Genomic DNA, 100,518 nt, shown 5'->3' with positions numbered 1-100,518 from the left:
ATGATACGTTTTGGCCTCTTCAATGATTTGATCAATTTGTTGACGTGTTGATTCTGGTTTTAACAACGTATGATCGATATATTTTTCAAATTTCATAATTTGATCTCCTTCTCTTTTTCATTCTTTTTATTGTTCGCGATGGGATGTCACTTTTGACTGTGTCCAGCGATTAAGGATAGTAAATAGAATAAGTCCAACCACACTGAGTAGCCCTAAAATAATTAAAATCATTCCGAAGTGCGTATTCATCGCATCTTTTCCCGGGAAATTTAAAGGTTGATAGTCAATTAGTGCAGCCGCTAACGCGATTCCTACAGAGACAGCTACATTAATAATTAAATTGTAGAAACCTATCGCTACCCCTGTCACTTTAACATCAATCGTTTTGATTGCTTCATTTAAAAGTGGTGCGTACATTAATGCAAAGCTACCTGCAAAGAATATCATGGAACAAACAAAAATGATAATGTGATGACCAACCGCAAATGCAGGTAAAATCAAACTCAAAGCAATTAAACTAATCGCAGTCATAATTGCTTGTTTTGAACTAAGAAATTTCGCAATTTGGCCGCTCAATGCACCGACAATAACTGCTACTACATAACCCGGTAAAAGTAACAATGACGTTGTATCTAATTTTACCTCGTAAATTTTTTCCATGATAAAAGGAAATGTAAAAATATAGCCTAATTGAATGGCATACATAATGAAAACAATAAATAAGAATGACGTATAGCGTTTATTTTGGAAAAATGCTTTATCCACTAACGGATGGCGTGCATTTTTAATGTAAAATGCAAAGATAATTATAATTGCTAAAGCTGCGATCATGTATAGCCAATTGAAATGTGTAATAAACAGCATGACTGTTGTCGCAATAGCTGCAATTAATATTAAACCTATAAAATCTAAGTGCGCTTTATTTGTATTCTTTTCTTTAGGTAAATATTTAAAAAGAAATGGTAATGTAAACACGACAATTAGCGCAATTAAAAACATATTGGTCCAATGTAAATAAGTCGCAATAAAGCCACCTGATAAGGTCCCAATCACAAGGGATAGCGAATAACTACTTGTGCTTAGACCCAAGTACGTTTTTTGATCTTCTGTTGATAAATATTTTGCCACGTAGATGACATAAAGTGTTTCAGCTGCTGCTAGTCCGGCCGTTTGAATAATACGTCCAATCAAAACCATTGGAAAATAGTGTTGAAAAATATAACCAATGATTGAACCTGTAATGATAAGAAAAACACCGTAAATAAACAGCGTACGAATGCTCACCGCATCAGATAACGATGCATAGACCACTGCACCAATACCAATGACAAGTCCTGCTAACGTGGCTTGCCAACTTACAGTCGTTACAGAAATGTTTAAATCATTTGCAATCGCGACTGAAATCAATTTAAAAGAATTATCAATCACTAAACTAAACACAAATAGAAATAATAAAATGGGAACTGCTTTTTTAACTTTAGAATAGTCCATAGTCATTTCGCTCCTTGAGTCTGAGACCAATACACATTTTCACCTACAAAAAGTCTCTCTATTTTAAATTGGCAGTAACTGACTGAATGACACATCTGTGGAAGACATCTTAAAGCTAAGCAATTTTCTAACCTTATTTTCAGGCTTGTTTCCATGATTCAAACATATTGTACATTACACTTAACAACACTTTTATTCACCAAGTCATGTCACGTGACCCACCACTTCGCGAATAACATTTAACACTACACTTAGCTTTAAAACGTCCTCAACAAACTTGTATACTAATTTGTCTATTTGTATACCCATTTATATAATAAACCTATTTTAAAACGCTTTCAATACTTGGCTTATGACAAAATTAAGAACATCACGAACACGAAACATTTTTAGTCACTCAGATAGAGATCAAGGTGCCAATTACTGCCCTTGACTCGTGTCATATTGTCTATAATTCATGCAATTATCTTCATAGTTCAATCAAATTTATGGATCCACTTCAACTTTAAAGTGTTGTATGATGATAGGAGAGAATGATTGAACTGGAGGTTTGTTTCATGGCGTCGCAATCACAGCCTAAATTTTTAACGATTTATAATACATTGTATGAAGAAATTCAAATCGGCAAATACCCGAGCGGGCAGGCATTGCCTACAGAGAAGACGCTATGTCAAAGATTCCAAGTGAGCCGAATGACATTGAGACAAGCGATCAAACTTTTAGTAGAAGATGGTATCGTGGAAAGTACACGCGGGAAAGGTCATTTTGTTCTCCGTCAAAAAGTGGCACACCAAACTTCAAGTATGGGTCTATTAAAACATCCGCTTCAACAGGTTTCAATACAACCTGTATCACTGACTTCTATGCATTATCGTGTTGACCTCGAAAGCGAATACACTAACCACTTATTCCCAAATCATCCTACAGCTGTTATTGCAATGGAACGTTATTATCAACATGCACAAAGTACAAATGCTGCTTCAGCGGCCTTTTGTTTTAGTTTTATTCCTCTTCATGTGATTGATACATTTAAAATCAATACTCAAAGTGAACAAGCGATGCGTGATTTTGTAGAAAATACGGTTTATCAAAATTCAACACAATCCAATTTAAAAATCAGTATCACCCCTTCACCAAGTTTTCAATATCAAAATCATACCTTTGAAGGGGGCAAAGACTGTTGGTTAATCATCGAAACCATCTATGCGCAAAACCAATCTCCAATTATGATTAACAAATGGTATATCCCACAAGAAAATGCAGAATTGATACTATCGCGAATCCAACAGTAGGGATCAATACTTAATTAAACATAAAAAGCGGACAAGGCACTCTAAAAGTTAATTTAGAATGACTTGCCCACGCTTCTCGTTGCTATACAGTCTGATTATTCATTGTGTAGTACTATGATTGTTGCGCAGCTTCTTTGACTGCATTAAAAACAGCTTCATTTTTTTGAGGTTGTTCTTTTTTACCGAAATCATTCGAGTTAATATCTGTTTGAATGCCTTTGAAATTTTCTACGCCCCAAGAAGAGTCTGGTTGATTAATACCTTCTTTATCATAATTCCAAATCGACCAAGACATACGACTCTCATTCATTTTCTTCAAAATATATTTGAAGTCATTGCCATTCGGCGCAATATGCGAATCATTTGTTGCCGCGTTACCATTAAACTCACCCATATAACTTGGCACATTATAATTTGCTTTATTAATACTATTAATTTTATTGTCAAAGTTTTCTCGAATACCTTTATGTGATTGTGCGTAGTTATCATATGGATAGTTATGATATTCATATACAATATTATTATTATTTTTACCAAAGTATTGAGGGTCTTTCATATTTTGAGGATCCCATACTGCTTCTAAAAATGCGATATGGTTATCGCCATTACCTCTAATTGTTTTTAAAGTATCTTTATAAAATTGTTGCACTTGGTCATCACTGTGACCTGCAGGCCCTTTAGGTTCATTTAAAATATCATATCCAGCGATAGCATTGTTATTTTTATAATGTTGTGAAATATAGTACCAAATTTCTTTCGTTTTACCTTGTGCATCTGGGTCATTCCAGAAATTTCCCACTGATTTATTACCTTGTGTTTCGCCAGAATGTTCTTGTGCATTTTGTGAATTTGGTGCACCATGCATGTCTAGAATGACATATAAACCATGTTGTTGCGCTTTAGCTACAAATTGATCAATTTCATCAAACGCATGATCTCTCATTTTAACATCTTTTGGATTCATGCCTTTTTGATAATTAGTTAGATTAATATAATTAATTGGCAATCGTATTGTATTACAGCCCATATCTTTTACATTTTGAAAATCTTGGTCGTCCCATCTGTTATGTGCATATCGATCTAAGATTTGATGTGCCTTTTCAGGTGAATTTACTTTGCTTTGAATATCATCAAATACCGCTTTGTAGCCCTCATTGATATTCGCAGCACTTGGATAGCCCCCCATCCACTTTTCAGTTGTAAATACATTACCTGCATTGACACCTTTAAGTTGGAAGTTTTGTCCATCTTTTTGAATTTCTTTACCTTGGGTTTGTAAACGCCCCATTTCATCTGCATGTGCAGAATGTGCTGGCAGTGATAATGTTAATAAAGTTGTTGCCGCTAAAAATGAAGTCAACAACGTTTTTTTCATTAATAGTCACCCTTTCTTTTTTTATTAAGCACGATCAAAATCTATATCTTCATTACTATAATGTTGAATGGCATCTTGGTCTAAATGAAATTGTTCTCCATTCATTTTGAAGTCTAAAGGAAGTTTTAAATCAAAGTTTTGGTTTTTTATAAATTGTTGTTGTACTTTCAATCGATCAAACACATCGTTATCCGTACTACCATTGTTTTCATTTTCTTTTTGAGTCGCTTTAAAGCGGCCGTCTAAAAACGCATATAAATAATCGGCTTCTTTGGCGCCTGTTTTAGGTGTTTTTCCGCTACTCTTATCCATCGCACGTTCGCGTAATTCATCAAAACTCCAATCTGCAGGATCTTTACCTTTGTAGCCACCTTTTTTAAATTCACCAGGCCCATGTTTTACAATTGCATCAAAGTATACATATTGACCCAGTTGAGATAAACCATCTTCTTTAGCAGCTTGAACCGCTTCATCCATATAATCTTTTTTCAATACATAATTTTGTGCTTTCACCAAATTTGCTCTATCATTTTTTGCTGCATCTTTCCATGCTTGCTCGAACCCATCTAATCCTTCATGAGATTCTGATTGTGCTCGAGAAAGTTTTTCAAGTGCTGGCAAATATTTTTTTAAGTTATTATTCGGATTGATTTGATTATAATGTTTAACAAGATGCACCATATCATCAGAACCAGTAGTAAAGCCAATGACACCCGCAGTATAGCCTCTATGATCACCAATATCTTCAATGTAGCTATAGTTATGTGAATAGTTCGTATCAGTATTTTCTGCTGCTCCGACTAATGCCATGATTCTTTTTCTTAAATCATGATTTGCATCCATATAATGACTTGCATTGCTGTCACTTTCTTTTTGCGCTATTTGTTGCGCTGAAGCTTGACCGAGTTGTTGTTCTGCATGTGTGACATGTGCGATTGATGAAAATGACGATAATATTACTGCACTTGATAGTGCGACTTTTAACGTTTTTTTCATTATAAATTCCCCTTTAAACTAAGAAAATTTTAAAATCAATGTCTTAAATGCAAAGCGGCACGACACTTACTTCATATGGACTTTTTTAAGGTATGTACAAGCCTTCTTCCTATCTATAAATTATCAGACAACATTTCGTTTCCTGACATTAAGAAACTTTAAAACTATCATAGAATAATTTCAACAATTGAAAACGCTTTTTCCAAAAATTAAATATTGTCTTAAAATTGTCTTAAATATTTTTACTACTTTAAAAAGAAACTGTTACATATCTTATATAAGATGATTTAATTGTAATCTAAAAAATATATTATGGTTACATTTCATCTTATTTATCTTACATACCAAAACTTTCTGTTTATTTAATGAATAAAAGGGAGCGAGACAGAAATCTATTTGATTTCGTTGTCCCGCCCCGGCTCTGTTAATAGTTAATTTACATATTCACTTTTGCTGTTCTCTGTCGATATATCATCATTAAAATGACCCCAGCATAGCCAAGTATTGAAATGAGTGAAGCATCCATACCGTATTGACCTCCAGTGACCAATGGATTATGGGATTGTATCACATATTGAACTATCCCGTAGTCGCTTTTAGCTGTCACCATTGGAAAGAGGCCACCCGTGATATTCCATAGTGCGTGCAATATCACGCTTGCCCAAATTGAATTGAATGTATACACAGTAATGCCAAACATCACACCCACCATCGTACCCCCGACCACTAATAACACAAAATCCAAGTCGACTAACTTGCCATTGAATAAATGAATAAAACCGAATAAAACAGATGTTACCCCTATGGCCCAGACACGGTTTGTTTTAACTTCAATGTATTTTAACAGTACACCCCTGAACATCATTTCCTCAACAATAGGTGCCACTATCCCCCCAATGAAAACAGCCTCAATTAACATAGCACTGTAATCCGTTACTTTACCAATCGGTGTCCAGTAGAAAACGCCCGGCACAAATATAATATAAATGGCGATAACAAAGACAGGCAGTAAAACACCTAACATTATACAAAATCGTAATCCGCTGAATCGCTTTACTCTAAAGTATGCCCAATCCCTTTTTAAACCTTTATATATCAATAGTTTCATTAAAAAGATAAATATCACACCGTAAGTTACACCGTGTAATAGATACTCGACGCCTTTTAAATCTAACAAATGCCATAATACAGCCAAATTTTGCGAAAAAACAACAATCACAAATAATACTAAACACATGCCTATTATTTTAATTATATTTTTCAACAAATTCTTTTGCCTCCTTTAACAATCATTTAATAATCAACCGAAAATTTGACTCAGTGTTCCACAAATAATAATGACAAGCAGTAATACAAACCACCATTTTTGTGCAAGAAAAGTTCAGGCATTGATTGGTTTTTCAACCACATTAGACGTCCCATTGTCCCCCCTTGTTCCCACTTCATGTCCATTAACGAGTTCATCAAGACTGACATTGAAAAAAGAGGCAAGCTTATTTAACATTTGGATATTGGGCTCGATTGTCCCTTGTTCCCACTTGGAAATCGTCTGTCTCGTCGTATGCATTTCTATTGCTAGCATTTCTTGTGTAAGTTCTTTTTCAATCCTTAGTTTTTTAATTTGCTCTGCTAATCGCATTGTATTCACCACTTTTTTCTATTTTATCAAACATACCTACGCCCTTATGCTTATTATTTTTGCGCATGATGCCTCAAATTTTGAGCATAACGCGCTGTTTCATATACATTTTCGTATACATTCATTATTAATAATACAAAATCTTCTTGAGATTAAAAAAGGTAAGTCACAAAATAAAAAATGAACGAAGCGTTACAAGCAAGCGATGATGGAATGCGGATAATAACTGATTTAATCATTGAAGGATGGAGGAAAGAATATGAAAAGATTTTTAGCCATAGAACGCTAATTGTATATGTATGAAGGCAATGCGCACCAAACAGCATTGACAATAAAACGAATAAGAGAATAAAACGTAATAACCCCACTACAATGCTCAAAAAGGAAAAGTCACCCTAAAATAAATTTAGAATGACCTTTCTCTCTTGTTCAATAACAATGAATTGTTGCATTGTTTTTTAGGCATGTTAGTCACACTTTGAATTGCGCTTTTTCATTCAAGGCTCAACTCACTTTTACTTTTTAGTATTGTTTTTTATAAATTGAATCACATCTTGATTGAAGAACACACCATCTGTTATTTTGGCATGGACATCTTCAGGACCCCCTCTTACGATTCCAACGACTTGCTGTTTGTCATTATATATTGGGGAGCCGGACTGTCCTCCAACTGTATAAAGGCTCATCACAAATGAGCTACCATTGATTTCTGTAATTGTGCCATCAGCCTTCCACATCGTCCCACGTGCTTTGTCTCCAGGATAACCGGCTGTATGGATACGATCGCCGACTTGTGTGGCATTCGCGTCACTCAATGGTAATACCCCTGCGTTCTGATCAAATTTTTTCATAGGCGGTTCAATTGTTTGAGGTTTAACATGTATAACGACTAAATCTTCTTCTCCAGGAAAAGGAATCACTTTTTCTGCTTGATAAAGACCGCCATTGCTTCCAGCCGTTGCCATTGGTGTAATACGCACAGCTTCTGGATGATCATACTGCCAACCTACGACATGTTTATTGGTTACCACTGTATGAGGTCCCACTACAACACCACTGCCTTGATGCTCAGAGTTACCTACCGCAACAATCGCTTTATAAGGGGATTGCGTAACATCCTTCACTTGTACACGATCATCCGCATACGCATGTGCCACATTATGTGTATTTACAACAGAGGCTTGCATCGCATATGTACTTGTCAAAATCGTAAATGCTGTAAGTCCTTTTACCAAAATATCTTTTTTCATCATCGTCACTTCCTTATATATTTTAATCTCCAATATCGTTCAACTTTTCAACGGCGTTCAGGCACTTTGGACAAAGTTCCTTTTTTCAGACTATCAGCACAGTGCCCTGCAGTTAAGACTTTGGTCGTTGCACTCACTGCCCCTGTCCAAGTCAAACTAACTTAATCCACAAGGGGTGTAATAATGGGATGTGCTTTTTCAGTTTTTCCTATCGTATGCTTGATTTTTCACGCATATCCTAATCAACTACATTATAATGTGCCATCTCTGCTACATAAGACACTTCTATCAGCGTAATAAACGACAAGAAAAAAATGAATAAAGCTTGAATCACAAGTTTTTCATGTCACTAATTTTTTCTTGATTTTGCATAACAGATAAACGCTGACATACTACTAATCATCACTTGATATAAAGCGCTTACATTTATGGGTTTATAGCTCTTGTTTTACACAGTTTAAAATATTTTGTGTGAATATTGTACCTCTATTATATAAACCTGCATTGGTTTCTACAGCACCTGTATGTACACCAATAATGGGCTACGTTTGCTTATTAAAGATAGGTACACCCGATTCTCCGGAGATTGTGTCTGCTGTATAGTATGCTTTATTGCCATCCTGAAAGCCCACTAATGACGAAGAGGACGGTGGTGTATGAACGTGTAGTTGCTCAAACTTATCTGAAGGTTATCCTGTAATTTCTACTTCTTTACCCTTACTGTTAGCCAAGCGTTGCAATTGTATTGGTTTGACAACTTGTCCTATAGAAACACCATTATGGAGCTTAAGAGCGATAATCGCAATATCATACTGGTCTTCATTATGGTCCATATTTTGCTGTGGCACTTTAATGGCTTTGTATTCAAATTGTCCAAACGGTTGTTCAGCACCATTTAAACCTGGTGTGACCTTAGACTGTTGTGTAAGTCCATCATATTAGGGATTATAAACTCAATGTGCTGCTATAATGACCATACTAGGCGCACAATGACCGCGCCACTACAATCTTCATAAACATTGTGCCATTTTGACTTAATAAATGTAATGGATTGATATGGGGCAAGGGTTGTGTTTTGAACTTGTGTCCGTGAGTCTTTGCCAATAATTTTATAATTCGTATAGTCAGAAGCGTACGTTGCTTGGGTTAGTGCTATAAACGCTAAAAAGGCAACCGTTGCAGTCTTTACAAGAAATTTGTTCATTGTATTCATTTTCTTCGCAATTATTTTATCTCTTTTAAACAGTATAATAATTTTATATTTTTTTGAACTAAAATATTAAAAGTTCTCCCGTTTTTAAAAATAATATTAACATATTATCAATATTATAATTATATACAAATGATAAAAAATAAGTTTAAACTATATTTTAGATGTTTTGATAAGCTACCACTTCTAAATTAGCGAAGCATAAAAAGTTATCCATATCAAAATCATAAACAACCACCCAAGCAACATAGACTCAATCTAATAATTTTCAATCTATAAGAAGCCCCTAAGCAAGTGCGTCAGAAGTACCAATTTTTAAGGCAAGCCTAGCGCGGATGAGCATGGATGAATATGATAACGTCCCATAACTATTATTTTCATTTAGAAATTAAAAAGCGCATTCAGCAATACAACTGTGTGCTGAATACGCTCAATTATTAAATCGTAGCGATAACTCGGATGATGTCTCTCTTTTTCTCAACTCGAGTGGCCTTTACTAAGGCAAAGCACACCTGTCAAATCGATTTCTGACTTATGACCTATTTGATAATCTAAAGGTTTTGTTTAACCCAGTTATAAATTTCGTTCGTAAGTGTTGTGCCTCTGTTCGTTTCAATATTTTTGCCTTTCACATAACTTGTATGCACGCCAAAAACTTTATGTGTCTTTTTATCCAAGAGCGGCGCACCTGATTGTCCACCTGATGCATCAGTCGTATAGTATGCCATGTTGCCCTCTTGTTTATCAATGACACCTGAATCTGTCCACATTGTTGGCGCTTTGAAGACATGGAACTTATCTGATGGGTAGCCTGCAACTTCAAAGTTTCTTCCAGTAAAGTCATCGCCACTTTCTAGCTCGAGTGGTTTCACGACCTTACCAATAGAAGCGCCTGATCGAGGTTGCACATCAACAATGGCAATATCGTATGCTCTCTTTTGATTTTCAATATACTGTTGCGGCACTCTCACATGCGTTGAAACAAATTCACCATAAGGGTTGTAAGTCGCATTTAAAGCCGGTGTGATGCCTGTTTTTTTAACAAAGCCGCCGTTGTTCGGATTATAAACACAATGTGCTGCAGTAAGGACTTTGTTCGGTGCAATGATAGTCCCTGTACAAGCGGCATTGGCTTTATCCCATTGTACATTTAAATAAGCAATGGCTTGGTACGGTCTTGCTGTTGTATTCTCTACTCTTACACGTGTGTCATTATCAATAACATCATATGTCGTTGTATCTGCTGCATAAGATGCTTGTGTAAGTGTGATAAATAACAATGATGCGACTGATAAGGTTTGAGCTATCGTTTTTTTCATTTGACATTCCTCTTTCTTTTAAATTAAATGATATGACTTAAGTACAAATTGCATCGATCAATGCTTGGGGCAAACCCTTATTTTTATGTGTTTGCCCCGCTTCGATTGTTTGTAAATCAAGCCCAACAACACGGGGACACTATTCATCTAATAACGTTTGTGACCTACCGTTCTCACCTAGGAAAGACTTTAAATAACAGTGAGATAACTAACTGGGTTGTTCTATGCTTTAGCAACCGAAATTTAATCAATTCCCACTTCTACTACAAGTTTTGTTTCACCCATTTTAAAATGTTTTTTGTAAATGTTGTGCCTCTGTTATATAAACCTGCATTTGTTTCAACAGCACCTGTATGTACACCAATGATATTATTTGTTTGTTTATTAAATATGGGTGCCCCAGATTCTCCAGAAATGGTATCTGCTGTGTAATAAGCTTTATTGCCATCTTGGAAATCAACCAATGATGAAGATGACCATTGTGTTTGAACACGTAATTGCTCAAACTTATCTGACGGATATCCTGTAATTTCTACTTCTTTGTTTTTACTATTATCGGATGCTTCTATTTGAATTGGCTTAACGACATTACCGATTGAAACACCATTTCTAGGTTTGACATCAATAATTGCAATGTCATATTGATCTTCTTGATGATCCTTATATTGTTGCGGCACATTAATATCATTAGATTCAAATTGACCAAACGGTGCGATTTTGCCATTTAAACCAGGCGTTATTTTTGACTGCTCTGTTAATCCGCCATGCTCTGGATTATAAACACAGTGTGCAGCCGTAATCACTTTATTAGGCGCAATGACAGTACCGCTGCAGTCTTCATAAACGTTATTAAATTTAGATTCAATAAAAGTAATCGATTGATAAGGGTTCAGCGTTGTATTATTTACTTTTACACGACTGTCCTCACCTATAATCTTGTAATCAACATGACTCGAGGCATATGAAACCTGTGTGAACGCCATAAAAGACAAAGAAACAACTGTTGCCGTCTTTAAAAGAAATTTGTTCATTGTACTCAACTTCCTTCTCAATTATTTTATTTCTAACTAAAGAATATAATATTTTTATCTTTTAATCAATAGAATCTTAGAATTTTTTTCAGTTTTAAATAATAGTATTAATAAGTATAGAATACTATAAATTTGTATATGGATAGTTATATATAAATAGTTAATTAAAACAGTAAATGTACTTTATTTTAGAAAATTTAATAAATTAACTTCTAAGCTGGAAATATTCTTAGGAGATGAAGATGCCACTTCATATGACTTGATTAAAATACACATTTCAATCAAGCTAATGTGGTAATTATAAAAAGAATAAAGCAGGAGGTTAGGAATCATCCTCGCCTCCTGCTTATATTCAAAATGAAAGTGACGTGCTAGGCCATGTGTGTAATCACTATGCATTTTCCTAGCGCTCACGAATATTTAAAATCATATTATGCCTTTAATGCATCATCAATTTTCTTAAATACCTCATCTTTATTTAATGGATCACTTACTTCTTCGCCATTAATTTTTAAAGTAGGTACCAATTTAACTTTATCGTTATTTGCTCTAATTATATCTTTTTCTGCACGTTTCCATGCCTCACTATTTTCAGTTTTATATTCCTTTTTAATTTTATCTTTTTGTTCTGTACTAATGGATAAACGATCGATTTGCTGATCGATTTTATCATGCGTTAGCCATTTCCCTTCGTGATTCGGTTGTTGCTCAATTAAATGATGGTGAAATGTCATAAATTGTTGTGGCGCTACGATTTGTACAGCTTGTGCCGCTCTTGCTCCCTCAATCGCATCGTTACCTAAAAATGCCACATCTATCAATTGATATTGAATTCGATCTGTTTCATACTTTTTCTCTATTTCTTTCATTATTTTCTGATCGAACACTTTACAATAAGGACATTTATAATCAAAGTACTCAACGATATTGACTTGCTTTTCGTGATGCTCCTCTTTCTGACAAGCGGTGAATACAACAAGCACTAAAGACATCATTAAAAAATAAAAAATTTTCTTCATTACTGACTCTCTCCTTTTACACTATCCTGTGTATTACTTTAATAAATATAACTGTTAATAATTATTTTTACAAATGTATTCTTAAATTATTTGATATATAACATTACCAATCATCTTATACCTTTCGATTATCACTTTTTAAGTTGATTGCTTTAAACACAAAAAGAGAGCCTATTCAATAGATGCTTCCATTGAATAGACTCACTATAATACTACAATCTATCAATCTTTATTTAGAGTAAATGATAATCTTTAAGCAACGTTTCAATATAAGTGCCTTTTATTTTTCTTAAGAAACCACTCAAAGCTACTTTTTGAATTTTACTATTTTCTGTGATTTCTTGTAGACTTTTACGATCATTTAATTCGTATGCCGCATCCATTAACACGCGCAAATCAAATTCAGAAGCTATGACTTCTGGTACCCCTCTATCAATATCTAATAATTGATAAACAGCTTCCATTGCTGTTCTAACTGAATATTCTGTTGTAAATACAGTATCTCTTTCAGTTTCTGCAAAGTTACCGATAAAGGCAAGGTTACGTGATTGATGTGGCACAACTAATGGTCTGTCACCTACTGCTCTTGGCATAAAGTAAGATGTAATATAAGGGAGATACGCAGGTATTGTATTTGCTTCTTCAGTTGCCAAGTATTCAATTTCTTCAGTAGGGACACCCATGTGGTAGAGCCATTCTTGACAGATTTCACTACCACTACATTCTGTAATTGGTTTTTTAATATAATCGCCATCAACATCAGAGTATAAAGCATAGATCCAAGTACTCACTTGATCATCAGGTTGACTTTTAAATTGTTGTTGACGGTTAACCGTAAAGCTCATTTGCCATGATGAGTCATTAACAGTAATAATACCACCTGTTACTGTTTTATGAGAAAGCGGGTCACGTTTACATAGTCTTTCAATGGCACCGATGATTTTTTTATTGTTTGTTGTCGCAGTCGCAGAAATGAACCAACTTCTTTTTGGTAAATCTTTATAGAATTTTTCTGGATTACCAAATTCTGGACTTTGCTTTGCCAAGTTATTCCATAATAACCAGCTACCACCAATGTCATCTGTAATAGGTGCAGGTGTGTCATTATCACCATAAGTTGAACTTTCTGTAATACTACCATTCGTTACAAACACTAAATCATTAGGTGTTAATTGAATGACATCATCTTTGCCATCTCGTTTAATAAGAATTTCTCGTGCTAATTTTTGAGAAGTCGTAACGTCTACTTTAATGTCTTCTACTTTGATATTATATTCAAATTGAACATCATGGGATTTCAAATATTCAACCATTGGTAATACGAGTGATTCATATTGATTGTATTTTGTAAATTTAAGTGCGCTAAAATCTGCAAGGCCGCCAATGTGGTGAACAAAGCGCATTAAATAACGACGCATTTCCATAGCAGAATGCCAAGGTTCAAATGCGAACATTGTTTTCCAATAAACCCAGAAATTGGATTTTAAGAAATCTTCAGAAAAAACATCTGTGATTTTGACATCATCTAAATCTTCTTCATTCATTAAACATAAATCTAAAATTTCTTTAATTGCTTTTTGTGTAAGCGTAAAATCGCCATCCGTATCAACACGGTGTCCTCTATTTTCAATCATTCGACAGCGTGAATAGTTTGGATCTTCTTTATTCAGCCAATAAAATTCATCTAAAACTGAAGCATTTTCGACTTCTAAAGAAGGAACCGAGCGGAATAAATCCCACAAACATTCGAAATGATTTTCCATCTCTCTACCACCGCGTACGACATAACCTTTATTAGGAAGTTCGTCACCATCAAGACTGCCGCCAGGCTTAGGTAACTCTTCTAAAATATGAACTTGTGAGCCCTTCATTTGTCCATCTCTAATGAGAAAACAAGCTGCTGCTAAAGCGGCTAAGCCAGATCCCACTAAATATGCAGATTTGTTTTCTACATTTTCAGGTTTTCTTGGGCGTGCAAATGCTTCATAATTACCTTTACTATAATACATAGTAAACACTTCCTTTTTTGGATTAAAAATCAGTATAATAAAAGACAAACAGGAAAATAAATGACTTCCTTCATTTTAAAATTTCCTTCAATATTATTATATCAACAGACCACATCCAATTAGACGCCAATATTCACTATTTGTAACTTAAATGACAAAATCAAGAAATTGTTCGATATCTGAGGTGTTAAAAGATGAATAAACAGGATTTACGCGTAATTAAAACGCAAAACGCACTTATGAATGCATTTACGGAATTGTTAAAAGTAAAAGAATTTGAACACATTACAATACAAGACTTGTGTGACTACGCACTTATCCGTCGTTCAACATTTTATCGACATTACAAGGATAAGTATCATCTATTGAATCATGCGATTGAAAACGTCTTGAATCGTTTTAGACAAATTCATTTATCCGATATTCGTTTTGAAGACCCGAAGCCTTTCCTTGAGCGTTATATCCATGACTTATTAACCTTTATTAATGACAACAAAGTAATAGTCAACAGTGTAGTAACGCATCATTTATATGATGAAACATCACGGATTATTTATGAACAAATTTATCAAGCCATCAATAAGCAAACTCAATACGATATTCAAACTGGGGCCAGATTGGACGTAGATCCAACAATTTATAATCATTTTTTAACGGGTGGGGTGTTAAGTGTAGTCTTTAATTGGTCTAAAGAGACACACGCTGAACAATCACTCACAAGAGTTAAAAGTGATATTGTCAACTTGATATGCGGTATGAGAGAAACACACTTAAAACGTATCAATTAAAGTGCACAAATAGATGTTCTTTGTCACAAATCGCTTCCATTACAGTAGCTTGCATACGTCGACTTTGACTTGAATCATAAAAATTCATATTCATTGATTAAGGGGTGCCATTTGCATCTTGGTAAGTTTGATTAAACAGCTTATAATGAACATATTTTGAAAGTTCCGCTGACGCCGTAAGAACTAAAATTGTGTCATTCCCCCCGACTGTCCCCAGTACTTCGTTTAGCTCCATTTGATCAATATAATAATTAATGCTCTGTGCAAAACCCGGTGCTGTTTTTATAATTAAGTACGTGTCTTTGATTACGACAGAGGCGATTTCATCTTTATAAAAATTAATTAATTTCGCTTTGGCATCATTTTGCGCATTTTCATTATACTTTTGATAACACCGCTCTTGATGCGTGGATGGCATTTTATAAATCTTCAATTCATTTAAATCTCTACTAATTGTCGCTACACTATACCTTATTCCAAAATGTTTTTCTATATAATCCACAATTTCTGCTTTTGAATGAATGTCATGCTCTTTTACAATCATAGATACTAAGTCTAATCTTTTTCTTTTTTTCATGCATTTAAACTCCTTTGCCTCATAATCCCGCTGACAAATAACTGTGTATCTCTACCATAACAAAACATCTCATTGGTAAATGTGAAGTTTCTGACATCTCACATGAACCCTCACACGCTGTCAAACATTTAAGTGGCTTCATCTTCTTACAAAAAATCAATAAACATCTCTTTTCAAAAGATTGATGATTATACATACACATTTTTGAATAAAGAATAATATTATACATATCTCTTAATTTAATATTAACTTATTATTCATAAATACGCATGTTAAAAGGGTAAAGTATGCATAAGTTATCAGTATTGTGTATTGAATAAATCATTTGTATGAAGTTTTAGACATTTACATTGAGAAAACATTCACAGCTGGATAACTGAAAGCGTTTTATACTTTGGATGTAATCAATCAAAGGAGGAATAACAATGGAAAAAGGACCAATCCAAGTGAATAGTGAAATTGGCAGATTAAAAACCGTTTTACTCAAACGACCAGGCAAAGAATTAGAAAACCTTGTGCCTGATCATCTCAGCGGCTTATTATTTGACGATATTCCTTATTTGAAAGTCGCGCAAGAAGAGCATGATAAATTTGCGCAAGTTTTAAGAGATGAAGGGGTTGAAGTGGTTTACCTCGAAAAATTAGCCGCAGAAGCAATTGCTGATAAGGCTGTACGTGAACAGTTTATTGATGATATTTTAGCTGAATCTCAAAAAACAGTGCTCGGTCATGAAAAAGAGATTAAAACGCTATTTGAAACATTAAGCGATCAAGAACTTATAGATAAAATTATGTCAGGTGTACGTAAAGAAGAGATTCAATTAGAAACGAATCACCTTGTGGAATATATGGATGATAGATATCCATTTTATTTAGATCCTATGCCAAACCTTTACTTTACAAGAGACCCTCAAGCTTCTATCGGACGCGGTATGACGATCAATCGAATGTATTGGAGAGCACGTCGTAGAGAATCTATCTTTATGACCTATATTCTTAAACATCATCCACGTTTCAAAGATGCAGACGTTCCTGTTTGGTTGGATCGAAATTCACCATTCAATATCGAAGGTGGCGACGAATTAGTCCTTTCAAAAGAAGTGTTAGCCATCGGTATTTCAGAACGGACTTCGGCACAAGCCATTGAGCGCTTGGCACGCCAAATTTTATTTGATGATCAATCAACTTTTACAAAAGTATTAGCTATTGAAATCCCGAACAGTCGTAGTTTCATGCATTTAGATACCGTGTTTACAATGATTGATTATGACAAATTTACAATGCATGCTGCGATTTTCAAAGAAGAAAATCATATGAATATTTTTACAATCGAAAAAGATGAAGCAACAAACGATATTAAAATCTCACATTCAAGTCAACTTAAAGCAACATTAGAAGACGCTTTACATGTCGATAACATTGAATTCATTCCTACAGGTAATGGCGATGTTATTGACGGAGCACGTGAACAGTGGAATGACGGCTCAAACACATTAACCATTCGCCCTGGCGTAGTCGTCACTTATGATCGTAACTACGTTTCAAATCAACTACTAAGAGATAAAGGGGTCAAAGTCATTGAAATCACAGGTAGCGAACTTGTGCGTGGTCGTGGCGGCCCTAGATGTATGAGCCAACCTTTATTTAGAGAAGACATTTAAGCATTCATTATCAAATTAAGAAAGGATTTTTTAAAATGACAGATATTCAAAAACCATTAGATTTAAAAGGTAGACATTTACTTAAAGAAGACGATTTTACTAAAAAAGAATTTTCAGACTTAATTGATTTTGCGATGACTTTAAAATCTTATAAACAACAAGGCATCCCACATCGCTATTTAGAAGGTAAAAATATTGCTTTATTATTTGAAAAAACATCAACACGGACACGTGCTGCATTTACAGTTGCTTCTATCGATTTAGGTGCACATCCAGAATTTTTAGGTAAAAATGACATCCAATTAGGTAAAAAAGAATCTGTCGAAGATACGGCAAAAGTATTGGGTCGTATGTTTGACGGTATTGAATTCCGCGGTTTCTCTCAAGACACAGTGGAAGCATTAGCAGCGTTTTCAGGTGTCCCTGTATGGAACGGACTCACTGATGCTTGGCACCCAACACAAATGTTAGCAGACTATATGACGATCAAAGAAAACTTTGGTCATTTAGACGGTATTAAACTCACATATGTAGGCGACGGCCGTAACAATGTCGCAAATTCTCTTCTAGTCGCAGGTCCAATGTTAGGTGTCGATGTTACAATCTGCTCTCCTAAATCTTTATTCCCTTCTCAAGATTATATTGATATCGCTGAACGTCGTGCTAAACAAGACGGAGGTTCTGTAACAATTACCGATAATATTGATGAAGGCGTAAAAGGTGCTGACGTTATTTATACTGACGTTTGGGTTTCAATGGGTGAAGAAAGTGAATTCGAATCTCGTATTAAATTATTAAAAGATTATCAAGTGAACAAAGCTTTATTTGACAAAACAGGTAAAGACAGCACAATTTTCTTACACTGCTTACCTGCTTTCCACGACACAAATACAGAATATGGCCAAAAAATTAAAGATGAGTATGGCTTATCTGAAATGGAAGTGACAGATGAAATCTTTAGAAGCAAACATGCGAAAGTCTTTGATCAGGCTGAAAATCGCATGCATACCATCAAAGCTGTAATGGCCGCTACATTAGGTTAATTCAATAGATATGATATGATACAAAAGTCCAGTTATTCTTATCATAATAAAATACTATTAAAATATTTTAAAATAAGTTTTATGCTGGACTTTTTATCTATCTAAAGGAGACATGACATATGGGTGGAACAGATGAAAACAAATTAAATAAAACCTCCTTAATTGGTTTAGTCATTGGCTCGATGATTGGCGGCGGTGCATTTAACATCATTTCAGATATGGGTAAAGAAGCTGGCGGATTAGCTATCATTATTGGATGGCTGATTACTGCGGTCGGTATGATCTCACTTGCCTTTGTTTTTCAAAACTTAACCAATGAACGCCAAGATTTAGATGGTGGGATTTACAGTTATGCCCAAGCAGGATTTGGTGATTTTATTGGCTTTTCAAGTGCTTGGGGCTATTGGTTTGCTGCCTTTTTAGGCAATGTGGCTTATGCGACGTTGCTCATGTCCGCAGTAGGTAACTTTTTCCCAATGTTTAAAGGAGGCAATACCCTACCTTCTATTATTATTGCCTCAATCTTATTGTGGGGCGTGCATTATCTTATTTTAAAAGGTGTCGAAACTGCAGCATTGATTAATAGCATTGTGACCATCGCGAAATTGATTCCGATTTTACTAGTACTTGTGTGTATGATTGTCGCTTTTAACTTTGACACTTTTAAAGCAGGTATTTTTGGCATGACAAGTGGCCCATCACATATGTTTAGTTGGGGAGACACGCTTTCTCAAGTTAAAAGTACAATGCTCGTCACTGTGTGGGTCTTTACTGGTATTGAAGGCGCTGTCGTCTTTTCTGGACGCGCTAAAAATAAAAAAGATGTCGGTTCCGCAACCGTCATTGGTTTAGTTTCTGTGTTGGTCATCTATTTCTTAATGACCGTATTAGCACAAGGCGTCATCCAACAAAATCATATTTCAGAACTCTCTAACCCTTCTATGGCAGCAGTGTTAGAACACATTGTCGGTCATTGGGGATCTGTTCTCGTTAATATTGGCCTCATTATTTCAGTATTAGGCGCGTGGTTAGGTTGGACACTTTTAGCTGGTGAATTACCTTTTATCGTTGCGAAGGATGGCCTATTCCCTAAATGGTTTGCCAAAGAAAATGAAAACAAAGCACCTGTCCATTCATTACTCGTTACTAATATATTAGTTCAAATCTTTTTAATCAGTATGCTTTTCACACAAAGCGCTTATCAATTTGCTTTTTCACTTGCTTCAAGCGCCATTCTTGTTCCTTACATGTTGAGTGCTTTTTACCAAGTGAAATATACAATTCAAACGAAACATCGTGCAACAACGAAGCAATGGATGATTGGTATCATCGCTTCTGTTTACACAATCTGGCTCGTATACACAGCGGGATTGGATTACTTCTTATTAACGATGCTGCTTTATATTCCAGGGCTCATTGTTTACACGATTGTACAAAGAAATAATCAAAAACCATTAAAACGAGTCGATTATTTATTCTTTGTCATTATTATCATTTTAGCCATTATCGGCATCTTGAGATTATTGAGCGGTGCCGTCGACGTATTTTAATGAGGAGTGAAATTTTATGCATAAAAAAATTGTAATTGCTCTAGGCGGAAATGCCATCCAAACAACAGATGGATCTGCAGAAACACAAAAACAAGCTATACGTAAAACAATGCAAACACTAAAGCCTTTATTTAATACAGACTACGATATTGTCATTTCCCATGGCAATGGACCACAAATTGGCAGTCTTTTAATTCAACAAGCGACTGCTGATAGTCCACAAACACCTGCGATGCCTCTGGATGTCTGTGGTGCGATGACACAAGGAATGATTGGCTTTTGGATTGAAACGGAAGTCAACCGTGTTTTAGCAGAGGTTAACAGCAATCGGAAAGTGGGTACAGTGATAACACGTGTGGAAATTGACGAAAATGATCCAAGAATGTCAAACCCGACAAAACCGATTGGGCCTTTTTATACAGAAGCTCAAGTTGAACAACAAAAAGCACAATATCCTGATTCGGTCTATAAAGAAGATGCGGGTAGAGGCTATCGTAAAGTCGTCCCTTCCCCCCTGCCTATATCCATTTTAGAGCATGAATTAATTAGTACTTTAGTTGAAAATAATAACATTATTGTCGCTTGTGGTGGTGGCGGTGTTCCTGTTGTTAAAAGAGGCGACACTTATGAAGGTGTGGAAGCTGTTATCGATAAAGATTTTGCAAGCGAACGTTTAGCACAACTCATCGATGCCAATACCCTTATGATTTTAACAAACGTTGAAAATGTTTATATTAACTTTAATAAACCTAACCAAGAAAAACTCACTGATATCGATGTCGAAAGTTTAAAACGCTACGCACAAGAAGGTAAATTTGCAGAAGGCTCTATGTTACCTAAAATTGAAGCGGCTATAGATTTTGTTGAAAACGGAGAAGGACGTCGTGCGGTCATCACGAACTTAGATAAAGCCTATGAAGCCTTTAAAGGAGAAGTCGGCACACAAATTTATAAGTAGCTATGAGGTGGTGGATTTATGGGGCAAAACCCGTATGATCACTCAACAATTGATAACTCACTCATCAAAAACAATGTGAATACCTATCTCGAGCAGTTTGCTGCCTTTATCAATATACCCACGGTTGCATTGCAGCCGTATAAGAATGAATTTATCGTCAGACAATACAATAAAGGCCAAGTGATTTACTATTCTTCTGATGAACTGACACATCTATATTATTTAATCGATGGTTATATATTAAGAGAGCATTACAGCGTGAATGGGGATGTCTATCGTGTACTAAATAAAGGCGAACATCTATACCCGCTTCACAACCTTTTTCAAGATAAAACAACAAATGAAATGTGTACTGCACTCACCGATAGCATTGTCATGGCCGTACCGATTGAACTGATAGAATATATATGTCGAAATCACGATAAAGTGTTTATTCAAATGTATAAATACCTTTGCGAAAATGAAAAACAATTAACAGAATATAACATGGCACTTAGTGCAAAAAGCGCTAAAGCACGTGTAGAGAAAGTACTCATTTATTTATGCCATACGATTGGCGAGGACCATGAAGAATTTTATGAGATTAAGCAATTTTTAACGATTCAAATGGTCAGCGATCTAGCTAGTGTTTCCCGAGAAACGACAGGGCACATTGTAAACGAACTAAAAACACAAAACCTCCTTTTAAAAGATCAGAAGAATTGGATGATTAGTAAAGCCATCTTGAAATAATATTTTTTGCATGATAAATCAATGGAATGGGATAAAAATTATTTCAATTTCTGTTCCATTCCATTATAAGCGTCTCTCGGTTTACATGAATCCCAAGAACGGATACAGCGATATATAAATCAGATAACTATTTCTTTTATGATTTTATATAGTTCAACTCATGGAATAAGCCATACATATAACGTTACTTTCATACGTTAAACGTGTGAAAGTAACGTTTATTATATTTGAAATGAATATTCTTATACGTCATCAATAACCACGTATCCTGCTTTAAAATAACAAAACTTACCTTTATATTTACGTACATCAACTAAAAAATAAAAATTTTGAAAATGTAGCACCTTCTTATAGATTGAATATAAACTAATATTAAATACATAATTTAAAACCCTATTTGAAATGCCAAAATACTTAATCTAGAAAAAATAAATATGTATTAAGCATATTTTTTATCATTTTAACGCACAAACTAAACCGTTTATTATAAATATAAACGTAATTTTAAAAAATATATACGAATAGACAAGTTGTCTAGACCTATATCAAAAGTCTTTATCTTGCTTAATACCACTTTTCAACATCTTAATCATATACAATCTCTTTAAATCTTATATTTATGACATCTAAAATTTTTATATAAATCGATAATAAACAATCGAATATTGCAACAGTTGATTTTTAAAAATTTTAGAAATTGCACTATACAATTCTATTCTAATATTGTAGACTTATATCAAGCGTTACAATATATATTTTATATTTTAAGGGGTTGTAATCAATGGAAAACAAAAACTTTTTTAGTATTCGTAAACTTTCTATCGGAGTAGGTTCTTGCTTAATCGCGAGTTCTTTACTTGTAAACACACCAACTTTCGCTGAAGAATCAAACAATACGAATACTGCTGAAGATCAACAAAATGCTTTTTCTGAAGTAGTTAACTTACCAAATCTTAATGAAGATCAACGTAATGGCTTCATTCAAAGCATCAAAGACGATCCAAGTGCAAGTCAAGATGTGCTTAACGAAGCGAAAAAATTAAACGACAGTCAAGAGGGTTCTCAACCTGCGCCTGACCATAGCGAAGCACAACAAAATGCATTCTATGAAATTGTAAATTTACCTAACTTAACTGATGTGCAACGCAACGGTTTCATCCAAAGCCTTAAAGATGATCCAAGTGCAAGTGCAAATGTATTAATTGAAGCAAAAAATACAAACGTTGCTCAAGCACCAACACAACCTGCACCAGAGTTAAATGAGGATCAACAAAATGCATTCTACGAAATCTTAAACTTACCTAATCTTAAAGATGACCAACGTAACGGTTTCATCCAAAGCCTTAAAGATGATCCAAGTGTAAGTAAAGACGTGCTTGCTGAAGCGAAAAAATTAAGCGACAGCCAAGCTGCTCCTGACTTTAGCGCAGAACAACAAAATGCGTTCTACGAAATCTTAAACTTGCCTAACCTTAGCGAAGATCAACGCAACGGCTTTATCCAAAGTCTTAAAGATGACCCAAGCGTAAGTAAAGACGTGCTTGCTGAAGCGAAAAAATTAAACGATATCCAAGCGAAACCAGATTATAGTGCAGAACAACAAAATGCATTCTATGAAATTTTACACTTACCTAACCTTACTGACGAACAACGTGATGGTTTCATCCAAAGCCTTAAAGATGACCCAAGTGTCAGCAAAGATATTCTTGCTGAAGCGAAAAAATTAAATGACAGCCAAGCACCTAAAGCTGAAGATAAAGACATGCAGAAAGATGACAGCAAAGCTGAAGACAACAAAGCCGAAGATAAAGGCATGCACAAAGATGACAACAAAGCTGGAGACAAAAAAGCTGAAGATAAAGACATGCAGAAAGATGACAACAAAGCTGGAGACAAAAAAGCTGAAGATAAAGGCATGCACAAAGATGACAACAAAGCTGGAGACAAAAAAGCTGAAGATAAAGGCATGCACAAAGACAGCAAAGACATGAAAAAAGATAAAGACATGGGCATGGCTAAAGACCAGTCTGGTAACAATGGCATGAATCACACTGGCAACAAAATGATGCCTAATAGCGAAACGCATGTTGTTCAACCTGGTGATACTTTAGATAAAATCGCAAAAGCAAACCACACTACTGCCGATAAAATTGCGAAAGATAATGGCTTAGCTGATAAAAACATGATTATGCCTGGTCAAAAACTTGACATGGATAAATCAACAATGATGAATGAAAACAAAGCTGCAAAAGCGAATAATGAAATGAAAGCTTTACCTGAAACAGGTAGCGAAAGCGATGACGCATTATTCGGTACAACACTTGCAGGTGGATTGAGCTTAGCATTAGGTGGTTTCTTATTAAGCCGCAGCAGAAAATCAAACTAAGTTTTAAAATTTCCAACACATTACACAAAATATAAAACCAACTTAGAATATAAATAAACGGGATTAAAAAACTGTGCATGTCGTCAAAGTGGCGACTTCACAGTTTTTTTGATTTTCATCGATAAAATTGCGCTTCTACTTCTGATTGATTACAACGGGATACGCATGACATGCCCGCTGTTTATTGAGACCGTTTGATGCTAAAAAATTGTAAATACGTGGCTGCTCTCAAAATATACTCAATCGGTCCATATTTAAAAAATCTTAACCAAATCATTGAAAAAATCATTTGCACAATCAAAATCACAAGACATGCAATGCCTGTTTGTGCAAACGTTAATGTCAAAAATTGACCCGCTACAATAATAAGTAACGTATTCATCAAATAATTGGTTAACGCCATTTGTCCATAATACTTCAATGCTAACAAGATTTTTTTAACCGTATCGTATTGTAATAAATAAGTTAACAATAATACATAAAACAGTGAAATAAATGGTGCTGTAAAAACGATAAGATCAGAAAATGTATTGTACTTTTCAACATACGCATTGAGGCTAATCTGTGATTTCGCCAATTCATAGGTTGGAAGTACATTATGCTGATGCAGTACGACCATCGAAATAATAAAGCCACCAAATGATAGCAGCAATGCTACTATTAAAGATTTTGGACGATTGTAAATATTTTTGTGTAAGTCAAATTGGCCAATCGTGTATCCTAGAATAAACAAACCGGGGACGAAAGCGATTTTGTTCCCACCAAATAAAGCGACGAAGAGTAAAGCTAACCCAACAACAAGATTGAGTTTTTTATTTACAAAAGTAAAAAGTAATAGCGGTAGGCCAATGATGGCATAAAAAAGCAATGCTTCACCTGGTTGGAAGATTTGATGTATAATACCTAGCAATAGTAAAAAGAGGATTCTCCTCAAGTATAGAAAATATGGATTAACGTCTTTGCATTTGGCGCTATTAAAGAAGATATAAAAGCCTATCCCGAATAGTAATGAGAAGATTGAAAAGAACTTCGCTTCATCGAGGATGTTTAAATATTTCATATAGTCAATAAAAAACTCCTTTATTTAGTATACTGCTATCATAAACACTCATATACCATCTATCATGCGGCTCAAGGCGTATTGTCACTCGGGCAGAAGTCCATAATGCTTTTTATACATAACCACACAGCCCACATAAATTGAAAAAAGTATCATTGAAATCCATACACAGTCCCATTTCATTCTTTATTGACAACATATTTTCTAAAATCTATCTTTAAAATGCGCCCCCTATCAATGGTATCAAATTGAGCTGTAAATCGATTTAAATAATATTTATTGAGAATATTTTCACATGATAATATACTAAAAGTAGACATATCAACAGGAGGTCCTTAAGTTGACTCAAAGACAAATCGGTCTGTTATTTTATACTGGCATTATCGGAGGGCTGCTTTCCGGTATTGTCAAATTAGGTTGGGAAGTCATGTTCCCGCCCCGTACACCAGAACGCAATGCGACGAATCCACCGCAACAATTGTTACAACAACTCGGATTCAGTCATGATTTTACCCATCAAACCTACACATTCTCAGGCATGTCATTGCCTTGGGTGAGCTTTATCGTTCACTTTAGTTTTTCTATTGTCATTGCCATTATTTACTGTTTCTTAGTGAAGAAATATGCCTATATGGCAATGGGCCAAGGCGCTGTATTTGGGATTGTGATTTGGGTGTTATTCCACTTGATGATTATGCCGATTATGCATACCGTTCCTGCGCCTTGGGATCAACCCTTCCAAGAACATCTTTCTGAATTATTCGGTCATATCGTTTGGATGATGACCATCGATCTCGTTCGACAACTTTTTGTCCATCGCTATCAATTAGATTAAAAACAAAACCGCTCATTTGTGATACACATGCATCACACGAGCGGTTTACTATTTTTAAAAATCACTGTCATTCAATTTTTTATTTTGTTTTAGAATCTTTACGAAATTGATAAAATGCAAAACCCATAAAAGCAATATTTAAAACGATGAACAAAGATAATGAAATAGTAAGATATTGTGTTCTTGAGCTATTTTGTGTTGTTAAAAGCGCAACGATATTCGGTAAGCAAACTAGAAATAAAATGACTGCATAGATTTTTTGTTTCAAAACGACACAGATGAGCATAACTAATAGGAGCAATATCACACCCGTTATATTACTTTGTTGTTGAGTCAATGTAACAATCTCATACAGTGGAAAGGTGTGTGCCAAAAACGCGCCAAATAAAATCAATCCAAATATCAATATACCGCCTATCGCTGCAAAAATATATGTTTTTTTACTATCACCAAAGGTTAAAATCAACTTTCGTATCATATATAAGCCAAGTATCACAGTGATTAAAAAAGTAAAAATCACATTTAAAATATCACTTGCTGTTAAAGTATAAGATTGTTCAAATAAATCGGGTATCGTAAATAAAGCAAGCAAAAATAGGACAAAGTATGCAACGTATTTTGTCAAATGATTGATAAAGGGCAAATGCTTTGAAAACTTGTCAGCATAGGCTTTAATCGGCATATCAATAATTGCATGGACATCTTCACCTTGTTGCTCAGCAGTTGCTAAATGATCTCTTAATTCTTCTTCTATTTCTTCAATTTCTTCTTCCTTTTTACCCCTAAACAAAAGTTCAACTCTTAGCTTAACTAAAAAATCTTCCGACTGTTTGCTTAACATTTCTTACACCCTCCCAAAAAGATGATTCATACCTGTATTCAAATCACGCCATTTTGCTTTGAATTGTTCAAGCTCTTGTTTTCCACTTTCCGAAATCGTATAATACTTCCGCTTCGGTCCACCATTATCCGATTTTCGTGTCGTCGTATGGACATATCCCTTTTTGCTAAGTCGTAATAAGACTGGGTATATACTGCCATCACTAATTTCAGGAAACTGGTTTGCCTTCAACTTTTCTAAAATCTCATAACCATAAGTTTCACCTTGCGCAATTAAACCGAGTATCGCGCCATCTAAAAGCCCCTTCATCATTTGATTCGATACTGACATCGCAATCCTCTTTTCTATCAACTACCTTATAATATAAGATAGTTGAAAATTTAAAGTCCGTCAACCCTTTACAATAAATAAGGAGGTATTGACGGGTGTGATACATCACTTTCAAATTTAACGTCATACATTTTTGTATGTGTAAATGGTACATTTGTACTTAAACAATAAAAAACGGGGCTAGGCATCATGACCCAACCCCTCTACTTTTCGATTACGAATGCAATTATAAGATTAATAAATAAGGATTCTCAATATAACGCGCGAGTATTTTTAAGAATTCTGCTGCCCCTGCACCGTCTAAGATTTGGTGGTCAAAGGTTAAACTTAACGGAATGCGTGACACTTGTTTGACATTGTCATTTTCCAGTACGACCTCTTGGGTTAAAGCGCCTACGCCTAAAATACCCGTTTCACCTAGATTTAATATCGGTGTGAAGTATTCAATACCACTCGCACCCATATTCGTAATTGTGAATGTTGCACCACTGAGTTGCACTGCATTTGTATCGCCCGCTCTCACTGCTTCTGAAGCTGCTTTGATTTCTTTTGCGAGCGCGCCAACACTTTTCGTATCTGCTTGCTCAATGACAGGTACCATCAAGCCATCATCTAAAGAAGTCGCAATACCTAGGCGCACTTCATCATATTCTGTAAGTTCACCTTGCTCATAACGTGCATTCATTGCGCCATAATCTTTGAGTGCTAGAACGACTGCTTTTGCGAGTAAAGCAGTCACTGTGAGTTTAATGGCTTTATCTGCGTCATTAATTTCCTCTGATAATCTATTTTTAAAGTCCAATAAGCGATCGGCATCTACTTTGCGGTGTAGCGTTAATTGCGCTGTATTGTCTAAGCTTTGTCGCATATTTTGCGCGATACGTTTACGCATTGGATTTAAACCATCGCCAATTTGTTCTGCTGAAACAGCTTTAGGCGCAGTGGCTCCATTCGTATCTTGCTCAAGGTCATAACCTTGTGATGCGACTCGTAAAATATCCAGTTTTGTAATACGCTGATTGCCACCTGTTCCTTTAATTCGTGTCACGTCTAAATCTTTGTCTTTAGCCATACGGCGTGCCAATGGCGATATAAAGATGCGTCCTTGATTTGGCGTTGCATTTTCAGAGCGTTTTATCGCTGTCTCTTCTGATGTATTTGATACCTCATCATCAGTTGGTTTTTCATCAGATTTTTCTGCATTTGAACTTTCCGATTGCGCTTCTTCGCCAGACGATGTGTCAGCGTCTACCGCTTCATCTGGGTCACCGATAATACCTAAGACACCTTTAACTTCTGCTTCTTCACCTGCAGCGACTTTTATTTTGAGTAAAGTCCCACTCGCAGGTGCTTCAACATCTTGTGTCAGCTTTTCAGAGCTTATTGTTAAGAGACTGTCGCCTTCTTTTACTTCATCCCCTTCAGCAACAAACCATTCTTCCACTGTGCCCTCTTTCATCGTCATTCCGAGCTTTGGCATGATAATATTTTGACTCATATGTGTCCCTCCTTTCTATGATTTAACCTTTTTTAAGTCTTCAATCAGTTCTGAAGCGACATCAAGCACTTTATCTACGTTAGGTATATACGCTGCCTCTAAATTCGCCGCAAATGGCACGGGTGTATCTGGTGCAGTCACTTTTTTAATTGGACCATCTAAATAATCAAAACCACGATCTCCAATAACAGAAGCAACATCACCCGCAATATTACATTGAGGATTGGATTCATCTATAACGATGAGGCGTCCCGTCTTTTTCACTGACTCTAGGACTGTTTCCTCATCCCAAGGTGACACTGTACGTAAATCGATGACTTCAGCAGAGATACGATCTTCGGCAAGTTGATTAGCCGTTTCTTCTGCGACAGCAACCATTTTACCGATGGCGACAATCGTTAAATCTTCGCCTTCTCTAACCACACGTGCTTTTCCGATTTCAACTGTATAGGGTTCTTCTGGAACTTCACCTTTTTGTCCAAGCAGTGTTTTATCTTCTGAAAAGACAACTAAGTTATCATCTTGAACTGCTGCCATAAGCAAGCCTTTCGCATCATATGGGTTAGACGGAACAACAACTTTCACGCCCGGTATAGCCGCAAACATGTTGTAAAGTGATTGTGAATGTTGCGCCGCCGCACCAGCGCCTGCACCATGCACTGTTCTTACAACAAGTGGAATTTTAGCTTTACCCCCAAACATATAACGCATTTTAGCGCCTTGGTTTAAAATCGGATCTAATCCAAATCCAAGGAAATCATTAAACATCAGTTCTGCAATTGGACGTAAACCTGTCGCAGCCGCACCCACAGCTGAGCTGATTGTAATATGTTCTGCAATCGGCGTATCAATGACACGTTGACGGCCATATTTTTTTGCAAGTCCTTTCGTTACGCCAAACACGCCACCAAACGTATCATCATCTTTAATATGTTCAACGCCTGCGCCCCCTGACACATCCGTACCGATAAGGATCACATTTTCATCTTTCTTCATTGATTGGTCTATTGCTTCATTAATCGCACTCATAAATGTTATCTTACGTTTTTCACTCATGACGATAGCCTCCTTCTATGCAAATACATCTTTGTATAATGATTCGACATCTGGTAAATCACTCTCATCTGCAAACGCCACTGCATCTTCAACTGCTTGTTTGGCTGCTTCTTCTATTTTTTTCGCTTCGTTAGCTGTTAACCATTTTTCTTTAATCGCACGCTTACGAAATGCTTCAGTCGCGTTTTTATCTGCATTGCGATCGTCTGGAGATTTTACCTTTTGTTCGTCGCCTTCAAAGTGACCGTATTTACGATACGTATCGCACTCAATTAATGTTGGACCTTCTCCTTTTTTCGCACGTTTAACCGCTTTTTTAGTCGCTTCCATCACTTCAACAACATCCATGCCATCGACACGTACACCGGGCATATTATATGCTGCTGCACGTTCAGCAATCGTTTCAGAAGCACTCGCATAACGATGGGTTGTGCCTTCTCCAAACTGGTTATTTTCACAGACAAAGATGACTGGTAAATTAAGAATAGACGCAAAGTTCAGGCCTTCATGGAAGTTCCCTTCATTGGCCGCACCGTCTCCAAAGAAACAGACTGCGACATTTTCTTTACCTTGATTCCGAATAGAAATACCTGCACCTGTTGCTAAACCAAATCCACCACTTACAATACCGTTAGCCCCTAACATGCCTTTATCAATTTCGGCGACATGCATCGAGCCCCCTTTACCATGACCGAGACCGTCTTTTTTACCCATAATTTCAGCCATCATGCCATTCAAATCGCAACCTTTCGCGATGGCATGGCCATGACCGCGGTGTGTGCTTGTAATATAATCATCATCTTCAAGTTGTGACATCACACCTGTCGCAACCGCTTCTTCACCTACATACAAATGAACAAATCCAGGAATTTTACCATCACTAAAAATCTTATGCACCTTTTCTTCAAAAGCCCGAATTTCATTCATCGTTTTATAAATCCAGCGTGCTTGTTCTTTTTTCATCATAGATTCCTCCTCTAATCATTTGTCATTGTTGCTTGGAGCAGGGTAACGGTATTCAAATATCTCTGTTCTGCTCCGAGTGTGAATCGGTATACATACTTAAAATTCGTGAATCGCTTTGTTAAAATAACTATCGGCGCTTTCACCAATACCTTCTAGTAAAGCAGGATGGGGTTGAATGACATCTGACAATTCATTTACTGTTCCTTCTGACGCCATGACACCGAGAATTTCACCAATTAAATCGGTCGCATGAGGCCCTACAATAAATGCACCTAATAGTTCTTGATATTGCGTGTCAATGACCAACTTGACGAAACCTTCTGCCTCACCTTTAATCAGCGCTTTCGCATTACCTTGAAACTTCGACGTAGTGACCTTTACTGTATAACCACGTTCTTGAGCTTGAGCTTCAGATAACCCTACCGAAGCCGCTTCTAATCTTGTGTAAATGCATCGTGCCACTTGGTCTTCATTCACTGGATGAGGTTGTTGACCGGCAAGATGTTCTGCCACATAAACGCCTTGTGCACTCGCGACGTGAGCCAACTGATACCCAGGAATCAAATCACCAATCGCATAAAGATGTTTGACACTCGTTTGAAAATGTTCATCCACTTGAATCCATTGCTCTTCGCGTTTTAAATTCAATGCTTCCGCAAGTGCTACATTCGCTTTACGACCTGTTGCGACAAGTAATTGATCGAAATGGATGGGCTCATCTGAAGCCAAATGAATTTTATCTTTTGTGACTTTTTCAATCTCTGCTTGTGTGATGATACGAATGCCTTGGTTTTCGAGATGGGCTTTTAATAAAGTGCGCACTTCGTCAATCTCAGTGAGTAAGATATCTTTTGCCACTTCAACAATCGTCACTTCCACACCTAAATCAGCCATTGATGACGCTAGTTCAGTCGCAATGACACCACCACCTATGACAGCGAGTGATTTCGGTAATTTTTTCATATCAAAAAAAGTATCTGTCGTATCAAAATCCACTTTATCCAATCCTTGAATCGGTGGAATAAACGGACGACTTCCAGTAGCTAACACAATATCTTTCGCTTTAAGTGTGTCACCATTCACTTCTATATGAAGATCTTTATGAAGTTGCGCTTCTCCTTCTATATAAGTGACTTTATTTTTCTTCAGTAATTGTTTGACACCCCCTGTTAACGTTTGGACGACTTGGCTTTTTCTAGAAGTGAGTTGTTTCACATCTAGCGAGAGGTCAGATGACTGAATGCCCCACGCGCGTGCAGTTTGAATATCGTGTACCTTTGTCCCATGTTCAAGTAATGTCTTAGAAGGGATACAACCGACGTTCAAACACGTACCGCCAGCATTAAACTTTTCGATAATGGCCACTTGCTTGCCTAATTGCGCAGCCCGTATCGCCGTCACATAACCACCTGGCCCAGCACCGATTACAATCAAATCATAAGTTGTGCGCATAACGATCCCCCTTTACTTATTGAATACTTCACTGCGAAGTATTTGCTTATATTTAACATAGAAGCAAGAAAAACAATTAATTGTAAGCGCTTTCTTGTTTCTTTATTCTTATTCTACGCCTCATTATTTGAATATTCAACTAATTTAAATCTATATCTTTTAATTAATTTATATAAGAGGAATATCAAACGATAGAATAAGACGCACTTTATACAGTTGAACTTTATAAAGTGTTACTATATAATTTAACTATACAGTTCGACGATATAGTTAAAAGGAGTGACAACATGAAACGCTATCCGCTAGTGCCTCTATCTGAAACGATGCATTATATTCTTTTAGCCGTCAGAACACCCATTCATGGCTATAAAATCATGCAAATCGTCAAAGAAAAAAGTGAGGGAGAAGTCAATATCGCAGCAGGGACATTGTATGGCGCACTTGAAAACTTAAAAAAGCACCAATACATTGAATTAATCAGCCCACCGAAAGAGCGAAAAAAAGTTTATCAAATTACTGAATTAGGCGAACATATTTTAGCAATAGAAAACAAAAGATTATTAAGAATGGCCGAAATCTACAAAAAAGGAAGTGAGAAGCATGAGGAAGTTTAAAATCTTTATGAATCCTATTAAAGAAGAAGCATGGATTAATGCACAACTAGAGAAAGGCTATCAATTAATATCGCATAGTTCATGGGGCGTCTATACTTTTAGAAAGACAGAGAAAAAATATGTGACTAGAATTGATTATCGTTCACTCAACAAAAAGCAGTATGATGAATACATTGCGCTACACGAAGACTGTGGTTGGCAACATGTTTATGGCCATAAATATGGCACTGACAATCAATACTGGCAAAAAGAAAAAGAAGGTCAGGATGTTTTATTTTCTGACATCACATCACAAATCCATTATTTCAAACGACTACAGACCTTTTATTTGTCTATATTGCTTCCTTTTTTCTTTATCCTATTTTTCTACTTAAAAAGTGGCATATTCCATTTATTTTTAACACCTGGTTTGTTTGACATGCCTTTTGACCTGATGTGGAAAGCAATATTATTTGAACTGCCATTTGCGCTACTTAGACTCCTTCCACTTTTAGTCTTGATTTATATTGGGTACCTCATCATTAAAAACAGCATCAAAATCAAAGCCATGGAAAAGAACACATAATAAAAAGGGTGTCATCAATGGCACCCTTTTTTATTCCTGTTCATTATTTCCAAAATAAAGCTTTTACATTAAACCCTACAATAAGAGGCTGTTCATTCTCAGTTTAATTAAAACAAATTAACATAATAGGTCGTTATCAGAACCTACACGAACATCTTCTGTAAAAATCCTTTTTTGCGTTCTTTTAATCCATCAATTTTTTGATTTTGTTTTTCAATTAATTTATCTACTTTACTTAAAAAATCAGTTATTTTTACCATTTCCTCATAATCTGGCAATTTAATATACATGCTTTTCATTATTGACGCTGATAAATTACTTTGAGTGCCTGTTCCTACTAACTTCTCTAGTATTCCTTTATCTCTTATATGATTAAGATAATAATATATGTATTCAACTAAGTTATTATCCTCGAAAACCATATTAAATATTGCTTGACTAGTAGCAACTTCAATTTTATTAATACTTAAATATCCTACTGAAGCATACATAGCATAATTTATTGAATTTACAGGTACTAACCAAGCTGTACTGTTATCAACGCCTTCTTGCGTAATGGATTTTTCAGTATTCATTATGAATTTTCCTTGTTCAGTTATATCACTAATTGATAGAAAAGGCACTTCGCCATTATAATATTTACTTTCTGTTGATTTAGGAGTACCGCCAGCTTTTCCTTTTTTATAAAGATTTCCTAATTTATAACTCTGCCATGTAGGGTATTCATTCCCATTCTCATCTTTAAACCCTAATTGTTGTGAGAAAATCTTTTGCATATATCCCTTTTTCTGTTCTTCTAATTTCGCTAACTTTTGTTCCTCTAATTCAATTTGTCGGTCAAGTTTGCTAAAGAAATCTCCTATTTTCTGTTGCTCTTCTAAATTTTTTGGCAAACTCATTTTTAATTTCTTAATATCATTATTGTATAAATGAACAACAGATTTTCCTTGAGCATATCTAGCCAAGCTTAATTTATTCACACCATTTATTGATAAAGAAATAAAACATCCGTCATAATTAGGTTTAGGAGTCATAATATTTATATCCCCACCAACATACACTTCTTGTTTTGTATTTATCGTTGATGCAGTAGCTATGTCAATTGCTGTTTCTCCAGAAGATGGTATAAGAATTTCATTTTCATTGCCTTTTTTTAAATTTTTAGTGTCTAAATCAGTTTTGCTATAAATTTCTTCTATCATTTCGCCATACTTAGTATACAACTCGCCATATAAAATACAGCTAGCTCCCTTTTTACTTAAGTCCCCTTTTGAAATAGATTTACCTTTAGAGAAATTAGAAATATCTTCTAACTTCTTCTCGTCCCACTCTCCCTCAAACTCAGGAAATCTTAATTCAGGTATATTTTTTGTTTCATTAGTCATGCATCTCAACCCCCAATTGTTTGAGGTAACCTGCAATTTCTTTTTCTAATGATGCAATTTCTTCATCCACTGCTTTGATTTCTTGCTGAACTGCCTCTAAGTCAACAGGCTCTTCCTCTTCAAAAGTATCCACGTATCTTGGAATATTTAGGTTATAGTCATTCTCTTTAATTTCATCTAAAGTAACAACGTGACTGTATTTCTCGATGTCTTCACGCTTTAAGTACGTTTCGACAATTTTATTCACATCTTCATCTGAAAGATGGTTTTGATTTTTCCCTTTTTCGAATGATTGTGATGCATCAATAAATAAGACATTTTCATCTTTTTCACGACATTTTTTAAAAACTAATATCGCTGTAGGGATACTCGTACCGAAAAAGAGGTTTGCTGGTAACCCAATGATAGCGTCTAAATAGTTTTTTTCTTCAATGAGATACTTTCTAATTACACCTTCTGCAGCGCCACGGAAAAGCACACCGTGTGGTAAGACAACCGCCATTGTACCATTGTCATCTAAGTGATAAATCATATGTTGAATGAAGGCAAAGTCCGCTTTTGACTTTGGTGCTAATTTACCATAGTTACTAAAACGCTCATCATCTAAAAATGATGGGTCTGCGCTCCATTTTGCGCTGTATGGTGGGTTAGCAACCACCGCTTCAAATTTTTCTTCCAATACTGCTGGATGTTCTAATGTGTCACCATTTTCAATAGAGAAATGACTATAGTTCACATCATGTAGCAACATGTTCATTCGAGCGAGGTTGAATGTCGTACTATTATATTCTTGACCATAATAGTGTCTTACATTTGCTTCTCGTCCTACTCTCAATAATAAAGAACCTGAACCACAAGTAGGGTCATAAACATTTTTTAAGTCCTGTTTATTAGCAGTTACGATTTTAGCTAATATTTTAGAAACTTGTTGAGGTGTGTAGAACTCTCCTGCCTTTTTACCTGCTGTTGCAGCAAATTGGCCAATCAAGTATTCATATGCATCCCCTAACATATCAATTTCAATATCACTATGCACAAATGGTAAAGTGGATAGGTTCATCATAACTTTAGAAATTAATTTTGTACGTGCAGCGTTTGTATTCCCTAGTCGTGAGGAATTCAAGTCCATATCATCAAAGAGATGATCGAAATCGTCTTCACTCTCTTGGCCTCTTGTAGAAGTTTCAATTTTACTGATAGCTTTATGCAAGTCCTCTATTTCAAATATTTGATTCTCAATTTTTTTAATTAAAGTGCTAAATAAGTCTTGTGGTTCAATCACATAACCGATACGTTCTAATAATTCTGCTTCTAATGCTTCTTTATAATCTTCATTTTGCCATGCTTGTTCATAAGTCATGTTTTCTCCCTCAAGTAAAACATCAACTTGAACTTCTGTTTTTTCAGACAAAAAGCGATAAAAGATTAAACCTAAAATATAGTTTCTAAACTCACTTGCATCCATATTCCCACGCAAATCGTTCGCAATACTCCATAATTTTTTCTGTAATTCCGCTTGTTGTTGACGTTGTTTCTCCGTAATTGACATATTAATGTTCCTCCCTAAATAAAATCGCTCTTAAATAAGTATCCATCAGATGTTCTCTTTTAGCTTTTAAATATTTTAATCTCACTCTGCTATGTGCTAAGTTTCCTATTAATTCTTGCTGATGCATACGAGGCAACGGTATTTCTAATGCTTGTAACTGCTTATGTGTCATTTTTTTAATCATGCTTCCACCTTGTTGATAAAGCTTGATTTGTTTTAATGCTTTCGGTGAATGGTTTAACCAATACACAAGATAGCGTGGATAAACGCTTTCTCTGTCTACTTCAATATGTGTATAGTTATACGGTAAGATTGCCCCTGAATACTTTGAACTAACAATGACACATTCTCCAGTAATCATATTGAAAACGATCTGTCCTGCTTCAATACATTTCGCATTATGCCCTTCTTCCAAAGTGATCATTTTAGGCTGAGTTGGATGCCAGGTATATTTACCTAAATCCTCGTCCATCATGTTCTGGTCATAAATCATTATCGGCGTGCCAAGTGCATCTGTGACGGGGGTTAAGCGATTGATAATCGTCCCACTGTGATATCGGATTAATGGTTTGATTGCACTCATCTCCTTGAAGTTTTATTCTACTACATGAAGTATACAACTAAAAATAACTGCAGTAAAGTAAAACTACAGTTATTTTTTAAATTTATTCTGTGCTACTATATTTTTGTGCTGTTTCCATAACAAAGCTTTTGATTTTATTCGCTGTTTTCGTTCTTGCTAAAAACCCACCTTGGTTCTTCAATCCTTCATCAATAGTATTTTTATTAATACTGCCACTGTATTCATACTCTTCGATAATATGACCTAACAATTGAGAAGGGTATGCTTTATCTTCCGCAAATGCTTCAATTTCTTTATGCTTTTCAGCTTCTTCATATTGATAGTAAGCTTCATTCACATCTGTACCTTCTTTTAATGTTGGCACAACTTTATCTAAAAATTGACGAATTAAATCCGCTTTCAGACGTAATTGTTCATCATCAGCACGATCCAACAGTTGGTGAATTTGTTTACGATTACGTTCTTGTTCGACTTTATCCTTAAGTTCAATCTGCCCAATTAAGTTCATAATGTATTGGACATTGATTAAATCATTTCTAAGAATTTCTACCTTAAAGTCAATATCCTCAAGGATAGAAGCCCCCTCAGACTCTTCTTTATTATTTTTCACTACTTTTTCATATAAGTTTAAATATTTACTCTTATAATCTTCAAAGGTTTGCTCGCTAATTCCCACTTGTTCTTGTGTAAATTCAAATTCTTCAAATGTTTTTAACTTTAACAACAAGCTTGCCAAAGCTCTAAATATCAATACAAATTCTTTTTGGTCATCTTCTCGCTCTAACTGATCTACATCAGCCGGTGTGATAACCAGCGCAAATAATTGCTTCAATATTTCCTTAAAGTCAGCTAAATATTCTTCATATGAGCCACTGAGTACAGTATCTGTATTATCAGTTTGTGAAAAGATTTCTATCGCTTGATCTGTTTCCACTTTCAAGTCACGATAACAAACAATATTACCATAAGGCTTTGTTTCTTTTTCAACACGATTCGTTCTTGAATAAGCTTGAATCAAATTGTGATATTTTAGATTTTTATCGACATAAAGCGTATTCAATTTTTTACTATCAAATCCTGTTAAAAACATGTCAACAACGATAAGAATGTCTATTTTTTCCCCAGGTATCACTTTCTTCATCTTTTTAGAGACATCAGAGAAAAAACCATCAAAATAATCCGTGTTGAAGTTTGTCCCAAATATTGCATTATAGTCTACCATGACGCGATCTAACATTTCTCTTGAATGTACAAAATCTTCTTGTTCATTTGAATCTTCGTTAGGTTGAAATGTAAAAATCGTTGTCACATTTAAATGGTGTTTCCCTGCTTCTTTCGCTTTTTTAAAAGCTTCATAATAAGCAATTGCCATTGGGATACTTTGCACCGTTAGCATCGAAGTATAATGACCATTTCTCGTTTTTTTAGCATAGTTTTCAATGATATGATCAGTAATTTTACTGATTCTTTCTTCCGCCATCCATACTTCTTTTTCATTGATTTTACTAACATATTCTTCTTTTAAGTCTTTTTTAGGGTCAAATGTACGTGCGTAATCTACAGAAAAGCCCAGAACATTACCATCTCTTATCGCATCTTTAATTAAATAATGATGCAAGCACTTGTCAAAGATGTCTGCAGTGGCACGGCCATCTTGGCTCTTATTCTCCTCAAAACGAGGTGTGCCAGTAAAGCCAAAGTATTGTGCATTTTTAAAATGTTGTTTAACTGAGCGATGCATGTCGCCAAATTGACTCCGGTGACATTCATCTATAATAAATATGACTTTGTCGTGTTCGTACTGGTCCATGACTGGGTCACTCGATTTAATCGCATGCGCCATTTTTTGAATAGTTGTCACGATTAAAGGTAACGTGGCATCTCCTAGTTGCTTTAACAATTTACGCGTACTGTCTGTTAAGTCAACAGAATCTTCTTGGAATTTATTAAATTCAGCCAACGTTTGACTGTCTAAATCTTTTCGGTCTACTAAAAAGATGACCTTCTTAATACCTTCCTGTTGTGACAAGATTTGACTTGCTTTAAAAGAGGTTAAAGTTTTTCCACTTCCTGTCGTGTGCCAAATAAAACCATTGTTATTAGTTTCAAGCGCACGTTCTATCAATTTTTCAACCGCATACACTTGATATGGACGTAAAGCCATAAGAATCTTATCGGTCTCATTAACAATCATATAGCGACTGATCATTTTAGCGAGATGACACGGTTCTAAAAAGTCCTCAATAAAATGCTTCAAATGATTAATTCTTTCATTTTTTTCATTACTCCAGTAGAACATATGACTCTTCAATATCGTTAAATCACTATTCGCATAGTAGCGTGTTTCCATCTTATTGCTAATCACAAACAGTTGGATATATCTAAATAAGCCAGTAAAGTTTTGTTTACGATAACGTTCTACCTGATTAAATGCTTCTGAAATAGCGACACCACTGCGCTTAAGTTCGATTTGAACTAATGGTAAACCATTTATCAAAATTGTCACATCATATCGACTTTTATAAGTATCTTTCACACTCACTTGATTTGTGACTTGAAATTTATTTTGGCACCATTTATTTTGATCAAGGAAACTTAAATAAACAACCGTTTCATCGTCTCGTTTAAGTACATACTTATCCCTTAAAATAACTGCGCTATCAAACACAGATTTACCATTAATATCTGTAATCAAACGATCAAACTCAGTATCCGTTAATGGTTGATGATTGAGTGCTTCTATATGACGCTCATTAATAATTGCTCTAAAATTTTGTAACATTTCATCGTGTGTATGAATATTTAATTGTTCATACCCCATCTGAGTTAACTGTTTTAATACATCGTTCTCTAACGCAAATTCACTTTGATATGCCATCCAGACTCAAACCCTCTCTATTTAAACCCTGACTTAAATTTTTTATACAACAAACACACACCAATAACAAATAAGATAAATATCAGAACTTCTCCTAACAGAAGTGCAAAAATATAAAGTAATACTACAATAATTATGAAACTAATTAACACAGCGCATGCAAGAATGAACCACGGCCCCGCTGCATATGAAATTTGATCACTATCCTCACCATAGTAATGGCGATCGAAAAATCTCTTGATCGGTTCTCTCACTATCAATATGCATCGTATTAATGCGTACATTACTACCCCAAAAGCAATGAAATAGTAAGGAATAAACACAATAATGTACAAAAGACTTTTAATTAACTCAAATAATGCTTCCATCTTACATCTCCAAAACGATTTATTTTCTAACCTCGTATGGTGACTTGTATAATAAATTGACGCTTTATTTTAAATTATAGCGCAAAACACATTATTTGTGTCATTTCCTTTCATTTTACCTTTTTAAGAGAAATCCGATTCCTTGTTGACAAAAAAGAGAATAAAGCCGGGCATCATCGCAATATGAAGTTAATGATTTGTAAAACAACATGCGATTTCTTTATCTTTTAGTTTTGTCGTGTATGATTCTAACTGTAACAGCGAATATGCCTATAAATATGACAAGGATGAACAAGGCTGTATTAATCATCGTTTGATATTGTTCATTATGCACAAAGATAGAAGTCACAATAATCGTTAAAGAAATCAAAATAAGTATCGTTGTGATAATATTGTATATTTTTTTCATTTTTACCACACCTTTATTAAGGGTATTTAACGATAAGTTTATAACATTTTAAATCAAGAAAAAAGTTGTTGTTTTAATAAAGACCATCGCATAAAAAAGATAGACATTAAAAAGGCTCGCTACCTAAAAAATCAGGCAACAAACCTTTAACGTGATGGCTTACAAAAGTTTTCCTAATACCATATTCTAGTTTTTACATATGATTATAATGATATTTCACCAAATCAAAGAATTGATGCATATCATATCCCCATCTTGCATAATACGCTATTGGGTCAACGTGTGTCGTACCACCCCAATATTTTCGAACGGCATTGTGACTAATGATGGAACCTACGCCTTCTTGATCGTCAGCGAGTGTTGGTGTTAAATGATTTTGTTTTAACATATACGCTGCGAGCCACGCTTGGTTATTGACCGATCTTGCAAAATCATCAAAAGTATACATTCTGACAACTTCGATTTGGTAAAAATACGGGTTGGCTTGTTTGCCTGCTCCCCAAACGTAATATTGTGATGGCGCAGTGAGATGAATTTCTTGATTGTCTACAAAGGCATGTACAAACGCTCTTTCATATGTAGCGTACATTCGATCGACCCATTGTTGAAGTGTCCGATTATCTTCACCCACTTCATGAATTACCACCCCTATATAAGTTCCATATCGATATGGTAAATGGGGCAAAGTATTCATTCTTGGGTCTTTCACAATTTTTGAGTGTGGCAGATGATGTTCTATTATATATTGATTAACATTGGGGTAATAAAAGGGAGGTAATGTGCGATTCTGTTGATCTTGCTGCGCGTTTTCAGTGGCAGGTGCATTGTTTTCAGTCGCATTTTGACTCGAGCTATCCTTCTCATCATGATTCATTAACATCATTGTTGGGGCTGCTTGAGCAACGGTTGAAGAAGGTAACGGTCTGGAAAATAAACTTCTGGCATAAGTCGTAGGGGTAAAAACCATTGGCATGAGCAACAATGTGAGAGACGTCGATAACACAGAAAACATTTTCAGCATAAATACCACTCCTTCATATTATTTTTTAATAATTAATAAATCATATAACTTATTTATATTAATTATATTACGATAAAACAATATAAAGTCAAGTGTTTAATGATTATAAAAGTGTAATTTTTATGTGTATTCATCTATGCGTAATCGTTTAATTTAAAGATGCTAAAATACGATTTAAAGCGATTTCCAATTGTTCGACACTCTTTTTCACTTTTTTGATTTCGCCATGTACTTTAGCATCTGTGAAGATATTATCCCACCAAACATCATACAGTTGATCTTTTTCACTATTTGAAATCGCTAATACTAAATCCTCATTCATATCTTTAAGCATAGGCACTGTGTTTTGCAATTGCGTTTGTAATTGCGATAGATGCGTATTCATTTTTTTAATCTTTCTTCTTTTGAAATAGCTATGGATTGAACTATTTCCTAACATATCAAAACCACTCCAAATACGGACGTCCTTGATTAACTTTTTTACTTTTTGTACCTCTACCAATGCGTCTTCCACTGCATTCTTCACTTCCACAACTTCATGTTGTTTCATATGAAACACCCTTTCTCATCTGCTATCTTTCTACAATTCACTATTAATCCAATCATATAATAATCTGCTTTATTTTGACAATAAGCAGTCACACTTCACACTGTTATTAAAAAGTGCAAAATGTGACCGCTTCAACATTTGAAATGATTGAAGTTGTGTCAATGGTCGTTGCGCGCTGACCTACATAAAGATGATTATTTCAGTAATGTCGCAACATCGACTTCAATCAGTGGCGTTTGTGTACAGGGCGCTGCTTGGCAAAGTTGAATCATCAAAGTATCTTTAATCTGTGTTTGAAATGCGACAGGTTGTCCGTGAAAATATAGGGGTTCTAATACATTATTTGTCACAACACCTTCTGATAGACCTTTGCCTGTCAGCTTGGAATAGGCTTCTTTTTGCGTCCAAATCATATAAAATTGTGTTTCGTTATCAATCCATTGTGATTCTTCATTTGTAAATTGCATTTTCAATCGTTGCCATTCAATCGGACTGAGATTTTCAATATCTAAGCCAATCTCACTTTGATCAAATGCACAAGCGACATACGTGCCGCTATATGACAAACTGACAAATACCGGTTGTGGTGTGTCAATATAAGGCTTACCATAGGCACCAAATTTAAACTGCCAATCTAAAGGATCAAGTTGATACATCGTTTTTAACCCATAATGCACGAGTAATTCGCCAATACAGTGCTGATTTTCATTACTTTTATAGTGGTGTTTCGTATGATTTCTTTTAAACAGAAATTGTTTATGCGCAAGTTGTTTCGTTATGGCTGTGGTCGTCTTTTCTAAGTTAACAATTAATATCATTACATTTCACCTACTTGAATGTGTCGTTAAGTCTTTGTTGCCAACGGGCTAACCATACTTCTGATAGTTCTGACCAGCTTAAATCCAGTGCGTTCATGACAGACTGTGTAAAATCTTGCGTGATAATGGCAGGTTTCAGCTTATCATCGTGATGCATTAAACCCACCCATGCATAATAACCTGCATCATGTACATATTGATCAAATGTTGCGTCATCCACCACTTTAATTGTGCGATTTGTTAGCTTTTCGAGCATCGATTGCATTGTATATTCATGGTTATTCGTAATATGAAAGATGTTGTACGTGCTTTGTTGGATTTCCGCGAATTGTACAATCATCTGTGCCGCTTCATCAACAAACGAAAATGAAATTGGTGTTTGTGCCACAGATACCCCGATCTTATCGAGTTGAAGTAAGTCATGCATAACGATAGAAAAGCGATTTGTTCGCATATTTTTCATAATAATGTTGCCATGTCTACTGCTTGTTAAGTTTCCTACACGCATCATTTTCGCCTTTAATCCTTCTCGCATGGCTTGTAATACTTCAAGCTCGGCATAAAATTTACTTCGTGCGTATGGTGACGTAATCTGTTGGTTTTTAAAAATAGCTGTTTCTGAGAATTGCGTGTCTTCTTGCTCTTCAGAAAAGGCACCTGCCACACTGAGTGTAGAAATGTAAATCAGCTGAGCTTGAGCTCGCTTGGCTAAGGCGATTAGCTGTGCTGTACTTTTGACATTAGCTTCATAAAAGTCTTCATCTTTGCCAAAATGGTCTGTTCGCGCCGCCGCATGAATAATCGTGTCGATAGACGTAGCTAACTGTGTGAAATCTTGGTTTGTGTCGCCATATATGATGTCAACGTTGTGCATCATTTTTTCGCACGTCGATGGCTCAAAATAATGATTCAAATTGTCGATTAAACGGTCACGGGCTTGTGATTCGCTTTCTGCCCGAATAAGACAATGTACACGTTGTTGGCGCTCAGTTATTTCATAAAGTAAATAAGCATCTAAAAATCCTGTAGCACCTGTCAGTAACACTGTTCCTAAAGATTGTTGTGACACTTTTGACAAAGGCGTTTGATTGGTCGCAATCATCGTTTGCAAGGCGTCTATATTTCCCGGGACATTTAATTGTGTCGATTCGCTTTGATTTAACAACGCACGGATGGTTCTGTATTCATAAATAGCCTGCATCGACGTTTCAATTCTTTTGTTTTTCAGCAACATCACAACTTTCATCGTCGCAAGTGAGTTACCACCGAATTCAAAGAAATCATCATCAATGCCAATCGGGCTCACATTTAATACTTGTTCGAATACATCGATATATTGCTGTTCTTGTTCATTTCGTGGTGGGGTCAACGTACGGACTTGTTGTGAATCCGCAGCAGGTAAAGCTTTCGTATCTAATTTGCCATTAGGTGTTAAAGGCAATTGATCCAATTTGATGAACACCTGTGGCACCATATACTGTGGCAACTGATCTGTGAGTGCACGTCGTATCACATCAGCTTGCTCTGTTTCAGCTACATAATAGCCCACTAAAAATGGATGTGCACGCGTACGATCCACTGTGACCGCACTATCCAAAACACCTGCGATTTGGTTCATTTGATTTGTAATTTCTTCTAATTCAATACGATAGCCATTCAGTTTTTGTTGTTGATCAATGCGACCTAAAAACTCAATCTCACCATTATTTAAATAACGCGCTAAGTCACCCGTGCGATATAATTGTCCATCGCCCCAAGGATGCGGAATAAATGCTTGTGCATTGACTTCAGGACGGTTTAAATAACCTTTTGCTAAACTGTCACCCGCAATACAGAGCTCTCCAGGCACACCCACGCCACATAGTCGTCCTTCAGACATGATATACACTTGTACATTCGGGAGTGGTCGTCCAATTGGGACACGTTGTAATACAGAATTGCCGTCATCCATCCATGCCGTTGTAATCACTGTGGATTCGGTTGGCCCATAGGCATTGACATACATTTCACAATGCGGTCGAACCCTATCAACAAGTTCTGGTGTACTCACAGAACCTCCTGTCACTAAGCAACGTAAATGATAGTCCTTCATCATCATGCACAGTTGTGCGGGGATTGAAGCAACAGTGACATGTTGTGTACGGAGACAGTGTTCTAAAGCAAAAATATCCTTTCTTTCTCGTTCAGAAGCAATCACTAAAGGACATGCATTGAATAATGCACAATAAATCTCCATCACAGACGCATCAAATACAATATTGGCGTATTGTAATAGCACATCTTGAGACGTCAGTTGTATATGTTGAGACCAACCTGTGACTAAGTTCATTACATTACGATGTGTGATTTGTACGCCTTTCGGTTGACCTGTCGTTCCAGATGTATAAATCATATACAATACATCGTTCGCTTCCACGTGTTCACTTGATTGAATCACTTGCGCATCATCTTCTCGTATGACACAACTTCTCACATCCGAAGTGGTCACAGTTGTAGAGTGTGATGGCGCATTCGTTAAGATATGTTTCACTTCCGCATCTTTCAAAATAAAGTCAATCCGTGATACCGGATAATCTGGATCAATCGGCACATAAGGACAACCCAGCCATGCCGCAGCAATCATACTTTCAATCATTTCTGGGCCCCTTGTCACGAGAAGCGCCACACGATCTCCTTTACGACAACCTTGTTCGTACAAATGACGCGCAATAGCTAATGCACGTCGATATAACCTATGCATCGAATGATGTTGGTTGTCAAAAATCATCGCTGTAGCCTCTGGTTTTTGTAGCGCCAACTGTTCAATTCGGCTGCCGACAGTCTCCTGCTTAGGATACGCCATCGGTTGTGGTGTCACATGTGTTTCAACCCACTGACGCATGTTGGGTTGCGCAATTGGCAATTGGCCAATGCGTAATAAGTCTTGATCCAATATTGTCTGGATCATCACTGCAAATTGATCACACATATGTTGGATTGTTTCTTTTTGAAACAGATCTGTCCGATATTCAATATTCCAAACAAATTGATGATGCGCTTCTTCAATAATGAAAGATAAATCAAACTTCGCTGTGGTACTTTTCGGTGGTTGATGTGTGAGTCGACTATGACCAAAATGCGCATGATGCGCTTCATTGTTTTGACGCACAACGATGACATCAAAAAATGGGTGTCGTGATGCATCACGTTGCGCGATTAATTCATCAACTAAGACAGAAAATGGATAGTCTTGGTGCGCATAAGCCGCTAAACTCATCGTTTTCATTTCATCTAAAAATGTCAGCCACGGTTTATTGTGTGTCGGTTGACCTTTGAACACAACACTGTTCGCGAACATCCCTAACATGCGTTCCGTATCTGGATGTGTCCGCGCACTCATCACACTTCCTAACACAATCTCCTCTTGACGACTGTATTGGCTTAATAAAACCATAATGACACTCATAAAAAACATAAAGTCAGTCACATCATGTTGTTGGACATACTGTCTAATTTTGTGGCTTAGCCCTTCATCTAACTGCCATTGATACATATCCCCCTCTGTTGATTTGACGTGAGGTCTTGGATAATCCAGTGGGATCTCTAGCGTTGGAGATGTTTCTGCTAATAATTGATGCCAATACGCTTGATGGTCTGTCATGTCACGTTGTTTGAGCCATTCACTGTAATCTTTATATTGATGCGTCATCGCAGGCAATGATTTATCTTGATATAGTTGACTCAGCTCATCTAATATGAGGGTCTGACTCATGCCGTCGTTAACACTATGGTGCGTATCCATAAATAAAAAGTCATCTTCTGGTGTTTGAATATAACGTATACGTAAAAGCCGGCCATGTTCTAAATCAAATGGCTGTACCATACGTTCTACCAATACTTGAGGATCGTGCTCATCTAATGTGACGACTTCAAAGTCAGGTGTATAACAGTTTTGAATATATTGATAGACTTGTTGATTTTCCATTCCGAATTGTGTTCTTAAAATTTCATGCCGTTCAATCAATTGGCTCACCGCATGACGTAATTTCGCAATATCTAGCGGGGCACTTAATTGCCATATAAATGGAACGTTATAAACTGTATCATCCGGGTTCAACTGCCATAAGAAATACATGCCACTTTGCGCCGCACTCGCAGGATATGCTTGCTGATTCGATGTGACGATAGGCATTGCTTCTGAATGTGTTTCGGACACGTCTTCTAAACGCGCTGATAATAAGGCCACCGTTGGATATTTCATCAAATCGCCTACTGTCACGGACTTATGCAATTCACGTTCGATTCGGTTCACGACTAAGGTTGCCTTTAACGAATGTCCTCCTAATTCAAAAAAGTGATCGTGAATGCACACACGTTCAATATGCAACACTTCTTCAAAGATTTGACATAAAAGTTGTTCCATTTCATTGCGAGGCGCTGCATAATCACTTTGAAGTCGCGTTTCGGGATTAGGTAAGGCTTGCGTATTCAATTTTCCGTTAACAGTCATCGGTATTTGATCAATGCGTTGGAAAGACAACGGCACCATATAACTCGGCATTTGTGCAGTGAGCGTGGTTGTCATCGTATGATTCGAAATTTCTTGTTCTCCTTCATAAAATGCATAGAGCTGTTTATCCCCTTCTATCTCACGTGTCACGACAACCGCTTTATTAACGCCATGGATACGCTCAATGGCACGTTCAATTTCTGTTAACTCGATACGAAATCCTCTTATTTTAACTTGTTTATCTAGTCGTCCTAAATAATCGATTTCACCATCAGGTTGTAAACGAACCAAATCGCCAGTTCGATACAATTTTCCAGTGCTAAACGGATGATCGATAAAACGTGATGCTGTTAATTCAGGGCGATTGAGATACCCTTTCGCTAAACCTGCACCACCGATACATAACTCGCCCGGGACACCGACACCACAGCGCTGTGTTCCTTGTAAAATATACAGATTCGTTTCCCGTATAGGCTTTCCAATGGGTATGCGTGCAGGAATGGTTTCAGGCATTGTATAGGTCGTTGTAAAGGTTGTACTTTCAGTAGGGCCATAACCATTAATGATTTGAGGATGCTTTGGTCGCTGATGTAGAAGCTCAACCCACTTCCGTGTCAGCGCTTCACCCCCAACTAATAAATAGGAGAGCGGTTCAAGTGCTTCAACGCGTGTGCTCACAGTCGCATTAAACAGTGATGCCGTTAGCCACATCGTATTAATCTCATATTTTCGAATCGCTTGTCCGAGCGCTTTTGGATTTAACAATTGGTCTTTAGACAAGATGACCAATTCGCCCCCATTTAATAAGGCACCATAGATTTCAAAGGTCACCGCATCAAACGCAATGGTCCCAGATAACAGAATTTTTGTCGTTTCATCTAATGTGACATAATCGACTGCTTTAACAAGACGATCGACACTCTGATGCATAATACGTGTGCCTTTAGGTTGACCTGTCGTCCCAGACGTATAAATCACATACACATCATCATCACTATGATTAACGACAGGTACTGCAGCATCACTGCCAACCTGCAAATCTTTCAATGACACAGTTGGCACCGTCGTATTCAATTCGACTTGATGTAATACTAATAAAGCCGGTTGCACATCTTTTAATATATATTGAATCCGTGCTTCAGGATAATCCGGATCAATCGGTACATACGCAGCGCCAGACTTCACAATACCCAAAACCGCTACAATCATCTCCATACTGCGTTCTGCCATCACCGCGATATAGTCATTAGGCTTCACCCCACGCGCACGTATTTGACGTGCGACTTGGTTCGTCAGCCAATCAAGTTGTGCATACGTTAAGCTGTCGTTTTCAAATCTAACTGCTATTTTGTTGGGATGACGTTGGACTTGTTCGGCAAACAACTCAGGTACCGTCGCAAAAGTCTCAGATTCTGTTCGCAACAATTGTTGTAATAGCGCCTCGTCTTGGTCTGTCGTCATTAACGAAAAGGTGTTCATTGGCACTTCTGGACATGTCACACCTTGAAGACATAAATGACGAATCAAATTTGCATACGTTTCAATTGTTAAATCATCATACTGATTGTGGTTATATAACATCTTTACGACATAACCATCCTCGACTTCTTGAACATATACATCGAGCGCTGCTTCGGTCTCCATCGGTTTTAAGCGTTCAGCTTCACAAAATTCACCTGCAATTTCAAACGTATAGTGAATAGGTTCTGAATGAATTAACGTTTCAAACGGAAAACCGGTACGTGCCTCGATTAAATCTGTTAGATGTAGTACCTCTTCATCAACAATCGTGTTCATTCGACTAGAGAGCTGTGTCTTGAACTGTTGATAAGAAAGAGTACGGTCAACATGAAAACAACCCGGTAAAATCCGTATACGTGGCCCAATCGCCTTCCCTTCATCAAATGATGGGGTTCGTGTTGTCGTTAAACCGACATGAACATCATCACTACGCCCAATAAAGTGATTCGCCAGTATGATACCGCTATAAATATCATCAAGATTCACTTCATCATGTTGAATCTTAACCATTTGCCATTGTGTATGGTGTTGATCCGTTAAACTTTGAACAGGCATATAGGCATGATACGTATCTCTTACACCTTGATGACTTTGCCATCGTTGCAGTTGCATCTGAAACGAAGGCAATCGGCGTAATTGATGCATTTGTTGAATCAATTCAGTAAAACTTTGAGTCAAAGTGATCGAGTGAAAAGGTTTTTCATAATAGTGACTCAATTGACTTAAAAAAATAGGCATTGAAGCCGCATCAAAAATAAGTGGACTCACATTAAATTGGAGTAGTGTACAATCGGTCAAGCAAATGATTTTGAAGGTGAAAAGCGGGGCAGTTGTAGGAAGTGTTGAATCAAATGGATTTTGTTCCAAATCACTTTCAAGGTCTAAATCTGATGAAACACGATCTTCATGAACCACTTCAATAAATGGCGCAAATTGACGAATCTGATATTTCAACTCACCTTCTACATACTTAAAAGAGGCCCTCAGTAATGATTGGGTTTGTACTAACTGTGTCAACGCATATAATAATCGTTGCACTTCCATACTTTTAGGTAAGTGCACCACATACGTATGTGGTGGTATAGATGGGTCTCGATTGAATAAATCTGGCCCATAATGTTGTGTGATCGATGCATTTTCATAAAGCACCATAAAATCCCTTCTTCCTCAGTGATATGAAGCCATAAAATGGATTACATTGGTATCATAAAAACTTTATGTCACATTTACAATTCAAAATAAATAATTTTATATAAATTTAAAGTAAACGAAAAATTAAATTAAAATTCTATACATAACGATAACATTCAAATCAGTTATTAGAGGTTTAAATCAAGGACGATCCATCCTTTCAGAATAGCTTATCAACGAAAACTGGACTTAATAATTTTGATAAGCAGCCTAGACGTCTATTTTAGAAACAATATTTCACTATAAATTAAAAACAAAGAAATTTCATTGCATAAGGTGAACCTAAGTATTATAATCGACTTATAATTATGTAAGGGCTTTCAATAAAGATTGCGCATTTCTCAAAATATATTGTGTTGGAGGAAAAGATTATGTTCGGGTTCTCAGTATTTTTAAACAAACCGCTATCTTCTGAAACAAAACAATACATCGAAAAGATGGCTCATTCTGGGTTCACAGGCGTTTTCACATCCCTGCATATACCAGAAGATAATAACACTCAGTATCGCAAACGCTTAATTGAATTAGGTAATATTACCAAATCATTAAATTTAGATTTGATGGTTGATATATCTGGCTCATCATTACAAAAAGCTGGTTTTTCTATGAGCAATATTAATGAAATACGCTCTATTGGTGTAACAGGTTTACGTGCTGATGATTATATTAGTAATAAATGTATAGCTCAGCTATCAAATAAAATAACGATTGCTTTAAATGCTTCAACCATAACTGAAAATGACATTCAAGAACTGAAATTAGCTAATGCTAACTTTGATCAATTAGAAGCCTGGCACAATTATTATCCTCGACCTGAAACTGGACTAGATGAAGAGTGGTATCGTAAAAAAGCAAAATGGTTAAAAAGTTTTGGTCTTAAGTCACAAGCATTTGTTTCAGGTGATAATAACTTACGCGGCCCTCTATATCAAGGTTTACCAACGCTAGAAAAACATCGTGACTATCATCCGCTTGCCGCCTCCCTCGACTTATTATCTGATACAAACAAAATTTTTATAGGTGATTCCGGTATTTCTGACACTGTAATAAAGCAATTTGCTAACTATATACAAGAAAAAAATATCTTATTGCATGTAGATCCATTTAATAATCAAATCGATTTTACTCTAGGAGAACATATAAATCGCCTCGATGAATCAAGAGATGTGATTCGTAGCGCATATTCCCGCAAGAAAAAAATTTCGAATATTAAACCTTTACTTAATATCAAACGTGACACTGGTTCAGTAACAATTGATAATTCACTGTATTTACGGTATATGGGAGAAATTCAAATTGCCAAACGTTCTTTACCAGCAGATGAAAAAGTTAATGTAGTGGGGCAAATCAGTCAAAATGATCGGTGTTTAATTCCACATATCAAAGGTGGTCAGAAATTCACATTGCAAAAAAATGATATTGAAAGTGAGGGCTAAAATGATTAATTTAGATAACTTAACAACAGAACTAAGAAATGAAAATAGCTACAATCTAGATGAAATGACTATCAGTCAAGCACTAAAAAAGATGAATCAGGAAGATCAAAAAGTGGCCTTAGCCATTACTGAACAATTAACTCAAATTGAAAATTTGACAGATGCAGCAATTAAAACTTTAAAAAATAATGGTCGCTTAATATACATGGGTGCCGGTACTAGCGGTAGATTAGGCGTATTAGATGCCGTAGAATGCGTACCAACTTTTGGAGTAAATTCTGATATGGTAATAGGATTAATTGCTGGTGGAAATAAAGCAATGGTTTCTGCAATAGAAGGCATAGAAGATGATATTGACCAAGGTAAAAGCGATTTAATGCACCTTAATCTGACAGCAAAAGATATGGTTATAGGCATTACAGCGAGTGGTCGGACCCCCTACGTCATTGGTGGAATAAATTATGCCCAATCTATAGGCGCACATACTGGCTCTTTATCATGTAATAAAAATTCAGACATAAGTAAGTTCGCAGAATTACCAATTGAAATTGACTGCGGACCAGAAATTTTAACGGGTTCAACACGTTTGAAGTCAGGAACCGCGCAAAAAATGGTTCTTAACATGATTTCTACTGTCAGTATGATTGGAATAGGAAAAGTGTATAAAAATTTAATGGTTGATGTTAAGCCAACGAATAAAAAATTAATAGAGCGTTCTAAAAGAATTATTATGCAAGCAACGGAAGTGGATTACGACACAGCAACACGTTACTTTGAAGAAGCCAATGAAAACGTAAAATTAGCTATTGTTATGATTTTAACAAACTGTAATAAAGAGGAAGCGACACAAAAATTAGCCAAAGCAAACGGGTTTATCAAAAATACGATTTAAATAAGGGGGGATTACATGGGAAGAGAAGAATTGACATTGAATGAACTTGCCAAAAGAATATATGACGGTGCCGGGGGATTAGAAAATGTTCAAACTGTTAATCATTGTATGACTCGTATTCGAATGAATATACGTGACAGCAATCAGGTAGATCAAAAAAGGCTGAAAAGTATACCAGGCGTGTTGGGTGTTATATTTGACGAACAATTACAAGTTATTATAGGCCCTGGAAAGGTCACTAAAGTAGCTAACGAAATGGTTAGTTTAGCTGGTGTAGAGCTGGGAGAAAATATCAAAAAAAGTTCTGGAAAAGAAAGAGTTAATGCTAAGGCAGCAAAAATAAAAGCAGCGCAAAAAGCTAAGCAAAAAAATTCTCCATTGAAAGTTATTTTAAAAGATATATCAAATATCTTTGTACCTATGATTCCGGCGTTTGTCGGTTCAGGTTTAATAGCTGGGATTGCTGCAGTAATGAATAATTTGATTACTGCTGGAACATTAAATGCCACAACTTGGCAACAGTTTGTAGATATTATGAACATTCTTAAGAATGGTATGTTTGCATATTTAGTCATTTATACAGGGATAAATGCAGCAAAAGTTTTTGGAGCTAACCAAACTCTCGGTGGTGTTATCGGAGCAATAGTAACACTTACAGGTATGAATGCCGACAAACCCATTAAAAACCTTATTACAGGCGATGCATTAACAGCTGGCCAAGGCGGAATTATAGGTGTTATATTTGCTGTCTGGTTGTTATCAATAATTGAAAAGAAATTGCATAAAACTATACCCGATTCTGTTGATATTATCTTCACACCTACACTTTCCTTATTAATAATAGGTTTACTTGAAATTTTCTTGATTATGCCATTAGCTGGATTAATTTCAAACGTTTTAGTGGGAGGTATCAACTGGGTACTATCAGTAGGAGGACCATTTTCAGGCTTTGTATTAGGTTCTCTATTTCTACCGATGGTTATGTTTGGATTACATCAAATTTTAACACCTATTCATATTCAAATGATTAATGATACAGGTATGACATTATTACTTCCTATTCTGGCAATGGCTGGTGCAGGCCAAGTGGGAGCTGCACTTGCTTTATGGGTTAAACTACGTAAAGATGAAGAATTGACTGAAATGATAAAAGGCGCATTACCCGTTGGCATTTTAGGAATCGGGGAGCCATTGATATATGGTGTAACATTACCATTAGGTCGCCCATTTATTACAGCTTGTATTGGAGGTGGCATCGGAGGCGCAGTTATAGGTGCCATTGGTGGTATTGGCTCGATTGCAATAGGGCCTTCCGGTATTGCACTTATTCCATTGATTTCTAATAATCACTGGACAGGCTATATGTTAGGTCTACTTTCCGCTTATATCGGCGGTTTTGTAGTAACTTACTTTTTAGGGATACCAAAAGATAAACTACAGGAACAATTATTAATGCACAGTAAAATAAGTAATGATTCAATTAATCAAGTTAATAATAATAAAACTGATAATTTCAATGCTGTAACAACAGGTTCTATTCATCCCATAGAAGAATCAACAGATCCCGCTTTTAGGAAGAAAATGATGGGCGATGGCTATTTTATTATACCAACAAATGAAGAAATTTTTTCGCCAGTAAGTGGTACAATATCAACTATTTTCCCCACTAAACATGCAATTGGTATCACTACTGCCAATGGATTAGAAGTGTTGCTACATATGGGAATTAATACTGTTGAATTAAATGGCTTACCTTTTGAAGTATTAGTAACTGAAGGTCAAAAGGTTACGACAGATTCTAAAATAGCGAAAATCGATTTAAGCGCCATTAAAGAAGCAAAAAAAGATACATCAATCTTGGTTGTTATTACTAATATGACAAAAGTAGATTCTTATAAACTAGAAAAACATGGAGCAGTTACTTCGAAAGATACTGTTTTTAGTGTTACAACTAAATAAAACAATTAAGGGGCTGCACAATAGCTCCTTAATTGTTTTAAATTTAAGTCCATTTTTCTTAATTCTACATTTTTACAGTTTATTAAGTTCGCGCCAAATCTCTTTTAAAAATATTTTTTCCTATACGCTTCAACTATAGAACGGGTTGTATATATTTTCTCAGCATTCTCCTGATTTCGACTTATATAAACATAAAATAATAGATCCACAGTAATAAACTGTGCCAAAATAGAATCTGTTGCAGCACTTCGATAAATTGATTCCATTGGCCGCGAAGTTTTTAAACTAACATCAGCGAGTTTAGACAATGGATTCTGTCCAAATTGTGTCAATGTAATAATAGGAATTTCTAAATCCTTAGCGGTTTCAGCAAGTGAAATTAACTCAGAAGTCATACCAGAGTTTGAAACTAGCCAAATAACACACTCTTTCTGATGTAAAATGAGCTGCGGTAATATAGTATTATAGTCTGGCTCACTAACTACATTTTTCCCTAATCTCCCCCATTTTTGAACAATATCCATCGCAGTTAAGTTAGAAGCCCCAATACCCAAAACATAGCAGTACTCTTTTTCTTCAATGAACTTACAAGCCTCTAAAAATTCTTCTTCATTAAATAAAGCTGTGGTTTCATCAATTGTATAGTGTGCATTATTAGCGAGTTTATTCTTCAAACTATGAAAAGAGTCGTCTCTGTCGACATCACTATAAGAATTCATACTAGGCGCTTTTTTTGTTTCGGCAGAAAGTTCAATCTTAAGTTCCGTAAGACTGTTATAACCCATTTTTTTAGAAAACCTTACAACTGTGGGACTACTTGCGCCAGATGCTTTAGCAATATCATTTGCTGTCATACTAGCTATTTTTTCGCTATTATTATAAATAAACTGAAAAATTTTTCTTTCAGCAGCAGACATTTCTGCCTGCATGCTTTTCATGTGAGAAAGAACGCCCATAAACTCCTCCTTTAATCATTACTATTATTTTAGATACAATAGATTTTTATAAACATCTAGAAATAAATAACGATTACTTTTTCACTTCATTTCAACTATTTGTTCTCCAGTTTTTTTGGAATTATTATACAAATCATATATTTATTTCTTTATCTATCGCTTGATAATATCTAAATTGACTAATACGTTTCTTATCACCAACAACAATAAATTCTTTTTTAGCTCTTGTTACAGCAACATTAATTAGATTAGGCTTCTGACATGACCATTGAATAGCAGTATTTTGCGTATCATCCGTACCAGTGACAAAATAAACTTTATCTGCTTCTTTCCCTTGGAATGTATGAACTGTACCTATAGATTCACGTAACCACTTTCTAACATTTATGTTTTGGTTAACTAATGGTTTCAACTCTTTTTTGGCAAAAGCAATAATTTCACTCTTGACTCTAGAAAACGGCGTGATAATAAACACATTTGGCTCCTGTTTGCCACTTTTCAAAGCTTTAACCCAGTCTTTTTTCAGTTCTTCTACTACGACTATACCTTGTTCTTTCACAAATTGTTTTGGATTAGCTTTTCCTTTAACATCTATCCATGAAACCCTGCCAACCTTTCCTTCTAACTCGTTACTTTTAATATATTCTGGTAACACCATCTTTTGTTCGTATGCAATTTTATTGCTAATAGTAAACATTGGATTTAGACATCTTCTATGCACCCAAAGAGGTACACCAATCCACTGCTTTTCACCCTCTTCACCTTTCCAATAACCGTAGATATTTGCTCCATCACTTAGTGTTTGAACTGAAGATTCAATGCTCACCAATCGCTCAGGCACATTAAATGCTTTCCTTACAGAGTCAATCAAATTACGATCTACAGTTACTACTGGTTCAATTTGGACGGGATCTCCAACTGCCACCAGGTGTTGCGCACGTTGTATCGCTCCTACCGCAGCTTGAGGAATAGCTTGCCCTGCCTCATCAATATATAAGTAGTCTATAAAATCTTTAGGCATCGTTTGATACATTGATCTAAAACTTGCAAAAGTAGTGCTAATGACCGGAAAAACAAGGTGAATTACGTTCCATGCATTTTCTACTTTCTCAGGTGCTGCATCTAAATATTCAAAACGTCGCTGAAAATCATATAACCCTGATTGTATAGATTTAGCATTCCCTATTAAAATCAATTTGTGCAGTACCATCGCCTTTAAAAATAATAATCCTCGTTCAAATTGTAATTCATCTGAAGTCCATAATACTTTCTCTTGCCGCTTATTATATGCTTCATTTCCACTTCTCCAAAATTCACTATCCGGCACCACGACATCTGGATGATCTTTTATAAAATTTAAATAGCCCTGTTGATTTTTGCGAAGCTGCATTAAATTTTGTTCTATCCGCTTGATGCGACTTTCTCTTTCATTTATTTCATTCACTGCCATAGTTATCTCAGTATCTATTCTTATTTTATCTTCATTAAATTGAATCTTTCTTCTCAGTAAATCTACATGTCTTTGCTCATATTCTGTGTCTTTATCATCACTAGAATTGCTTCCTAAAAATTGTTTTAACTTATCTTTGAATGAATTTTTACTTTTTGTCAATTGAATATATTCTTTTAAATCGTTAATTTGTATATCAACGTTTATTATTTGGTTTTCTAAATTCTTTTTCCGTTGTTTTAAGGAATCAATATTATTATTTTTGTTTTTATCATTCAGTTCTACTAATTCTTGTTGATACTTTATAAACTGTTCTTCGCTTTTTCTAAAATCATTAAAGTGTTTTATACCTTGGTTAATTTCTTTTTTTAACACTTTAACTTTACTTAAAGTTTTTTGAAATGATTGTTTAGCATCTTTCCACTCTTTATTAATATCTATAGAATTATACGCATCAATTAAAACTTTATTTAACGTTTTTGATTCACAGCTAGTAAGAAGTTGCGTCATTACACTATCAATATTTGCTTTCCTACCAAAAACGCCTGAGAATAACCCCCATGCTTTTTCACCAATTAACTTTTCAGCAATTTCACTAAATATATCAAGTTCTTTCGCAACATTTTGATAAGCCTCTTCATACTTTGGAAAGTTTGAAGAAATATCACTTCTAACCACTTCAGATATTTTAGGCAAATCTTTGGATATATTTTCAACAGCACCATTATTACTTGATGCAACTACCATTTTATAGTGTGTATGGACATCGTTTAGAAAAGCAGTTGGGAATTGGTCTGTTTTGTGAATCTTCTGGAATTTAAAAGCTTGACTCGGTTTATTAAGTTTAGCAAAAGTCTTGGCCCTTTCAACTATGTTATGCGCAAATATATCTTTCAATAACGTTGTCTTACCCGTACCTGGAGGACCGTTTACAGAACTTATTTTCATTTGATCATATGTTATTTGATTTACAGCAACTTGTTGCATCAATGATAAACGGTGTTCTACTAGAGAAGGCCAACGTCCATCAGGATAAAATTCTGGTTTTAGATAATGCTCTATATATTCTTTATTCTCATCAATGACTTTCTTATCTTTATCATTAACGCCATGAATGTATTGGCTCAATGTTTTATTAGGAGCCTTTTTTGCAAATTCCATATCACTAATATAAAAACTATTAAGTTCATTGCTCTGTTCATTTGAAGTGACATATTTTATACCTATCGCTTTCTTAAAAAAACCTTGATAATTGGTTTCAAACAAAGCAAAATATTTAGAATATAATTGATCAAGCTTATGTAGTTTTTCTTTAGTTAACTTATTATTCCCTATAATTTCTTCACACTTATGCTTAAATTTTTCAAAATGGTCTTGGTAGGTCTCTTCAATTAGGATATTTTTGTCATTTTTAAGGTACTTTAATGCACTCATTAACATTGGAACATGGAGCGTATCCATTAAAACGTATCCTTCATTATCAATCATGAAAGTATATCCATAACAGTTCCTATTATCTGGATTATAAATCTCTTCATCATTAAAAATACTTCGAATATATTGTTCTATTTCTCCAAACTTAAAGCAATGTCTATAAAGTTGAAATTGTATTTCACCTTTACTGCTACTTAATTGGTTAAGCTGAAAACGTTCGTCTTCCCATATAGGATAAAAAGACTCAAAATCATGTACTGCCTTTTGCTGTTCATTTAACAAAAAAAGATCTTTATTTAAATATGACTTTATATCCTCTAACTCGCCAGGTTGTAGCGTCTCTATTAGTATCCAAGCAGACAATGTATTATTAACTAATCTATCCATTAGCGCATCCCCCAAGAATCTATATATTTATAGTCATTTTAACAATAATTATCAGAATTTTACATGTAATTTTATTGTCTAATTAAGCAGCTCGCTACAAATAAATTTCATATCTACATTAGACTTTTAATTGCCTGTTCCCTTTATAGCCACCTATAAATGTATTTACATTCAAAAAAAGAATAAACTAACTCAACCCGAGGTATTTCCATGCCTCGGGTTTTCTTTTATACAAATATACATCTTCACATTATCCTTCCCAATATAAATAATGACAAATGTCATGATGCAGCGATGACAATCCTCACTAACAATAGATCCATTACTTTTTTACAATTAAGTTAACTTATTCAAAGGATGTGCAGGGTTATGATTCAAATCGAACATATCACGAAACAATATCAACAACAAAAAGCGGTCAATGATGTTTCTTTTACGATAACAGAAGGCATTTGTACTGCATTAATTGGTCCGAATGGCTCCGGTAAATCCACACTAATTGATTTATTGATTGGTGATCGACACGCCGATAGTGGCATGATTAAAGATCCTTCACACTTATTACATCCCGAACGGTTAGGCGTGCTTTTTCAACGTACAACCTTCCCTGAACGTATGAAAGTCATAGAGCTTTATCAATTGTTTTCAAAATTATATCCTCAGTCGCTTTCTTTGGCAAAATTCCAAGACATCACGCGTTTTAACGATGCAGAGTTACAAAAATTTGCGACTGAACTATCAGGTGGACAACAACGTATTCTAGATTTCGCTTTAACTATGATAAGCAAACCACGATGCCTTATTCTTGATGAGCCTACAAGTGCGATGGATGTCCAAATGAGACAACATTTTTGGAAAGTCATTTCGCAATTAAAAGCAGAAGGACTGACGCTCTTTTACACATCTCACTATATCGAAGAGGTAGAAAGAATGGCCGATCAAGTGATTGTACTCAACAAAGGCCAAATTGTATTCAATGATTCCCCGGGAAATATTAAACAGCAACAACATTTTTCGATGATTGATATTCCAGTACCCCAAACACCACTTGAACAGCAATTTCCACATGAAACAATAACGCGTGTGCAACAACGTCTACACATTAAGACAAATCATGTCCAACAAGTTCTTGAAAAGTTACTTGCTTTAAATGTGAACCTTGATGATATCGAAATTCGCAAAAATTCATTGCTTGAGATTATTTTCAATGAGGACAAACAAGGAGAGGATCAATGATGCGTTTTGCATATTTATTATCAGAATTACGTTTACTATTCCGTTTTAAAACAAGATTGATACTATCGATTTTTATACCTTTAGCATTTTACTTATTATTTACATCGATCATCCAAGCACCTGAAGCTGAGATGGCTGAAATTAATAAAAATGCTATGTATAGCATGACGACATTCAGTTTAACGAGTTTCTGCTTATTCTCATTTCCGCTTGAACTCATCGATGAACGCAAAAAAGGTTGGTATAAAAACCTCATGACTACGCCACTCAAACCCTTTGACTATTTCAGCGTAAAAATTATTAAAACAATGTTTCAGTTTGTTTTAGCCATTTTTATTATATTCGGGACTGCTGCCTTTTATAAAGGCGTTCATTTATCCCTCAGTCAATGGATTTTATCAGGCGTCGTTCTATGGATTGGCGCAAGTTTGTTTCTATCACTTGGCGTGCTATTAGCACAAATCAACGATACCCAGAAAGCGAGTGGAATCGGTAATATTCTATATTTAGGTTTAGCTGTCTTAGGTGGTCTCTGGTTTCCGATTGACACCTTCCCATCTTTTATGAAACCGATTGCTCACCTAACACCTACATATCATTTAAAAAAATTAGCAACCGATTTAGGACAAAACGATTCTTTTGCGATTAGCGCTTTCATTATATTACTTCTATATAGTATGATTTTCTTAAGTATCGCTTTATATATTCAAAAAAGAAGAGATGTGTCTCAATGAAAAAACTAGATTTAGACGCGGGTCATTTATCCAGCTTAATCTATTTGTTATTTCCATTTCTTGCCTTATTTTTAAATCGTAATCAAGGGAATACTGTGTTCCTAATTGTTGTTTTTATCATCTTTAGTATTGTTTATACGACGTTGATTATCGGTCATCGCGCTTTAAAACCATGGATGTCTTATTTTTTACTTGTCCTACATTATTTAGGGATTATTTATTTTGTTTATGCAATTAATCCCACGTCGTCCTTATTTTTATTTTATAGTGTTTTTGCGCTTCCTTTAACTTTTCGCGTCAAGTTATGGTCTAAAGAATATTTCACCTTTTTAGCAACCATGCTCCTCTGTCTTATCGTGACGTTTCTCTATTATTCGGAGCCATTTTATATTGTGATGTTAATCATTTATTATTTTGTCATGAATTTAATTATGTTCTCAAATTTTAAACGTGTGACAGAGCAAGCGTACCAATCAGAGATTAACGCACAAAATGAGCATATCAACGTATTAATCGCTGATCAAGAGCGCAATCGCATTGGTCAAGATTTGCACGATACATTAGGTCATGTTTTTGCAAGTCTGAGCTTAAAATCAGAGCTTGCGATCAAACTCATCGACCGAGACCTTGAACAAGCCAAAGCTGAAATGATAGAAGTCAATCAAATTTCAAAAGAGGCCTTAACTCAAATTAGAGAGATTATTCATAACTTAAAGACACGCTCATTCGTTGAAGAAGTGACCGCATTAGAAACACTCTTAAAAAATGCGAATTTGGAATTTCATTTTGACAATGCCAGCTTATCTCAATCATTGCCACCAACGAAACAAGCCTTATTAACGATGATTCTTCGAGAAGCCATCAACAATGTCATTAAGCATGCTGAAGCGACAAAAGTCAGTGCCTCATTATCTCGTCGTGATAAAGAGATTGTGCTAACGATTCATGATAATGGAAAAGGAGTCACTGATACTAGTGTGCATTTAGAAAGTATCGAAGCCCGAGTTGCTTTATTAAGAGGAGCTTTAGAAGTAGAAAATCAGGCTGGCTTGCATATGACAATTTCAATACCTCATGGGGGAGGATTTCTATCATGATTCATGTGATCATCGCTGAAGATCAAACAATGTTAAGACAAGCCATGGTTCAACTCATTGAAATGCATGAACACATTCATGTCATTGCAGATGTTGGAGATGGTAAAAGCGCACTCAAAGTAGCGCAAGAAACAGAGGCTGATGTGCTTATTTTAGATGTTGAGATGCCAGAATTAACAGGCTTAGAAGTCTTACAACAAATCCGAGAAAAGAACATCCCTATTAAAGTCATTATCGTTACGACATTCAAACGACCGGGTTATTTCGAAAAAGCCGTTGCTTATGATGTTGATGCTTATGTATTAAAAGAACGCTCAATCGATGAACTCATCCATACGATTAATAACGTCATGTCAGGTCAAAAAGAATATAGTGAAGCGTTGATGACAACCATCTTTTCGGAACGCAATCCACTGACAGAAAAAGAACAATGTGTGCTAAAAGAAATTGGTAAAGGGCTTTCAAGCCGTGAAATTGCCGAAACTTTATATTTATCTGACGGCACCATTCGTAATTACACATCGACAATTATTGATAAATTGGAAGCTGACAACCGCTTCGATGCTTGGAAAAAAGCACATGATAAAGGATGGGTATAATGATGACTTTAACATCTATTTTAAGACATACATTTCGTCTCTTTACAAAGTCAACATGACATCCATCCTTTCATCTCGTTTCAACACTTCAATTTTGATATTTTTTAATTAAATGTTGTGGAATATGACAATAATCATGTGGAAACTTATCTAAATGATCTTGATGAATCTCAGCACTGGCAATATAGTTGGATAGCGGTTTGACCTCTACCGCAATACGTGCATGGTCTGGTCGGCGTGCAATAAATTGACGTGCACACTCTAAATGCTTGACCTCTTCACTGTAAACACCCGTCCGATATTTGGGACCCCTATCTTCACCTTGATGATTGACACTATATGGATCAATCACCTCAAACAAATAGGTCATCAGTTCCGAAACATCGACACGATCCGGATCAAATGACGTCTTAACGCACTCCGCATAACCATCGTACGGACCATCAAGTGTTTGCGTCGTCCCATTTGCACGCCCAGCTTCCGTTGCCACAACGCCGGGTAATGTTTTAATAAAAGCTTGGACGCCCCATAAACAGCCTCCTGCTAAATATATCGTTTCCATTGTACCCCTCCACATCCTCACTATATATTCTATAACATGCGCCACTCATCTCGTGAGTGCCTAGATTTTAATGATTTCTAAAATTTTGATATTAAAGTAAATCTCTATTTGAATACTGTCATATTTAATAATCTATTAATAGACTCTCTTTTAAATTTCACATATAATGCTTGTGATATAATAAATTTATTTGAAAGGAGTCGATACTTTTGAAAGATCATCCTGAAAATCAAGAGGTTCACGAACAAAAAGACGCAAGTCAACAAAGTGAACAACCACTTGATGCGCCTCAATCGCATACCAAAGAACAACACCATCAAGATACAGAAACCATTGAACAAAAAACGATTGATAATATTAGCTTAACACAAGAATTCAAAAATTTATTTAATAACACAACGCGTTCTATCGGTAAACTTGCGGGAAATGATGAAGTTTTAAAAATCAACCTCGCCGATATGTTTTCAGAAGTATTCAAACCCCACACAAAACAAGAAATGGACGAAGTCTTTATTGCGGGTACTGAATATACAACACCACAACTCGATGAAGTATCAAAAGAATGGGCGAAACCTTTCCTGTTCTCAAGAATATTTCTTGGCCTTGCCACTGTTTTTGCATTGTTATGGATAATGGTTGCTTTTTTTGGGAATCCTAACGGCATAGGTGGTTTAATTTTTATCGGTGCACTTACTGTGCCTCTTCCTGTATTAATTTTCTTTTTTGAATCTAACGCATTTAAAAATATGAGTATCGCCATTGTCTTTAAAATCTTTTTCATTGGTGGCGTATTGTCACTTATCAGCACTTTAACGTTATACGAATTTGTGCCAGTTTCTGATGATATCACTATTTTTAGTGCCATTCTTATCGGTATTGTCGAAGAGATGGGCAAAGCGATCGTGACGATTTATTTCATTCAACGCATGAATACATACAAAATTTTAAACGGGTTATTAATTGGTGCTGCTGTTGGAACAGGATTTGAAGTATTTGAATCAGCGGGTTACATTTTTAGATTCATTCCTGAAGGATTTGACGTCATGACGCAAGTGATTTGGTTACGCGCTTGGACAGGTATTGGTTCACACAATGTTTGGACCGCTATTGTTGGCGCTGCCGTCGTCATTACTAAAGGGAGTCAAAAATTCAATTGGGCACATCTCGTAGATAAACGCTTCCTCTTTTTCTTTGGTGCTGCTGTGACCTTACATGCAGTATGGGACATGCCCATTGCGGAAGACGGTATCCTCAAGTCAATCTTACTCATTACATTAGGTTGGTTACTGACTTTTATCTTAATGAAAGCCGGTCTAAGCCAAGTGACCCAACTTCAAATGGAAGCCATGAAAATGAACGAAGCCCATCAGACACAAGCGCAGGAATAATTTGGGTCACACAACAATAAAAATGAGCGATACCGTTAACTTTCATAATAAGCTCTTTTCATAGCAAGTAAAAAAGACTGAAGTATACGTTTTCAGTCTTTTTTACTTTGCCCGCCTCATTTTGACAAAAGCTTTTTCTAAATTTGAATTAAGCCCTAAGAATGAATTACGAAGTCAAATATGCCTATTCCGTGTCACTTCTCTTAAACCCTTTACATTAAAAATAATGCGCGTTACGATATTATTAAACGAAACGTTTCGTTTAATAATGACGTCTTAAGGAGGCGCACGTTCATGTTTGGGATTTCTTTAACAAGTGTCCTACTACGCTTTTTAATTGGGGGCTTTGCTGTTGCTTCAGCCTCCATTATTGCTGGAAAAGCAGGTGGAAAAATTGGTGGTGTCATTGCGACGATGCCAGCCGTCTTTTTAGCTGCAATCATTGCGCTAGCGATTGATCATCGTGGTGAAACACTAGTGCAAATGTCGATTCATCTAAGTACCGGAGCCATTTTAGGTATTTTATCTTGTATCGTAACTGTTGGCCTCACTGCCCTTTATATTCATAAACATGGCTTTCAAAAAGGCACTGTTTTTTCAGTTTTGTGTTGGCTCGTCATCTCTTGTGCATTGTTCGGTCTACAACATCTCATTTAAGGAGCGCGAAGAATAGTGAAATCGGCATTAATTAAGTTTATCGTAGGTGGCTTTACAGTCGTATTAAGTTATATCGTTTCACAAGTCTTACCTTGGAAAGAGTTTGGTGGCATTTTTGCTACATTCCCAGCCGTTTTTCTTGTATCTATGTATTTATCTGGAATGGAATTTGGGGACACTGTTGCCGTACATGTCAGTCGGGGTGCAATTTTTGGTATGATGGGCGTCCTAGTTGATATTGTTGTAACTTGGGAAATGTTAAAAGTGACACATCTCTGGTTGATAAGTATCGCAGTAGGATTTGTTGCGTGGTTTATAAGTGCAATGATAATATTAGAAATTGTAGAATGGATAGGACATAGAAGCAGAGGAGGTCATTATGGCCGGAAGACCCAAAGATCCCACGGTTAATCAAAAAATTTATGCAGAAATTGAACGGTTACTCGTCGACTATAATTTAAACCAAATCACAGTCGATCAAATAGCAGAAAATACAGGCGTCTCCAAAGCAACGATTTACCGTCGTTGGCCTGACAAATCATTTATCATTATGGATTTATTTTTAGAACGTGCTGAAACATTTCATCCAGCGTATTTAAATTTATATGATGATTTGTATCGCTTTCTCGTGACAATGATGAACATATATAAGACACCTATTGGCACTGCTGTAATTGAAATTTTAGTCAGTCATCACGATACAGATGCGAAAGGGCGCTTTATGGAAGAATATTTTTTGAAAAAGCGTGCCATCTTAAAATCAATCATTGAACCACACATTCATAGTGAAGATGAAGATATGTTAATTGACCTTATTTTCTCACCCATTTATTTTAACATTCTAATTAAGCCAGATATTCTTAATGAATCGTACATCGAAACGATACTTACGAAAGTATTGCAAGCCTATGATTTAATATAAAACGGAGCTAGGACATCCGGTTTTAGTTTTCAAAGAAAAGCACCCCAAAAATCTTTAGAACAGATTTTGGAGTGCTTTTCTTGTTTTTGAACGGGATACGTCTCAGCTACTATATGTTTTAATTGTTTAAGAATAAGTGACCGATCATTAATTGAAAGTATATTGCGTATGATTGCCACAATGAACGAGACGCTTGAGGGGATGAGTGAAAAAACCAAAACTTGTCTACCTATTCTAATCGTGATTCATGTTTTACGCAGTGGCTGTCTGACTTCACATGAGCTCAAAACTCGCTTTTGTGAAGTCTAGTCAGCTTTGCGGGGGCAATACAACGAAATATTTGTTGCACATGATATTTCTATATTGCACCCAAAATCCAATTGGGCTTCAGCAGGTTTCTGTATCAATTAAGCCAAATTTAGTTGAGACTTCAGCCCCTAAGCAAGCGAGTTCATGGAGGCAAGTTCATCAATGATTTTTATATGATACCTCTTTTAGAACGCTATCTCATTTCATTATTCGTTGAGAGCAAATGACATACTACATTTCACCCCATAAAAATTGGATGATTTGATCGGCAACATCACTATTTTCATGTAATTCACTGTGCTCTGCTTCTTTCCCTTTGAATTGTAACTCTTTGTATGTTTTCGGGCTATCGCCTAATAGGTATTTTAAAGATTTTGCAGAGCTTACGGACACACTGCCGTCAGAGTGCGTGCCGTCTTCCAAGTCACCATAAATGTTCAATACACCAATATCTTTGCCTTTATAAATCGATTTCAATTTAAGTAACTTTTGATAAGGTGGATTCATTCGACTTGGTTTACCCTCTTTATCTACACTAATTTCATTAACCTTCTCATTAACATTAATGACGCCATTAAATGTTCCTGCTATATTGACTTGTTTATTCAATTGCGGCAAGGACTGATCTTCACCATATAACAACATATAATGCGCAAACGACATATTCGCCATTGAATGACCTACAAAGTTGAATTTTTTAATATCGTATTCATCTTGCAGTTTTTCGAGCACATTTTTAAACCATTTTGCATTTTCTACTGGATCTTCGTTTTTATTATCAGCAAATTCAACTTGTACAATTGGGTTTATTGCGTCTTTTGACAATTTCCCTTTTAATGTGACATCACCTTTGTCAGAGACCTGTGCTCTCATCACATCATCTGTGACACCTTGATTTTTTGCCTCTTTAACCATAAATTTTTCAGAATTAATGCTACCGCCATAGCCATGTAAAAATAATGTGGGTGTCTGATTTTTCACAAGCTTCGTGTTGTGGTAATTTTTAGAGTTAGCCTGATGGCGATTAAACGAAACTGCAACAAACAATCCAACGATTAAGACAACGATTAAAACAGCGGTGCCCCAAATCCATTTCTTTTTCATTGCATAACCTCTATTCTCTCTTTTTTATTAGTATAAAGGAACTAGCTCAAAAAAGCCTCAGATTGGCTTTACACCTTTTTATTCCCTTTTTAATTTCATCCTATTCTACGCTTTTCGCTTAAAAATTACATATTTGTTAAAATGAATATATTATTACCGTAATGTATTAAAAACAAATCTACGGAAGACTTTAATGAATTGGAGTGAAAAGGTATGGATGAAAATATTGCGCAATTAAAAACGATCATTAATCAGTCTCATAAAATTGTTTTTTTCACTGGGGCTGGTGTCTCTGTAGCAAGCGGTATTCCTGATTTCCGCTCTATTGGAGGTTTATATGATGAAATTTCTAAAAAAGGATATTCTCCTGAATATTTGTTGAGTGCGGATTATTTACACAGTGATCCAATTGGATTTATGGATTTCTGTCATCAATATTTATTATTTGCGGATAAAGCGCCTAATCCTGTCCATCAGTGGATTGCACAATTAGAAAAAGAGAAACGTTCACTCGGTGTGATCACTCAAAATATCGATGGATTGCATACAGATGCAGGTAGTCACCATGTAGATGAACTGCATGGGACGTTAAATCGTTTTTATACTGTAGAAGGCAATGAAACTTATACGAAAGAAGAGGTCATCGCACAAAGTTTATATCGGAGTGACAGTAATGGTAGTCCGATTCGTCCTGATATCGTGCCTTATGGCGAAGCACTAGATCAGTCTACCTTATTAAATGCGATTTTTAAAATCAAAGCAGCAGACACACTCGTCGTGTTAGGGTCATCACTTGTTGTCCAACCTGCAGCAGGTTTAATTTCCGAATTTGAAGGAGAAAACCTTGTGATTATCAACAGAGATTCTACCCCTTATGACAGTCGTGCTAACTTAGTCATTCACGATGATATGGTAGGTGTCATTGAAGCGCTACAACAGTTGGACTAAGTGGCAAATAACCATTTTAGACATGACTGCGTTATGATGATTAAAGCGATGATAACATGTATGCCTAAAATAAATCATTAAACCGATGAAGGCACTCGATCTCGGCCTTCACCGGTTTATTTTTTATGAATAAACGAGAACTTGTGTGATTAACATCGCGCCTCCAAATACGAGTACGAATAAGACAACCGGCCAAACAAAACGTAACCAGTGTGAATATTTCATATCAAGCATTTGTAGTGTTGCCATAACCAGTCCTGTTGGTGCTAAAAATAGCATCGCATACTGACCAAACTGATACGCTGTCACCATTACAAATCGTGGTATACCGACAGTATCCGCAAGTGGCGCAAAAATGGGCATTGAAAGTACAGCAAGGCCAGATGATGAAGGCACAATAAATCCTAAGAAAAAGAAGATGAATAACATAATGATAATAAATAATGGACCATTCACATGTTGCACGAGCGTCGATGAAAAATGGAGTATCGTATCTGAAATGAGTCCTTTATTCATGACTAAGTTTATCCCACGTGCGAGACCGATAATGAGTGAAACACTCACTAAGCTTGATGCCCCGTTCACAAAGGCGTCGACGGTTCCTTTTTCTCCTAATCCGTGCTTACCTGTACCAGCAATAAACATAATAATAATCGTCACTGCAAGGAACATAGAAGCCATAACAGGGAACCACCAACCTTGTGTCATGACACCCCAAACCATTAATGGGAACGGAATCACAAATAAGATTAAGATGATTTTTTTACGCCAAGTAAAATGATCAGCATGTTCGTCTTTCCCCATAACAGACCATTGTTCATTAAACGCTTCTCGATCTTCGTATGCATAAGAAGCTTTTGGATCTTTTTTGATTTTTTTAGCATACCAATATAAATAACCGACAACAAAAATAGCCCCGACGATACAGCCAGCAACACGCCAATAGAGTCCCTCTGTAAAGGTAATCCCTGCTGCATTTGAAGCAATGACGACTGAGAATGGATTAATCGTAGAAAAGGTCGTCCCTATCGAACTGGCTAAAAAGATTGCTCCGACACTGACGATAGAGTCATAACCCATCGCAATAAATATTGGTACCAGTATTGGATAAAAAGCGACCGCCTCTTCTTCAATACCACAGAGTGTACCACCAAGTACCATCAAAATAGAAACCATGAAGATAAGTAAAAATTCATGCCCTTTTGTTTTTTTCGTTAATGCCAGCAATCCGGATTCAAAAGAGCCACTGGCACTGACAACGCCTATTAAGCCACCGAGCACAAAGATAAAGACCATAATATCGACCGCTTCAATCGTTCCTTCGACCATTGCATTTGTGATTTCACTCGGTCCTGCTGGTTTTTGTTTAAGGCGTTCATAAGTATTTGGAATGGAAACAGGTTTGTTAATCGAACCAGATTTAAACTGTTCGATTTTAATTTTTACACCCATTTGATCTAATTGTTGTTGCGTTGCTGGCACTTTCTTAACTTCTTGATGTGGGTTTACAATTTTGAGTTCTTGTGAAGAAGGTTCATATGATAATTTTGAATAAGCCCCCGCTGGAATCATCCACGTCGCAAGTACAGCCACAACGGTTAAGATAAATAAAATCACAAATGCACCTGGCATTTTGAGTTTAAATTTCTTTTTATGTGGCGTTGCATCATGATCATGTGGTTGATTTTTGTCTTTCATGTTCACAGGTGGATTCGTATCCTCCATGATGGTCATCTCCTTTTGACAAGATGCCGCAATGCGGCGATAAAAATAGAATTCAAACACTATAAAATGATGAAGATTCTATGTTGTAGGAAGATGATAAAATAAGACAATCCGTAATGAATCGACGCTTTTGCCTATCTCAATATGAAAAATAGATACAGCAAAACGCATATACAGACCATTTCTTTATATTTACATTATGGCGCCGTTCAGAAATGGGAAGTAGACGATGCGTTGATTCGAGTCATCTTTGAACGATAGACGTGTCGGTGTGATCACCTATTCTACGCCTTTGCATATAGCGCTTGAATCATTTGACTGCATACATTTAAAGTCCTATCTACTTATACCCTAACATGTTATTTTTCAATAAATTAGATTATCCTCACGTTAGGCTTTTAAACAACTCCTATGTTTTGACACTTAAAAAAGCCTGAACACGTTGTGACAATGACGGTATTGTACAAACGGTTCAGACTTGTGCGGTTGTGCATTCCATCGCGCATCTTACGGTCACAAATTTATTTTTTTATGACTGTGCCTACTTGCCCGTTTAATGCGTCATCTAATCGTTCTAATGACGTAACAATCACTTCACCTTTAGGGTTATTTTTAATAAAAGCTAACGAAGCTTCTACTTTTGGAAGCATACTTCCTTGCGCAAAATGTCCTTCGTTAATATGATATTCCATTTCAGAAACAGTCACATTTTTCAATGCCTCTTGGTTCGCTTTACCATAGTTCAAATAAATATAATCGACTGTCGTTAAAATGACGAGCTGATCAGATTGTAACTCGGCTCCTAATAAGGCACTTGATTTATCTTTATCAATGACAGCATCCACCCCGTGAAGTGTGCCATCTTGATCTTTTACGACAGGGATGCCCCCGCCACCACTTGAAATGACGAGATTGCCTTGATCAATTAAAGCAGCAATACTTTGTAGTTCGACAATTTCAATTGGTTCAGGTGACGGCACAACGCGACGATAGCCTCGCCCAGAATCTTCAACAAAAGTATAGTGCCGTTCTTTAGCAATGGTCTCTGCAAGCGCTTTGTCATAAAACATGCCTATTGGTTTTGTTGGATGGCTGAATGCTACATCATCTTTGTTAACCAATGTCTGTGTCACCACCGTAACGACAGGTTTGTGAATCCCCAGTTGGTGTAGTTCATTTTGAAGACTTTGTTGAAGTTGATATCCAATATAAGCTTGGCTCATAGCGCCACATTCTGGAAATGGGAAAGGTGGCCCTTGTTCATGTTCTGCGGCATAATTCAATCCGAGATTAATACTGCCTACTTGTGGTCCATTGCCATGACTAATCACAACTTCATTGCCTTTTTCAATCAAAGCAACCAATGATTTCGCAGTATTTTTGACCAATTCTAATTGCGCTGCTGGGGAGTTTCCCAAAGCGTTACCCCCTAGTGCGACTACGATTTTAGCCATACCGTTAGACCTCCCTTATCCAATATTTCCTAAAGTTGCGACCATCACTGCTTTGATCGTATGCATACGGTTTTCGGCTTGTTGGAAAACAACTGAATGTTTGCTTTCAAATACTTCGTCTGTGACTTCCATTTCTTTGAGACCGTATTTTTCATAGATTTCTTTACCAATTTTCGTGTCCGTATTATGGAATGATGGCAAGCAATGTTCAAAAATGACATGTTTATTGCGCGTTTTTTCAATAAGTTGTTGGTTAACTTGGTAAGGTTGTAATAGTTCAATACGTTCTTTCCAAACTTCGTCAGGTTCGCCCATAGACACCCAAACGTCTGTATAAATCACATCTGAACCTTTTACGCCTTCATCGATATCATCTGTCACTACAATTTCGCCACCATTTTCTTTAGCGAGTGCTTTACAACGATTTAATAATACATCTGTTGGGTTTAATGCTTTCGGACATACTAAATGGAAACGCATGCCCATAATCGCTGCACCTGCCATTAAAGCATTGGCTACATTGTTGCGCCCGTCTCCTACATAAGTAAAATGCATGTCATGATAAGGCTTTTTCAAAACTTCTTTAGCTGTTAAAAAGTCGGCTAATACTTGTGTTGGATGATCTTCATCTGTAAGTCCATTCCAAACAGGAACACCTGATTTGTCTGCTAACGTTTCAACCGTACGTTGTGAAAATCCTCGGTATTCAATGCCATCATACATACCACCTAATACGCGTGCTGTATCCGCGACTGTTTCTTTTTTGCCCATTTGACTACCTGTAGGACCAAGATATGTGACACGTGCCCCTTGGTCATAGGCAGCTGTTTCAAATGCACAACGTGTGCGAGTTGAGTCCTTTTCAAAAATTAATGCAATATTTTTCCCTTTCAATGTTTGTTGCTCAATACCTGCGTATTTCGCTCTTTTCAAATCTTCAGAAAGGTTCAATAAAAACTCAACTTCTTCCTTTGTAAAATCAAGTAAAGTGAGAAAGCTTCTATTTCTTAAATTTTGCATTATCCATACAACTCCTTTGTGATTGATTTCACACTAATTGTAACCGCTTTCTTCCAATTCGTCAATACATTTTACACTATTATTTTACTTATTGTAGTATTTTGTATTTTAATATCTTAAAGCTGTGGAGATTGACGCAATGCCAAAACAGCCAACAATTGGACGCTTCAAGCGAACCTAAAAAAGCCCCTCCAAGGACATTCAAAACGAATGATTTGGAAGGACTTCAAAAAGTTTTAATTAAAATGTGACATTAGATTCCAAAATAATATTCGAAAACGGGGTAATCTCACCTGTGCGGATATTGCCTTTATTCAACGGATGACTCAAATACGCTTTCATTTCTGAGTGCGGGATAAACGCAATTTCTACATCTTGATTGACCAATGCTTTAATCTGTTTCAATTGTGCAGCATTATGCGTTTTAATTTCTTCCGCCAAATAGATTTTTTGAATCTTCAATTCATCTAAAACAGCTGCCAATACATCGATAAAAGAAGGCAATCCTTTTGTTACGGCTAAATCGATTCTTCTCTCATCATTTGGAATCGGCATCCCTGCATCATTGACTGTTAATAAGTCAAAGTGCCCCATCGTTGCGATGGCTTGAGAAACATGGCTATTGAGCATAGTTGATTTTTTCATTATCCTCACCTCTGGCTATTATTTAATAAACACCGTTACCGTTGCGGCTACTAAAATTAATACTAAACCAATAATAGTGACCAACATTTCTTTTTGAGTTTTGCGTTGATTTAAGAAATAAATACCTGTTAATGTTGCTAAAACCACAGATGTTTGAGACAATACGAAACCTGTTGCTAAACCATTCATGTCCGGTTGTGCAGAGATTAAATATGTCAACGCGGCAAAAGCGAAGAAGAAACCTGAAATGATTTGTAGCCAAGTGACCTTTTTGTTGAAAGGATTATCTTTTTTCATTGTCATCAAACCATAAATGACAGCAGCAAGCACCATTCCCATTGCTTGTGGTAAAAATGCGGCTTTACCTCCAATATCTGTCGCTTGCGGTGCTGCTGAATAAAGCCAGTATCCAATTTCGCCAATTAATAAGATAACCACAGCTTTTTTCAAGTCATTATTTCTTGCTTCTTTAGAATCTTCACTCCAAACAGTCATGCGGGCACCGATTAAAATAACAACTAAAGCGGCAAACCCAATCAATTTGTTTGTCAAACCTGGCCAGTTCCCTAATGCAAATACACCCCAAAGTGAGGCACCTAACAATTGGAAAGCTGTCGTTACAGGCATTGCACGTGATGAACCCACATATTCAAATGCTTTGAATGTCATGATTTGACCGAAACACCATCCGGCACCTGAAAGTAATGCAAAAAATAAATCCATCCCAGTAGGAAAATCTCTACCTGTAAATATGAAAAAGGCACCTGCGAAAATCAGCGTTCCGATTGTAGTACCGATAATCTGATTGACTGGTTTACCTCCAAATTTTGATGCGATGGTAGGAAAAAGACCCCAACCTATGAGTGGTCCTAATCCAATCAATAATGCGACCATGTTCATTAATTACACTCCTCTATCTCTATTAAACAATTTATTTTTTCTTTAACAAGTCTATGTATTAAAATATAACACTTATATATAAATACATAAACTTTCTTTTGTCAAAATTGAAAATGATTATTTTAAAATTTAAAAAAATGAAACAAACTTGTCACAGATTTATGAGAATTTCATTTATTCTCATTTTTATATAAACGATGTCTTCTACTTACATCCCCATCACGTCACACGAATCCATTTGAAAAAAGCTTAGCAACATTTGAATCTGCTACCAAGCTTTGCTTTCATCAATTTGTTATTTTTTCTTTTTAGAAACAACCTGAGTATTTTTACCTTTTTTACCGTTACCTGATGCTTTATCCAATTTCGCTTTAATTCTTTTAACTTCTTGTTCGGCATAGGCACCATAATATCGGTTTGCCAAAAACATTTGAACAATCATAAACAAGGCTGACACAGACCAATATAAACCTAACGCTGAGGCAGAAGTTAATGAAATATAAATGATAAAAATTGGTGAGATAATCATCATCATATATCCCATTTGTCGTTGTTCTTTTGGCATATTTTCTAAACTCACGAGTGATTGTAAAAAGTAAAGAACACCGGCAATAACAGTAATTAAAATGTCAGGCTGCGTGAGATGAAACCACAAAAAGTTCGGATGTTCCGTAATACCGCCGTGTGATGGCCATTTTAAAGAAACATATAAGCCAAATAAAATCGGCATTTGAATTAAAATTGGCAAGCAACCTAACATGCTTTTAAACGGATTAAATTCATATTTCTTATAGACTTCCATCATTTCTTGGTTGGCTGCCATTTTTTCTTCTTGTGTCCGCGCTCGTTTCACTTTTTCTTGCACGGCATTCATTTCTGGTTTAGCAATTTCCATTACTCTGCGCATCATTTGACCATTTTTAGTCTGGCTTAACATAAATGGCAACATTACAAAACGAATCACAAGGACGATAATGATAATCGCAAGCCCATAGTTATGGTTGAGATGGTTACCTAACCAATGTAATAAATGATCCATCGGTTGCGCAAAAGTATTATAGAAAAAGCCCGTTCTGTTTTCACTTTTTGAGTAGTCACAACCTGCTAATAAGACTGTAGTTAAACCTAATAACAGTATGTATTTGAGTTTCATCATTCAATCTGCCTTTCCTAATTTGTCGACACATAATCTGTTGTATCCACTTAGCGTCAAAGATACCGCACGATTCATTTGACAGTTTTGTTTTATTGTGTCTATCTTTTGATAGTATCATAATCCATTCGCTTGTCAAATATACGCTGAGTGAGCTAAAAAAGGCAGATTGTGTTCTTTTCTTTATGTAAAGTTGGCTAAAGCTTACTCGATTTTGACCTTCAGCTCGCTGTCGTCAACTTTACTTATACAGATTAAGACTCTATCAAATAAACTTTTTCATTATAGCAACGCATATGTGTGACCTTATCATGTAAGAATTGTTGCCACGCTTTCAGTTGTGACGCACTGTATTTTTCTTTAAGTAACTTCAAAGGGACTTGTAGATTCAAACATCGTCCCGCAATGTTAAAACGTGTGACGCCTGCAGGGACTGTTTTACCTTTACGGACAATGGCTTCAATTTCACTAAACTGTAACGGCTGATATTTCATCAAGATTTCCCGAGGTGTGATACATGTACATGCATCCTGTAAAACACGCTCTACTTGGCATGTCGAACTATAACTCTCTACAACCTTTTCCCAGACATTCATTTTATTCGTGCTCAAATCTTCAGGATATAAGTATTGCTCGATATCTTCATAACACATAGTAATAAATGGTGTCGTATAACGAATTTCGGTTGTCCAAGGCAAATCGGATTCCGCACTTAGAATGGACGTGAGTTGATCACATGGTACTTTGTGACACCACGCTTCTATAGAATATTGAGCTTGGTGAATCACTTGAACGGGAATCACTTTACAGCCTAATGCTTTCAAACTTGTAAAGCGATGAACACCATCAATCACCATATAACGTCCTTGATTCATTGGAACGACTAAAATGGGATGACGGATAAACTGATCCGCTTCAATACTCTCTTTTGTTTTCTCTAAGCGCGAAGGTTCATACGTCTCATGAATGTCAATTTGATCGACATCTATTAATTTGAGTGATTCATGTAAGTCTTTCAATATGATCCCCCCTTTAATGTTGAGATAAATATATAAATTCAGGATGTGGATGACTCAGAAAATCATGATGTGAGATGGACCAACCATATGCGCCGGCATATTGGAAAACGACGACATCTCCAGTCGCGATTTCTGTGATGTCCACTTGTTTCGCAAAAACATCTTTAGGTGTGCACAGTTGACCGACTAATGTCGCAGCATCATTTATTAGATTTACCTTTTCAAAAGCGTAACGTTCCAATGGAGAGGTATAGACCTCAAATGGATGGTTATGTTGCCATGAAACGGGAAGTCGAAACTGCTGTGTGCCACCTTTTAAAATGACAAACCATTCTTGATGGACCTTCTTAATATCTAAAACTTCTGTCGCATAATAACCGATATGTGCGACCAGATAGCGACCACATTCAAAATTCAATGTGACATCTTGCATCTCATAAGCTTCTATAACCGCTTTAAACCCTGCGACAAAATGAGGCCAATCGAATTGGGCGTTTAAATCCTGATAGTTGACACCAATGCCACCACCCAAGTTGAGATGTTGGAGTTCAAACTGATGTTTCTCTGCCCAAGATTTCGCTTTTTGGAAATAGAGTGCCATCACACGCAAGTGTAATTCGGCATCTAAATTATTCGAGATAGAATGAAAATGAAAGCCCTCTAAATGAATATGCGGTAAAGCGAGTGCTTTTTGGATAACCGTATCCATGTCCTCTTCTGAAATACCGAACTGTGTCGGGCGCCCAGCCATATGTAATGTCGCTTCTGGGAAAGGTCCAGACAAGTTGACTCTTAATAGAATAGACTGTTGACGATTTTCTTCTTCTAATATGGCATTAAGTCGTTGGAGTTCATAGAGGCTCTCAACATGAATACGACGCACACCAGATTGGACAGCATACCGTAATTCGGCATCTGTTTTTCCAGGGCCACCAAAAATGATATGGTTGGATGCTACGTGAGCTTGTGCCTTTTCAATCTCACCTTGAGAAGCCACTTCAAAACCAGCAACATATTGAGACATCGCACTTAAAATCGGTGCTTCACTATTCGCTTTCATTGCATAGTACATCTCACAATTTTCAGGTAAAGACTGCACGCAAGCTTGGACATGTGCTGCTAAAGCATCCATATCATAAATATAATGACAAACCGGAGCATCCACCTGTATCGTCGCAATCGTCTCGTTAATTTTCTCCATCTATGTTCACCTCTTTGATTTCTCCAACAGTCTGTTTAAAATGACGATAAATTTTACCGCGGTCGTCACCTAAAACAAACATTTTCACGCCTTTTTGTTGCCATTCTTTAATATGGGCTTGCGTTCTTGGCAATGCACAAAATAGCTTATCGTGGGCTTGTGTCGCTTCAAATACACGCGTAATATGATCCCGTACTGTTGGATGCGTTGTTTGCCAAGGCAATCCTACAGATTGAGATAAATCAGCAGCGCCTTCGATAATCATATCGATACCGTCGACTTGTACGATGTCTTCAATCGCTTCTACACCTTCGATATCTTCAATCATGACTATGACCATAATATGTGCATTCGCTTGCTTCATGGCTTCATCAAGTGGAATCTCACCGAATTGTGCTATGCGCCCGCCATTCAAACTTCTCATACCTTGCGGGTAATAACGACTCAACTTCACCACTTGTTCAGCAGTTTGCTTATCTTTAACATGAGGCACAATGATACCTCTTGCACCCATATCTAATACCTTAATAATGTCACGTTCAATCGCTTGTGTGACTCGCACAATTGGAATGATATGCGCCGCTTCAGCTGTCCGTATCAAATGCGCTAATGTCTCATCATTAATCGCGACATGTTCCGTATCAATAATGACAAAGTCAAAGCCACTCGCCGCCATGATTTCAATCATTAACGGGTCAGGAATGGAATTAAACAAGCCATACAATGCCTCTGTTTGGGCCAATCTTGTCTTCACTGATAAACGTTGCACTTTATACGCCTCCTAACGGATTATTCACGTGATGAATACGCATTTCCGAATCATCTCTCAAACGCCGTGTCGTCAATTTTTCAACTTGAATGGTCGGTTCAAACAAATCAAAATGCGCATAATTTTGAAGATTTGGAAAATGATTTTGATACGTTTTGATGACTTGTGCAATCATCTCCCATTGTTTGCGTTCCTCTAGCTGATATTGGGCATCGATAAACCGTACGATTTCAGCGATATTGATAAAGAAAAAGGCATCATGCAAAAAGTCTCTGACTAATGCTTCATCTTCTGTTTCAATAAATGAATTACTATTAATCTTTTTATGCGACTCTGGCATCTCTTTTAACTTTGGATCTTGTGCAATATCACTAAGTAACGCACGTTTAAAGCGAATACCATCATGAAAGTCTTTTAATGCAATGCGTGTTGGCCATCCATCTTCATGAATAAGCATCATGTTTTGCGCATGCGATTCAAAAGCGATGCCGTGATAGTAAAGCATGTGAATCATCGGCTCAATCGCAACTTTGAAAAATTGCTCTAACCATGCTTCTAAGCCATATTGCGCAATCCAAGTTTGGATGAGCGGTTGCTGTTGCGTATCTAAAACGTAAAGTGCATTAAATGGTATCGCAGACTCTTTTGGTTCAAGGTAGTTGTGAATATTTTCTCTCCATATCACTCCAAGCGCGCCGTATACGTGCGCTTGCTTGGTCTCTGTTGCCTGTTTATTCAAATAGGCTTGACCCAATACTTCGCCTAAAAAGACTGTTTTTAAAGTTTCTGCTAAATAAACATCGTGCGCTTGAATTTTTTTTATCCAATCCGTAATCTGTGCTGCATTTTCAATCGTATGTGGTGCTAAGATGCGTTTTGTCGATGTATTCGTCAAGCTCATCGGTACTTTTAAGTAGTAACGCTCCGGTTGTTGTGGCGTTAATGTACGAATAGATTGTTGCGGCGTGTACTTTTCTTCTGACATTCCTAAGTACAACAATTCGCCTTGCCATTTCGCCTCCGCAAATTCGACTTCTATGACACGTTCAAATTGCCATGGGTGAACGGGTAGGATGGCGACATCGTCAACGTCTTTGCCATGAGATTGAATCGTTTCCACAAATTGCGTATAAGTATCAGACCCCAGTTGCGCTTGTAACAGCTGACTCACTTCTATCGACTGTGAAATAGTTTCTTCTATATTATGTTTATCTACAGCCACCCAATGTAGTTGAAATGCAGGTCGAAAATCTGGGCCATATGTCGCGTTATCTTTTAAGCTAAAACCTAAACGTGATTTGTAGCTCGGATGATACATGTGTCCATCCATCGCATAAGCTTCATAGTCATCATAAGTGACGAGCTTTTCAACGGGATGTGCCTTGCGATAACGCCAAGCTTGGATGTCTTTAAGCTCGGTTTGTAGCAATTCAATGATGAAGTGCTCTAATTTTGCTTCATCTTTTTCGAATGTAAATTCAACTGTTCTTAACAGTGTCACATAATCTAGCGTTTCCGCTTGACCTTCTGCATGACGCAACCATACAGGAGAAACAACCGTTAAGCGCCCAAAACTCAATGAAGCTTGAATATCAACCTGATAGCTGACATCCGTTCCTTTAAGGGTGTAACGATCGTAGTCTTTAAACGATGCAACGTCATACTGTACGACATCTTCATAAATTAATGACGTTATCAGTTGGTTCATAATGCGTGTTCTTACTTTTTGTACGATACTATCCAACGAGGTGATCCTCCTTTTCCATAAAAATCGGATTCGGTATGTCGATGTAAATTGGATTTTCGCCACAATCTTTCAATTTACTTGTTAAGTTCGCTTTCGCTTCAAAAAATGGTGTGTCACATAAATCTTGAATACACGCTTGCATCACTTCATTACCACTAGCTTGCCACTGGACTAACTGTTGGCGCACTACAGACCAAAGTTGTGATTCATTACGGTATCCTTTTCCTATCGTTGAAATGAGATGTCCAAGCTGATTGACAATAATATAATATTTAAAGCGATGCCATGCTTCTTGATGTGGTAAGACTACTGGACTCTCTTCGTGAACAATATTAGGAATAATATTCGCTTGTTGTGCAAGTTCACGTGATACACAAATACCTTCTAAGTCTCTGACATAACACGTATGTGGACGACCCTGTTTTAATGCAATCAGTGTATTTTGAACATGCGCTTCTAAACTAATCCCTGTTTCTGAGAACAGTTTCAGCATTGGTCGTAACGTCATATTTAAGTAATCAGCAAGCCACGCTTCACTCGTAAATCCACTCTGTTTAATACGCTGACTTAATAACGATGTCGCATTATCTGGTAACGTTTCTACTAAACTCGCAAGCACGTGAATATCTTGCTCGGTTTGATAACTTTCAATACCTTCTCTTACAATCATGGCGCTATTTTCTAAAAGATGACTGTCGGCTTGCGAATCTACTTTAAAAGCGCGATAACCTTCTTCAAACATCAGCTTAAAGGCTGCAGTTTCATAAGAACGTTTAACTGTTGCGATGATTTCTGCGGCATCTAATGTACGTTCAATTTGTTCGAAGTCATTGGTTCTTACAAAATTAGTAATTTTCACTTGAATCGGTAGCTTCAAATAAAAGTTCAAATGTTTCGCAAAAACTGTGCGCACAGAGGAAGTCGGATAAACTTCATCACCACATGGTCCATAAACACGGACTAACCCTTTTGCACACCATACTTTGAACAGTCCACTTTGTTTCAAAATATCAATTTGGAAAGGGTGCACAGCAAGTAATTTGAAGTCTTTGCCGATGTCTGATTTAGGAATTTTAGACAACTGATGTAATTTCGTATCCACCCCTGACTGATGTCCTGTTACATAACGTTCAAGTAGCAATGATTGGTGGACTGCAATATAAAATAATCGGAATGACACATGACACTCTGGCGCATATGCTTGAATGTCTGCTTGTGAAAATCCTGTCGCACTTTTAGGCGTAGGATGAAAAGGATGACCTAAATAGAGCGACTGTTCTGATTGAATGTAACGCGTTTCATGATGTTGAGACTCACGAAAGGCTAAATAGCAAGCTGTCCGTTCAATACTATTATCAATATCAGTTTGCACTGCTTCCAAACGCTGTTTGATTTCACTTTGGTCTTCATCCGTCTCATCCACCATTTTTTCTAAAATAAGATGGATCCCTTCCACTGGTGTCAGTTGCGATACTGTATCACCTTCGTGTAATGTGATGTGATTGTCATACATATGATGTCCCATCGGTGACCAGTAACTGAATTGGCCCATCAATTTACGCGCCTCATTCAGTTGAATTGTCCATTGATAAGAAGGGTCAGACTTCCGATACTGCCCATTTTCTCGAAAATAGACATTCAATATTCTTTCTAATGCAGCATGCGTTGCGATGTTTTTTGTATTATGCTTTTGCACGTTTTTCCTTTGCCTCCCATAGTTTCATTAAAGTCAAATCGACTTTCTGATTTTTAATATGTGATGAGCATAAAACTAAACTGCTCATTATAAAAACACAGCCCATGACAATAAAGGTCATACTTGGTTGCGTATAACTTGTAATCGCGGCGCCACCTAAACTACCTAACACCTGTCCTAACACGAGCAAACTATTCGTCGAACCTACAAAAGTCCCTTTCAAACGTTGATCACTCGCATTAACGACGACAAACATTACACTTTGAATGAGTGCGCTATATGTGAGGCCCTGCAAAATACGCGTGATTCCGAGTATCCATACGTTTGGTGAAATGCCTTGTAAGACAACACTCAAGCCACATAAAACACTCGCAGTGATATAAACACTTTTGACATAGGAACGATCATTAAAATAACCCCATAACGGTGCACTCATCATTGAAGCCGTCCAAAAAGCAGACTGCAAGAAACCGACGACGGCGCGATGATCGACAGCTGTTTGATTCACTTCTGATGTTAAAGGTGCTAATGCTGTCAACATGCCGTACATCGCAAAGTTTGCTAAAATGCCTACAACGATGAAACGAGACGTCACTTTGGATGACAATAAACATTGAATGGAACGGCGTACACTCGTCTGAACCTTTTGCGCTGACGTTATAGCGATGTGTGCAGTTTCTTTGAGTAAGAAGACACCTAACACACAAATAACAAAAGTGAATATGGCGATACCTATTAATAACACTTGGAATCCGAGTAGCGTCGCAAGCACACCCCCGATGAGGGGCCCTATCAATGATCCTGCACTGACAGAGCTTTGCAATTTGCCTAACACGGCGCCCCGCTTCTCCGGTGGTGCTTCACTACTTGCGAAAGCACTTGATGCATCAACGACACCACCAAAAACACCTTGTAACAATCTCACAATGACAAATTGTAAAGGGGTTTGACAGAATCCCATTAATAATAAGCACATACCTAATCCGAAAAGTGCACGTAAAACCATCCATTTTCGACTGATTTTGTCACCGAGCTTGCCCCATAAAGGAGAGGAAATCATTGTTGTAATGGCCGGTGCAGCAATGGCAATACCACTCCAAAACTGAATCTCTACGACACTCAAATCTTGCAGTGACGCCATATAAATAGGTAATAAAGGCACTAATACCGTTAACCCTGCTATGGAAATAAACTGGCTCATCCACAACATTCTAAAGTTGGTTTTCCAAATTTTCTCACTATTCATGTTTCATCATAGGATTGGGCACACGACCTAAACTGGAAGGCATACTCCCTCCACCCGATTCTTTTTGCAATAACAGCGGCAATATAATGCGTTTAAACGGCCATGTCTGTTGCTCAAGTAAAATAGCTTCGACTTTCTCTTTATCTTCAGGCAACCATTCTATCGTAGAAACCCAATATGTTAATTGATTGCGTAAAATAGTCATTAAATCATGTTCTGCAATATCAAAGACTTGGACTAACGCATCAATAATGGCGTACAAATTAACACTGACCGCTAACGTTTGGAAATAAGCAAAGAAATCTTCTAGCGTTTCATTGATGAGCGTGTTCGGTGTATCTTTACGTACGGTATACTGAGGCACCTCAATGTGCTGCTGTTTTAACCATTCTGGATAGATGCGTACCGTATCGTGATCACGTAAAACGAAGCTTGAAACTTTGCCATCTTTAAATGCAATCAGTACATTTTGTCCATGAAGTTCAGGTAAGGCGCCCGACTTCATAAATGAACATGTCATCTCTAAAAATGACGACGTAATAGCTTCAAATAAATCCGTGATTTGTGCCTGTGTGAGTGACCCATGAGGCTGACTTAAAATCATGCGGTACAGTGAATCATCGTGTGCTGCAAGAGCTGCCATTGAAACCAACTGTTGCCCGACATCTTTTTTAATCGCTTCAGGATATTGTCTGAATTGCATCGTCAAATGTCCTAACTGATCTTTGAAAATATCACCGTCTGTCGATAAATAGGACCACCATGCCGTCTCATCACATGGCCATACATGACCTTTGAGTCGCTCATCTTGTTGAATCAACGTGTGTAATAATTGTTCAGCTACTTCGCCATTCTTCATATAACGTGTCGGTGTTAATCGAAGTGCCCCTAAAGATTGAATGGATAGTGGCACTTTCAAATGTTCAAACGGTTGTTCCAGATTAATGAGCGTTCTCATAGAAGAAGAGGATAAATAACGTCCAAACGTATGCTTTAAGCGCACCACTTGTTGTGCTTCTATTTCAGCTTCGAATTCAACAGGAAGCACATGTTCATACTGCCATGGATGAACCGGAAAGATCATATACGCTGTCTCTAATAGACCTCTCTCTTGAAGTTCTGCTTTGCATGGGTCTAACGTTGCACCAAAATAATCCTGATAACGTTGGGCATCTGCTTTTTGACCATTTAATACGAAGTCTTTATGAACCGCTACCGTATTCAGTGCGATCGGTTGATGAAATTCTGACTGATACTTTTCATAGTCACTTACGCGAAATCCACGCTTTTCCTTCGCGATAGGATGAAACGGGCGATCTTTAAAACTCGCTAATTGCTCGGCTCTAATAAATGGATGGTCAGACAAGTTCATGCCCTTCAGTTGTCCTGTTAATTGTTGTACGGCGTCTTGTAATCCTTGTCTAAAACGTCGCCATTCCCACGCTTCTGCTTCTGATGGATTCATTTCGACGATTTGCTCCCATAATTCAACAGCATGCAATGTTTTTTCTTGACCATGCTGACAGAGTAGGACAGCACTCGGCGCATAACGAAACAGATTTAACCCACTCATATAAACAGGAATGCTTAAGTACCTTTCCGTTGTGCCATAATGTAAAAACAATTGATGACCATGCACCACAACCTCACTCTTAGACGCTAATCCACCGATATCTTCGAATAAAAGCGCATCTACCAAATCTTTTAAAATCGTTTGTTGCGCAAGCGCTTCGTTATTTCGTATTTTTTGCACATTCATGAGTGAACACCCCTTAATATAAACTCAATGATGTTCCAACATTTTGTGCTTTTGCTTCTCGATAAATGAAATACGCACTTGCAATATCTTCAATCGCCATACCCATTGGATTTAATAAAATGATTTCTTCATCATTTTCTCTTCCTACAACTTCACCTGTCACAAGCTGTCCTAATTCAGCATGAAGTTTATCTTTACTAAATTGACCTTCTAAAACAAGTTGATTGATTGTTTTCTTCTCGCGATTACATTGCGACCAGTCATCGACAACGACTTTATCTGCTTTAACAAATACGTCTTTTTGTACATCCATAATCGAAATATTACTAATAAATGCACCTTTTTGAAGCCATTCATATTCAATGTAAGGTTGATCCGTCACTGTACATGGAATAATCACTTCACCTTGCATGACCGCTTCTTTAGCTGTTTCAGCTTTAATAAATGTAATATCCGGACGCAATGCTTCCCATTTCTCGATAAATTGAATCGCTGCTTTGTCAAAATGATCATATATGTATACATTGCGAATACTTTCAAATTGTTCAAGCATCGTTTGAAGCTGCTTATCTCCAATTAAGCCACATCCAATGATTGTTAAATCTTTAAAACCAGGCTTAGCTAAATATTTTGCGGCAATAGCGGAAACGGCAGCCGTACGCATACTACTAATCAAACTTGCTTCCATCACTGCGATAGGATAGTTCGTTTCAGGGTCATTAAGAATAATAACCGCACTTGCACGTTCTTTTTGACGTTTTGACGGATTGTCATGCTTACTACCAATCCATTTAATCCCAGAAATTGAAAGGTCGCCGCCAATATGACTTGGCATCGCGATAATACGGTCAGCAATATGGCCATTCTCTGAATTTTGTCTTAAGTAAGGCTTTAAAGGCTGGACAAAATCTTCATGGGCATGCGCAGTGAGTGCTTCTGTCAATGCATCAACATAGATTTGTGAGTGGTCACCTCCTAAGTTTTGGATATCTGTACGATTTAAATATAATAATTCGTTATTCATGTGTGATGTGCTCCTTCTTATGTTTTAATTGTTCTAACCATTGTTCTGAATAAACTAAATCTAAATAACGATCGCCTCTATCTGGAAAAATCGTCACAATTGTTTTGCGCGGTTCTATGCGTTGCGTCAACTGTGCAATCGCAGAAACGACTGAACCTGTCGAGCCTCCTGCAAAAATGCCTTCTTCATTGACTAACTGCTGGCATCCGAGCGCTGAATCATAATCATCGACATGAATGACATCATCAATCTCTGCGTGATTAAGAATTTCAGGCACGCGACTGGCACCGATACCCGGTAGCTCTCGATGACATGGGGTGTCCCCAAAAATAACAGAGCCTTTCGCATCGACTGCGATAATTTGCGCATTCGGATGATGGGCTTTAATTTTTCGACTCATCCCCATAATGCTTCCCGTCGTACTGACAGGCGCCACAAAGTAATCAATAGGTCTATCCATAGCCGCAACTATTTCACTGCCTGCCCCATGATAGTGTGCTTTCCAATTCAACTCATTCGCATATTGATTGATCCAGTAGGCATTGTCATCTTGTTGCAACAGCGCCTTTACTCTCTTAATACGCGTGATTAAATAACCGCCGTGTTCATCTGGTTCATCAACCATATCTATATTTGCACCATAACTTTGGATAATTTTTAAATTAATGGGTGAAATTTTAGGATCAACGACACACGTTAACTTTAAGCCTTTAATCTTGGCAATCATGGCTAAAGCAATGCCGAGATTTCCAGAAGTGCTTTCGATTAAGTGTGTGGACGAATCAATGCGTCCTGTTTCTAATCCATGTTCAATAATGTATTTGGCCGGTCTATCTTTCATACTTCCACCAGGATTCATATACTCCAATTTGGCAAACACATCATGTTCTGGAAACATTTTTTGAAGTTGTACCATCGGTGTATTGCCAATACAAGACAGTAATGTATCTTGGTGCGGTTCAGCTTTATTAAACAAAAACATTCCTCCTAAAATTATATTGTGTGATTCAATTGATAATGATTATCATTATCGATAGGCTGTATTATATTTTCTCAAAATATTCATGTCAAACATTTATATATTTTCTTTTTTTTAAAAAATTGTATTGACTTGAAGATAACTTTCATACATACTACAATTGATAATGATTCTCATTGTCATAATATAGGAGGAGGATTCCGACAACTTATGAAGAATACATTTAAGGTCTTTATGATGGCGCTTGCTTTCATTCTTGTATTAGCCGCATGTGGCAATAATTCTCAAAAAGAGACAGAGAAAAAAGAGAACGATGCGGTGACAATTAAACATGCTTTAGGTACGACTGAAATTAAAGGTGAACCTAAAAGAGTCGTTACGTTATACCAAGGTGCAACTGATGTTGCCGTTGCTTTAGGTGTTAAACCCGTTGGTGCTGTAGAATCATGGGCACAACAACCTAAATATGATTATTTGAAAGATGATTTAAAAGATACAAAGATTGTAGGTCAAGAACCTGCACCGAATTTAGAAGAAATTGCGAAGTTAAAACCTGATTTGATTGTTGCTTCAAAAGTGCGTAATGAAAAAGTTTACGACCAACTTTCAAAAATCGCCCCTACAATTTCTCAAGACACTGTTTATAAATTTAAAGACACGACAGAAATGATGGGTAAAGCTTTAGGTAAAGAAAAAGAAGCAGATGCATTACTGAAAAAATATGATGATAAAGTAGCGAAGTTTAAGAAAGATGCAGAAGCGAAATATGGTGACAAATGGCCACTTTCTGCTTCAGTTGTGAACTTCCGTGCTGACCATACTCGTATTTATGCAAGTGGTTATGCAGGCGATATTTTACACGACTTAGGTTTCAAACGCCCAGAAGCGCAACAAAAAGAAGTTGATAAAGGAAAAGACATTATTCAATTAACATCTAAAGAGAGTATTCCTTTAATGGATGCAGATCAAATTTTCGTTTTCAAATCTGATCCTACTGCAAAAGATGCTAAACTCGTTAAACAAACAGAAGACGAGTGGACTTCAAGCAATGAATGGAAAAACCTAGACGCTGTTAAAAAAGGACACGTTGCTAAAAACGTCGACGAAATCACTTGGAATTTAGCAGGTGGTTATCAATCATCATTAAAATTAATCGATGACTTATACGAAAAATTAGACATTAAAAAATAATGTCATGAAATAAGGAGTTACACTATGTCACTTAAACCTCCGCAACATCTTTTGATTGCAGGTTTATGTCTTATCGTTGTAACCGTGCTGAGTTTAATGCTTGGGAATACGCTTGTATCACTACCACAGTTGATACAGGCGTTCTTCCACTTTGATAGAAACAACGATATACATACACTGATTACAGGCGCTCGTGCCTCTCGCACACTCATTGCACTACTGACAGGCGCAGCTTTATCCGTCTCAGGACTTTTAATGCAAGTCCTCACACGAAATCCAGTTGCATCTCCAGGACTTTTTGGTGTTAATGCAGGTGCTGTTTTTTTTATCGTATTTAGCATTACGTTTATTCAAGTAAGTTCATTTGAAGCATTAATTGTGATTGCATTTATTGGCGCAATGCTTGTCACGTTTTTAGTCGTTGCTCTAGGAATGTTTCGACAAACGCAATTTTCACCACAACGTGTGATTTTAGCAGGTGCCTCTATCGCAATGCTTTTTACCGCCTTTACACAAGGCATATTAATCATGAGTGAAACCCATTTACAAGGCTTTCTATTTTGGCTTGCAGGTTCCGTTTCACTGCGTAATATTTGGGAGATTAAATGGATTATACCCTTCCTTATCGTTCTCATATGTATTGCTTATTGTATGTCTTCACGCATTAATATCTTGATGACAAGTGATGAGATTGCGACTGGATTAGGTCAAAACATAAAAGCGACAAAGTGGTTATTGATACTTTTAATCAGTTCCCTTGCTGGCCTATCTGTAGCCTTAGCGGGTTCTATCGCATTTATTGGATTGATTGTCCCAAATATTAGTAAAGCGCTATTACCACCAAACTATAAATATTTAATACCTCACTCGGCTATCGTCGGTGCTTGTTTAATGATGATTTCTGATATTGTTGCGAGAATGATTATTCGCCCGTTAGAACTGCCGGTCGGTGTTGTCACAGCTGTCATTGGCGCAAGTGTATTGATTTATCTTATGCGGAAAGGAATCTATCGCCTATGAATCCAACATTAAAACTGAAAGAAACCTTTCTTCTGATTGGCATTACCGTTGCGCTAATCGTTCTTGTACTTTTAAGTATGATGGTTGGGCCGACATATATTCCGTTATCAGAGGTCATCGCATATTTGATTCATCCATCAGAAAGTGCTAACCAATTTACGCTAGAAGTGCTTCGGTTACCTCGTATTACATTAGCGATTTTAGCCGGAACTGCATTTGGTATCAGTGGTTTATTACTACAAAATGTCTTAAAAAACCCAATCGCCTCTCCTGACATTATCGGTGTCACAGGGGGTGCAAGTTTAAGTGCTGTCTTTTTTATTACATTTTTCAGTAGCTTGAGTATTCACTGGTTACCCGTATTTGCTGTCAGTGGTGGTGCCATTGGTATGTTAATATTGTTGTCCTTTCAGGTTAAGCGTACGATTCGTCCTTCTACATTGATTATTATTGGGATTGCGCTTCAAACACTCTTTATTGCGCTCGTACAAGGCTTAATGCTGACAGCCAAGCAATTGTCAGCATCTAAAGCCTATACATGGCTCGTAGGGAGTCTTTACGGGGGAACTTTCCAAGATGCTGCCGTTTTATTCATCGTTCTATTATGTATGGTGCCATTGTTGGCTCTCGTTATTCCAAGAATGAAAGTGGCCGCATTAGACGATGCTATTAGCATTGGCTTAGGACTTAACTTAACCCAAACACGTCTTATCCAAATCATCATCTCTACCGTGCTTGTTTCTGTTGCGATCAGTTTTGTCGGTAACATTGGTTTTGTTGGTTTGATTGCCCCTCACATTGCTAAAACACTGATTAAACAAAGCGCGTTTAAACAAATACTGATGTCTGCACTGATAGGTGCTATTTCAATATTGGTCGCAGATTTCGTCGGACGGACACTCTTTTTACCGAAAGAAATACCGGCAGGTGTCTTCATCGCCAGCTTCGGTGCACCGTTTTTCATTTACCTATTACTAACCGTAAAAAAATTTTAATTGACCTAATTCATTGCTTCATCCGATGGGAGTGGAACATGAAATCGAATTGATTTCTTCATTTCATTCCCTTTTTATTTTCAATCTTCTCTACTCGCTTAAAATTATTCGTATACAATCTTTTATGTTATCCGTTTTTATTCAAACAAAATGTTTCATATTTCACTAAAAATGGAAAAGAGAGTAAGTGTAAGTTAATTTTAATATGTGAGGAGAGTTGAAATGGAAAACAAAAAGACAGATCAACTAAAACATGTAGAAAAGCACAATGAAGGAAAAGCCATGACGACGAATAATGGGGTTAAAATAAGTGAGGATGAAAATACGTTAACCGTGGGGGAACGTGGTCCAAGCTTACTCGAAGACTTCCATTTTAGAGAAAAAATAATGCATTTTGATCATGAGCGTATTCCAGAAAGAATTGTCCACGCCCGTGGTTTCGGTGCTCACGGTGAATTCAAAGTTTATAAAGACTTATCTGAATACACTTCTGCAGACTTTTTAACTCATCCTGAAAAAACAACACCCGTGTTTGTAAGATTTTCAACTGTTCAAGGTTCGAAAGGTTCCCCTGACACTGTCAGAGATGTTCGTGGTTTTGCGACGAAATTTTACACTGATGAAGGCATTTTCGATCTCGTTGGAAACGACATCCCTGTCTTCTTCATTCAAGACGCAATTAAATTCCCAGACTTAATCCATGCGGTAAAACCTGAACCCCACAACGAAGTCCCTCAAGGGGGCTCAGCACATGATACATTTTGGGACTTCTTCGCTCAAAATCCCGAATCCACACATACAGCAGTTTGGGCAATGAGTGACCGTGGTATACCTAAAAACTTTAGACAAATTGAAGGATTCGGCGTACACACTTTCCGTTTAGTCAATCGTGAAGGCCAATCCTACTTTGTTAAATTCCACTGGAAACCTACACATGGTTTAGAGTCATTAGTATGGGACGAAGCCCAAATTTTATCAGGTAAAGATATCGACTTTCATCGTAAAGATTTATATGAATCAATCGAAAAAGGCGACTACCCTGAATGGGAATTAGGTCTTCAGATTATTAAACCAGAGCAAGAATTTGACTTTGATTTTGATATTCTTGACCCAACTAAAATATGGCCAGAAGATCAAGTTCCTGTCGAAATCGTCGGAAAAATGACTCTCAATCGAAATGTATCGAATGTATTTGATGAGACGGAACAAGCTGCCTTCCATCCTGGACACATTGTACCGGGTATAGATTTTTCAAACGACCCTCTTTTACAAGGCCGTTTATTCTCATATACCGATACACAAATTTCAAGACTAGGGGGTCCTAACTTCAACCAAATTCCAATCAACCGCCCTGTCAATGAAGTGACGAACAATCAAAGAGATGCAATGCATCAAATGAATGTTCATGTTGGTCAAACGGCTTATCACAAAAATGCTTTGAACAATAACGATCCCCATACGACACCTAGAGAAGAAGGTGGCTATGAACATTATCAAGAAAAAGTTGAAGGTCGTAAAATTCAAAAACGTAGTGAAAGTTTCAAAGACTACTACAGCCAAGCTAAACTTTACTTAAATAGTTTGACGCAGCCTGAATATGACCATACGGTAGATGGTTTTTCATTTGAAATAGGTAAATGTAAATCAGTGATGGTAAAACAAAATGCGGTTAATCAATTGAATAAAGTTGACCGTACATTAGCAGAACGTGTCGCTGCGAATGTAGGTGTCGAAGTCCCTGAAGAAAATGAAGAAGTACAATCAGACGCGAAAGATAGTAAACTCACAATGGAAAAATTCGATATTCCATTGCCTGGTCATTCTGTTGCTGTTCTGATTAATGGCAATATCAGTGAAGAAACGTTGAAAGCTTTTGCGAAAACATTCACTGAAAACAAACTCAATTATGCTTTTGTAGGAAAACAGCCTAAAAACATTAGCGAAGAGTTCGGTATCACTGAAACCTTTGATACCGCTCACCCAACACTTTTTGATAGTGTCTTTGTGTTGTCAGATGACTCAGATTTATTACCTGAAGTTGAAGAATTTGTTGAACTCACATACAAACATCATAAACCTGTCATTGTCGACCGCTCAGCATCAGAAAAACTAGGTCATTCAAAGATAAATATTCATGCGTCAGGTGTCTTTATCTCTAATGAGCCTGAAGTTATTGTTGAAGCTTTCGCTAGAGCAAGATACTGGGACAGATAAACTAAAATAAAGTACTTTTAAACTGTGTATATCGGTGCATCACGCACCGACTGCACAGTTTTTTGTTGTTTTTTAACAATAAAGAAGGCTGAGGAGGCCCTCTCGGAAAGCAAAGTCATACAATACGAAGTTTAATCATAAACAAAATAACACTCAGATGATTTTCTATTAAAAATCATCTGAGCGCTATTCATTTCGGAATTGATGTCCCAACCGTTTCATCAATCGAACATATTGAATTATTTCTGAAGACAGCGTTGATAAAACGAACTTAATGCTTTATTTTGCGTGCGCTTAAACTGTTCATTCGGTGCCAAGTTTGGATCTTTATCATTATGATCTTTTGGGGCAAAACCTGAAGAAAGCGTCACGTCCTTCCCATTTTTAAAGGTATATTCATAAACTTGACCTTCTTCAGTGAAAATATATTTAGTGATGGGTTGATTTAAATCTGCCACCTTGCCATAACCTTCAATATTCGATAAGTCAGAAGCGGATGAATCAAATCCAGTCTTTTTATCTTTAGAAGTATAAACCACCGCACCGGTTACCGCATGAAAATCAAAATGCTGACGTCCCGGCTTCCCATTATCATTAATTTGAATTGCACCTTGATCTGTCATCGCATACCAGTCACCAGTTGAAATACTACTTGTACTGAAATAACGATTTGAGACTGCCCTTCCGTCTTCTTTTGCCATTTTGGACAGCTTTTGAATGACTTCCGCTTTGCTTTTCTTTTTCTTTTCATCTGAAAATTTGGACGCTTGCGGTTGATTTTGTTGAACCGCTGTTGTAGCTTTATCCTTTGCGCCACTTTTTGAGTCTACTTGGCTATGACTACAACCCATGAGCAAGACCATACAACACAACGGCATCCACAACACTTTCATACGTACTCTCATACAGACTTCGGCTCCTTTTCCAAGGCAATCATTGTGCCTCATCGCATCAACAAGCGACATTTAAATACAGATAGATTTCTACTTAGTCTTTACTAATTCCAAATTCATCTACCAATTGAATATGACGTTGTTCGCCTTTGCTAATGTCACCGCTTAATTGATAAATTTTCACTTTGAGTTGATTTCCTTTCACTTCATAAACGGAGAAGTTTTGATTAGAAGAATCTCTATTATTTTCATGCTTATCATTAAAAGCATCTGTTTTTTGTGGTTGTTTTCCTATTTTAAATAAACTATTGTAATGAGCTAATTTCTTTTGATCTAACCATGACAGCTCAGGTCTTACTTTTTTAATATGTGCCAATGAACGATCATAAATACTATCATATTCTTTTGTTCCACCTGTATTCGGTAGTACATAGACTGCACCTTTAGGATGGTCATAATACGTCACTTGATCTTGACCTACAAATTGTTTTGCATCCTCTTTTTTCGCATTCACAAAACTATTTTTAGTCGACGTGTGTTCCAAAGGATACGTACGTGACAATACATGATCGTGACCTTGCAACACAAGATCCACATCTAAATCATCTATCGTCTTTGTCAATTCATCTCTAATTTTTTTCACATCTTTATCCGAAAGGGCATGGTAAGATTTAGAGTACATTGGCTTGTGTAAATTCAAAATAATCCATTTCGCGCCATTTTGTCGGGCTTTTTTAATATCTTTTTTAATCCATTTCATCTGTGTTTTACCGATGGCTTTTTCATCTGGATTATCTTTAGATTTTTTATTATCATTTGTATTCGCAACGACCATATGCGCGCCATTATAATCAAATGAATAGTATGAACCACCATTTACAGCATGGTTTGCTTCAGGCACATTCACATGCTCATTAAAAGCACCTAACAATTTATCGTCATCTTCATTCAATGCATATTCGTCATGGTTACCCGCTGCCGCAACGACAGGTAATGACATAAATGAAGGACGTGACTTTTCATATAAATCTTTCCATTCATCTTCTACTTGCGCTGTTTCAACAAAATCACCTGTATGTAACGCAAAATTAGGATTTCCAGCTGTTTTTATCGCATTTTTCAGTGTATCTGCACCAAATGCCGCTTCATTTCTAACGTGTTCATTCCAAAATGCGTTTTGGGTATCCGTATATTGAATGAAGCTGAATGCATCGCCTTTGTCTCCACCCGTTTTAAATGTACCGACTTGACTCTTCTTTCCTTTTTCGCTACCCACTTTATAATAATATTGTGTATTCGGTTTTAAATTTTTCGCCTTTGCTTTATACGTATATTCTGGTTCACTGATTAAATCGGTTTCCCCATGTTGATCCCCACTCGTCCACGCTGGACCCCCTACATTTTTGTCTGTATAATAACCGTTCACTTTAGGTTTCCCATTTTTCTTAACGGGCTTACCTTCATCATCCTTTTCAATATCCTTGAAAATAATGTTACCTGCTTTATCTCTTTCAAGATATTTAGAGTTTACCTTTTTAGATTTTGCTTTGAAAGTTTTGGCATGTTTAAAATCTTTCGATTGAGAAACCCAAACTTTGGCATCTTTAAATTCATCCGTCGTATACCAACTAAATCCCATTTCAGATTTTGTTTTCCCATTGATGTTCGTAATGATACGATTCGGGTGATTATTCGTCGGGACATCAGCGACTTTAGGTTTCTGATGTTGTAACTGTATTTTCTTCTCTTGTGACTGTCCTTCCCCGCTATTCGCGCTCGCATCTACATGACTTGGTGCGACCGTCGTTACAATAATACTTGCACTCATCACAGCACTCAATACGAATGACTTTCTTTTAAACCCTTTCATAAAGAACCTCCCACAGTCTTTTTATTATGTACAATATCATCTTAGCAATCACATTTTAATTTAAAGTAAATTTTATTAAGACAATATAAGAATTGCGTTACTGTTTGTATTGAGTCCATGTGGGATGGCTTAAACACATTGCTTAGTTATTTGCATTTTTATAATTTCAAAGATGATCTGACATATTCAACAATGTTGCTGCGTTTTGATACATCATTTTTTCTTTCTGTTCATCAGATAACAGTGAGGTTGTCGTTATTTCATCTGCAAGCGACGTCACTACTTTTTCTATGGTATACGGTGTATCTGAACCATAGACAATTTTATTTTCATCCGCCATTTCAAGTAATGGTTTTAATTGATAAGGTAATACTTTCCCAGCTAAATCAAAGTATAAATGTTGCATGACTTGTGCAAAATCATCAGGCTGTTCATCATAGTGAAATATTGCATTGGCCATTTTAATGCGTTGTACGATGACAGGCAATAATGCACCACTGTGAGGCACAATCCATTTAATATTCGGATAACGACTAAATGTCCGATTTTGATTCATAAATACAATCGCTCTCGTCGTATCAAAGAAAAACTCCATTAAAGGTGTGAGCACTTTCGCTTTAATGGCATCATTCATCGGCTGAGGTTCATTCGGATGAATGGCGACGATCGCATGACGTTCATTTAACTTTTCAAATATCCGATCTAAACGTTGGTCACCAAGATAAATGCCACGTGCATTTGTCGGTAAGAGGAAGCCTTTCGCATGTTGCGCATCTAACGCACGATCAATCATTTGAATACTTTCTTCTAAAGGTAAAGGGAGCGAAGCAAAAAAGCCTATCTTGTCAGGATATTGAGACGCGAGTTGCGCCCCGTATGCATTCATTTCTTCTGTTAAATCCAACATTTCATAATCTGGCGCCACACTTTGATGCGGCCCTGCAATAGATAAAATGCCATAATCGATAGTCATCTTCTTCATCAATGCCAAATAGTTTTCAATAGAAAAGTAAGGTGTCGCAACACCGGCACCTTTGCCATCAAAATAATCATCTAAAAACTTTATAAAACCCGGTGAAAAATAATGCGCATGTAAATCAATCTTTTTCATTATACACACTTCTCTCTTTTTATGATGTGCTCGATTGGCTTATGGAGAATAGCTCAACTTTAGCATAACAATTGCAACTAAGTATGTTTACAATTTTAAATAATAACATTATTTATACTTTATATTATATGATTAAAACATCTCCGTCACAAATGTTCACCTTTAACATATTACTGATAAAATTACACCCCTGTATATTTACATGCATTCTTTATCGTCTCTATGTGTTGTTCATAGCTTTTTGGTGATGTCACATGCCCTTGTAATGATAGGTGCATTATCATTTTCAATAGCGTATTTCGTTCTAATTGGAATCATCGTATATTTAATTTGAACATTTTCAGTCTAACAGTATTTTTTATTTCTCTCATACTCAAATATACGCCTTTTAAACTTGTAACCAATGATGTTCATCAAACACAATTTTATCTGGCTTTGCATAATCTGTAATCATATAATCAATAGCCTTAAATGCATTGATTACAAATGCTGCTTGATTATCTCTTTTTGTACTATCTGTGACTAAAAACGTTTCTACACTTTGTTGAATCATAGTATTGCTCACCAATGCCTCTTCTAAATCATATTCATAGATACTTGTTGTATCAAAGGCACCACACGATAAGAAAGCTTTATCGAATTTAAATTGTTGTAATAACTGATTGGTTAATGAGCCGCGTACGACATCCTGTGCTGTATTGGTTTTTCCTGGCAACATTATAATCTCCGCATCTATCCGCTGTTCCTCAACCGCTTTGTTCAACTCCGTCACAGTAATCAACGATGGCGTGACAAATGTACAATTAGAAAGATGATTTAAATATTTTGGGATACGTCCTGTGGTTGTGCCACCATCTAAGACAATTATTTCACCATTTCGAATGAACTGGGCAGCCTGCATGGCTAAGCGTTCTTTCACGGCTGCTTGCTTTTGCCATTTATTAACAAAAGACTGTTCTTTATTCAAATAATTATATTTTACTGCACCACCATGAATTCGAGTTACTTTTTTATCTTCTTCAAGTTGCTCTAAGTCTTTTCGAATCGTTTCCGGTGTGACTTCAAAATATAAAGCCAGATCACTCACAAATACTTTCCCATTAGTGGCAATACGATTACAAATCATCTCTAGCCTAGATTTCTTTTTATACATGTGCGCCGACTCCTATCTTTGATAACTTCAATTTCCATCGCCCTTTGTGCCATCTTCTCAACATGAGAAAGAAGCGTATACTTTCTTCAAAAATATTAGTAAAAATCATTCCAGTATAACCCCAACCCAATCTCATAGAGACAAAGTATGAAATAGGGATTAATAGACACCACGTCGTTATGATATTGATGCAAACTGGATAACGCACATCTCCCGTTATATTGAGCAAATCTACAATATAATTATTCACTGCTCTTATAGGCTCTAATAAAATAAAACAACATAAGTACAATACAGTAAAATGAAAAACCGTTTCATCAATGAAATACCGCCCTAACATATAGAATACTCCAACTAAAGTCGTCATAATCACTACAGAACGTGTGGCATTAATGACTAATCCCCGATGTACGCTTTTAGTCAACACAGTAAACTTTTTACGTGCCATTAATTTACCCAAATAGATTTGGCTTGCCATACTGTATGCCATCGCCACACAAAATGAAACATTGCTCATCGCCACTGCTAACGTTTTAGATGCAACAACTTCTGTCCCTATAATAGCTAAAAAAGCGACCATTATCGTTTGGGCAAAGTGATATGAAATTTGTTCACCTGCCCCAGGAAGTCCTAATGAGAGCACTTTTTTACTCTTGAAACGATTCAGCTTAAAATTTTTTAATTGAGGTCTATACATTTTGATTAAATGATAACCTGCATAAAACATCCCTAGCATCCGAGTAATCAACGTTGCAATGGCCACAGCTAATATAGGCTGTCCAAAGTAATCTACAAAAACGAATAAAACGAGATAATTCAATACAATATTGATGATATTCATTCCAATTGTTGTTTGTGCAGCAATATGTGCTAAATTTAAAATTCTTAATAAACTACTCACTAACATTTGTGTTGTTGTTATCCCAAATCCCCATAAGAATACAACGCCAAATTGATAAGTTATCTCAAAGATCTCCTGTGGCACATGCATAAAAATGAGCATTTTATGATAAGTGAAGTGCGCGATGAGGCTGATCAATATGGAAAATACGAAATTCAGCGTTAAACTGTGATAGATTTCTGATTTAAGTTCACTCACTTCATACGCTTTTTGATGAACTAATCGAATCGAAACACCTACATGTATCACCGTAATTATAAATGTTAATAACATCATAAGTTGTGTATTAATACCAGAAACTGCAATGGCTTTCGTATCATAAGCACTTAACATTAACACATCGATTTGGGTCATAAGCATCATAAACAGCTGTTCAATAAGAATAGGGACATAGAGTTGTCTAAACCGTAACTTAGAAACGTTGATCATATTCTACTATCTTCGTTCGATAAGGTTGATATGGTGATAAATCAATGAGTCTTGCACCTCTATTTACATCTCCATAGCAGTTGAATCCACTGATACGACCATAGTTCAAACCAATACCATAATGATTGAAACTAAAATCATTGTCATGGTCATGTCCACAAAACATCCCCTCAATATGACCTAAACTTAACATTTGTGCAAACAAGCCTGAATTCACTGTCGGACAACCAATCTCTTCATTAAATATCCCCCTATAATTTTGGGTTGATGCAATCGCTTGATATTCTGGTATAGGAATATGTGTAAATACCAAATTATGATGCAACATCAACTTACTTTTATCTTGATAGTACTTTTCAACCTCACTCATCCAAGCAATATGCCCTGGATGAATATAGGCATATTCACCAACAGCAGACTCACTGTAATCCCCACCATCAATGATATATAAAAGATGTGACAGTTCGTTTTCATGAAATATTTCTACCACATACGCTTCTTTATCATCAATCAATTTTGAGTGGTGTTTATCAACATAACGCTTAGAGATTGCCGCTTCCATATTCCTCAAATCACTTCGGCGCAATTGATTTTCAATATCGTGATTGCCAAATGTGGTCGCTATTTGGGTATCAAATTGATTTAAGAATATTAACAAAGATTTGTATGTGTTAGCAGCATCCATCACACCTTGCGTCCATATTTGATCACCTGTAAACACACACAAATCAGGGTGATACGTCGAAATCATTTGTTCTAACAATTTAAAAGTCTTTTGATCTTTCTCATCATGATTTGAACTTAAATGCAAATCTGTGAACTGCAATATTCTGAAGAACGACATTTTTACACTCCTTTATTCTTTAGTAGAACCGATATTGACTCCCTTAACAAAATGTTTTTGTACGAATGGAAATAACAAAAGGATAGGGATAATAAGCAAAACAATCATTGCCATTTGCAGTGAATCTCCTGTAATCGTGATACGCTCTATCATCTGATATGCCCCTGATTTTTGTTTAAGCGCATTGGCAATAGATTCTTGACTTGTCAACATATCTTGTAAAACTGTAGCTAAAGGCTTTAATTTGGGATTTCTGACAAAGAATGCACCTGTAAACCAGTCATTCCACTGACTTACAGCGTTAAAGAGCGTCACTGTTGCAATCACAGGTTTACTCATTGGTAAAATGATTTTCCAAAATATTTGCCAGTGATTACAGCCATCTATACGCGCTGCTTCGATAACACTATTCGGTATTTGAGAAAAAAACGTACGCATAATCAAAATATTATAAACACTATACAATGAAGGAATAATATAGACCCAAAATGTATCAGTTAAACTTAACTGGTTCAGCAAAATATACAAAGGAACAACACCTGCATTGAATAACATTGTAAAAACTAAGAAAAATGTTATCATCCGTCGAAAGGGTAAAGTTTTGATTGTTAATACATAAGCTGCCATTGCTGTGAGTATGACACTGAGGACCGTTCCAATTAATGTTTTAGCCAAACTAATCAACAACGCATTCAAAATTGTTCCTTGTTTAAAAATTTCTTTAAAATTATCTAATGAAAACGTTCGTGGCCAAAACGTGATGCCTCCTCTTTGCGCGTCCGTCCCACTGTTAAAAGCAAGTGCAACAATATGAAGCATGGGTAACACAATTGATAATGCCATAATGATAATGATTACCCAGGAAATACTGCGAATGATGATACTACTCCAATCATGGTTGATTTTCATTGATACTCATCCTTTAGAATCTTATTTGTTCCCCATCTTTCATTTTCTTTTCAATCATTTTTTCAAACTCTGGTAAGCCCGCTTGGTCGAGTTTATTTTTAGCATCTTTCAAAATACGTTCAGATTCTTTATCTGTTGCTGCATAATATGCACGTTTTATAGATTCATCATATTCATCCAATGCAATCTCTAACTCCTCACCTTTATCAAATTTAGGTAAGAATGATTTCACTGTTAAGCCATCAATCACTTTGGCATGTTTTAAATGTTCATCAT

General features: G+C 36.5%; 83 protein-coding genes and 2 pseudogenes (1 of these 85 cut by a window edge). 28 read left to right on the top strand and 57 right to left on the bottom strand.

Annotation, left to right across the window (positions count from 1 at the left end; all coding sequences use genetic code 11):
* Positions 1-96 (bottom strand): annotated as a pseudogene (locus tag KM149_RS00955) (deoxyribose-phosphate aldolase); the annotation flags it as partial.
* 30 nt (positions 97-126) lie between these two features.
* Positions 127-1,497, bottom strand: coding sequence for an MFS transporter (locus KM149_RS00950; protein WP_214971519.1), 1,371 nt, complete (start codon positions 1,495-1,497; stop codon positions 127-129).
* A 551-nt stretch (positions 1,498-2,048) separates the two neighbouring features.
* On the opposite strand from KM149_RS00950, the gene KM149_RS00945 reads away from it, so the two are divergent.
* Positions 2,049-2,783: a GntR family transcriptional regulator gene (locus KM149_RS00945; protein WP_214971522.1), complete on the top strand. Its 735-nt coding sequence runs from the start codon at positions 2,049-2,051 to the stop codon at positions 2,781-2,783.
* A 112-nt stretch (positions 2,784-2,895) separates the two neighbouring features.
* Here KM149_RS00945 and KM149_RS00940 read toward each other — a convergent pair whose 3' ends face one another.
* The 11 genes from KM149_RS00940 to KM149_RS00890 all read right to left on the bottom strand — a co-directional run bounded on the left by KM149_RS00940 (position 2,896) and on the right by KM149_RS00890 (position 14,631).
* Positions 2,896-4,158, bottom strand: coding sequence for a glycoside hydrolase family 5 protein (locus KM149_RS00940; protein ID WP_241415464.1), 1,263 nt, complete (start codon positions 4,156-4,158; stop codon positions 2,896-2,898).
* 24 nt (positions 4,159-4,182) lie between these two features.
* Complete coding sequence (locus KM149_RS00935) at positions 4,183-5,154, bottom strand: chitosanase (RefSeq protein ID WP_050329726.1); 972 nt, start codon at positions 5,152-5,154, stop codon at positions 4,183-4,185.
* Positions 5,155-5,590: 436 nt separating this feature from the next.
* A complete protein-coding gene (locus KM149_RS00930; protein WP_214971529.1) occupies positions 5,591-6,421 on the bottom strand; it encodes a CPBP family intramembrane glutamic endopeptidase in 831 nt (276 codons plus the stop codon).
* Between the two features lie 114 nt (positions 6,422-6,535).
* A complete protein-coding gene (locus tag KM149_RS00925; RefSeq protein ID WP_241415463.1) occupies positions 6,536-6,793 on the bottom strand; it encodes a helix-turn-helix domain-containing protein in 258 nt (85 codons plus the stop codon).
* Positions 6,794-7,308: 515 nt separating this feature from the next.
* Complete coding sequence (locus KM149_RS00920; protein ID WP_214971532.1) at positions 7,309-8,043, bottom strand: trypsin-like serine peptidase; 735 nt, start codon at positions 8,041-8,043, stop codon at positions 7,309-7,311.
* 689 nt (positions 8,044-8,732) lie between these two features.
* Entirely contained in the window at positions 8,733-8,891 is a 159-nt protein-coding gene (locus tag KM149_RS00915; protein ID WP_214971535.1) for a hypothetical protein, read from the bottom strand.
* Between the two features lie 116 nt (positions 8,892-9,007).
* Positions 9,008-9,247, bottom strand: a complete 240-nt coding sequence (locus tag KM149_RS00910) for a hypothetical protein (RefSeq protein WP_214971538.1) — start codon at positions 9,245-9,247, stop codon at positions 9,008-9,010.
* Between the two features lie 557 nt (positions 9,248-9,804).
* The gene (locus KM149_RS00905) at positions 9,805-10,572 is read right to left on the bottom strand and encodes a trypsin-like serine peptidase (protein ID WP_214971540.1); all 768 of its coding nucleotides are present in this window, start codon (positions 10,570-10,572) and stop codon (positions 9,805-9,807) included.
* A 263-nt stretch (positions 10,573-10,835) separates the two neighbouring features.
* A complete protein-coding gene (locus KM149_RS00900) occupies positions 10,836-11,603 on the bottom strand; it encodes a trypsin-like serine peptidase (protein WP_165546298.1) in 768 nt (255 codons plus the stop codon).
* Between the two features lie 431 nt (positions 11,604-12,034).
* Positions 12,035-12,622, bottom strand: a complete 588-nt coding sequence (locus KM149_RS00895; RefSeq protein WP_182281309.1) for a DsbA family protein — start codon at positions 12,620-12,622, stop codon at positions 12,035-12,037.
* 233 nt (positions 12,623-12,855) lie between these two features.
* Complete coding sequence (locus KM149_RS00890) at positions 12,856-14,631, bottom strand: oleate hydratase (protein WP_165545302.1); 1,776 nt, start codon at positions 14,629-14,631, stop codon at positions 12,856-12,858.
* Positions 14,632-14,825: 194 nt separating this feature from the next.
* On the opposite strand from KM149_RS00890, the gene KM149_RS00885 reads away from it, so the two are divergent.
* Positions 14,826-15,419 carry a TetR/AcrR family transcriptional regulator gene (locus KM149_RS00885; protein WP_165545303.1) on the top strand — a complete coding sequence of 198 codons (594 nt, stop codon included), beginning with the start codon at positions 14,826-14,828 and terminating at the stop codon, positions 15,417-15,419.
* A 97-nt stretch (positions 15,420-15,516) separates the two neighbouring features.
* Here KM149_RS00885 and KM149_RS00880 read toward each other — a convergent pair whose 3' ends face one another.
* Entirely contained in the window at positions 15,517-15,996 is a 480-nt protein-coding gene (locus tag KM149_RS00880) for an arginine repressor (protein WP_165545304.1), read from the bottom strand.
* Positions 15,997-16,421: 425 nt separating this feature from the next.
* On the opposite strand from KM149_RS00880, the gene arcA reads away from it, so the two are divergent.
* The 6 genes from arcA (at position 16,422) to spa (ending at position 24,326) form a co-directional block, all read left to right on the top strand.
* Positions 16,422-17,657 carry an arginine deiminase gene (arcA, locus tag KM149_RS00875; RefSeq protein WP_060829225.1) on the top strand — a complete coding sequence of 412 codons (1,236 nt, stop codon included), beginning with the start codon at positions 16,422-16,424 and terminating at the stop codon, positions 17,655-17,657.
* 35 nt (positions 17,658-17,692) lie between these two features.
* Positions 17,693-18,700, top strand: a complete 1,008-nt coding sequence (gene argF / locus KM149_RS00870; RefSeq protein WP_060829224.1) for an ornithine carbamoyltransferase — start codon at positions 17,693-17,695, stop codon at positions 18,698-18,700.
* A 119-nt stretch (positions 18,701-18,819) separates the two neighbouring features.
* Positions 18,820-20,250, top strand: coding sequence for an arginine-ornithine antiporter (gene arcD / locus KM149_RS00865; protein WP_241415462.1), 1,431 nt, complete (start codon positions 18,820-18,822; stop codon positions 20,248-20,250).
* Between the two features lie 16 nt (positions 20,251-20,266).
* Complete coding sequence (gene arcC, locus KM149_RS00860; RefSeq protein WP_241415461.1) at positions 20,267-21,208, top strand: carbamate kinase; 942 nt, start codon at positions 20,267-20,269, stop codon at positions 21,206-21,208.
* 18 nt (positions 21,209-21,226) lie between these two features.
* Complete coding sequence (locus tag KM149_RS00855) at positions 21,227-21,940, top strand: Crp/Fnr family transcriptional regulator (protein ID WP_165545308.1); 714 nt, start codon at positions 21,227-21,229, stop codon at positions 21,938-21,940.
* A gap of 781 nt (positions 21,941-22,721) precedes the next feature.
* Entirely contained in the window at positions 22,722-24,326 is a 1,605-nt protein-coding gene (spa, locus tag KM149_RS00850) for a staphylococcal protein A (protein ID WP_241415460.1), read from the top strand.
* 181 nt (positions 24,327-24,507) lie between these two features.
* Here the strand turns inward: spa and KM149_RS00845 are convergent, their stop codons facing one another.
* Positions 24,508-25,386 (bottom strand): DUF418 domain-containing protein, encoded by an 879-nt coding sequence (locus tag KM149_RS00845; RefSeq protein WP_241415459.1) that lies wholly within the window; start codon positions 25,384-25,386, stop codon positions 24,508-24,510.
* 340 nt (positions 25,387-25,726) lie between these two features.
* On the opposite strand from KM149_RS00845, the gene KM149_RS00840 reads away from it, so the two are divergent.
* Positions 25,727-26,221 carry a YagU family protein gene (locus KM149_RS00840; protein ID WP_060829218.1) on the top strand — a complete coding sequence of 165 codons (495 nt, stop codon included), beginning with the start codon at positions 25,727-25,729 and terminating at the stop codon, positions 26,219-26,221.
* 79 nt (positions 26,222-26,300) lie between these two features.
* On the opposite strand, the gene KM149_RS00835 is transcribed toward KM149_RS00840, so the two are convergent.
* From KM149_RS00835 to lpdA, 6 genes are all read right to left on the bottom strand, one after another.
* Positions 26,301-27,062, bottom strand: coding sequence for a hypothetical protein (locus KM149_RS00835; RefSeq protein ID WP_214970508.1), 762 nt, complete (start codon positions 27,060-27,062; stop codon positions 26,301-26,303).
* A gap of 3 nt (positions 27,063-27,065) precedes the next feature.
* Positions 27,066-27,392, bottom strand: a complete 327-nt coding sequence (locus KM149_RS00830; RefSeq protein WP_103356156.1) for a PadR family transcriptional regulator — start codon at positions 27,390-27,392, stop codon at positions 27,066-27,068.
* A 226-nt stretch (positions 27,393-27,618) separates the two neighbouring features.
* Complete coding sequence (locus tag KM149_RS00825) at positions 27,619-28,890, bottom strand: dihydrolipoamide acetyltransferase family protein (RefSeq protein WP_241415458.1); 1,272 nt, start codon at positions 28,888-28,890, stop codon at positions 27,619-27,621.
* 15 nt (positions 28,891-28,905) lie between these two features.
* Entirely contained in the window at positions 28,906-29,946 is a 1,041-nt protein-coding gene (locus KM149_RS00820) for an alpha-ketoacid dehydrogenase subunit beta (RefSeq protein WP_182281236.1), read from the bottom strand.
* A 15-nt stretch (positions 29,947-29,961) separates the two neighbouring features.
* Positions 29,962-30,909: a thiamine pyrophosphate-dependent dehydrogenase E1 component subunit alpha gene (locus KM149_RS00815; RefSeq protein ID WP_165545314.1), complete on the bottom strand. Its 948-nt coding sequence runs from the start codon at positions 30,907-30,909 to the stop codon at positions 29,962-29,964.
* Positions 30,910-31,008: 99 nt separating this feature from the next.
* Positions 31,009-32,364, bottom strand: a complete 1,356-nt coding sequence (gene lpdA, locus KM149_RS00810; protein WP_241415457.1) for a dihydrolipoyl dehydrogenase — start codon at positions 32,362-32,364, stop codon at positions 31,009-31,011.
* A gap of 287 nt (positions 32,365-32,651) precedes the next feature.
* On the opposite strand from lpdA, the gene KM149_RS00805 reads away from it, so the two are divergent.
* Together KM149_RS00805 and KM149_RS00800 are read left to right on the top strand one after the other, a co-directional pair.
* On the top strand, positions 32,652-32,978 hold the full coding sequence (locus KM149_RS00805) for a PadR family transcriptional regulator (protein ID WP_182361884.1): 327 nt from the start codon (positions 32,652-32,654) through the stop codon (positions 32,976-32,978).
* On the top strand, positions 32,965-33,543 hold the full coding sequence (locus KM149_RS00800) for a DUF2812 domain-containing protein (RefSeq protein ID WP_241415456.1): 579 nt from the start codon (positions 32,965-32,967) through the stop codon (positions 33,541-33,543). Before KM149_RS00805 ends, KM149_RS00800 begins: the two co-directional genes overlap by 14 nt.
* Positions 33,544-33,686: 143 nt before the next feature.
* Here KM149_RS00800 and KM149_RS00795 read toward each other — a convergent pair whose 3' ends face one another.
* From KM149_RS00795 to ausA, 9 genes are all read right to left on the bottom strand, one after another.
* Entirely contained in the window at positions 33,687-34,928 is a 1,242-nt protein-coding gene (locus tag KM149_RS00795; protein ID WP_241415455.1) for a restriction endonuclease subunit S, read from the bottom strand.
* Positions 34,921-36,477 (bottom strand): type I restriction-modification system subunit M, encoded by a 1,557-nt coding sequence (locus tag KM149_RS00790; protein ID WP_214970514.1) that lies wholly within the window; start codon positions 36,475-36,477, stop codon positions 34,921-34,923. The genes KM149_RS00795 and KM149_RS00790 overlap by 8 nt, the downstream gene beginning before the upstream one ends.
* A gap of 1 nt (position 36,478) precedes the next feature.
* Positions 36,479-37,060 (bottom strand): restriction endonuclease subunit S domain-containing protein, encoded by a 582-nt coding sequence (locus tag KM149_RS00785; protein ID WP_241415454.1) that lies wholly within the window; start codon positions 37,058-37,060, stop codon positions 36,479-36,481.
* Positions 37,061-37,142: 82 nt separating this feature from the next.
* Complete coding sequence (locus KM149_RS00780; RefSeq protein ID WP_241415453.1) at positions 37,143-39,938, bottom strand: type I restriction endonuclease subunit R; 2,796 nt, start codon at positions 39,936-39,938, stop codon at positions 37,143-37,145.
* A 588-nt stretch (positions 39,939-40,526) separates the two neighbouring features.
* The gene (locus KM149_RS00775; protein WP_060829209.1) at positions 40,527-40,715 is read right to left on the bottom strand and encodes a hypothetical protein; all 189 of its coding nucleotides are present in this window, start codon (positions 40,713-40,715) and stop codon (positions 40,527-40,529) included.
* Positions 40,716-40,908: 193 nt separating this feature from the next.
* Positions 40,909-41,736: a peptidoglycan recognition protein family protein gene (locus KM149_RS00770; RefSeq protein WP_241415452.1), complete on the bottom strand. Its 828-nt coding sequence runs from the start codon at positions 41,734-41,736 to the stop codon at positions 40,909-40,911.
* Positions 41,737-41,884: 148 nt separating this feature from the next.
* Positions 41,885-42,286 carry a hypothetical protein gene (locus KM149_RS00765; RefSeq protein WP_241415451.1) on the bottom strand — a complete coding sequence of 134 codons (402 nt, stop codon included), beginning with the start codon at positions 42,284-42,286 and terminating at the stop codon, positions 41,885-41,887.
* Positions 42,287-42,480: 194 nt separating this feature from the next.
* The gene (ausB, locus tag KM149_RS00760) at positions 42,481-43,104 is read right to left on the bottom strand and encodes an aureusimine biosynthesis 4'-phosphopantetheinyl transferase AusB (protein ID WP_241415450.1); all 624 of its coding nucleotides are present in this window, start codon (positions 43,102-43,104) and stop codon (positions 42,481-42,483) included.
* Between the two features lie 10 nt (positions 43,105-43,114).
* Positions 43,115-50,266: an aureusimine non-ribosomal peptide synthetase AusA gene (ausA, locus tag KM149_RS00755; protein WP_241415449.1), complete on the bottom strand. Its 7,152-nt coding sequence runs from the start codon at positions 50,264-50,266 to the stop codon at positions 43,115-43,117.
* Positions 50,267-50,676: 410 nt separating this feature from the next.
* Between ausA and KM149_RS00750 the strand changes: the two genes are divergently transcribed.
* From KM149_RS00750 to KM149_RS11970, 4 genes and pseudogenes are all read left to right on the top strand, one after another.
* Entirely contained in the window at positions 50,677-51,741 is a 1,065-nt protein-coding gene (locus tag KM149_RS00750; RefSeq protein ID WP_241415448.1) for a DUF871 domain-containing protein, read from the top strand.
* Position 51,742: 1 nt separating this feature from the next.
* Positions 51,743-52,633, top strand: a complete 891-nt coding sequence (murQ, locus tag KM149_RS00745) for an N-acetylmuramic acid 6-phosphate etherase (RefSeq protein ID WP_214970559.1) — start codon at positions 51,743-51,745, stop codon at positions 52,631-52,633.
* 15 nt (positions 52,634-52,648) lie between these two features.
* Positions 52,649-54,070: pseudogene (locus tag KM149_RS00740) on the top strand (PTS transporter subunit EIIC); the annotation flags it as partial.
* A gap of 15 nt (positions 54,071-54,085) precedes the next feature.
* Positions 54,086-54,592: a PTS sugar transporter subunit IIA gene (locus tag KM149_RS11970; RefSeq protein WP_342592900.1), complete on the top strand. Its 507-nt coding sequence runs from the start codon at positions 54,086-54,088 to the stop codon at positions 54,590-54,592.
* A 104-nt stretch (positions 54,593-54,696) separates the two neighbouring features.
* Here the strand turns inward: KM149_RS11970 and KM149_RS00735 are convergent, their stop codons facing one another.
* Both KM149_RS00735 and KM149_RS00730 read right to left on the bottom strand, forming a co-directional pair.
* Positions 54,697-55,548, bottom strand: a complete 852-nt coding sequence (locus KM149_RS00735) for a MurR/RpiR family transcriptional regulator (protein WP_060829200.1) — start codon at positions 55,546-55,548, stop codon at positions 54,697-54,699.
* A gap of 133 nt (positions 55,549-55,681) precedes the next feature.
* Positions 55,682-58,819 carry a DEAD/DEAH box helicase gene (locus KM149_RS00730; protein WP_241415446.1) on the bottom strand — a complete coding sequence of 1,046 codons (3,138 nt, stop codon included), beginning with the start codon at positions 58,817-58,819 and terminating at the stop codon, positions 55,682-55,684.
* Between the two features lie 369 nt (positions 58,820-59,188).
* Here KM149_RS00730 and KM149_RS00725 point away from each other — a divergent pair, with 369 nt between their 5' ends.
* From KM149_RS00725 to KM149_RS00710, 4 genes are read left to right on the top strand one after another with little or no spacing between them, the layout of a single operon-like run.
* Positions 59,189-60,055, top strand: a complete 867-nt coding sequence (locus KM149_RS00725; protein WP_241415445.1) for an ABC transporter ATP-binding protein — start codon at positions 59,189-59,191, stop codon at positions 60,053-60,055.
* The gene (locus tag KM149_RS00720) at positions 60,052-60,789 is read left to right on the top strand and encodes an ABC transporter permease (protein ID WP_103356559.1); all 738 of its coding nucleotides are present in this window, start codon (positions 60,052-60,054) and stop codon (positions 60,787-60,789) included. Before KM149_RS00725 ends, KM149_RS00720 begins: the two co-directional genes overlap by 4 nt.
* Positions 60,786-61,886 carry a sensor histidine kinase gene (locus tag KM149_RS00715; RefSeq protein WP_241415444.1) on the top strand — a complete coding sequence of 367 codons (1,101 nt, stop codon included), beginning with the start codon at positions 60,786-60,788 and terminating at the stop codon, positions 61,884-61,886. Before KM149_RS00720 ends, KM149_RS00715 begins: the two co-directional genes overlap by 4 nt.
* A complete protein-coding gene (locus KM149_RS00710; protein ID WP_165545333.1) occupies positions 61,883-62,485 on the top strand; it encodes a response regulator transcription factor in 603 nt (200 codons plus the stop codon). Before KM149_RS00715 ends, KM149_RS00710 begins: the two co-directional genes overlap by 4 nt.
* An 88-nt stretch (positions 62,486-62,573) precedes the next feature.
* Here KM149_RS00710 and KM149_RS00705 read toward each other — a convergent pair whose 3' ends face one another.
* Positions 62,574-63,047: a peptide-methionine (S)-S-oxide reductase gene (locus tag KM149_RS00705; RefSeq protein ID WP_182280917.1), complete on the bottom strand. Its 474-nt coding sequence runs from the start codon at positions 63,045-63,047 to the stop codon at positions 62,574-62,576.
* Between the two features lie 209 nt (positions 63,048-63,256).
* Here KM149_RS00705 and KM149_RS00700 point away from each other — a divergent pair, with 209 nt between their 5' ends.
* The 4 genes from KM149_RS00700 (at position 63,257) to KM149_RS00685 (ending at position 66,014) form a co-directional block, all read left to right on the top strand.
* Entirely contained in the window at positions 63,257-64,435 is a 1,179-nt protein-coding gene (locus tag KM149_RS00700) for a PrsW family intramembrane metalloprotease (protein WP_241415443.1), read from the top strand.
* A gap of 294 nt (positions 64,436-64,729) precedes the next feature.
* Positions 64,730-65,092: a DUF3147 family protein gene (locus KM149_RS00695; RefSeq protein ID WP_060829193.1), complete on the top strand. Its 363-nt coding sequence runs from the start codon at positions 64,730-64,732 to the stop codon at positions 65,090-65,092.
* A gap of 15 nt (positions 65,093-65,107) precedes the next feature.
* A complete protein-coding gene (locus tag KM149_RS00690) occupies positions 65,108-65,503 on the top strand; it encodes a DUF3147 family protein (RefSeq protein ID WP_050329680.1) in 396 nt (131 codons plus the stop codon).
* On the top strand, positions 65,472-66,014 hold the full coding sequence (locus KM149_RS00685) for a TetR/AcrR family transcriptional regulator (RefSeq protein WP_182280919.1): 543 nt from the start codon (positions 65,472-65,474) through the stop codon (positions 66,012-66,014). The genes KM149_RS00690 and KM149_RS00685 overlap by 32 nt, the downstream gene beginning before the upstream one ends.
* Before the next feature lie 540 nt (positions 66,015-66,554).
* On the opposite strand, the gene KM149_RS00680 is transcribed toward KM149_RS00685, so the two are convergent.
* Complete coding sequence (locus KM149_RS00680) at positions 66,555-67,427, bottom strand: alpha/beta hydrolase (protein WP_241415442.1); 873 nt, start codon at positions 67,425-67,427, stop codon at positions 66,555-66,557.
* Positions 67,428-67,640: 213 nt separating this feature from the next.
* Between KM149_RS00680 and KM149_RS00675 the strand changes: the two genes are divergently transcribed.
* Entirely contained in the window at positions 67,641-68,375 is a 735-nt protein-coding gene (locus KM149_RS00675; protein WP_241415441.1) for an NAD-dependent protein deacylase, read from the top strand.
* 123 nt (positions 68,376-68,498) lie between these two features.
* On the opposite strand, the gene KM149_RS00670 is transcribed toward KM149_RS00675, so the two are convergent.
* The 15 genes from KM149_RS00670 to sbnA all read right to left on the bottom strand — a co-directional run bounded on the left by KM149_RS00670 (position 68,499) and on the right by sbnA (position 86,715).
* On the bottom strand, positions 68,499-70,073 hold the full coding sequence (locus KM149_RS00670; RefSeq protein ID WP_241415574.1) for a YfcC family protein: 1,575 nt from the start codon (positions 70,071-70,073) through the stop codon (positions 68,499-68,501).
* A 548-nt stretch (positions 70,074-70,621) separates the two neighbouring features.
* Entirely contained in the window at positions 70,622-71,554 is a 933-nt protein-coding gene (gene arcC, locus KM149_RS00665; protein WP_165545339.1) for a carbamate kinase, read from the bottom strand.
* 15 nt (positions 71,555-71,569) lie between these two features.
* Complete coding sequence (gene argF / locus KM149_RS00660; RefSeq protein WP_050329675.1) at positions 71,570-72,574, bottom strand: ornithine carbamoyltransferase; 1,005 nt, start codon at positions 72,572-72,574, stop codon at positions 71,570-71,572.
* A 240-nt stretch (positions 72,575-72,814) separates the two neighbouring features.
* Positions 72,815-73,219, bottom strand: a complete 405-nt coding sequence (rbsD, locus tag KM149_RS00655; protein WP_214970607.1) for a D-ribose pyranase — start codon at positions 73,217-73,219, stop codon at positions 72,815-72,817.
* Between the two features lie 18 nt (positions 73,220-73,237).
* Entirely contained in the window at positions 73,238-74,119 is an 882-nt protein-coding gene (gene rbsU, locus KM149_RS00650) for a ribose/proton symporter RbsU (RefSeq protein WP_241415440.1), read from the bottom strand.
* A 295-nt stretch (positions 74,120-74,414) separates the two neighbouring features.
* Positions 74,415-75,272: a membrane protein insertase YidC gene (gene yidC / locus KM149_RS00645; protein WP_241415573.1), complete on the bottom strand. Its 858-nt coding sequence runs from the start codon at positions 75,270-75,272 to the stop codon at positions 74,415-74,417.
* 254 nt (positions 75,273-75,526) lie between these two features.
* Positions 75,527-76,291 (bottom strand): bifunctional transcriptional regulator/O-phospho-L-serine synthase SbnI, encoded by a 765-nt coding sequence (gene sbnI, locus KM149_RS00640; RefSeq protein ID WP_165545343.1) that lies wholly within the window; start codon positions 76,289-76,291, stop codon positions 75,527-75,529.
* 13 nt (positions 76,292-76,304) lie between these two features.
* Positions 76,305-77,492 (bottom strand): type III PLP-dependent enzyme, encoded by a 1,188-nt coding sequence (locus KM149_RS00635; RefSeq protein ID WP_241415439.1) that lies wholly within the window; start codon positions 77,490-77,492, stop codon positions 76,305-76,307.
* Entirely contained in the window at positions 77,479-78,261 is a 783-nt protein-coding gene (locus KM149_RS00630) for an HpcH/HpaI aldolase family protein (RefSeq protein ID WP_241415438.1), read from the bottom strand. Before KM149_RS00630 ends, KM149_RS00635 begins: the two co-directional genes overlap by 14 nt.
* A gap of 1 nt (position 78,262) precedes the next feature.
* On the bottom strand, positions 78,263-80,005 hold the full coding sequence (gene sbnF / locus KM149_RS00625; protein WP_241415437.1) for a staphyloferrin B biosynthesis protein SbnF: 1,743 nt from the start codon (positions 80,003-80,005) through the stop codon (positions 78,263-78,265).
* A complete protein-coding gene (locus KM149_RS00620) occupies positions 79,998-81,704 on the bottom strand; it encodes an IucA/IucC family protein (RefSeq protein WP_241415436.1) in 1,707 nt (568 codons plus the stop codon). Before KM149_RS00620 ends, sbnF begins: the two co-directional genes overlap by 8 nt.
* Complete coding sequence (locus KM149_RS00615) at positions 81,691-82,950, bottom strand: MFS transporter (RefSeq protein WP_214970619.1); 1,260 nt, start codon at positions 82,948-82,950, stop codon at positions 81,691-81,693. The genes KM149_RS00620 and KM149_RS00615 overlap by 14 nt, the downstream gene beginning before the upstream one ends.
* Complete coding sequence (sbnC, locus tag KM149_RS00610) at positions 82,943-84,694, bottom strand: staphyloferrin B biosynthesis protein SbnC (protein ID WP_241415572.1); 1,752 nt, start codon at positions 84,692-84,694, stop codon at positions 82,943-82,945. Before sbnC ends, KM149_RS00615 begins: the two co-directional genes overlap by 8 nt.
* Positions 84,695-84,722: 28 nt before the next feature.
* Complete coding sequence (sbnB, locus tag KM149_RS00605; protein WP_241415435.1) at positions 84,723-85,733, bottom strand: 2,3-diaminopropionate biosynthesis protein SbnB; 1,011 nt, start codon at positions 85,731-85,733, stop codon at positions 84,723-84,725.
* Entirely contained in the window at positions 85,726-86,715 is a 990-nt protein-coding gene (gene sbnA, locus KM149_RS00600; protein WP_037559398.1) for a 2,3-diaminopropionate biosynthesis protein SbnA, read from the bottom strand. Before sbnA ends, sbnB begins: the two co-directional genes overlap by 8 nt.
* A 207-nt stretch (positions 86,716-86,922) precedes the next feature.
* On the opposite strand from sbnA, the gene KM149_RS00595 reads away from it, so the two are divergent.
* From KM149_RS00595 to KM149_RS00580, 4 genes are all read left to right on the top strand, one after another.
* Positions 86,923-87,903, top strand: a complete 981-nt coding sequence (locus KM149_RS00595; RefSeq protein ID WP_241415434.1) for an ABC transporter substrate-binding protein — start codon at positions 86,923-86,925, stop codon at positions 87,901-87,903.
* A gap of 24 nt (positions 87,904-87,927) precedes the next feature.
* A complete protein-coding gene (locus KM149_RS00590) occupies positions 87,928-88,923 on the top strand; it encodes a FecCD family ABC transporter permease (protein WP_050344960.1) in 996 nt (331 codons plus the stop codon).
* A complete protein-coding gene (locus KM149_RS00585; protein WP_241415433.1) occupies positions 88,920-89,918 on the top strand; it encodes a FecCD family ABC transporter permease in 999 nt (332 codons plus the stop codon). Before KM149_RS00590 ends, KM149_RS00585 begins: the two co-directional genes overlap by 4 nt.
* 222 nt (positions 89,919-90,140) lie before the next feature.
* Positions 90,141-92,132 (top strand): catalase, encoded by a 1,992-nt coding sequence (locus KM149_RS00580; RefSeq protein WP_182280826.1) that lies wholly within the window; start codon positions 90,141-90,143, stop codon positions 92,130-92,132.
* A gap of 239 nt (positions 92,133-92,371) precedes the next feature.
* Here the strand turns inward: KM149_RS00580 and KM149_RS00575 are convergent, their stop codons facing one another.
* The 8 genes from KM149_RS00575 to KM149_RS00540 all read right to left on the bottom strand — a co-directional run.
* Positions 92,372-93,037, bottom strand: coding sequence for a hypothetical protein (locus tag KM149_RS00575; protein ID WP_241415432.1), 666 nt, complete (start codon positions 93,035-93,037; stop codon positions 92,372-92,374).
* Between the two features lie 82 nt (positions 93,038-93,119).
* Positions 93,120-94,895, bottom strand: a complete 1,776-nt coding sequence (locus KM149_RS00570) for a purple acid phosphatase family protein (protein ID WP_214970635.1) — start codon at positions 94,893-94,895, stop codon at positions 93,120-93,122.
* 166 nt (positions 94,896-95,061) lie between these two features.
* A complete protein-coding gene (locus tag KM149_RS00565; protein ID WP_214970637.1) occupies positions 95,062-96,006 on the bottom strand; it encodes an amidohydrolase family protein in 945 nt (314 codons plus the stop codon).
* A 388-nt stretch (positions 96,007-96,394) separates the two neighbouring features.
* The gene (locus KM149_RS00560; protein ID WP_214970640.1) at positions 96,395-97,159 is read right to left on the bottom strand and encodes a DeoR/GlpR family DNA-binding transcription regulator; all 765 of its coding nucleotides are present in this window, start codon (positions 97,157-97,159) and stop codon (positions 96,395-96,397) included.
* Entirely contained in the window at positions 97,152-98,489 is a 1,338-nt protein-coding gene (locus KM149_RS00555; protein ID WP_214970643.1) for an MATE family efflux transporter, read from the bottom strand. The genes KM149_RS00560 and KM149_RS00555 overlap by 8 nt, the downstream gene beginning before the upstream one ends.
* Complete coding sequence (locus KM149_RS00550; RefSeq protein ID WP_165545360.1) at positions 98,473-99,333, bottom strand: metallophosphoesterase family protein; 861 nt, start codon at positions 99,331-99,333, stop codon at positions 98,473-98,475. Before KM149_RS00550 ends, KM149_RS00555 begins: the two co-directional genes overlap by 17 nt.
* Before the next feature lie 12 nt (positions 99,334-99,345).
* Complete coding sequence (locus tag KM149_RS00545) at positions 99,346-100,242, bottom strand: carbohydrate ABC transporter permease (protein WP_241415431.1); 897 nt, start codon at positions 100,240-100,242, stop codon at positions 99,346-99,348.
* Between the two features lie 13 nt (positions 100,243-100,255).
* Positions 100,256-100,518 carry the end of an extracellular solute-binding protein gene (locus KM149_RS00540; protein ID WP_165545362.1) on the bottom strand. The gene runs 1,429 nt beyond the window's last position, so 263 of the gene's 1,692 nt are visible here — the last part of the coding sequence; the start codon falls outside the window, past its right edge — the gene reads right to left on this strand; its stop codon occupies positions 100,256-100,258.

The organism is Staphylococcus coagulans (assembly GCF_022557135.1).
GTDB lineage: Bacteria > Bacillota > Bacilli > Staphylococcales > Staphylococcaceae > Staphylococcus > Staphylococcus coagulans.
This window is presented reverse-complemented; position numbering and strand designations above follow the sequence as displayed.

Bases quoted from the DNA above. Each gene is read 5' to 3' on its own strand.
- KM149_RS00585 (WP_241415433.1), top strand. From the start codon at position 88,920: ATGAATCCAACATTAAAACTGAAAGAAACCTTTCTTCTGATTGGCATT.
- KM149_RS00635 (WP_241415439.1), bottom strand. From the start codon at position 77,492: ATGGAGAAAATTAACGAGACGATTGCGACGATACAGGTGGATGCTCCG.
- KM149_RS00570 (WP_214970635.1), bottom strand. From the start codon at position 94,895: ATGAAAGGGTTTAAAAGAAAGTCATTCGTATTGAGTGCTGTGATGAGT.
- KM149_RS00685 (WP_182280919.1), top strand. From the start codon at position 65,472: ATGGCCGGAAGACCCAAAGATCCCACGGTTAATCAAAAAATTTATGCA.
- KM149_RS00785 (WP_241415454.1), bottom strand. From the start codon at position 37,060: ATGAGTGCAATCAAACCATTAATCCGATATCACAGTGGGACGATTATC.
- KM149_RS00555 (WP_214970643.1), bottom strand. From the start codon at position 98,489: ATGATCAACGTTTCTAAGTTACGGTTTAGACAACTCTATGTCCCTATT.
- KM149_RS00710 (WP_165545333.1), top strand. From the start codon at position 61,883: ATGATTCATGTGATCATCGCTGAAGATCAAACAATGTTAAGACAAGCC.
- argF (WP_050329675.1), bottom strand. From the start codon at position 72,574: ATGCAAAATTTAAGAAATAGAAGCTTTCTCACTTTACTTGATTTTACA.
- argF (WP_060829224.1), top strand. From the start codon at position 17,693: ATGACAGATATTCAAAAACCATTAGATTTAAAAGGTAGACATTTACTT.
- KM149_RS00790 (WP_214970514.1), bottom strand. From the start codon at position 36,477: ATGTCAATTACGGAGAAACAACGTCAACAACAAGCGGAATTACAGAAA.
- KM149_RS00725 (WP_241415445.1), top strand. From the start codon at position 59,189: ATGATTCAAATCGAACATATCACGAAACAATATCAACAACAAAAAGCG.
- KM149_RS00805 (WP_182361884.1), top strand. From the start codon at position 32,652: ATGAAACGCTATCCGCTAGTGCCTCTATCTGAAACGATGCATTATATT.
- KM149_RS00705 (WP_182280917.1), bottom strand. From the start codon at position 63,047: ATGGAAACGATATATTTAGCAGGAGGCTGTTTATGGGGCGTCCAAGCT.
- arcA (WP_060829225.1), top strand. From the start codon at position 16,422: ATGGAAAAAGGACCAATCCAAGTGAATAGTGAAATTGGCAGATTAAAA.
- KM149_RS00885 (WP_165545303.1), top strand. From the start codon at position 14,826: ATGAATAAACAGGATTTACGCGTAATTAAAACGCAAAACGCACTTATG.
- KM149_RS00560 (WP_214970640.1), bottom strand. From the start codon at position 97,159: ATGTATAAAAAGAAATCTAGGCTAGAGATGATTTGTAATCGTATTGCC.
- arcD (WP_241415462.1), top strand. From the start codon at position 18,820: ATGGGTGGAACAGATGAAAACAAATTAAATAAAACCTCCTTAATTGGT.
- KM149_RS00750 (WP_241415448.1), top strand. From the start codon at position 50,677: ATGTTCGGGTTCTCAGTATTTTTAAACAAACCGCTATCTTCTGAAACA.
- KM149_RS00800 (WP_241415456.1), top strand. From the start codon at position 32,965: ATGAGGAAGTTTAAAATCTTTATGAATCCTATTAAAGAAGAAGCATGG.
- KM149_RS00855 (WP_165545308.1), top strand. From the start codon at position 21,227: ATGGGGCAAAACCCGTATGATCACTCAACAATTGATAACTCACTCATC.
- KM149_RS00775 (WP_060829209.1), bottom strand. From the start codon at position 40,715: ATGAAAAAAATATACAATATTATCACAACGATACTTATTTTGATTTCT.
- KM149_RS00880 (WP_165545304.1), bottom strand. From the start codon at position 15,996: ATGAAAAAAAGAAAAAGATTAGACTTAGTATCTATGATTGTAAAAGAG.
- ausA (WP_241415449.1), bottom strand. From the start codon at position 50,266: ATGGTGCTTTATGAAAATGCATCGATCACACAACATTATGGGCCAGAT.
- spa (WP_241415460.1), top strand. From the start codon at position 22,722: ATGGAAAACAAAAACTTTTTTAGTATTCGTAAACTTTCTATCGGAGTA.
- KM149_RS00715 (WP_241415444.1), top strand. From the start codon at position 60,786: ATGAAAAAACTAGATTTAGACGCGGGTCATTTATCCAGCTTAATCTAT.
- KM149_RS00615 (WP_214970619.1), bottom strand. From the start codon at position 82,950: ATGAATAGTGAGAAAATTTGGAAAACCAACTTTAGAATGTTGTGGATG.
- ausB (WP_241415450.1), bottom strand. From the start codon at position 43,104: ATGATATTAATTGTTAACTTAGAAAAGACGACCACAGCCATAACGAAA.
- KM149_RS00940 (WP_241415464.1), bottom strand. From the start codon at position 4,158: ATGAAAAAAACGTTGTTGACTTCATTTTTAGCGGCAACAACTTTATTA.
- KM149_RS00695 (WP_060829193.1), top strand. From the start codon at position 64,730: ATGTTTGGGATTTCTTTAACAAGTGTCCTACTACGCTTTTTAATTGGG.
- KM149_RS00825 (WP_241415458.1), bottom strand. From the start codon at position 28,890: ATGAGTCAAAATATTATCATGCCAAAGCTCGGAATGACGATGAAAGAG.
- KM149_RS00935 (WP_050329726.1), bottom strand. From the start codon at position 5,154: ATGAAAAAAACGTTAAAAGTCGCACTATCAAGTGCAGTAATATTATCG.
- KM149_RS00815 (WP_165545314.1), bottom strand. From the start codon at position 30,909: ATGAAAAAAGAACAAGCACGCTGGATTTATAAAACGATGAATGAAATT.
- murQ (WP_214970559.1), top strand. From the start codon at position 51,743: ATGATTAATTTAGATAACTTAACAACAGAACTAAGAAATGAAAATAGC.
- KM149_RS00675 (WP_241415441.1), top strand. From the start codon at position 67,641: ATGGATGAAAATATTGCGCAATTAAAAACGATCATTAATCAGTCTCAT.
- yidC (WP_241415573.1), bottom strand. From the start codon at position 75,272: ATGAAACTCAAATACATACTGTTATTAGGTTTAACTACAGTCTTATTA.
- KM149_RS00890 (WP_165545302.1), bottom strand. From the start codon at position 14,631: ATGTATTATAGTAAAGGTAATTATGAAGCATTTGCACGCCCAAGAAAA.
- KM149_RS00735 (WP_060829200.1), bottom strand. From the start codon at position 55,548: ATGGGCGTTCTTTCTCACATGAAAAGCATGCAGGCAGAAATGTCTGCT.
- arcC (WP_165545339.1), bottom strand. From the start codon at position 71,554: ATGGCTAAAATCGTAGTCGCACTAGGGGGTAACGCTTTGGGAAACTCC.
- sbnB (WP_241415435.1), bottom strand. From the start codon at position 85,733: ATGAATAACGAATTATTATATTTAAATCGTACAGATATCCAAAACTTA.
- KM149_RS00770 (WP_241415452.1), bottom strand. From the start codon at position 41,736: ATGCTGAAAATGTTTTCTGTGTTATCGACGTCTCTCACATTGTTGCTC.
- KM149_RS00590 (WP_050344960.1), top strand. From the start codon at position 87,928: ATGTCACTTAAACCTCCGCAACATCTTTTGATTGCAGGTTTATGTCTT.
- KM149_RS00670 (WP_241415574.1), bottom strand. From the start codon at position 70,073: ATGAAAGACAAAAATCAACCACATGATCATGATGCAACGCCACATAAA.
- KM149_RS00925 (WP_241415463.1), bottom strand. From the start codon at position 6,793: ATGCGATTAGCAGAGCAAATTAAAAAACTAAGGATTGAAAAAGAACTT.
- KM149_RS00830 (WP_103356156.1), bottom strand. From the start codon at position 27,392: ATGTCAGTATCGAATCAAATGATGAAGGGGCTTTTAGATGGCGCGATA.
- KM149_RS00720 (WP_103356559.1), top strand. From the start codon at position 60,052: ATGATGCGTTTTGCATATTTATTATCAGAATTACGTTTACTATTCCGT.
- KM149_RS00950 (WP_214971519.1), bottom strand. From the start codon at position 1,497: ATGACTATGGACTATTCTAAAGTTAAAAAAGCAGTTCCCATTTTATTA.
- sbnA (WP_037559398.1), bottom strand. From the start codon at position 86,715: ATGTTTTTGTTTAATAAAGCTGAACCGCACCAAGATACATTACTGTCT.
- rbsD (WP_214970607.1), bottom strand. From the start codon at position 73,219: ATGAAAAAATCAACTATGCTCAATAGCCATGTTTCTCAAGCCATCGCA.
- KM149_RS00795 (WP_241415455.1), bottom strand. From the start codon at position 34,928: ATGACTAATGAAACAAAAAATATACCTGAATTAAGATTTCCTGAGTTT.
- rbsU (WP_241415440.1), bottom strand. From the start codon at position 74,119: ATGAACATGGTCGCATTATTGATTGGATTAGGACCACTCATAGGTTGG.
- KM149_RS00835 (WP_214970508.1), bottom strand. From the start codon at position 27,062: ATGTTAAGCAAACAGTCGGAAGATTTTTTAGTTAAGCTAAGAGTTGAA.
- KM149_RS00575 (WP_241415432.1), bottom strand. From the start codon at position 93,037: ATGAGAGTACGTATGAAAGTGTTGTGGATGCCGTTGTGTTGTATGGTC.
- KM149_RS00565 (WP_214970637.1), bottom strand. From the start codon at position 96,006: ATGAAAAAGATTGATTTACATGCGCATTATTTTTCACCGGGTTTTATA.
- KM149_RS00910 (WP_214971538.1), bottom strand. From the start codon at position 9,247: ATGAACAAATTTCTTGTAAAGACTGCAACGGTTGCCTTTTTAGCGTTT.
- KM149_RS00845 (WP_241415459.1), bottom strand. From the start codon at position 25,386: ATGAAATATTTAAACATCCTCGATGAAGCGAAGTTCTTTTCAATCTTC.
- KM149_RS00820 (WP_182281236.1), bottom strand. From the start codon at position 29,946: ATGAGTGAAAAACGTAAGATAACATTTATGAGTGCGATTAATGAAGCA.
- KM149_RS00580 (WP_182280826.1), top strand. From the start codon at position 90,141: ATGGAAAACAAAAAGACAGATCAACTAAAACATGTAGAAAAGCACAAT.
- KM149_RS00780 (WP_241415453.1), bottom strand. From the start codon at position 39,938: ATGGCATATCAAAGTGAATTTGCGTTAGAGAACGATGTATTAAAACAG.
- KM149_RS00920 (WP_214971532.1), bottom strand. From the start codon at position 8,043: ATGAAAAAAGATATTTTGGTAAAAGGACTTACAGCATTTACGATTTTG.
- KM149_RS00680 (WP_241415442.1), bottom strand. From the start codon at position 67,427: ATGAAAAAGAAATGGATTTGGGGCACCGCTGTTTTAATCGTTGTCTTA.
- KM149_RS00730 (WP_241415446.1), bottom strand. From the start codon at position 58,819: ATGGATAGATTAGTTAATAATACATTGTCTGCTTGGATACTAATAGAG.
- KM149_RS00905 (WP_214971540.1), bottom strand. From the start codon at position 10,572: ATGAAAAAAACGATAGCTCAAACCTTATCAGTCGCATCATTGTTATTT.
- KM149_RS00895 (WP_182281309.1), bottom strand. From the start codon at position 12,622: ATGAAGAAAATTTTTTATTTTTTAATGATGTCTTTAGTGCTTGTTGTA.
- KM149_RS00945 (WP_214971522.1), top strand. From the start codon at position 2,049: ATGGCGTCGCAATCACAGCCTAAATTTTTAACGATTTATAATACATTG.
- KM149_RS00545 (WP_241415431.1), bottom strand. From the start codon at position 100,242: ATGAAAATCAACCATGATTGGAGTAGTATCATCATTCGCAGTATTTCC.
- lpdA (WP_241415457.1), bottom strand. From the start codon at position 32,364: ATGCGCACAACTTATGATTTGATTGTAATCGGTGCTGGGCCAGGTGGT.
- KM149_RS00595 (WP_241415434.1), top strand. From the start codon at position 86,923: ATGAAGAATACATTTAAGGTCTTTATGATGGCGCTTGCTTTCATTCTT.
- KM149_RS00765 (WP_241415451.1), bottom strand. From the start codon at position 42,286: ATGAAACAACATGAAGTTGTGGAAGTGAAGAATGCAGTGGAAGACGCA.
- KM149_RS00550 (WP_165545360.1), bottom strand. From the start codon at position 99,333: ATGTCGTTCTTCAGAATATTGCAGTTCACAGATTTGCATTTAAGTTCA.
- KM149_RS00900 (WP_165546298.1), bottom strand. From the start codon at position 11,603: ATGAACAAATTTCTTTTAAAGACGGCAACAGTTGTTTCTTTGTCTTTT.
- KM149_RS11970 (WP_342592900.1), top strand. From the start codon at position 54,086: ATGCACAGTAAAATAAGTAATGATTCAATTAATCAAGTTAATAATAAT.
- arcC (WP_241415461.1), top strand. From the start codon at position 20,267: ATGCATAAAAAAATTGTAATTGCTCTAGGCGGAAATGCCATCCAAACA.